Annotated in this window: 99 protein-coding genes, 1 tRNA gene, 1 other RNA gene and 1 pseudogene (1 of these 102 running past the window's edge); 37 read left to right on the top strand and 65 right to left on the bottom strand. The window is 69.1% G+C overall.

Annotated features, from left to right (window positions below):
* The 9 genes from AAGI91_02015 to AAGI91_01975 all read right to left on the bottom strand — a co-directional run.
* On the bottom strand, positions 1–1,006 hold the 5' portion of the coding sequence (locus AAGI91_02015; GenBank protein ID MEM1041379.1) for an NAD(P)/FAD-dependent oxidoreductase. 278 nt of this gene lie to the left of the window's left edge; 1,006 of the gene's 1,284 nt are visible here — the first part of the coding sequence; the start codon lies at positions 1,004–1,006; its stop codon lies off the left edge, out of view.
* Between the two features lie 7 nt (positions 1,007–1,013).
* Positions 1,014–1,664, bottom strand: a complete 651-nt coding sequence (locus AAGI91_02010; protein ID MEM1041378.1) for an energy transducer TonB — start codon at positions 1,662–1,664, stop codon at positions 1,014–1,016.
* A 53-nt stretch (positions 1,665–1,717) separates the two neighbouring features.
* On the bottom strand, positions 1,718–2,224 hold the full coding sequence (locus AAGI91_02005) for an NfeD family protein (protein MEM1041377.1): 507 nt from the start codon (positions 2,222–2,224) through the stop codon (positions 1,718–1,720).
* Between the two features lie 43 nt (positions 2,225–2,267).
* Positions 2,268–3,650, bottom strand: coding sequence for an NfeD family protein (locus tag AAGI91_02000; GenBank protein MEM1041376.1), 1,383 nt, complete (start codon positions 3,648–3,650; stop codon positions 2,268–2,270).
* A 63-nt stretch (positions 3,651–3,713) separates the two neighbouring features.
* Positions 3,714–4,508, bottom strand: a complete 795-nt coding sequence (locus AAGI91_01995) for a L,D-transpeptidase (GenBank protein ID MEM1041375.1) — start codon at positions 4,506–4,508, stop codon at positions 3,714–3,716.
* A 130-nt stretch (positions 4,509–4,638) separates the two neighbouring features.
* Positions 4,639–5,397: an HAD hydrolase family protein gene (locus tag AAGI91_01990; GenBank protein ID MEM1041374.1), complete on the bottom strand. Its 759-nt coding sequence runs from the start codon at positions 5,395–5,397 to the stop codon at positions 4,639–4,641.
* Between the two features lie 72 nt (positions 5,398–5,469).
* Positions 5,470–6,324 carry an enoyl-ACP reductase gene (locus AAGI91_01985; GenBank protein ID MEM1041373.1) on the bottom strand — a complete coding sequence of 285 codons (855 nt, stop codon included), beginning with the start codon at positions 6,322–6,324 and terminating at the stop codon, positions 5,470–5,472.
* A 125-nt stretch (positions 6,325–6,449) separates the two neighbouring features.
* Positions 6,450–6,920: a response regulator gene (locus AAGI91_01980; GenBank protein ID MEM1041372.1), complete on the bottom strand. Its 471-nt coding sequence runs from the start codon at positions 6,918–6,920 to the stop codon at positions 6,450–6,452.
* A 179-nt stretch (positions 6,921–7,099) separates the two neighbouring features.
* Positions 7,100–7,948, bottom strand: a complete 849-nt coding sequence (locus tag AAGI91_01975) for an inositol monophosphatase family protein (protein MEM1041371.1) — start codon at positions 7,946–7,948, stop codon at positions 7,100–7,102.
* Positions 7,949–8,037: 89 nt separating this feature from the next.
* Between AAGI91_01975 and AAGI91_01970 the strand changes: the two genes are divergently transcribed.
* The 3 genes from AAGI91_01970 to AAGI91_01960 are packed head-to-tail and all read left to right on the top strand — an operon-like array spanning position 8,038 to position 10,405.
* Positions 8,038–8,769, top strand: coding sequence for a hypothetical protein (locus AAGI91_01970; protein ID MEM1041370.1), 732 nt, complete (start codon positions 8,038–8,040; stop codon positions 8,767–8,769).
* A 59-nt stretch (positions 8,770–8,828) separates the two neighbouring features.
* Positions 8,829–9,644, top strand: coding sequence for a biotin--[acetyl-CoA-carboxylase] ligase (locus AAGI91_01965; GenBank protein ID MEM1041369.1), 816 nt, complete (start codon positions 8,829–8,831; stop codon positions 9,642–9,644).
* Positions 9,641–10,405, top strand: a complete 765-nt coding sequence (locus tag AAGI91_01960; protein ID MEM1041368.1) for a type III pantothenate kinase — start codon at positions 9,641–9,643, stop codon at positions 10,403–10,405. The genes AAGI91_01965 and AAGI91_01960 overlap by 4 nt, the downstream gene beginning before the upstream one ends.
* Here AAGI91_01960 and AAGI91_01955 read toward each other — a convergent pair.
* From AAGI91_01955 to AAGI91_01940, 4 genes are all read right to left on the bottom strand, one after another.
* Positions 10,402–11,697 carry an alpha-amylase family glycosyl hydrolase gene (locus AAGI91_01955; GenBank protein ID MEM1041367.1) on the bottom strand — a complete coding sequence of 432 codons (1,296 nt, stop codon included), beginning with the start codon at positions 11,695–11,697 and terminating at the stop codon, positions 10,402–10,404. The two genes, AAGI91_01960 and AAGI91_01955, sit on opposite strands and share 4 nt — an antisense overlap.
* 50 nt (positions 11,698–11,747) lie before the next feature.
* Positions 11,748–12,371, bottom strand: a complete 624-nt coding sequence (gene udk, locus AAGI91_01950; GenBank protein ID MEM1041366.1) for a uridine kinase — start codon at positions 12,369–12,371, stop codon at positions 11,748–11,750.
* Positions 12,372–12,530: 159 nt separating this feature from the next.
* Entirely contained in the window at positions 12,531–13,451 is a 921-nt protein-coding gene (locus AAGI91_01945; GenBank protein ID MEM1041365.1) for a YaaA family protein, read from the bottom strand.
* 92 nt (positions 13,452–13,543) lie between these two features.
* Positions 13,544–13,858 (bottom strand): YtxH domain-containing protein, encoded by a 315-nt coding sequence (locus AAGI91_01940; GenBank protein ID MEM1041364.1) that lies wholly within the window; start codon positions 13,856–13,858, stop codon positions 13,544–13,546.
* Positions 13,859–14,570: 712 nt separating this feature from the next.
* On the opposite strand from AAGI91_01940, the gene AAGI91_01935 reads away from it, so the two are divergent.
* The 6 genes from AAGI91_01935 (at position 14,571) to AAGI91_01910 (ending at position 17,895) form a co-directional block, all read left to right on the top strand.
* The gene (locus AAGI91_01935; GenBank protein MEM1041363.1) at positions 14,571–15,071 is read left to right on the top strand and encodes a hypothetical protein; all 501 of its coding nucleotides are present in this window, start codon (positions 14,571–14,573) and stop codon (positions 15,069–15,071) included.
* Between the two features lie 41 nt (positions 15,072–15,112).
* Positions 15,113–15,485: a transfer-messenger RNA gene (gene ssrA, locus AAGI91_01930) on the top strand.
* A gap of 232 nt (positions 15,486–15,717) precedes the next feature.
* Positions 15,718–15,960, top strand: a complete 243-nt coding sequence (locus AAGI91_01925) for a GlsB/YeaQ/YmgE family stress response membrane protein (GenBank protein ID MEM1041362.1) — start codon at positions 15,718–15,720, stop codon at positions 15,958–15,960.
* Positions 15,961–16,008: 48 nt separating this feature from the next.
* Complete coding sequence (locus AAGI91_01920; protein MEM1041361.1) at positions 16,009–16,677, top strand: hypothetical protein; 669 nt, start codon at positions 16,009–16,011, stop codon at positions 16,675–16,677.
* Between the two features lie 81 nt (positions 16,678–16,758).
* Entirely contained in the window at positions 16,759–17,346 is a 588-nt protein-coding gene (locus tag AAGI91_01915; protein MEM1041360.1) for a CAP domain-containing protein, read from the top strand.
* Between the two features lie 12 nt (positions 17,347–17,358).
* A complete protein-coding gene (locus tag AAGI91_01910; protein ID MEM1041359.1) occupies positions 17,359–17,895 on the top strand; it encodes a YetF domain-containing protein in 537 nt (178 codons plus the stop codon).
* Between the two features lie 136 nt (positions 17,896–18,031).
* Here AAGI91_01910 and AAGI91_01905 read toward each other — a convergent pair whose 3' ends face one another.
* From AAGI91_01905 to AAGI91_01890, 4 genes are all read right to left on the bottom strand, one after another.
* Positions 18,032–19,435 carry a phosphoglucomutase/phosphomannomutase family protein gene (locus tag AAGI91_01905; GenBank protein MEM1041358.1) on the bottom strand — a complete coding sequence of 468 codons (1,404 nt, stop codon included), beginning with the start codon at positions 19,433–19,435 and terminating at the stop codon, positions 18,032–18,034.
* 128 nt (positions 19,436–19,563) lie between these two features.
* Positions 19,564–19,637 (bottom strand) — tRNA-Arg (locus tag AAGI91_01900).
* A 75-nt stretch (positions 19,638–19,712) separates the two neighbouring features.
* Positions 19,713–20,585, bottom strand: coding sequence for a hypothetical protein (locus AAGI91_01895; GenBank protein ID MEM1041357.1), 873 nt, complete (start codon positions 20,583–20,585; stop codon positions 19,713–19,715).
* Positions 20,585–22,846 (bottom strand): TonB-dependent receptor, encoded by a 2,262-nt coding sequence (locus AAGI91_01890; protein MEM1041356.1) that lies wholly within the window; start codon positions 22,844–22,846, stop codon positions 20,585–20,587. The genes AAGI91_01895 and AAGI91_01890 overlap by 1 nt, the downstream gene beginning before the upstream one ends.
* Before the next feature lie 186 nt (positions 22,847–23,032).
* Here AAGI91_01890 and AAGI91_01885 point away from each other — a divergent pair, with 186 nt between their 5' ends.
* Positions 23,033–24,877 (top strand): fasciclin domain-containing protein, encoded by a 1,845-nt coding sequence (locus tag AAGI91_01885; GenBank protein MEM1041355.1) that lies wholly within the window; start codon positions 23,033–23,035, stop codon positions 24,875–24,877.
* Position 24,878: 1 nt separating this feature from the next.
* On the opposite strand, the gene thiD is transcribed toward AAGI91_01885, so the two are convergent.
* From thiD to thiO, 5 genes are all read right to left on the bottom strand, one after another.
* Complete coding sequence (gene thiD, locus AAGI91_01880; GenBank protein ID MEM1041354.1) at positions 24,879–25,709, bottom strand: bifunctional hydroxymethylpyrimidine kinase/phosphomethylpyrimidine kinase; 831 nt, start codon at positions 25,707–25,709, stop codon at positions 24,879–24,881.
* Complete coding sequence (locus AAGI91_01875) at positions 25,706–26,356, bottom strand: thiamine phosphate synthase (protein MEM1041353.1); 651 nt, start codon at positions 26,354–26,356, stop codon at positions 25,706–25,708. Before AAGI91_01875 ends, thiD begins: the two co-directional genes overlap by 4 nt.
* Complete coding sequence (locus AAGI91_01870; GenBank protein ID MEM1041352.1) at positions 26,353–27,123, bottom strand: thiazole synthase; 771 nt, start codon at positions 27,121–27,123, stop codon at positions 26,353–26,355. Before AAGI91_01870 ends, AAGI91_01875 begins: the two co-directional genes overlap by 4 nt.
* A 93-nt stretch (positions 27,124–27,216) precedes the next feature.
* Complete coding sequence (thiS, locus tag AAGI91_01865; GenBank protein MEM1041351.1) at positions 27,217–27,441, bottom strand: sulfur carrier protein ThiS; 225 nt, start codon at positions 27,439–27,441, stop codon at positions 27,217–27,219.
* The gene (thiO, locus tag AAGI91_01860; GenBank protein ID MEM1041350.1) at positions 27,441–28,625 is read right to left on the bottom strand and encodes a glycine oxidase ThiO; all 1,185 of its coding nucleotides are present in this window, start codon (positions 28,623–28,625) and stop codon (positions 27,441–27,443) included. The genes thiS and thiO overlap by 1 nt, the downstream gene beginning before the upstream one ends.
* A 58-nt stretch (positions 28,626–28,683) precedes the next feature.
* Between thiO and AAGI91_01855 the strand changes: the two genes are divergently transcribed.
* On the top strand, positions 28,684–29,748 hold the full coding sequence (locus AAGI91_01855; GenBank protein MEM1041349.1) for an FAD-dependent oxidoreductase: 1,065 nt from the start codon (positions 28,684–28,686) through the stop codon (positions 29,746–29,748).
* Here the strand turns inward: AAGI91_01855 and AAGI91_01850 are convergent.
* Positions 29,745–30,443 carry a DUF3226 domain-containing protein gene (locus AAGI91_01850; GenBank protein MEM1041348.1) on the bottom strand — a complete coding sequence of 233 codons (699 nt, stop codon included), beginning with the start codon at positions 30,441–30,443 and terminating at the stop codon, positions 29,745–29,747. The genes AAGI91_01855 and AAGI91_01850 overlap by 4 nt on opposite strands.
* 4 nt (positions 30,444–30,447) lie before the next feature.
* A complete protein-coding gene (locus AAGI91_01845; protein MEM1041347.1) occupies positions 30,448–31,620 on the bottom strand; it encodes an ATP-binding protein in 1,173 nt (390 codons plus the stop codon).
* A 164-nt stretch (positions 31,621–31,784) separates the two neighbouring features.
* Here AAGI91_01845 and AAGI91_01840 point away from each other — a divergent pair, with 164 nt between their 5' ends.
* From AAGI91_01840 to AAGI91_01830, 3 genes are all read left to right on the top strand, one after another.
* Positions 31,785–32,858 carry a class I fructose-bisphosphate aldolase gene (locus tag AAGI91_01840; GenBank protein MEM1041346.1) on the top strand — a complete coding sequence of 358 codons (1,074 nt, stop codon included), beginning with the start codon at positions 31,785–31,787 and terminating at the stop codon, positions 32,856–32,858.
* 72 nt (positions 32,859–32,930) lie between these two features.
* Positions 32,931–33,131, top strand: a complete 201-nt coding sequence (locus tag AAGI91_01835; GenBank protein ID MEM1041345.1) for a hypothetical protein — start codon at positions 32,931–32,933, stop codon at positions 33,129–33,131.
* A 24-nt stretch (positions 33,132–33,155) separates the two neighbouring features.
* Positions 33,156–33,320 (top strand): hypothetical protein, encoded by a 165-nt coding sequence (locus AAGI91_01830; protein ID MEM1041344.1) that lies wholly within the window; start codon positions 33,156–33,158, stop codon positions 33,318–33,320.
* A 692-nt stretch (positions 33,321–34,012) separates the two neighbouring features.
* Here the strand turns inward: AAGI91_01830 and AAGI91_01825 are convergent.
* Genes AAGI91_01825 through AAGI91_01815 form a run of 3 tightly spaced genes read right to left on the bottom strand, consistent with a single transcriptional unit; the run spans position 34,013 to position 35,461 of the window.
* Entirely contained in the window at positions 34,013–34,249 is a 237-nt protein-coding gene (locus AAGI91_01825; protein ID MEM1041343.1) for a toxin-antitoxin system HicB family antitoxin, read from the bottom strand.
* Complete coding sequence (locus AAGI91_01820) at positions 34,246–34,674, bottom strand: putative toxin-antitoxin system toxin component, PIN family (GenBank protein MEM1041342.1); 429 nt, start codon at positions 34,672–34,674, stop codon at positions 34,246–34,248. Before AAGI91_01820 ends, AAGI91_01825 begins: the two co-directional genes overlap by 4 nt.
* Before the next feature lie 19 nt (positions 34,675–34,693).
* Positions 34,694–35,461 (bottom strand): class I SAM-dependent methyltransferase, encoded by a 768-nt coding sequence (locus AAGI91_01815; protein ID MEM1041341.1) that lies wholly within the window; start codon positions 35,459–35,461, stop codon positions 34,694–34,696.
* 240 nt (positions 35,462–35,701) lie between these two features.
* On the opposite strand from AAGI91_01815, the gene AAGI91_01810 reads away from it, so the two are divergent.
* Entirely contained in the window at positions 35,702–37,516 is a 1,815-nt protein-coding gene (locus AAGI91_01810) for an AAA family ATPase (GenBank protein ID MEM1041340.1), read from the top strand.
* A gap of 40 nt (positions 37,517–37,556) precedes the next feature.
* Here AAGI91_01810 and AAGI91_01805 read toward each other — a convergent pair whose 3' ends face one another.
* Positions 37,557–37,751 (bottom strand): type II toxin-antitoxin system Phd/YefM family antitoxin, encoded by a 195-nt coding sequence (locus AAGI91_01805; GenBank protein ID MEM1041339.1) that lies wholly within the window; start codon positions 37,749–37,751, stop codon positions 37,557–37,559.
* 212 nt (positions 37,752–37,963) lie between these two features.
* Between AAGI91_01805 and AAGI91_01800 the strand changes: the two genes are divergently transcribed.
* Both AAGI91_01800 and lpdA read left to right on the top strand, forming a co-directional pair.
* The gene (locus AAGI91_01800; protein MEM1041338.1) at positions 37,964–38,323 is read left to right on the top strand and encodes a EutN/CcmL family microcompartment protein; all 360 of its coding nucleotides are present in this window, start codon (positions 37,964–37,966) and stop codon (positions 38,321–38,323) included.
* A 108-nt stretch (positions 38,324–38,431) separates the two neighbouring features.
* Complete coding sequence (lpdA, locus tag AAGI91_01795; GenBank protein MEM1041337.1) at positions 38,432–39,889, top strand: dihydrolipoyl dehydrogenase; 1,458 nt, start codon at positions 38,432–38,434, stop codon at positions 39,887–39,889.
* A 25-nt stretch (positions 39,890–39,914) separates the two neighbouring features.
* Here the strand turns inward: lpdA and AAGI91_01790 are convergent, their stop codons facing one another.
* The 10 genes from AAGI91_01790 to lepA all read right to left on the bottom strand — a co-directional run bounded on the left by AAGI91_01790 (position 39,915) and on the right by lepA (position 53,270).
* On the bottom strand, positions 39,915–41,678 hold the full coding sequence (locus AAGI91_01790; protein ID MEM1041336.1) for a tetratricopeptide repeat protein: 1,764 nt from the start codon (positions 41,676–41,678) through the stop codon (positions 39,915–39,917).
* Positions 41,679–41,797: 119 nt separating this feature from the next.
* Positions 41,798–42,520 (bottom strand): DUF3047 domain-containing protein, encoded by a 723-nt coding sequence (locus tag AAGI91_01785; protein ID MEM1041335.1) that lies wholly within the window; start codon positions 42,518–42,520, stop codon positions 41,798–41,800.
* Between the two features lie 104 nt (positions 42,521–42,624).
* A complete protein-coding gene (locus tag AAGI91_01780; GenBank protein ID MEM1041334.1) occupies positions 42,625–43,503 on the bottom strand; it encodes a hypothetical protein in 879 nt (292 codons plus the stop codon).
* A 13-nt stretch (positions 43,504–43,516) separates the two neighbouring features.
* Positions 43,517–45,766 (bottom strand): TonB-dependent receptor, encoded by a 2,250-nt coding sequence (locus tag AAGI91_01775; GenBank protein MEM1041333.1) that lies wholly within the window; start codon positions 45,764–45,766, stop codon positions 43,517–43,519.
* Between the two features lie 70 nt (positions 45,767–45,836).
* The gene (locus tag AAGI91_01770; protein ID MEM1041332.1) at positions 45,837–46,787 is read right to left on the bottom strand and encodes a DnaJ C-terminal domain-containing protein; all 951 of its coding nucleotides are present in this window, start codon (positions 46,785–46,787) and stop codon (positions 45,837–45,839) included.
* 113 nt (positions 46,788–46,900) lie between these two features.
* Positions 46,901–48,313: an aminopeptidase P family protein gene (locus AAGI91_01765; GenBank protein ID MEM1041331.1), complete on the bottom strand. Its 1,413-nt coding sequence runs from the start codon at positions 48,311–48,313 to the stop codon at positions 46,901–46,903.
* Between the two features lie 54 nt (positions 48,314–48,367).
* Positions 48,368–49,417: a signal peptidase I gene (gene lepB, locus AAGI91_01760; GenBank protein MEM1041330.1), complete on the bottom strand. Its 1,050-nt coding sequence runs from the start codon at positions 49,415–49,417 to the stop codon at positions 48,368–48,370.
* Positions 49,414–50,547 (bottom strand): signal peptidase I, encoded by a 1,134-nt coding sequence (gene lepB, locus AAGI91_01755; protein MEM1041329.1) that lies wholly within the window; start codon positions 50,545–50,547, stop codon positions 49,414–49,416. Before lepB (AAGI91_01755) ends, lepB (AAGI91_01760) begins: the two co-directional genes overlap by 4 nt.
* Before the next feature lie 39 nt (positions 50,548–50,586).
* The gene (locus tag AAGI91_01750) at positions 50,587–51,396 is read right to left on the bottom strand and encodes a hypothetical protein (protein ID MEM1041328.1); all 810 of its coding nucleotides are present in this window, start codon (positions 51,394–51,396) and stop codon (positions 50,587–50,589) included.
* Between the two features lie 71 nt (positions 51,397–51,467).
* Positions 51,468–53,270 carry a translation elongation factor 4 gene (gene lepA, locus AAGI91_01745; protein MEM1041327.1) on the bottom strand — a complete coding sequence of 601 codons (1,803 nt, stop codon included), beginning with the start codon at positions 53,268–53,270 and terminating at the stop codon, positions 51,468–51,470.
* A gap of 176 nt (positions 53,271–53,446) precedes the next feature.
* Between lepA and AAGI91_01740 the strand changes: the two genes are divergently transcribed.
* Positions 53,447–54,316 (top strand): hypothetical protein, encoded by an 870-nt coding sequence (locus AAGI91_01740; protein ID MEM1041326.1) that lies wholly within the window; start codon positions 53,447–53,449, stop codon positions 54,314–54,316.
* Between the two features lie 142 nt (positions 54,317–54,458).
* Here the strand turns inward: AAGI91_01740 and AAGI91_01735 are convergent, their stop codons facing one another.
* The 4 genes from AAGI91_01735 to AAGI91_01720 all read right to left on the bottom strand — a co-directional run bounded on the left by AAGI91_01735 (position 54,459) and on the right by AAGI91_01720 (position 59,766).
* A complete protein-coding gene (locus AAGI91_01735; GenBank protein MEM1041325.1) occupies positions 54,459–55,169 on the bottom strand; it encodes a signal peptidase II in 711 nt (236 codons plus the stop codon).
* Positions 55,170–55,251: 82 nt separating this feature from the next.
* Positions 55,252–55,677, bottom strand: coding sequence for a TraR/DksA C4-type zinc finger protein (locus tag AAGI91_01730; GenBank protein MEM1041324.1), 426 nt, complete (start codon positions 55,675–55,677; stop codon positions 55,252–55,254).
* Between the two features lie 55 nt (positions 55,678–55,732).
* Positions 55,733–58,990 carry an isoleucine--tRNA ligase gene (ileS, locus tag AAGI91_01725; GenBank protein ID MEM1041323.1) on the bottom strand — a complete coding sequence of 1,086 codons (3,258 nt, stop codon included), beginning with the start codon at positions 58,988–58,990 and terminating at the stop codon, positions 55,733–55,735.
* A gap of 92 nt (positions 58,991–59,082) precedes the next feature.
* Positions 59,083–59,766 carry a hypothetical protein gene (locus AAGI91_01720; GenBank protein ID MEM1041322.1) on the bottom strand — a complete coding sequence of 228 codons (684 nt, stop codon included), beginning with the start codon at positions 59,764–59,766 and terminating at the stop codon, positions 59,083–59,085.
* Positions 59,767–60,038: 272 nt separating this feature from the next.
* On the opposite strand from AAGI91_01720, the gene AAGI91_01715 reads away from it, so the two are divergent.
* Both AAGI91_01715 and AAGI91_01710 read left to right on the top strand, forming a co-directional pair.
* Complete coding sequence (locus tag AAGI91_01715; protein MEM1041321.1) at positions 60,039–60,299, top strand: T9SS type A sorting domain-containing protein; 261 nt, start codon at positions 60,039–60,041, stop codon at positions 60,297–60,299.
* A 189-nt stretch (positions 60,300–60,488) separates the two neighbouring features.
* A complete protein-coding gene (locus tag AAGI91_01710; protein MEM1041320.1) occupies positions 60,489–62,264 on the top strand; it encodes a T9SS type A sorting domain-containing protein in 1,776 nt (591 codons plus the stop codon).
* Between the two features lie 44 nt (positions 62,265–62,308).
* Here the strand turns inward: AAGI91_01710 and AAGI91_01705 are convergent, their stop codons facing one another.
* From AAGI91_01705 to AAGI91_01695, 3 genes are all read right to left on the bottom strand, one after another.
* A complete protein-coding gene (locus AAGI91_01705) occupies positions 62,309–63,133 on the bottom strand; it encodes a purine-nucleoside phosphorylase (protein MEM1041319.1) in 825 nt (274 codons plus the stop codon).
* A 77-nt stretch (positions 63,134–63,210) separates the two neighbouring features.
* On the bottom strand, positions 63,211–64,116 hold the full coding sequence (locus AAGI91_01700) for a DivIVA domain-containing protein (protein MEM1041318.1): 906 nt from the start codon (positions 64,114–64,116) through the stop codon (positions 63,211–63,213).
* 286 nt (positions 64,117–64,402) lie between these two features.
* Complete coding sequence (locus tag AAGI91_01695; protein MEM1041317.1) at positions 64,403–65,140, bottom strand: YggS family pyridoxal phosphate-dependent enzyme; 738 nt, start codon at positions 65,138–65,140, stop codon at positions 64,403–64,405.
* A gap of 206 nt (positions 65,141–65,346) precedes the next feature.
* On the opposite strand from AAGI91_01695, the gene AAGI91_01690 reads away from it, so the two are divergent.
* The 3 genes from AAGI91_01690 to AAGI91_01680 all read left to right on the top strand — a co-directional run bounded on the left by AAGI91_01690 (position 65,347) and on the right by AAGI91_01680 (position 68,408).
* Positions 65,347–65,559, top strand: a complete 213-nt coding sequence (locus AAGI91_01690) for a hypothetical protein (protein MEM1041316.1) — start codon at positions 65,347–65,349, stop codon at positions 65,557–65,559.
* A 56-nt stretch (positions 65,560–65,615) separates the two neighbouring features.
* Positions 65,616–67,754 (top strand): VIT domain-containing protein, encoded by a 2,139-nt coding sequence (locus tag AAGI91_01685; GenBank protein ID MEM1041315.1) that lies wholly within the window; start codon positions 65,616–65,618, stop codon positions 67,752–67,754.
* Between the two features lie 111 nt (positions 67,755–67,865).
* A complete protein-coding gene (locus AAGI91_01680) occupies positions 67,866–68,408 on the top strand; it encodes a DinB family protein (protein ID MEM1041314.1) in 543 nt (180 codons plus the stop codon).
* Between the two features lie 446 nt (positions 68,409–68,854).
* Here the strand turns inward: AAGI91_01680 and ispG are convergent.
* From ispG to AAGI91_01605, 15 genes and pseudogenes are all read right to left on the bottom strand, one after another.
* Positions 68,855–69,904 (bottom strand): annotated as a pseudogene (ispG, locus tag AAGI91_01675) (flavodoxin-dependent (E)-4-hydroxy-3-methylbut-2-enyl-diphosphate synthase).
* A gap of 83 nt (positions 69,905–69,987) precedes the next feature.
* On the bottom strand, positions 69,988–71,985 hold the full coding sequence (locus AAGI91_01670; GenBank protein MEM1041313.1) for a cation:proton antiporter: 1,998 nt from the start codon (positions 71,983–71,985) through the stop codon (positions 69,988–69,990).
* A 90-nt stretch (positions 71,986–72,075) separates the two neighbouring features.
* A complete protein-coding gene (locus AAGI91_01665; GenBank protein MEM1041312.1) occupies positions 72,076–73,170 on the bottom strand; it encodes a hypothetical protein in 1,095 nt (364 codons plus the stop codon).
* A gap of 79 nt (positions 73,171–73,249) precedes the next feature.
* Positions 73,250–73,729: a phosphoribosyl-AMP cyclohydrolase gene (locus AAGI91_01660; GenBank protein MEM1041311.1), complete on the bottom strand. Its 480-nt coding sequence runs from the start codon at positions 73,727–73,729 to the stop codon at positions 73,250–73,252.
* A 113-nt stretch (positions 73,730–73,842) separates the two neighbouring features.
* On the bottom strand, positions 73,843–74,421 hold the full coding sequence (locus AAGI91_01655; GenBank protein ID MEM1041310.1) for a Na+/H+ antiporter subunit E: 579 nt from the start codon (positions 74,419–74,421) through the stop codon (positions 73,843–73,845).
* Positions 74,418–75,932 carry a Na+/H+ antiporter subunit D gene (locus tag AAGI91_01650; GenBank protein MEM1041309.1) on the bottom strand — a complete coding sequence of 505 codons (1,515 nt, stop codon included), beginning with the start codon at positions 75,930–75,932 and terminating at the stop codon, positions 74,418–74,420. The genes AAGI91_01655 and AAGI91_01650 overlap by 4 nt, the downstream gene beginning before the upstream one ends.
* Positions 75,929–76,366, bottom strand: coding sequence for an NADH-quinone oxidoreductase subunit K (locus AAGI91_01645; GenBank protein MEM1041308.1), 438 nt, complete (start codon positions 76,364–76,366; stop codon positions 75,929–75,931). Before AAGI91_01645 ends, AAGI91_01650 begins: the two co-directional genes overlap by 4 nt.
* A gap of 55 nt (positions 76,367–76,421) precedes the next feature.
* A complete protein-coding gene (locus tag AAGI91_01640) occupies positions 76,422–79,205 on the bottom strand; it encodes a putative monovalent cation/H+ antiporter subunit A (protein MEM1041307.1) in 2,784 nt (927 codons plus the stop codon).
* A 10-nt stretch (positions 79,206–79,215) separates the two neighbouring features.
* Positions 79,216–79,581: a monovalent cation/H(+) antiporter subunit G gene (mnhG, locus tag AAGI91_01635; protein ID MEM1041306.1), complete on the bottom strand. Its 366-nt coding sequence runs from the start codon at positions 79,579–79,581 to the stop codon at positions 79,216–79,218.
* Positions 79,574–79,879, bottom strand: coding sequence for a monovalent cation/H+ antiporter complex subunit F (locus AAGI91_01630; protein MEM1041305.1), 306 nt, complete (start codon positions 79,877–79,879; stop codon positions 79,574–79,576). The genes mnhG and AAGI91_01630 overlap by 8 nt, the downstream gene beginning before the upstream one ends.
* A 526-nt stretch (positions 79,880–80,405) precedes the next feature.
* A complete protein-coding gene (locus AAGI91_01625; protein MEM1041304.1) occupies positions 80,406–80,681 on the bottom strand; it encodes a TrkA C-terminal domain-containing protein in 276 nt (91 codons plus the stop codon).
* A 175-nt stretch (positions 80,682–80,856) separates the two neighbouring features.
* Positions 80,857–81,825, bottom strand: a complete 969-nt coding sequence (locus tag AAGI91_01620) for a L,D-transpeptidase (GenBank protein ID MEM1041303.1) — start codon at positions 81,823–81,825, stop codon at positions 80,857–80,859.
* A 184-nt stretch (positions 81,826–82,009) separates the two neighbouring features.
* A complete protein-coding gene (locus AAGI91_01615; GenBank protein ID MEM1041302.1) occupies positions 82,010–83,104 on the bottom strand; it encodes an endonuclease/exonuclease/phosphatase family protein in 1,095 nt (364 codons plus the stop codon).
* Positions 83,105–83,355: 251 nt separating this feature from the next.
* Positions 83,356–84,318: a rhomboid family intramembrane serine protease gene (locus tag AAGI91_01610; protein MEM1041301.1), complete on the bottom strand. Its 963-nt coding sequence runs from the start codon at positions 84,316–84,318 to the stop codon at positions 83,356–83,358.
* Between the two features lie 85 nt (positions 84,319–84,403).
* Positions 84,404–85,117, bottom strand: a complete 714-nt coding sequence (locus tag AAGI91_01605; protein ID MEM1041300.1) for a rhomboid family intramembrane serine protease — start codon at positions 85,115–85,117, stop codon at positions 84,404–84,406.
* Between the two features lie 227 nt (positions 85,118–85,344).
* On the opposite strand from AAGI91_01605, the gene AAGI91_01600 reads away from it, so the two are divergent.
* The 4 genes from AAGI91_01600 to AAGI91_01585 all read left to right on the top strand — a co-directional run bounded on the left by AAGI91_01600 (position 85,345) and on the right by AAGI91_01585 (position 91,391).
* A complete protein-coding gene (locus tag AAGI91_01600) occupies positions 85,345–86,130 on the top strand; it encodes a UDP-2,3-diacylglucosamine diphosphatase (GenBank protein ID MEM1041299.1) in 786 nt (261 codons plus the stop codon).
* A gap of 56 nt (positions 86,131–86,186) precedes the next feature.
* A complete protein-coding gene (locus tag AAGI91_01595) occupies positions 86,187–88,544 on the top strand; it encodes a PBP1A family penicillin-binding protein (GenBank protein MEM1041298.1) in 2,358 nt (785 codons plus the stop codon).
* 84 nt (positions 88,545–88,628) lie between these two features.
* Positions 88,629–89,876: an exonuclease SbcCD subunit D gene (locus tag AAGI91_01590; protein MEM1041297.1), complete on the top strand. Its 1,248-nt coding sequence runs from the start codon at positions 88,629–88,631 to the stop codon at positions 89,874–89,876.
* A 27-nt stretch (positions 89,877–89,903) separates the two neighbouring features.
* Entirely contained in the window at positions 89,904–91,391 is a 1,488-nt protein-coding gene (locus AAGI91_01585; protein MEM1041296.1) for a hypothetical protein, read from the top strand.
* A 119-nt stretch (positions 91,392–91,510) separates the two neighbouring features.
* Here the strand turns inward: AAGI91_01585 and ispE are convergent, their stop codons facing one another.
* Entirely contained in the window at positions 91,511–92,374 is an 864-nt protein-coding gene (ispE, locus tag AAGI91_01580; GenBank protein ID MEM1041295.1) for a 4-(cytidine 5'-diphospho)-2-C-methyl-D-erythritol kinase, read from the bottom strand.
* A 127-nt stretch (positions 92,375–92,501) separates the two neighbouring features.
* Between ispE and AAGI91_01575 the strand changes: the two genes are divergently transcribed.
* The 9 genes from AAGI91_01575 (at position 92,502) to AAGI91_01535 (ending at position 103,418) form a co-directional block, all read left to right on the top strand.
* Positions 92,502–94,319, top strand: coding sequence for an SLBB domain-containing protein (locus AAGI91_01575; GenBank protein ID MEM1041294.1), 1,818 nt, complete (start codon positions 92,502–92,504; stop codon positions 94,317–94,319).
* Positions 94,320–94,392: 73 nt separating this feature from the next.
* The gene (locus AAGI91_01570; protein MEM1041293.1) at positions 94,393–95,640 is read left to right on the top strand and encodes a lipopolysaccharide biosynthesis protein; all 1,248 of its coding nucleotides are present in this window, start codon (positions 94,393–94,395) and stop codon (positions 95,638–95,640) included.
* A complete protein-coding gene (locus AAGI91_01565) occupies positions 95,640–97,049 on the top strand; it encodes an O-antigen ligase family protein (GenBank protein ID MEM1041292.1) in 1,410 nt (469 codons plus the stop codon). The genes AAGI91_01570 and AAGI91_01565 overlap by 1 nt, the downstream gene beginning before the upstream one ends.
* Positions 97,050–97,066: 17 nt before the next feature.
* Positions 97,067–98,335: a flippase gene (locus AAGI91_01560; GenBank protein ID MEM1041291.1), complete on the top strand. Its 1,269-nt coding sequence runs from the start codon at positions 97,067–97,069 to the stop codon at positions 98,333–98,335.
* Between the two features lie 9 nt (positions 98,336–98,344).
* Positions 98,345–99,667, top strand: a complete 1,323-nt coding sequence (locus AAGI91_01555) for a glycosyltransferase family 4 protein (protein MEM1041290.1) — start codon at positions 98,345–98,347, stop codon at positions 99,665–99,667.
* Positions 99,668–99,691: 24 nt separating this feature from the next.
* Positions 99,692–100,525 carry an FkbM family methyltransferase gene (locus tag AAGI91_01550; GenBank protein ID MEM1041289.1) on the top strand — a complete coding sequence of 278 codons (834 nt, stop codon included), beginning with the start codon at positions 99,692–99,694 and terminating at the stop codon, positions 100,523–100,525.
* 43 nt (positions 100,526–100,568) lie between these two features.
* Positions 100,569–101,039, top strand: coding sequence for a hypothetical protein (locus tag AAGI91_01545; GenBank protein MEM1041288.1), 471 nt, complete (start codon positions 100,569–100,571; stop codon positions 101,037–101,039).
* Positions 101,005–102,150 carry a hypothetical protein gene (locus AAGI91_01540; protein MEM1041287.1) on the top strand — a complete coding sequence of 382 codons (1,146 nt, stop codon included), beginning with the start codon at positions 101,005–101,007 and terminating at the stop codon, positions 102,148–102,150. Before AAGI91_01545 ends, AAGI91_01540 begins: the two co-directional genes overlap by 35 nt.
* A 17-nt stretch (positions 102,151–102,167) precedes the next feature.
* Complete coding sequence (locus tag AAGI91_01535; protein ID MEM1041286.1) at positions 102,168–103,418, top strand: glycosyltransferase; 1,251 nt, start codon at positions 102,168–102,170, stop codon at positions 103,416–103,418.
* 70 nt (positions 103,419–103,488) lie between these two features.
* Here AAGI91_01535 and dut read toward each other — a convergent pair whose 3' ends face one another.
* From dut to meaB, 3 genes are all read right to left on the bottom strand, one after another.
* Positions 103,489–103,944, bottom strand: a complete 456-nt coding sequence (gene dut / locus AAGI91_01530; GenBank protein ID MEM1041285.1) for a dUTP diphosphatase — start codon at positions 103,942–103,944, stop codon at positions 103,489–103,491.
* A gap of 67 nt (positions 103,945–104,011) precedes the next feature.
* A complete protein-coding gene (locus AAGI91_01525) occupies positions 104,012–105,637 on the bottom strand; it encodes a peptide MFS transporter (protein MEM1041284.1) in 1,626 nt (541 codons plus the stop codon).
* A 320-nt stretch (positions 105,638–105,957) separates the two neighbouring features.
* Complete coding sequence (gene meaB, locus AAGI91_01520) at positions 105,958–106,914, bottom strand: methylmalonyl Co-A mutase-associated GTPase MeaB (protein MEM1041283.1); 957 nt, start codon at positions 106,912–106,914, stop codon at positions 105,958–105,960.
* Between the two features lie 161 nt (positions 106,915–107,075).
* Between meaB and aspS the strand changes: the two genes are divergently transcribed.
* A complete protein-coding gene (aspS, locus tag AAGI91_01515; GenBank protein ID MEM1041282.1) occupies positions 107,076–108,896 on the top strand; it encodes an aspartate--tRNA ligase in 1,821 nt (606 codons plus the stop codon).
* Between the two features lie 91 nt (positions 108,897–108,987).
* Here the strand turns inward: aspS and AAGI91_01510 are convergent, their stop codons facing one another.
* The gene (locus AAGI91_01510; GenBank protein MEM1041281.1) at positions 108,988–112,203 is read right to left on the bottom strand and encodes a S8 family serine peptidase; all 3,216 of its coding nucleotides are present in this window, start codon (positions 112,201–112,203) and stop codon (positions 108,988–108,990) included.
* Positions 112,204–112,562: the final 359 nt, after the last annotated feature.

Raw genomic sequence — 112,562 nt, 5'->3', positions numbered from 1 at the left:
GGAGCGCGGTCACGGCCTCGACGAGCGCCCGCCGGTCGGCGCGGGTGAGGGTGTCGCCGGTCGTTTCGGGACCGACGCCGGCTTCGTCGAGGAGCGCGCGGGCAAGGCGCTCGGGGAGGCGCTCGCGGAGAAAGCGGAGGACCGTCGTGCCGAGCGCCTGGAAGTCCGCGTCGAGCGCGGCCGGCGCGGTGCCGGGGAGCCAGTCGACGGTGACGTGCGCGCCCTCGTCGTCCTCGCGGGCGTCGAGCCAGTAGCGGCTCAGGTCGAGGACGGACGGGCCGCTCAGCCCGAAGTGGGTGAGGAGGGTCGAGTCGGTGAACGCCTTGCCTTTCTTGCCGGTCGCGCTGCGGAGCTGGATCGTGGCGGGGACGGTGACGCCGCTGAGCGCGCAGAGCGGGTGGCCGGCGGGTAGGGTGAGCGGGACGAGGGCCGGGAAGACGCGCCGCGTGACGGTGTGCCCGAGCGTCTCGGCGATGCGGTAGCCGTGCCCGTCGGACCCGCTCTTGGGGAGGCTCTTGCCGCCGGTGGCGAGGACGACGCGCGCGGCCTCAATCTCACCCCACTCCCCCATCACCCGGAACCCGTCGCCAGCCGGTTCGACCGTCTCGACGCGGCGCGGGTGCCGGACCTCGACGCCCGCCTCGTGGTTCGCCCGCAGGAGCGCGCCCAGGACGGTCTTCGCGCTGTCGGTCGTCGGGAAGAGCTTGCCGGTCTCCTCGCGCTTGAGGTCCACGCCGAGGTCGGCGAAGAAGTCAACCGTCGCGGGCACGTCGAACCGGCGGAGCACCTTTTTGATCGCACCCCGAGTGGAGCCTGCGTAGGCGCGGGCATTGACGGCGTGGTGGGTCACGTTGCAGCGCCCGCCGCCCGCGACAAGGATCTTCGCCCCGAGCTTCCGCGCCCCGTCGAGGAGCACGACGCGCCCCGCGCCGGAGCGCCCGGCGAAAATGCCCGCCATCAGCCCCGCCGCCCCAGCCCCGACGACGACTACATCAGCTCGCTCCATTGCGGACCTAACCCGTGGTGAAGTTGAGCACGCTGCGGACGTAGGAGCGCATCGTCTCGCCCCGGCTCGCGGCGGGCTGCCAGGTCTTCTGCGCCGTCGCCCGCATTGCCACCGCGTCGAGCGTTGGGTGGACCGGGTCGACGAGCTTGATGGCTAGCGGTGCGCCGTCTTCGCTGAGGTAGACCTGCATCTTCACGGCCCCACCGATGCCGGCCTGCCGGAGGCTGTCGGGGTAGGTGATCGCCACGTCGCTCGGCGCGGGCCGGGGGAAGAAGAAGACCTTGCCCAACTCCCGGTTGATGTCGCGCTCGAGGGCGTCGCGGTTTTCGTCCTGCCCCCGCGCGTCGATCAGCGGCACGGCGATCTCGGTGAAGAGCGAGTCCACGAACTCGGGCGCGTTGCGGTAGAGCGCGATGAACTTCTGCTGCACGTTGCGGTGCGTCGGGCTCTCGGTGCGCTTGCCGTCGGGCCGCTCGCTGAGGGCCATCGCCTCGAAGGTTTCGAGGTCGCGGAAGGCGACGGTCGTGTCCACGCCGTCCTGCCACCAGCGCATCCCGTCGGCGTTCCAGCCGGGCGGCGGCCCGAGGTCTACCGGTTCGCTGCCGCCGCAGCCGGTGAAGAAGGCGAGGGCGAGAACGAGGAGGGCGAGGCGGAACATGGCGGCGCGGTTACGTGGGTGAGGACACGCGCAAAATACGCCTCGCTTCAGACCTACCGGTCCGCCCCAGCCTCAGGCAGGGCGTCGGCGAGGCGGACGAAGAAGCGCCGCCGGTCCATCGCCACGACGCGGACGGTGCTGCCCGAGGCGATGAACTCGCCCTCGGTCTGCACCTCGACGCGCTCGCCGTCGATCTCGACGATCCCGCCCGGCCGCAGCGGCGTCACCGCGACCGCGTCGCGGCCGAGGTAGCGCGAGCGGGTATCGTGCTCGCGCGCGTCGGCGTCTTTGTCGCGCCGCAGGTCGGCGGCGAGGACGAAGCGGTCCCACGCGCCGGTCTGCCAGAAGAAGTAGAACAGCCCGGCCCCGGCCCCGACCGAGCCCAGCGCGGCGAGCACGCCGCCCGCCGGCCCCAGCGTCACGAAGGCGTAGACCACGCCCGCGACGATCGCCAGCCCGCCCCCGATGCCGACCGCGCCAAACCCCGGCACGACGTAGACCTCGACCGCGATCAGGCCGAGGCCGACGAGCACGAGGAGGAGCGGGATCAGAAATTCCACCGGGAAGGCCGCGCGTTAGTCGTTGGAATGGAAGTCGGCCGAGCTACGACGCGCGCGCCGGGCGCACCTCGACCCGGCTCCCGCGCACGCTGACGACCTCGACGTGCTCCCCCTGCGGCACGAACGTGCTCTGCGAGACCACGTCTACGCGCCGCCCGTCGATCTCGGCCATGCCGGCCGGGCGCAGCGTCGTCAGCGCCACGCCGACCTGGCCGAGGAGCGTGTCGTCCGAGTCGGCCGCGATGTAGCCAGCCGCGCTGCCGAGTTCGGGCGCGAGGACGAGGTGCCCGAACCGCTCCGACTTCGGCAGGTAGCGCCCGACGGAGTAGCCGAAGATCATCACGAGAATGAGCGTCCCAGCGAGCGTCAGGATGGCCTGGGTGATCGCTCCGCCGGAGGGGAACTGGAGGCCGACGTTGCCGATGAGCGCTGCGCCAAGTGAGAAGAGAGTTAGCAGGAGACCCATGATACCGGCCACGCCGAAGCCGGGGATGACGAACACTTCGATCAAAAGCAGCAGCACCCCGAGGCCGAAGAGCGCGATCTCCCAGCTCTGCACGAGGCCGAGCATGTAGTGCGGCGCGAAGAACAGCGCTGCCCCGACGGCCGACATCGCCCCGGCGAACCCGACGCCCGGCGTCTGGAGTTCGAAGTACAGCCCGCCTAGCATCATCATCATCAGGATCGAGGCCATGACCGGGGCTCCGAGGAAGCGGAGCACCCGCTCGGCCGTCGAGGCCTGGTGCTCGACGCGGGGCCGGTCGGCTGCGCCCAGGGCCGCCAGGACGTCGTCCTTCGTGCCGAGGACGGCGTCGGCGACGCCGAGGCGCTCGGCCTCGCTCGCCGAGAGCGTGAGGAGCGTGCCCTCCTCGACCACGCCGTCGACTTCCAGCGTCTCGTCCACCATCGCCTCGGCGATCTCGGGGTCGCGCCCGCCCGCCTCGGCCGTGGCGCGCATCAGCCCGCGCATGTAGCTCTGCATCTTCTCCGACGCCTTCGTCCCCGCCCCGTCCACGACCGTCGCCGCGCCCATCGACGCGCCGGGGGCCATCACGATCACGTCGTTGGCGTACGAGATCAGCGCCCCCACGCTGGCCGCGTTCGGGTCGATGAAGGCGACCGTCGGGATCTCGCTGTGGAGGATCGCCGAGCGGATCTGGTCGGCGGCATCGACAAGCCCCCCAAACGTGTCGATGTCGAAGAGCACGAGCGCGGCCTCAGCTTCGGCCGCGTCTTCAAGCGCCCGGTCGATGTAGTTGGCGAGCGCCGCGTCAATCATCCCCTGGACCGGGACGACGAACACGTCGCCCGTCCCGAGCGAGTCGGCGACGGCAGCGATGCGTTCGTCGCCCGCGGGCGCGCCCTGTGCCACTACAGCAGGAGCAGCAGTCAAAGCGAGCGTGAGAAAGCAGATCAGACGGATCATGGCGTTGCAGGACAGGATGGGGCTCCTGTACGCGATCCGCGCGCTGTAAGATTCAGCGCCTTCTCACTGGATCAGGACCGGTGTGCCAACCTCGACGAGGTCCCAGATCGCGTCGAGGTGCACGTCGCGCAGGGCGACGCAGCCGCGCGTCCACGCCCGCTGCCGCCCGGACCCCTGGCCGTGAATCGCAATCGCCCCGCCGAGCTTGGTCCCCATTGGCGGCGTGCGGAAGTCCTCGGCGGCCTCCACGATCCGGTCATGCTCGCGCTCGGAGATCAGCTCGGCCTCCAGCCCGCGCGCGGCGTCCTCGGCGTTGGGGTAGCTCAGCATGAGCGAGCGGTAGTACTGGCTGTTGAGATTCTTCGAGGTGATGAAGAACGAGCCCTCGGGAATGCGGTAGTGGTCGCGCTCGCCGAGGTCGGCCCGGCGGACCTTGTCGTCGTCGGGGTTCTGCGACACGTCGGCCGGGAGGCGGCGCACGACCTCGGCACCGCGGTAGACGTAGAGGTTGCGGCTGGCTTTGTCGACCATCACCCAGACGTTGGAGAGCGCGGCGGACGCCACCCATCCGACCGTCTCCTCGCCGACGATGCGGCTCCACGCGCCGCGCTGCTCGATCACGCGGACGCCCTCGCGGAAGTCGAGCCGGGCGAAGGCGCGGGACGAGTCGGGCGCGCTGAACACGCGCGGGCGCTCGCGGACGACGTAGAATATCGGTGCCTCATCGGCGGGCACCGCGCGGTCCGGCGAGGCACTGCTCGGTGCCGTCGCCACGGGCTCGGGTGCGACCGCGTCCGACGGCTGCGCGTGGGCGCTTTCCGCGAAGCAGCAGAAGAGGAAGACAAGCGAACGCAACATCGGGCGGGCGGCGCGTGGCGGAGGCCGAATATAAAGAGCGGACGAGCGGAGAGGCTGAAGCGGGTGAGAGAAGGTGTGGCAGGTCGCCCGTTCTGGGCATACCTGAACCTCGTCCACCACGTACCGACCGTTAAGCCGCGTCGGCCTGCGCCTCATTGTGACGGAGGCACCAGCGGTAGGCTTCGAGCGTCCCGTCGAGCACCGCGCCCTCCGTTACGACCCGCGCTGCCGCCTTCGTCGCGGGCGTGGCGTTCTGCGGCGCAAACGAGAACCCGACGGCCTGCAGCGCCCCGATGTCGCCCTGGGTGTCGCCGATGAAGGCCACCTCGCCGATGGATAGTCCCTCCTCTTCTGCGACGGTCTCGACCGCAACGCGCTTCGTGAGCGCGCGCGGAAGGACATCGATGGAGACGTGCGTCGGGTGGACGATCAGGCTCGGGTGGTGCGCCGACACGAAGCGGTCCACCTCGGCGAAGCAGCGCTCGATCTCGTCCTGGTCGGTCCCGATGACGCCGACCTGGGCGCGCTTGCCGTAGTCGAACGACAGCCTAGAGCCGGGGAGGAGGTCGCGGTGGAAGTAGCTGCGCACCGCGCCGAGGGCGTCCTCGACCTCGGGCGTCAGCAGCGGGCTCCACCGAATGCTCGCCGTCTGAAGGTCGAAGCGGCCGCCGCCGCTCTCGAACAGGGCCGGGCCGCGCAGGTCGAGCGCCTGCGCGACGGCCTCGACGTAGGCGTAGGACCGCCCGGAGCAGATGCCGACGCGCGGGTAGACCGGGTCGGTCTCGGCGCGGCGGCCCGCCTCGGCGAACTGCCGGAAGCCGGCGAGGTCGTACGCTTCGTAGGGGGCCGCGAGGCAGCCGTCGATGTCGGCGAGGAAGAGGCGAATCATGGAAGCTAGTCGGACGTGGAGGGCAGGGAGGGAATGGAAAGAAGCGCCCAGGTCAGAGTCGGAGATCCCTCCTCACTCTCCCTGCTCTCCACGCCCATCCTTTTCCCCGCCGAGCACGTCGGCGAGCAACTCGACGGTCCGGTCCGAGATGCCCATCGAGGAGAAGCCGCCGTCGTGGAAGAGGTTCTGCATCGTCACCATCCGCGCGTAGTCGCTCAGGAGCGTGACGACGTAGTCGGCGCAGCTCTCGGCGTCGGCGTTGCCGAGCGGGGAGAGTTGGTCGGCGAAGTCGAACATGGCGTCGAAGCCGTTGATGCCGCCGCCGGCCGTGGTGCGCGTCGGGCTCTGGCTGACGGAGTTGATGCGGATGCCACGCTTGCCGAGCCGGTAGCCGAAGGAGCGGACGATGCTCTCCAGCAGCGCTTTCGCGTCACCCATCTCGGAGTACTTCGAGAAGACCCGCTGCGCGCCGATGTAGGAGAGCGCGACGATCGAGCCGCCATCGGCAAGGGCCTCCTGCTTCAGCCCGGCCTGCACGACCCGGTGGAGGGACGCCGCCGAGATGTCGAGCGTCTTGAGGTACCAGTCGTGGTTGAGCGCTTCGTAGGGCTTGTTCTTGCGCACGTTGACGCCCATCCCGATGGAGTGCACGACGAAGTCGACCGGCCCGTGCTCGCTCTTGACCTGGTCGAAGAGCGCCTCGAGGTCCTCGTCTTTCTGGGCGTCGGCGTAGACGACCGGGCTGCCAGTCTGCTCGGCGAGCGCGTCGAGGCTCCCGAAGCGCTTGGTGACCGGTGCGTTGGAGAGGACGAACGTCGCCCCCTCGCGGCGGCAGGCATCGGCGATTTTCCAGGCGAGGCTGCGCTCGTCAAGCGCGCCGAAGATGACGCCGTGCTTGGCGCTGAGGAGGCCGTGAGACGTAGACATGAGAGGCGGGGTTGAACCGGAAGGGGCGGGCCGCCCAAACTAGGCAGCCCGCCCCTTCCGATTTCGAGAAATTGCGGCAAGCCGTTCCGGCATCTTCTTCCGGCCGGGTGCCGTTCGGTCCGGCCCTACGCCTCGCCGTTCTCCTGCTTCTTCGTCACCCACACGCCCTGTCCGTTGCCGCCGAGCATGCTGCGAACCTTCTTGAGCGTCCGCTCCTTGAACAGCGGCTTGGCGATGTAGTCGTCGAAGCCGGTCTCGAGGAAGCGCGTGCGGTCGTCGGGGTAGGCGTAGGCCGAGGTGGCGAGAATCGGCAGGTTCTTGAGGGCCGGGTTGGAGCGGATCTGCTCGGTGGCCGTCATCCCGTTCATCCCGTCCTGGAAGTTGATGTCCATTACCACGAGGTGGGCCGGGTTGCCTTCAGCGAGGTAGGCCACCGCCTTCTCGGCCGAGTCCACCTCTACGACCTCGTACTCGTCGCGGAGGTAGAAGTAGATCAGGCGCCGGGTCTCGGCGTAGTCGTCTACGACGAGGACAACCGGACGCGCAGGGGTCTCTGGAGTGGCGGGCTTCGCGGACGTAGAGGGCTGGAGACTCATGGGCTGAAGCGCGGAGGGGGAGAGGGGACGAAACTCAGCGGGGACTCGGACCACACCCGGGAGCCACGGGGTGCGCCGTCTGTGAACCTGAGCCTGATATCGTCCTCGGCAGGGCCATGTTAAGGAGAAAAAGCCTAACTAGATCGCGCGTGCCGCTTCACTTATCCGGCCGCGTCACGCTAGCGTGTCCGATCGGACGGACTCAGCCCCGCGGCGTAAGCTTTACCGAGCGGTGCGGTGATCGTTTGCATCGGCTGGTGGAGGTGGCCGTTGGTAGCAAGAATCTGGCCACCAAAGAGCATGCCCTGCTCCGCCCCGCCGAGCGTCGTCACGCGCCCCCCGCCTTCGCGGACGAGCACGATCCCAGCCGCCACATCCCACGGCGCGATCCCGGCCTCGAAGTACCCGTCGAAGCGGCCGCAGGCTACGTAGGCCAGGTCGGCCGCCGCCGCGCCGGGACGGCGGAGCCCGCGCGTGGAAAGCATGAGCTGGCGTAGCACGTCGAGGTAGGCGTCGAGGTACCAGAACAGGCGGAACGGGAAGCCGGTGGTGATGAGGCTGTGCTCTAACTCCTCGGTGCCGCTCACGCTGGCGGGCACGCCGTTAAGCGTCAGCCCCCGGCCCCGCACGGCGGCAAAGAGTTCGTCGGCCGTGACCTCGTAGACGACGCCGAGCACGAGGTCGGCGCCGTCGTGGAGAGCGATCGAGATGCAAAACGGAGACACACCGTGCGTAAAATTGGTCGTTCCGTCGATGGGATCGATGATCCAGCGGGGCCGGCCATAGCCGCCCCGAAGCTCTTCCTCCGACGCGCCCTCCTCGGCGAGCGCCTCGATGCCGGGGCACGCGTTGGCCAGCACGTTGAGGATCAGGCGCTGCGAGGCTTCGTCGGTCTCCGTGACGAGGTCGTGGAGGCCTTTTTCCTGAACCGCCCCGGCCTGCCCGATGCGCGCGCGGACGAGAGCCCCGGCCTGCCGAGCCGCCGCGACGGCGGCGTCGAGTTCCTGTTGGTAGTCGGGAGCAGGCATACGGGAGAGGCGTTGGAGAGGCCGCAACCACCGGCGGTCGCCCCTGGCGGTTCCCGGTTCACGATTTGGTTTTCTGCCCCGCTTCGCCCGTGCGCTTCGTCCCGCTTCTGTTCCTCCTCCTCGCGGCCTGTGCCGAGCCGCCTCCCACTCCGCTCTCGGCCACCGAGGCGGCTGAGCGCGATTCCATCCTCGCGCTTCTCGGCGCTCTCGACCCGGACGACCTCACCCGGGCCTTCGCGCGGCTCGGCGCGGCCCCGCACGTTCTGGAGACGCAGGTCGAGCAGCTCGGCGCAGACGGCACGCTCCTGGCTTCGCGGACACGCACGACGCAGCACACGGCAGACGGCGTCACCATGGTTTCGACCGATTCCGCCGGGGCTTTTGCGTTCGGTGCCTTCGGCGGTGAGGCCGTGTGGCGCGCTGCCCTTGACGAGCCCCCGGTCGCGCCGCGCCTTCCCGCAGACGCCCCGTGGCTTGACGCGCGCGGGCGCGAGGCGTTCCGCTTCGGCACGGCACCGGACACGCTCCTCGGCGACCGACCGGTGCGGGTGCTGACCGTCGAGGCCCGTCCCGGCGAGGGCGACGGCCAGCCGCTGCGCAGCGCCCGCCTCTACCTCGACCCCGAGACCGAGGCGCTGGTCGGGTTCCGGCTGCGGCGCGTGATGGACGCCGTGCTCTTCGGGGAGACGACCGCGTCGTCGGTACTGCTCCATCCTGGACCGGACGGCTGGCGACCCTACAGGACGCACGTCGAGACGATGCTCGGCGCACCGCTGGCGACGCCCCGACGCCTTCGCCTCACACGCCGCTACGCGTACTGAGCAGAGCGCGCCGCTGACGGTAGCGCACCCCGCTGCTATTCGGCGTGCTACCTTGCACCATGCCGGCCCCTCTCTCTCTCCTCCGCGACCTCGCCCCGCTGCTCCGCACCGACCGCTTCGGGCGCGTGCAGCGAGGCTTCGAGACGGTCGGCTCGACGAACACCGAGGCGGTGCAGTGGGCGCGGGCTGGCGCGCCGGAAGGTGCCATCGTCGTGGCCGAGCACCAGACGGCGGGGCGCGGCCGGCTCGGGCGCTCATGGACCGACAGGTCCGGGCAGGGCCTCCTCTTTTCGGTCGTGCTGCGGCCGGCACTCCCGCCGGAACGCCTCAGCCTGGTCACGCTCGCCGGCGGCGTCGCCGTGGCCGAGGCCGTGGAGGCATGGACCGACCCCGCCGAGCCGCGCATCAAGTGGCCGAACGACGTGCTGCTCGGCGGCCGGAAGTGCTGCGGGATGCTGCTGGAGTCGAGCCTCGACGCCCCCCGCTTCGTCGTACTCGGCATCGGGCTCAACGTCAACCAGGACGCGTTTCCCGACGCGCTGGCCGACCGGGCCACGTCGCTTCGCCTGGAGACGGGTCGCCTCATTCCGCGCGCGGCCCTGCTCGCCCGGCTGCTGGAGAGGCTGGAATACTGGGCCGGTCAACTCGCTGCGGGCAACGACGCGGCCGTTCGCGAAGCCTTTACCGAGCGCATGACCGGACGGGGAACGGCGGTCTCGGTCCGTCTCACGCAGGACGGCCGCGCCGCGCGCGGCGTCGTCGAAGGCATCGACGCCGCCGGCGCGCTTTGCCTCCGCACCGAGACCGGGACCAGAGTCCTGCACGCGGGCGACGTAACGTTTCAGTCCGGTCACGCACACGCCTCGGCTTCGTGATCCTCGCCCTCGATATCGGCAACACGGCCGTCAAAGGCGGCCTGTTCGACGGGGCGCACCTCGCGCGCACATTCCGCCTTGCTACCGACCCGGCCGCGTCCGTCCCCACCTACAGGCATACGCTGCGACGGCATCTCGACGGTGCTGAGGTCGAGCGCATCGGGATCGCGTCCGTTGTGCCGGGCGTGGCGGAGCGGGTGACCGAAGCCGTGCGCGCCGAGACGCTGCGGGTGCCGGTGCTCGTCCGTCCGTCGCTCGCGCTCCCGTTCGAGATGGGCTACCGGACACCGGAAACGCTGGGGGCCGACCGACTCGCTGCTGCTGCCGGAGCGTGGAACCGGTACCGCACGGACGCGCCCGACCGACCGCTCGTGGTCGTCGATGCCGGGACAGCGGTGACCGTCGAGGTGGTGAGTGCGGACGGTGTATTTCTCGGCGGGGCGATTGGCGCGGGGCCGGACCTCGTGCGCCGCGCCCTGGCCCGGGGCACCGGCCAGCTTCCCGAAGTCGAAGCCGAGATCCCGAAACGGGCCGTCGGCCGCTCGACCGAAGAGGGAGTGCACGCAGGCACCATGCTGCCCTTCCTCGACGGCGTGCGCGGCCTCCTCGCCCGCGTCGCTGGCGAACTCGACGCCGAGCCGCTCGTCATCGCCACCGGCGGGTGGGGCGGTCTGCTCGCCGAGCACATCAGCCGGATCGATCACACCGAGTCACACCTCGTCCTGCGCGGCGTCCGCGTGCTGCTCGGTCTCAACCCTTAGTGTGTAAGGTCTATGCGCCATTCGTAGGGTGCTAGCTCCACAGGATCGGCAGACCATCGCGGTGAGAACGTGACAGTTTGGTTGCGGACGTTTACCGTGATGCGTTGACCTACGCCTGCATCAGCGGACTCGTAGCGTTCGTAAGCGAGCACATCAGCCGCTGCGTCGTGTTCGAGCATTTCCAAGATGCCTGAATCAAACTGGTCGCGCTGTGCCAGCAGGTCGGCGTAGAAGGCGCGCATCGCCGGGTCGGTGCCCCACGCAACGGTGGTTTTCTCGAAGAGCGGGATGCGCTGCGGGTCGCCGACTTCCTGCCCGTTGTAGACGAGGAACGCGCCCGGCAGCGTCGCCGCGACGACGGCGGCCGCCTGCGCGCCTTCGGTCCCGCCGAAGAGGGCGAGCGGGGTGTCGTCCCACGCGGTCTCGTCGTGGTTGGTGGTGAAGCGCATCCGGGCGCTGGCGCCGTAGCGCTCGCGCTCGGCCTCCAGAACGGTGAAGAGCGTGTCGGCGGGGGCACCGCGCCAGATGGCTTTCATCGCGGCGTAGGTGTCCCAGGCGTAGTTGAGGTCGAAACCTGCGTCGTGCAACTCGGGGTCCGACCCCTCGGCGAGCATGAGCACCGGCTTGACGGATTCGAGTTCGGCGATGGCCTCGCGCCAGAAGTCCATCGGCACCAAGTCGGCCACGTCGCAGCGGTAGCCGTCGATGCCGACCTCTTCGACCCAGAACCGCATTGCCTCGCGCATCGCCGTGCGCACGCCGGGGTCGTCGTAGTTGAGATCGGCCACATCGGTCCAGTCGGTGTTCGCCGGATGGATGATCGCACCCGACGCGTCGTGGGTGTACCACTCGGGGTGCTCGGCGACCCACGCGTGGTCCCACGCCGTGTGGTTGGCGACGAGGTCGATGATGATCCGCATATCGCGGGCGTGAACGGCGTCGACGAGCGCCCGGAAGTCGTCCATCGTCCCGAAGCGGGGGTTGACGGCTTTGTAGTCGCGGATAGCATAGGGCGAGCCGAGGGTGCCTTTCTTTCGCTCCTCGCCGACCGGGTGGATCGGCATCAGCCAGAGCACGTCCACGCCGAGCTGTTTCAACCCATCGAGCCGGGGAATCATCGCCCTGAACGTCCCCTCCGGCGTGAAGCTGCGAACGAAGACCTCGTAGATCACTGGGCTGGTGTCGTCCACCTCCGCGACAGCGTCCGGCTCGACGCTGAGCGTCTCGGGCGCGGGCGCGTCGGCGCAGGCGGCGAGGAGCAGGCAGAGGCAGAGGGCGGCGCGGCGAGGCATCGGCAGGCAGATGGGCGAAGCGGCAAACTACGCCGGACCCAATTCTGCTGCTACAGCTCGGCTCGGGTCAGCATCCGCTGGACGTGCGCCAGCACCATGTCGAGCGCGACGCGGTTGTGCCCGCCGTGCGGGATGATGACGTCGGCGTGGCGCTTCGAGGGCTCGACGAACTCCAGGTGCATCGGGCGGACGGTGAGTTGGTACTGCTGGAGGACCGTCTCGATCTCGCGCCCGCGCTCGTGCATGTCGCGCTGGATGCGGCGGATCAGGCGGACGTCGTCCGGGGCATCGACGAAGAGTTTGACGTCCATCCGCCTGCGGAGCGACGGCTCGCCGAGCACGAGAATGCCCTCGACGATCAGGACCGGGTGCGGATGGACCGTCTCGGTCTCGGCCCGGCGGCTGTGGGTCGTGAAGTCGTAGGCCGGCTTCTCGACGGGTTCGCCCGCGAGGAGGCGGTCGAGGTGGGCGACCATGAGGTCGGTTTCGAGCGCCTCGGGGTGGTCGAAGTTGAACCCGGCGCGCTCGGCCTGAGGGAGGTGCGCGAGGTCGACGTAGTACGAGTCGTGGTCGAGGAGGGCGATCCGGTCCGGCCCGAAGACCTCGATGATCTGCCGCTGCACCGTCGTCTTGCCGGAGCCCGACCCGCCCGCGATTCCGATGACGACCGGCATGGGCTCAGAGGACAGTGGACGGAGGACGGTGAGGCGGAGGACAGAAGACGGTTGGCGCGAAGCGCGAGGGTCTCGTTAGCTTTCTCGGCTTTTCTTTCCACTCCTCCCACTCCTCCCACTCCTCCCACTCCTCCCACTCCTCCCACTCCTCCCACTCTCCTACTCCTCGTCGTCTTCGGCTTCGCGGGCGGCTTTGGCGGCGGCCTTCTCTGCGGCCTCCTCGGCGCGGCGGACGCGGCGCTGCTCGCGGCGCTTCTCCCAGCCGGGCCGCGAGACCATCACCACCGTGCCCGTCTTCGTTTCGTCGTCGAACGTGGTCTCGTCCTCGTCCAGCTCGAACCCGCCCGGGGCTTCCCAGTCGAGGAGCGCTTCGATGCTTTCGGCCGGGTCGCGGACGATGTAGTTGACGAGGGCCCCGCGAAGCTGCTTCACGTTGTGCGTGACCGCCTTGCGCTCGCCGCTGTTCTCGTCGTAGAACTTAACCTGGACGAGCGCGCGGTAGGAGCCGTCGTCGTCCCACGCGTCGCGGTGGGCACCGGGGAGCAGGTCCCACACGAACTTGCCCTTGAGCGCGTCGTTGAGCGCCTGGCTCAGCATGGGCTTCCAGAACGCGGAGAGCTTGCCGGCCTCGGGTAGCCGGGCGTCCATCTTGAGGCGGTAGTTCGGGATCAGATCGTCCGGGCGGAGCAGGCCGAAGAGGCCGGAGAAGATGACGCCGTTTTCGAGCAGGCGTCGCTGCGCCCCGGTCGGCAACTCAGGAAACTCCATCGAGGCGTACATCACGCCGGGGTTGTAGCGGTCCACCGCCGCCAGCAGCGGGCTCCCGAAGACGTCAAGGTTGACGCGCACCGCCTCTTCCAGCGTGGCCCCCTTCACACCGAACAGTTTCTCCAGCGCTCTCTCGTCGCTGTCCTGGATGACCGACTGAAGCTCCTTGATGATGCCCCGGCGCTCAGGGTTGAGGTCGGAGAAGTAGTTGAACGTGTTCGAAGTCCGATAGTCGAACATGTCCGGGGCGAGGGGATTGCCGCCGGGGGCCTTGCCCTCGGCGCTCGCCAGCAGAATCGCAAAGTCGGCCATAGAGGTGGGTCGGGTGAAACCCAACGACCGGCGGCCCAACCGGTCGGGGCCGGCGGCCTACGCGGCCTGGAAAGGCAAGAAGGGGGATGTGATTAGTCGGCAGGCCGCTGACGCACTTCGCTGATGAGCGAGTTGGCGTCGCGGAGGATGCGCTCGGCTTGCTCGCGCGCGTCGGCAATGAGGGCAGCCCCGCTCTCCCGCGCGCCGCTCTGCACCTCTTCGGACCCGAGCTGGTCCACGAGCTTCGCCACCTGCCGCGACCAGCGGTCGAGCAGGTAGGCCAGGCGGCGGCGGGCCGTACGCCCCTCGTTGGGCGCGAGGATGAGCCCGAGGCCGAAGCCGGTGAGGCCGCCGACGAGCCCTCCCAGCACGGAGGCGCGGACGACACTGCCAGTAGAAGCGCTCATAACGGATCAAGGGAGAGGGATCGGAGGACTGGAGCGCACCGAAGATACGCCAGCGTCCGGGTACGATGACAACGCAAAGAAGCTGCACCCGGCTCACCGAGTGCAGCTTCTCCACGCAGGAGGCTGCGCGAAAGACTACCGCCCCTTCTTCTTGTGGCGATTCTTGCGAAGCCGCTTCTTCCGCTTGTGAGTGGCGATCTTGTGACGCTTGCGCTTACGGCCGCAGGGCATAGACTCGGGGGGTTCAGGTGTACAACAGAGAGCTTGGTAAGGTACGCAGCAGGACCCGCAGGGGCAAGCAGTGCCGCGTGTTCTTACCACGGAGCGCGCGCCGGGCCGGTTCTGCCGACGGCCCCGATTAACTCCCTCTTCACCCCGACAGGGCACGCCGGAGTGCCTGACACCTATCTGTACAATACGTGTGCAGGATACCACACACCCGCACTGCCCGGAGGCTCGCAACCGCGCTTGGTGTTGTGCCCACCCGTTTGGCATACCCGTTGTTAGATGGATTGGCAGAAGCTCTGGATATGCCTCCTTACGCCGGAGCTTGCTCGAGTGAGGACGCATCCCGTGCACGACGCACCGTGGATGCCAGCCTCCGCGCCGGGCGGACACGTTTGGGTGAGCGTGTTCGCCCGGCTTTCTTTTTGCCCTGCCGCACCGCCGCGGACGCCGTATGTTCGAGGGTCCGTCCGCCTCCGCGTGAGCCATGCACCAGCGCACTCTCCCCGCCCTCCTCCTGCTCAGCCTCCTGGTTTCAGGCTGCGCCCCGTCGTTCTCGCCGCTCTACCGGGACTATGACGTAGAACCCGCTGCCGTCGCCTCTGCCAGCGCAGCGGTGCCGGGTGAAAAGGCCGGGGCCCAAGACGTGCGCGACCGGCTCCGGGCCGCGCTCGCCGACGCCGGGTGGACCGAAGGTACCCCCTCCGCCCCCAACGTCGTCTCGACGGAGTCCCGCACGGTCAACCACTGGGGTCTCTGGCGCATCACGGTCTCCCTCGACGCCGTCCCGATTGGCGACCGGCACGTCCGGGTGCTCTTCCACCCGGTCCGGCGCTACGTCACCGGGGGCCGGTCCAAGCTCCCCTACCTCGGCAGCGGCCTGCGCCGAGCCCTCCTGCCGGACTTGAACGAGGCCCTCGCGGCGCACGGCTTCCTCCCCATCGGGACCCCGCGCGAGCGCGACGAGGAGCAGGTCGAAGGAACCTGATACAGGCCGTCAGGTTAGAGGGACGCTGTTCTTTTACAACTGGGGATGTTTTGGATTCGACGGAGCGATCGTGCGGCAGGCTGCGTGTCGGGTGGTTCTCAGTACGCCCGTGACCCACGCTGAGAAACCTGATAACTGCGAACGATTACTCGTACGCGATGGCGGCTTAAAGCCTCCATCTGTCTCCCGATTGGCTCGCTTACCGGCCTTTCCTGAGGCATCGACTTAGATAAGCTAGCTGCGTAGGCTCCGGCTGAGCCGAAGCAGTGAAACCCAACCAGCCTGCGCTCGTGTGGAAGCCCTGTTCGTGGGCACCGCCACATGGGCAAAGACTCTCAATACGCGGACTACGCATGTAGACGCCTGGACTGTAGCTCGTTTCGGACCCGGGTTCGACCCCCGGCATCTCCACAGATTGGCAACACGAAGACCCTGGCGCTTTTCCTTGCGCTGGGGTCTTCGTCGCGTCTGCCTGCCCGGCTTGCCGCGCAGCACACAGGGCAGACATGCAACAAAACAGTACGCACCGGGTTTGAACGGCGCATCTCTTCTCTTCTGCTCCCCGCGCTCAGCGACGCCCTTCGCCTTGCCCAGGTCGTCGAGCACGCCAGCGGAGCCTGACACCTCGATTCATCGCACTCGTGCTGTGAACATCCTTCTCTTCCTCCTCATCGGTCTGCTGGCAGGGTTCATCGCCGAGAAGGTGACGGACACGTCGATGGGCCTGCTCGCCAACCTGATCGTCGGCGTCCTCGGTGCCTTCATCGGAGGTTTCCTGTTCGGGTTGCTCGGCCTCGCGGCTCGCGGCCTGATCGGGAGCCTCGTCACAGCCACGGTGGGAGCGATTCTCTTGCTTCTCATCGTCGGCTTCGTTCAACGCAAGACCTGACCAGTCCAGCTAGTCTCTCGTCCCCTCCTACCCATCTCCCTACCCATCATGACACGCTTTTCTCTACTCACCCTCTGCTCCCTCGTCCTCCTCGCAGCCTGCCAGGTGGAGACCACCGAAGAGCCCGACGGCACACTCGACGTTGACATTGAGTCCTACCGCGCCGACATCGACGTCCGCACGGCGGAACTCGATGAGGCGATTACCGAACTCGAAACCAAAGCAGCCAGCGCGAGCGCAGAGGCGCAAGAGGAGTACAACGAAATGATCGCTGACCTCCGCGAAGAGCGCATGGAGATCGCCAACAACATCGACGCGATGCAGGCTGAGACGGCCGAGGAGTTCAACGAGATGAAGATGGAGATGGACGAAAACCTCGCCGAACTCGACCGCGACATCGACCAAGCGCAGCTCGCGATGGCCGAGAACGCCGAGGAGCTTCGCATGGCGGCTGGCCGCCAGCTCGAAGAGATCGACCGCGAGATGGAGGCGCTTGGCAACGAGGCCAGCGAGGAAGCGGCCGAGGCACGGGCCGCGCTCGAAGCCCAGCGCGAAGAACTCGCCGCCGACCTCGACCGCCTCGGCGACGCGACGGCCGAGGAGTTCAACGAGATGAAGCGCGGCATCGCCGAAGGCTTCGACAACCTCGGCGAGGCTATCGGCAACATCCGCGTGCCGGTGGACGTCGATGTGGAGACCGAGCCGGTTGACGGCTAGGCGGTCTGTCCTACTGGAACTACCCTACTGGAACTACGCCGGGCCGGAGGGGGTCACCTCTCCGGCCCTCTTCATGCCTCGATGCTTCCCACCGTCCGCTTGCTGTTCAGCCTGTGCGCGCTGCTCGTCCTCGGCTGCGGGGCGGCACCGCAGCCTACGGCGCAGCCGGTCCTACGACTCGACGAGTCGGCCGAGGTGCCTCGCTTCGACGTGCCGGAGCTGGAGCGGCTAGTACTGCGCGCGGTCAACCGGGTACGCCACGAGCACCAGCGCGCCCCGCTCCAGCCGGACACGAGCCTCGCCGCGATTGCGCGCGGGCACAGCCAGGCCATGCTCGACCGCGCCTTCTTCGCCCACCGAGACCCGGACGGCCTCCGCGCCGGAGACCGCGCCCGCCGTGCGCGCTACGCCTTCCAGCGTCTCGGCGAGAACCTCTTCCGGGGCCGGCTCTACGACACCGTCAACACAATCCGGCGCGGAGACCACGTTCAGACCGTCTACCTCTGGCACACGCCCGAGGACCTAGCCGCGCTCGTCGCCGAGAGCTGGATGGAGAGTCCAGGGCACCGGGCAAACATGCTCTCCTCCGCCTACGACTTTGGCGGGATCGGCATCGCCACGGGACCCGACTTCGAGGTGTTCGTCACGCTGAACCTGAGCGCCTTGTAGACTGCGCCACGCATGGACTGGATCACCACGTCTCCTCTCTCGCTCCTCCTCGTCGTGCTCAGCGCGACGGGGATGTACCTCGGCCTCGTCGTGCTGACCCGCATCGCCGGGCTGCGGAGCTTTTCGAAGATGTCGAGCTTCGACTTCGCGGTGACCGTCGCCATCGGCTCGGTGCTGGCGAGCGCGATCCTGACGAAAGACCCGCCCCTGCTCCGAGCACTCGTCGCGCTCGCGACGCTCTACGCGCTCCAGATCGGGGTCGCGGCCTGGCGAGCCCGCTCGGAGGCGGTGGCCGACCTGGTCGACAACCAGCCGCTCCTGCTGATGGCCGGGGGCGACATCCTGCACGACAACCTCCGCAGGGCGAACGTCTCCGAGGCCGACCTTCGCGCCAAGCTGCGCGAGGCCAACGTCCTCACGCTCGACGCCGTCCACGCGGTCGTCTTCGAAGCCACCGGCGACGTGTCGGTGCTCCACGGCGAACCGGGTTCCGACTTCGACCCGGCGCTGCTCAACGGCGTGGCCGACGCAGACCGCCTGAGCCGTTAGTGCTTTGTTGGAAAACTCTGCGCGCATTTACCCGTCATCCCCGCGCAGGCGGGGATCCACAGGCTCAGCATATCCTCTGGATCCCGGATCGGGGTCCGGGATGACTGAAACCTGAGGTTCTCAACAAAGCAAGACGTTAGCCGTCGCCCACCATCTTCACGCCCTGCGCGACGAGCGCGTCGGCGCGCTCCTGCGACGAGGCCTCGGCGTAGATCCGCAGGACCGGCTCGGTGCCCGAGGGGCGGAACATCAGCCAGCCGTCGCCGAGGCGGAACTTGAACCCGTCGAGCGTCTCGACCTCCTGCACGGCCTCGCCCGCGATCGTGTCGGGGCGGCGGTTGGCGAGCATGTCGAGGAACGCCTCCTTGCGCTCCGGCGACGTGTGCATGTCGTTGCGCGAGAAGTAGAACGGCCCGAACTCGTCCTGAATCTCATCGACGAGTTCCGAGAGCGTCATCCCGCGCGCCATCATCATCTCGACGACCGTCAGCCCGATGAAGACGCCGTCGCGCTCCGGGATGTGACCCTTGACCGCGATCCCGCCCGACTCCTCGCCGCCGACGAGCACGTCGCCCTCGATGATCTTCGGGGCGACGTACTTGAAGCCGATCTTCATCACCTCGACCGGGAGGCCGTAGGCTTCGCCGAGGCGGTCGAGCATGTCGGTCGTCGAGAAGGTGCGGATGATCGTGCCCGTCATGCCCTTCTCCTGCGAGAGGTACTTGGCGAGGAGCGAGAGGATCTTGTGCGAGTCCACGAAGCGCCCCTCCTCGTCCATCATCCCGATCCGGTCGGCGTCGCCGTCGAAGGCGAGGCCCACGTCGCAGCGCTCCTCGCGGATGACGCGGGAGAGGTACTGGAGGTTTTTCTCCATCGGCTCCGGCGGCTGGCCGTGCATGCCGGGGTTGAAGTCGTTGTGGACCTCGACCACGTTCTCGCGCCCGAGGAGGTCGGTGACGGTGCCCTGCCCCGCGCCGAACATCGGGTCGCAGCCGACCTTGAGGCCGGAGCCTCGGATGCCCTCGATGTCGAGCTTGTCCTTGAGGACGTGGAGGTACGCCTCGCGGAGGTTGATCCGCTCGACGTGCTCGCCGAGGGCGTCGAGGGGCTGGAGTTCGAAGCCGTCGTCGAGGCGGTCGAGTTCGGCCTCGACCTCGGCGATCATGGCCGAGTCGGCCGGGGCACCGAAGTTCGACTTGATCTTGAAGCCGCTGTAGCTCGGCGGGTTGTGGCTGGCCGTGATGACGATCCCGGCGGTGTGGTCGTACTCCCGCGTCGCCCAGCTCACGGCGGGGGTCGTCACGAACGAGTCGGCGAGCTGGACGCGGATGCCCATCGAGGCGAGCACCTGGGCAGTGCGCTCGGCGAAGGCGGCCCCCTGGAAGCGCGCGTCGTACCCGACGACGGCCGACGGCTCACCGTCCGCGATCGTCTTCATCCACTGCCCCGTCGCCCGCGCCACGCGCTCGAGGTTGTCGAAGGTGTAGTCTTGCGCGATCACGGCGCGCCAGCCGTCGGTGCCAAATTTAATGGGGGTCATGGAGAGCGAAAACTGGGTGAGCGGAGCGGGACAGGAGGGACAGGGAAGATACCGTGCCGCAGGCGAGCAGGCGGCGGCGCCAAACGAGAAGCCCCAACTTGACGGAAGTCAAGTCGGGGCTTGCGCTGCGCGCCGGGGAGGATTCGAACCCCCGACCTTCGCATCCGTAGTGCGACGCTCTATCCAGCTGAGCTACCGGCGCGTGGCAGGCGATCAAGATACCGCCCCTCGCCCCGCCAGCGCGTGAAGAACGCGTAGGTCTCGCCGCACCGTCGCCCTAAGGGCACGAGCCGCCCGGCCGGTACCCTGCCTGGATGATGGTCGTCACGTCGGGCGTGACCTCGGCCTCGGCCACGTAGCCGCCGCCGACGAACCCGAAGCCGCCCTCAACGTTTGTCAGCGCGTTGGGGTCCACGAGCACTTCGGGGTCGAACGCGCCGCCGAGCGGGACCCAGTCCTCGCTGGCTACGACGGCGCGCAGCAGCACCGAGACGAGGGCGACGTTGTTGCGTGGACCCAAAAGGTCCTTCACGAGCGGGGCGTCGGTCAGGAAGTCCGTCGAGACGGTCCAGCCGAACTCGAAGGGCGTCGCCGGCAGGCTGGTCGGCACGGCCTGGACGATCCGGTTGCAGTCGTCGTCGTCCATCACGAACACGGCCTGGGCCTCGTTCACGCGGGGGGCCGCCGGCCAGAGCGCCGACAGGACGACCTGCGATACCGTCCTCTCGGGCGCGAACGGGAGCGGCTCGACGAAGGGCGGGATCGTCACCACAGCGCTCGTCACGGCTCCGTCGTCGCGGCGGGCCTCGACGCGGTAGCTGTCGCCGTAGAGCGGCCGGAAAGCACCTGAGTTGTAGACGTTGCCGGAGCCCCCGCCCTCGAAGGTGACGACCGAGTCGGACCAGACCCTCTGCTCGCCGGTCTGGAGGTTGGTCGAGACCACCTCAGCCCCGAGTGGGCCGGGGGCCTGCGGGTTGAGGTCGGGCGCGAAGGCGATCACCCGCAGGGCCTGCGTCTCCGTTGTCGGGTCGAGCACGCCGTAGACCGTGTAGGGCCGTCCCGCGTCGGTTGTCGGCTCGACGGAGTCGGCGCACCCGGACAGCGCGAGGGCGGCGAGGAGGACTAGGGACGGAGCGAGGGCGCGAGGCATCAGTCGAACGCTGCTTTGATCCCGAACGTGGGCACGATGGGAAGCTGGTCCACGCGCTGGAGCGTGAAGACGTCGTAGGCGAAGAGGTTGCGCCGGTCGTAGCCGTTGATCGCCCCCACCTGCGCCGTCAGGCTCAGCAGCCCGAGCTCGAACGTGCGCTCCACCGACACGTCGAGCCGGTGGTAGGTCGGGAGTTCGGCGTTGAACGGGCGGTCGTAGACCACGCGCGTCGCCCCCCCCTCCCCGTAGGGGTCGAACGCGCCGTCGAGCAGGATGAACGAGTCGAAGCCGAGCGGGCTGCTGAATGGGAGGCCGCTGCCGAACTGCCAGCGGGTGCTCACGTCGAACCCCGCGACAGTCACGCGGAGGAGGGCGTTGACCTGGTGACGCCGGTCGTGGCCGGGGCGGTAGTCGATCGTCTCCTCGCCGAACCAGATCTCGTAGCGCTCGCTGGAGCTGGTGTACTCGACCGAGGAGAGGCTGTAGTTGACGAACCCGTAGACGGGCCCTGCGCGGACCTCGACGCGGGCGTCGGCCCCGAGCACCTCGCCCTCGGCCGGCTGGAGGCGCGTCGTCAGCCGGGGGAACGCCGTGAACTCGCTGACTGAGAGGTCGGTGAGCGACTTGTAGTAGACCTCCGTTGCGAGGTCGAGCCAGGGCGTCGGCGTGACCCGGTAGCCGGTGATCGCGTGGAACGCCTGCGGCGTCTGGCCCTGCGGCGCGATCGTCCACGCGGTGAAGATGCTCGTCGCGTCGCGCCGGTCGGCGAGGCCGACCACGGGCTGGTTGTAGAGCCCGGCCGCGCCGCTGAGCTGGTGCGTGCCGATCTGCCACTCGGCCCGGAGGCGCGGTTCGAGGAAGGTCTGGTTCTGGTTGGGGAGCGTCGTGAAGCGCAGGCCCGGTCGGACCTTGAGGCCGCCGAGGCGCAGCTCCGGCCCGAGGTAGGCCCCGGCCTCGGTCACGAAGTCGCGGTCGGTCGATACGTTCTGGAACGCGCCGCCGAGGCGGCTCTCGACCCGCGTCGTCCGCACAAACGCCCCGACGTGGATGTCAGCCAGGGGGAGGTACTGGGTCATGTTGACCTCGGCCCCGTACTGGCTGATCTCGGAGAGCCGGTCCGGCGCGGAGCCGGGCGCGGGGTCGCGCGGCCCGAGTTCCGTCTGGAAACCGGAGGACGTGACGAGGACTTCGGCGAGGATCGGCAGCTTGGACGGCACGAAGACGTAGCGCCCGCCGAAGGCCGTGTTCTGCCAGCGGACCTCGTCCGGCTGCGGCGCGTCGAGGTTGCCGACGCTGCCCCGGTCCCAGGTATGGAGCCCCGTCACCGAAAGCTGGCCGCTCTGGCCGATGTCGACGTGCAGCTTCCCGAACACGTCGCCGAAGTTGTAAGGCAGCTCCTGGTCCACGATCCGCGAAGCCCCCTGCTCGATGACCGAAAGCCGCGCCGACCCGAGGAACGAGGCGCGCCCCGGAGCGAGCGGCCCCTCGATCGTGGCGGCGCTGACGAACGGGGCGACGGCCGCTGAGGCGTTGAAGGCGCGCTTGTTACCGCTGCGCGTCGCCACGTCGAGCACCGACGAGAGCTGGCCGCCGAACTGGGCGCTGTAGCCGCCGGCGTAGAGGTCGGCGCGGGTGAGGATGTCGGACGGGAAGGCTGAGTAGAAGCCGAGGACGTGGAACGGCTGGTAGAGCGCGATGCCGTCGATGAAGACCTGGTTCTGCGTTGGCTCGCCGCCCCGGATGAAGAGTTGGCCGCCCCGGTCGCCGGTCGTGACGACGCCGGGGACCGTCGTGAGGTAGCTCGCGAGGTCGCCCGAGACGTCGGGCGTCGGGACGAGCTCGATGTCGCGGACCCCGATGCGCTGCAGGCCGGCCGTCACGTTGGCCGCTCCCGAGGTGCGCTCGGACTCGACCGTCACGGCGTCGAGTTCGGTATCTCCGACGCGCATCTCGATGTCGAGTTGGCGCACCTCGCCGGGGTCGAGGGCGAGCGAGTCCTGGTAGAGCGCGTAGCCGAGGTAGGAGGCGCGGAGCTGGTAGGCTCCCGCGCCGAGCGACGGGATGATGTAGAACCCGTTCACGTCGCTCGCCGCTCCGCGCACTTCGCCCGCCGCGTCCACCAGCACCACGTTCACGCCCGGCAGCGCCTGCCCGTCATCGGCGTCGCTCACGAAGCCGCGCAGCGCGGCCGACTGCGCCGCCGCAGGGCTGCTTGCCGCGGCGAGGCAGAGCGCCAGCAGCAGAGCACGGAGGTAAGGCATGGCAAGCCGGGGGTCGGGAGGCACAAGGTGGGACGCCCGCACATCGCGGGGCCGGAATCTACACCGGACACGGCTGCCAGGCGAGGCATTTGGCGGGCCACTAATTCCGCCCTTTCATCTTACACTCAGAAGCGGTAACCTCCCGGCGGTTGACCCGCCCCTGAGAATCCGCTTTCCGACCTCGTCATGTTTGCCGTCTCGCGCCTGCTCCTCGTCTGCCTGTTGGCCACTGCCGCGGCGGGCCTCCTCTTCGTCGCCGGCTGCGACAACGCGGATTCAGAAGCACTCGGCGACAACCTCTTCGCGGTCGTGGCCGTCTCGGAAGACCTGGAGGTGCTCGAAGACCTCATCGACGACCTCGACCTCGCCTCGACGCTCCGCACCGGCAGCGGTGACCTGACGTTCTTCGCGCCGACCAACGAGGCCCTGAACGGCCTGGGCGAGGACATGATCGGACTCCTCGGCCGCACCGTCAACCAGGACGTGCTGACCAAGCTGCTGCGGCGCCACCTCGTCCCCGGGCGGATCCTGCTGGCCGACCTCCAGGACGGCCAGGTGCTCGAACCGCTCGATGGCCCCCCGCTGGAGGTGCGCGTCGAAGACGGAGACGACGACGAGGACCGGACGGTCACCGTCGGCGGCGGCCTCGTCGCCGAGACCAGCGTCGAGGCCGGCAACGGGGTGGTGCACCTGCTGGGCGACCTCGTGCGCGACCACCTGACGCTCGCCGAGCGCCTGCGCGTGACGCCCCTGCTGAGCGACTTCGCGGACTTCCTGGACGTGGCCGACCTGAACGGCCTCGTGGCCTCCGGCGAGCCGCGCACGCTCCTCGTCCCGATCAACAGCGCCTTCGACGCCCTCGGCCCGGCGCGACTCCAGACGCTCGAGCGCTTCGGCAACCGAAGCGTCCTCGGCACGATCCTCCGCCACCACGTCCTGCCGGGCCGACTCCAAGCAGACGACCTCGAAGACGGCGTCGTGCTCGAACCGCTCGACGGGGAGCCGCTCCCGGTCCGGGCCGAGGGCGGACTGACGTTCGTCGGCGAGGCGCGCGTCATCATCGAGGCGGTCGAGGCCATCGACGGGCTGATCTACCTCCTCGACACGGTCGTGCTGAGCCACCTCAGCCTCGCCGAGCGGCTGCAGATCGAGCCCCAGCTGATGGACTTCTACGACGTCTTCGGCAACGCCGGCCTGCTCGGCACGCTCGGCAGCGACGAGACGTTCACCCTCTTCGTCCCCACCGACCCCGCGCTCGAACCGCTCGGCGAGCCGTTCATAGACGAACTCCAACTCCGCGCCGACCTGCAGCTTCGCACGGCGCAGTACCACGTCGTCCCGGGCCGCCTAGAGCCCGACGACCTGATGATGCGCTCGACCCCGCTCACCACGCTGGGCGACTACAGCCTCCAGGTCCAGACCCTCGACGACGTGGGGGGCACGCGCGTCTTCGTCGGCGGGCGCGGCGAGGTCACGATCCCTCCCATCGAGACCCGCAACGGGCTGATCTACTCGATCTCCCCGTTCATTCTTCCCCCTGATCTCGACCTTGAAGAGCGGGCGGTCTTCGGCGCACTCTACAGCTTCCTCAACACGATGCGTAGCGCGGGGCTGACACCCCTACTGCGCGGCGAAGACCCGCGCGGCGAGGGTCCCTATACCGTGTTTGCCCCCACCGACGTAGCCTTCAACGGGGTGATCCTCCCCTCCTCGACGCGGCGTCGCACCATGGAGTACCACATCGTCCCGGGCCTCTACGAGATCCGTGACTTGATCGACTCGACCGTCACGCCTACCATACCCGACTCTCTGTTCTTCCGCCTGCCTACGCTGGGGGGGCCGGACCTCCGCGTTTATCCCGGTGCTGGCATAGTCCGTCTCAACTGCACAGAGGTTCCGATCTTTGACCCGGACACTGGCGAGGAAATAGGCATTAACCTAGTGGACTGCACACTGGGAGTCACTGCCAACCAGTTTGCGACGAACGGCGTGATCCACTCGGTCGGGAGCGTCCTGGACCTCCCGGAGTAGGTCAGGCTTCGGCGAGGGCGAAGAAGTGGTTCGTCGGGCCGTGGCCGCCGCCGATGGGGAGGCCGTGGCGGATCGCCTCGGTGACATAGGCCTTCGCCCGCTCTACGGCCTCGGTCAGCGCCGCGCCGCGCGCCAGGTGTGCGGCAATCGCCGAAGCGTAGGTGCAGCCCGTCCCGTGCGTGTGCGGCGTGTCGATCCGCTCGGCGCGGAGGTGGTGCATCTCCGCGCCGTCGAAGAGCACGTCGACCGCGTCCGCCTCACCGTCGAGGTGGCCGCCTTTGACGAGGACGGCACCGGCCCCGAGCGCGGCGATGGACCGCGCGGCCGCCTCAGCGTCGTCGAGGGTGCGGATTTCCGTGTCGGCCAGGCGCTCGGCCTCGTGCGTGTTCGGGGTGACGAGCGCGGCGAGCGGGATCAGGCGGTGCTTCATCGCCTCGACGGCGTCGGGCTTCAGCAGGGCGAAGCCGCTCTTCGAGATCATCACCGGGTCCACGACGAGCGGGCCGAGGGGACGCGTCCCGGAGCCGTACTCCTGAACCTTCCGCGCCACGAGGTCGATGATCGCCGCCGAGGAGAGCATGCCCGTCTTGACCGCGCCGAAGTCGAAGTCGTCGGCGACGGCGTCGAGCTGGGCTTCGATGATGCCGAGCGGGAGGTCGAAGGCGGCGGTGACGGCCTTCGTGTTTTGCGCGGTGACGGCGGCGATCACGCTCGCGGCGAAGACGCCGTTGGCCTCCATCGCCTTGATGTCGGCCTGGATACCGGCCCCGCCGCCGGAGTCGCTGCCGGCAATGGTGAGGGCGAGCGGTTTGGGGTGAGGTTCGGGAGTCATAGCGCGTCGAGGTAGAGGGCGGTAGCAGCAGCGGGGTCAGGTGCGCGAAGGATGCCGGAGAGCACGGCGACGCCGTAGGCCCCGGCGCTGAGACACGACGCGGCACGCGCCGGGGTGATCCCGCCGAGCGCGAAGACGGGCGTGTCCGGCACCGCCGCGCAGCACGCCGCCAGGGCTTCGAGGCCGATGCCGAGGTGGCCGGGCTTGCTCGTCGTCGGAAAGATCGGGCTGAAGAGCACGGCGTCGGCACCCTGCTCGGCGGCGGCTCGCGCCTCGCTGGGCGTGTGGGCAGCGTAGCTCAGCAGCGCACCGGGGTGCCGACGTCGCGCCTCGGCGACCGACGGCCCGCGCGTGCCGACGTGGAGCCCGACCCCAAGCGGCCGAGCTACTTCGGTGCGGGTGTTGACGGAGACGAGCGTCCCAGGCCGAACAGCTCGCACCTGCGCTGCCAGCGCGTGGGCTGCCTGGGCGAACGCCTCGTCGGACGCTGCGTGGTCGCGCAGGTGCAGCCACAGCCGCCCCGCCTGCACGGCTTCGAGGACCTGCCGCTGCACCGCCTCGCTCGTAAACCCGTCGGCGATCAGCACGAGGCGCGGCAGGGCGCGACGCTCGCCGTCGGCGGTCCTCTGTCCGCTGCCCGCTGTCACACGCCGATCCGCCCGTCGGCGGGCGACGAAGCCTTCGCGTAGAGGCGGTGCGGGATCCGCCCGGCGAGGTGCGCGAGCCGCCCGGCCTCGACCGCGTGGCGAATGGCGGCAGCCATCAGCGCAGGCCGCTCGGCCCCCGAGATCGCCGTGTTGAGGAGGACGCCGTCGTAGCCGAGTTCCATCGCCCGCGCCGCATCGCTCGCCGTCCCGATCCCGGCGTCGACGAGGAGCGGCACGTCGGGCAGCAGCTCGCGGATGATGCGGAGTGCGTACGGGTTGACGAGGCCCATCCCGCTGCCGATGGGCGCGGCGAGCGGCATCACGGCGGCGCAGCCGAGGTCGGCCAGCTTGCGGCAGGTGATGGGGTCGTCGCCCGCGTAGGCGAGGACGTGGAAGCCGTCGTCTACGAGCTGCTTCGCCGCTTTCAGAAGCTGCTCCACGTCCGGGTAGAGGGTCTCGTCGTCGCCGATGACTTCGAGCTTGACGAGGTCCGTCTCCAGCGCCTCGCGGGCGAGCCCGGCGGTGAGGACGGCCTCGCGGGCGGTGTAGCAACCCGCCGTGTTCGGGAGGAGGTGGTAGCCGCGCGCGCGGAGCAGCCCGAGGAGGCTCTCGCCGTCGGTGTCGGCGAGGTTCACGCGGCGGATCGAGACCGTGACGAGCTCCGTGCCGGACGCCTCGAGGGCGCCGAGCATGACCTGCGGGCTCGGGTACCGGCTCGTCCCGACCAGCACGCGGGAGCGCAGCGCAAGGGGTCCGATCTTGAGCAGGTCCTCGGCCGGCTCGGCGACAGCGGGCGCGGCATGCCGCGCCCCTACGGGATGACGCCCATTCGTCGCTTGTCGTTCGTCGCTCGTCACGCCCTAGCCTCCTTGTGTGGCGGTGATGATCTCGACTTCGTCGCCGGCTTCGACCGGCGTCTCCGGCCACACGGCGCGGCGGACGACGGTCTGGCCGACGGCGACGGCGATGCCCGGCTGCTCCGGGTCGAGGTCGAGGTGGCGCAGCAGGTCCGGCAGCGCGAGCCCGGCGGGCACGTCGCGCGCCTCGCCGTTGACGGTGATCGGGATGAGGGTGTCAGTGGACATCAGGAGTCGGGGAAAGCGGGGTCGAAGCGGGCCGGGGCAAACGGGGCGAGCCATTCGGAGGTTTCGGGCACAGAGTACCCGGATGCTCCGCGTTCTGTGGTTTCCGCGAGGGCGCTGTCTATGTCGAGCGCGAGCTCGGCGGCTGTGACGGGCGTGAGGAGGACGCCGTGCCGGTAGTGCCCGGCAGCGAGGACAACGCCCGGCGCGGCCGTCCCGATCAGCGGCGCGTGGTCCCGGCTCGCGGGCCGCAGCCCCGCCCACGTCTCGGTCACCTTCAGTTCTTCGATCCCAGGAACGACCTCGACGGCCGCTTCGAGCAGGCGGTACAGCCCCCCCGCCGTCAGCGCCGTGTCGAACCCCTGCTCCTCGCTCGTCGCGCCGACGACGAGGCGGCCGTCGGACTTCGGGACGAGGTAGGCGTCCGGCCCGCGCACGACGTGGCGCAACTCGAACGGACGCTCCATCTGCAGCGACAGCATCTGCCCTTTCACCGGGCGCACCGGCGGTGCCGGCTCGATGCCGTCGATGCTGCGCACCCACGCCCCGGCGGCGAGCACCACGGCCGACGCCTCGATGCGCTCGCCCTCGCCGGTAACGACAGCGGGACGCGTTGCGTTGGGCTCGACGGCCCGCACCGGTGTCTGCTCCCGGACCGTCACGCCGGCGCGTTCGGCGGCGACGCGCAGGGCCTCCAGCACCCGCCGGTTGTCCACCTGGTGGTCCTCGGGCGAGTGGACGGCGGCTGCGAGACGAGGCGAGAGCATGGGTTCGATTTCGCGCGCCTCGGCCCCAGTCAGCCACTCGACGGGCACGCCGTGGTCCTGCTGGAACCGGTAGAGCCGCCGCAGCGCCTCGGCCGCGTCGCGGTCGTCGGCGACGACGAGGGTGCCCTCACCGCGGTAGTCCACGCCGATCCCGCTCGCGGCTTCGAGGTCGCGGGCGAAGGCGGGCCAGCGGCGCAGGCTCTCCCGACCGAGCCGGTAGAGGTCGGCTTCCTCGAACTGAATCTCGGCGGCGGGCGCAAGCATCCCGGCCGCCGCGTAGGAGGCCCCGCGCCCGACAGCCTCGCGCTCCAGCACCGTCACGCGGCGGCCCCGCTCGGCGAGCCGCCACGCGAGGGCGAGGCCGACCACGCCGCCGCCGACGACGGCGACCTCGGTTGAAGGTGGAGGGGTAGCAGTCATAGGTTCGGTTGTACCCCGCTGCCGCCGACCGTATCCACGAACAACTGACAAAGGCCGTATGCTGCGCACCGTGATCGTCGGAGCAGGACTCGCTGGGGCGTCGGCGGCGCTGTGGCTCGCCGAGCACGGCGGTGCGGTGACCGTCCTCGAAGCCGAGCGACCGGCGGCGGGCGCATCCGGCGCGGCGGCAGGTCTCGTCAACCCGATGATGGGCCAGCGGGCGAACCCGGCGTGGCGCTTCGAGGAGGCGCTGGCTGCCCTCCACGAGACGCTCGCCCTCGCGGGCGCTACCGACCTGTTCCGCGCCACCGGCGTGCTCCGTCCCGCCCGCGACGAAGCGCAGGCGCACCACTTCCGCACCCGCGCCGAGGCGCTGCCGGAGCACGCCGCCTGGCACTCGCCCGACACGCTCGCCGCCAAGTACCCCGACGTCGCTGCTCCGCACGGTGCGCTGTGGGTTCCCGGCGGTGGGTCCGTCGATCTCGCCGAGATGGTGACGGTGCTGCTCCGGGCGGCCGAGGCGCGCGGGGCGGCGGTCCGCACCGGCATGCGCGTGACGGGCTGGACCGAGACCGAGCGCGCCGTCTCAGTGACGATGGTCACCGGCGAGCGGATCGACGCTCACCACCTCATGCTTGCTCTGGGCGACGGGTTCCGGCATTTCTCCCCGCTCAGCGCGCTTCCGCTCCACCGCATCAAAGGCCAGACGATCCGCCTCGCCCGGCCCGACGGCCTCGTCGACCTCCCCGCACTCTCCGGCTTCGGCTACGTCGTGCCGGATGGGAGCGCGCTCATCGTCGGCAGTTCGTACGAGCACACCTTCGACGACGTTGAGCCGCACCGGGCACAGTCCGAAGCGCTGCGGGCGAAGGCAGCGCAGATGCTCCCGGCCCTCGCCGACGCCGCGATTCTCGGCGCACGGGCGGGCGTCCGGGTGACCGTTCCGCGCACCCACTCGCCGCGCCGGCTCCCGCTCCTCGGGCCGCTGGGCCATCGGCGCGTGTGGGTGTTCAGCGGACTCGGGTCGAAGGGCTTGCTCACGGTTCCCCTCCTCGTTCGGCACCTCCCCGACTACCTCGCAGACCCCACGCGGATTCCACCAGAGGTTCGAGTGCCGCGTTAGCGGCCGAACAGGCGCTTCGCCCACTCGACGAAAGCCAGCGCACGGGGCGCTTGAGCATCGAGGTAGCGATGCGTAACGGCTTGCCCGAGCGGTCGCCCCGGCTCGTCTTGCCACGCTAGCCACGTATGCATGAGCGCCTTCGAGGTGTGGTCTGCGTCTCCCTGCGCGAAGAGTCGCTCGTTCTCTGGGATGGCTTCAAGGCAGCGTTCGGCACGAGGCAGCAGAGCGTCACCTTCCGGGACCAGGAAGCGCAGAAAGTCCTCGATCATGCCGTCATCTGTGTTGTCCGGCATCAGCCAGACGCCGACCACCAGCGTTCGGTCCGGCTGCTCCAGCGTGACGACCGTACCGGCTGGATCGGGTGCCCCCGGTAGGTCCACATTGCCTGCACGTCCGATTCGAGTGCATACCGCTTGCCACCGTGCTGCAAGGTTCTCGTCAGCATCGACGACGATCCCGACCCGCTCCTGGTCGCTCTGCTGGAGTTGGAATGCCAGGTCCTTAAGCAGCCTATCAACCCCACCCTTCTTGGCGTCTTCTTCCCCTCCCGCTGCCTCGACCGCGATCTTGTCGCCGATGTCTTCCCGGCTACTCGGCCTGACACGCCATGCCTCGACCCCGTGCTCGTTCAGCAAGTTACTCAGGACGTGCCAGTCGTCTTGGCCTTCCACGAGCAGACGGAACCGATGCGCCATCGTCTCAGCGGACTTCGATGTGGGAGCGCACAATGGATTCCATGCCCTGCTCGTCGAACTCGATGGCTACGATCTCATCCGGCGCGTCCTGCTTCCGCCGCAGGCTGATCAGCCGCCCCTCCTCCGGGTGCTCCTCGGCCACCGCCTGGAACGCCCGGATGCAGTCGAGGCTGTGCGTTGTGGCGAAAACCTGCACGTTGAGCTTTGCCGCCGTCTCAAAGACCAGCCGCCACATGTCCGGCTGCACCGAGTAGTGAAGTCCGTTCTCGATCTCATCTACCAGCAGTATCCCCCCGTTTCTTCCATCTGCTACTACGATAGCAAGACCCAGTCCAAGCAGGCGATCCATACCCTCTCCCATGCTCCTCAGCGGAACTGGCACGACCTCGTTCTCGCGCTGGCATATCGGAATGAGAGACAACTCTATATCTCTATCGCTTTCCCTATCGAATACGTCAGCAGCCGATACAAAGTCTATATCTTTTATACTACCGTCGATCTTGCGAATTGCCCTCCGAGCCACATCCTTTCTGCCTGCTAGCACAACCTCCTTCCAGGCGAGACTCAGTTTAGAGAGACTCAGCCCTGATGACGGCACAAAATAGTGAGGGACCATTGAATGCGGCGGACGCGCTCCTAGTGCTTTCGCTAGGCTTCCCGCGAGAGGGTAACGCTCATTCTGACCAGCCAACCATTCGGGATTTACTGCCCCGAACCACATCTCTTTTTGATAAGCGGGATCGTGAATACTCAATCCTACCCTGGGCATCTCGAGTGTGAAATGCACGGCAGTCGAGGTAGCATAGGCAGAGCCTACGGAGAAAAGTTGCCTCTCATCGATCGAGCTGTAAGCATCGTGGTTCTGCCCGACATCAGGTAGTTCAGCAGGAGAAGGCCTTCCATAACGCAGACTTGAAATGGCCTGCGTCCAATCAAAAGGCTCCTCAGGACGAAGCCGCGCAGATAAAAAAGCTACTTCGTCTCGCCGCCGAACAACCTCAGCCAGAACGTGCTGCGCCCCTCGCGCAGCATACAACCAGAGTGCTTCGAGCAGGGCCGTCTTCCCGACGTTGTTCTTCCCGACGATCAGGTTGACCCGGCCAAGCTCCTTCACCTCCAGCCGCTTGAAGGCACGGAAGTTCTCGATGAGCAGGCTGTCGAGCAGCAAGTCGGACATGGCTAAGGGCAGTGCGGTGCGTCGCTCGGCTAAATATAGCGCCCTCGACTCGGACAGCCCCCACACGGATTCCGCTTGAAGTTCAGCCGCCGCGCTAACCCGCCGAATAGGCCAATGCGTACTTTATGCGCTCTCGCACCGCTGCTTCTCACCCCCGATTTATCATGGCTGACACCGCGCACCTCGAAGACCTCCTCGGCGACGAAGCCGACGACCTCCTCGGCTTTTCGACCCCGGCCATCTCGAAGGACCGGCTCTACCTTCCCGGCCCCGACTTCGTGGACCGTGTCTGGCGCGAGTCTGACCGCTCGATCCCGGTGCTGCGCTCGCTCCAGGCGATGTACGACCACGGCCGCCTCGGCGGGACGGGCTACCTCTCGATCCTCCCCGTCGACCAGGGCATCGAGCACGCCGGCGGCGCGAGCTTCGCCAAGAACCCGGACTACTTCGACCCGGCCAAGATCGTCGAACTCGCCATCGAGGGCGGCTGCAATGCCGTCGCGACGACCTACGGCGCGCTCGGAGCCGTCGCGCGGAAATACGCCCACAAAATCCCGATGCTGCTCAAGCTCAACCACAACGAGCTGTTGACCTACCCCAACACGTACGACCAGATCATGTTTGCCCAAGTGGAGCAGGCGTACGAGATGGGCTGCGTCGCGGTCGGGGCGACGATCTACTTCGGCAGCGACGGCTCGAACCGGCAGATCGTGGAGGTCTCCGAGGCCTTCGCCCGCGCCCACGAACTCGGCATGGCGACTGTCCTGTGGTGCTACCTCCGCAACGAGGGCTTCACCGTCGACGGCACCAACCACGAGAACAGCGCCGACCTCACCGGGCAGGCCAACCACATCGGCGCGACGCTCGAAGCCGACATCCTGAAGCAGAAGCAGCCGACCTCGAACGGCGGCTACAAGGCGCTCAACTCGGGCGACAGCAGCTACGGCAAGCTCGACGAGCGGATCTACACCGAGCTCGCGAGCGACCACCCCATCGACCTCACGCGCTACCAGGTCGCCAACGGCTACATGGGCCGCGCCGGGCTGATCAACTCCGGCGGCGGCTCCGGCAAAGACGACTTCGCCCAGGCCGCCCGCACGGCCGTTATCAACAAGCGCGCCGGCGGGATGGGCCTCATCTCCGGCCGCAAAGCGTTCCAGCGCCCGATGGCCGAAGGCGTCAAGCTCCTCAACACGATCCAGGACGTCTACCTCAACGACGACGTGACGGTGGCGTAAGAGCCTGAAACTGGAACTAGGCCAAAAGGCAGCCGGTTTGATTTGCACCGGCTGCCTTTCTCTTTGACCCCCATGGCTGACACCAGAACATCCCGGACGCGCGCCATCGAACGGGTCGTGCACAAGTCCGACAGCTTTGAGGATGCAGCGGCGTGGGACCGGGCGCAGCACCGTAGCCTGTCGCCTCAGGAGCGGCAGCGCATCGCCCGTGTGCTCAAAGCGCGGGCCTTCCCCTCGGACGCTCCCGACGTCCGCGCATGGCGAGTGCAATAGTAGCCTCAGCCATCGAGCCGGCTGATGGCTGAGCCGACCCGCTTCCTGCTGGACACTCGTGTACTGCTCTGGAGCCTCGACGCGCCGGAGCGCCTTTCGGATGACACCCGCGAGGCTATTCAGGGCGCCCGCCACGCGGTCTTCGTCAGCACAGCATCCCGTTCTGGTTACGGGTACACTCAAATCTGATGGGCCGCTGTTCTGAGTTCAGTCACCTCGAGGCACTGGGTAGTGAGCATACTCAGGCGAAGTGCTATGAGAGTCTGGAGTCCAGGTCATGATCCAGAGCGATGATCTCTCAGGACCTTCAAGACTTTTCCAGCCCGCCACAGCCCCGGCACACAGAAGGCCATCACAGTGGCCAACCAAATGTATAAGCCCAGTTGCACATCACCCTCGCTAGCCAGGACCGTACCTGGTAGCGCCCTGGTATACTTGAGCGCGATAGTGTCTCCCACTTCTGTTCTCACTCCGATATCATAAGCCAATCTTAATTTATTAACGTATCTTTTATCGTCTACAATGTACTCGACTCTAATATTTATTCTTCCTCCTGTATCCTCCTTGCTTATAACCAATCCATCTATGCTATCACCGGTTGTATGAACAAAAATAACCGACACTAACCTGTAGGCCATCCACAGGAGAAGCAGAAGTGACCCTAAGCCTCCCACCAGTAGAGTAATACTATCTCTTATCCTATTGGCCATCACCGTTAACGACAAGGGAAGGGGCTGCTGCTAATCACGCGCGACTCGCTCATGCAGCAGTACGCCGCGTCGTGGATAACGGCCTAGTGGCTCTAAGAGCCTTTCTCAAATACGAGGAAGTGCTGGCAGGGCAGAAAGCCTTTCATCTTGACCCACCGCAGCCTTTGCCGCTTACAGCCGGTCTTCTTCGCCCGGCTCCACGTCTGGGGCTTTCGCCAACACCGCGAGTAGCTTCTCTCGGCTCCCGTGCTTGGCACGCTCGGCGAGGTAGCCCGCCGTCGCCAGCGACGCCACCTTTTCCGCGAGCGCGAGCGCGACAAACTCGCCGACCGACACCCCCTCTCGAGCAGCCAGCGCTTCGACCTGCTCCTGAAGCGAACGCGGAATGTTCAGGCTAAGCGTGTTCATGGCACTGCTCCGATCTTTTGGAGGAAAGCTCTGGGATCGATCACGCCAACACCGAACTGCTCGGCTCCGACGAAGTCTCTCCGGTCGTATGTGACGATGTAGTCGCACCCGGCAGCGACGGCAAGTTCCAACACGTGCTCGTCGCCAGCGTCGCGTAGGTACGGTCGCCACGAAAAGTAGATCCGGTGCGGGACGGCGAGCGCACACAGCGCGTCCACCACATCGCCGACATCCTCCTGCGAAAGACCCAACTCCTCTCGCTGACGCGCCAGCACCGCTTCATACTCCAGCGCGAGCGGCACGGCGAGGTGTATGTCGAACGCACCTGTCCCGACGAGCGACACCAGCTTGGACGACGCACCGCGCCGAGACCGTTGCGCGCTGACGATGACGTTCGTGTCAAGGACGATCTGCGGCGTGCTCATCGGAAGCGACTCAGCCTGTTCACTTCTCGAACACCAGGAAGTGCTGCCGGGGCAGGAAGCCTTTGGTCTCGACGTGCCGCAGCCCAACAGCTTCCAGCTCAAGCCGGACCTGCGCCTCGGTCATCTTGTGGAGCGGCTTGATCGGGACCGTCGGGTCCTCGCCTCGGTACTCGATCAGGACGACGCGTCCGCCGGGGCGGAGCGACCGGACGATGCCCTGCATCATCTCGCGCGGGTGCGAGAACTCGTGGTACGCGTCGACGATCAGCACCGCATCGACCTCGCCGTCGGGCAGGTTGGGATCGTCGATGTAGCCCTGCACCGGCACGACGTTGTCGCGCCCGGCCTGCGCGGCGCGGGCCTCGATGATGCCCAGCATCTCGGGCTGAATGTCGACGGCGTAGACCCCGCCTTCGGGCACGCGGTCCGCGATGCGGAAGGCGAAGTAGCCCGTCCCCGCTCCGATGTCCGCCACCACGTCGTCCGGCGCGAGGCCAAGTGAATCCACGACGCGGTCGGGCTGCTCGGTCTCGGCGCGGTCCGAGCGCTCGAGCCAGGCCGCGCCCCGGTGCCCCATCACCTGGGATATCTCGCGGCCCATGTAGAAGACGCCGATTCCGTCGCGGCTGGCCGAGCCCACGGTGTAGACCGTCGTGTCGCGCGGCACCTCGTCCGCCGCACTAGCCGCCTCCGCAGGCGCTGCGCGGGCGAGGTCCTCGGCCGTGTCCGGCCCGCAACCGGGCGTGAGCAGCAGAACAGCGACGAGCAGGGCAGCGTGATGGATCATGGCACCCGTGGGGACGCAGCGCGTTGCGCCCTCGTTCGAGGTTGTTGGAGCGGTGACGCAACATACGCCGCCGCCCGGCAGTCCGGTGCAACAGGCACTTCGCCGTACCTCACGCACGGGGCCTGATTGTCTGCTCTCGGTGCCGTCCGTCGGCAGCCTGCCGGCAGCCGCTCGCTGCCCGGGTAGCCCGTTATATTCCCTCCTCTGCTCTCTCGACTCCGCTTCTCTCTCCCCGACTCGATGGCGACCACCCAGACCTCCGCAGGCGGCGACGGCAGCACCACGAACGGTGCGGCCGACAGCCTTGAAACCTACATCGCGCATTACCCCACCTGGGCCAAGACGCTCGCCCGGCGCTACTTCACCAAGACGATCAACCAGTTCGTCCTACACGGCAACGTCCGCGACCTCGTCCCGGCCGAGGAGGCCGACGGGGAGCAGGCGTTCGTCCCGCTCCGCGAGTTCCTCGCGCGCGACCTCTTCGCCGGGCGCGACATCGTGCTCTTCTACGACCGCTCCTCCGGCATCCACTTCGGCGACAAGGCCAGCCAGGCCGACTTCAACCGGGCACTCTCGGGCTACGACACCATCTTCGGGACCGAGTACGCGAAGAAGCTCCCGAAGGACCCGGTCCGCGTCTTCTCCGTCCTCGACAACTACTTCCGCCTCCGCATCGCCGACGGCAAGCGCATCGCCTGCCTCGTCGACTACGCCGAGACGATCGTCCCGATGGCCGAGGCGGCGAGCTACTCGTCCGAGGACCGCAACGCGCTCGTCTTCCTCCAGCGCTGGAGCCACGACCCGCACCTCCTCAAGGCCGACTTCACGCTCGTCCTCGTCGCCGAGAACCTGAACGACCTCAACCGGCAGCTCATCCAGAGTCCCTACACCGAGGAGATCCAGATCGACCTCCCGGACGAGGCCGGGCGCAAGGGGTTCGTCCGCTGGATGCTCCGCGACGGGCGCAGCGCGGCGTTCAAAAAGCGGAGCGAGGTCAGTCAGACCGCCCTCGCCTCGAATACCGCCGGGCTCGGGTTCGTCCAGCTTCGGACGATCCTGGCCGACGTGCTCGAAAACGGCCGCCGCCTCACCTTCGAGCGCCTGACCGAGCGTAAGAAAGAGCTGATCGAGGCCGAGGCCTACGGGCTGCTCGAATTTGTCCACACCGACTTTACGCTCGACCTCGTGGCCGGGCACGGCGAGGCGAAGGCCCATCTCCGCGACGCCGCCCGCGCCATCCGCCAGGGCCGCCCGGACGTGATGCCGATGGGCTACCTCATCGCCGGACCGGTCGGGACCGGCAAAACGTTTCTGATCACCTGCTTCTCGGGCGAGATCGGAATTCCGATGGTGAAGCTCAAGAACTTCCGCAGCCAGTGGCAGGGCGTCACCGAGGGCAACCTCGAAAAGATCCTCAACCTGCTCCGGGCGATGAACCCGGTCGCGGTGATGATCGACGAGGCCGACGCCGCGCTCGGCGACCGCAACGCCTCCGGCGACAGCGGGGTCTCGTCGCGCGTCTTCGGGCAGATCGCCCAGGCGATGAGCGACACGCGCTACCGGGGCCGGATCATCTGGTTCCTCGTCACCGCCCGACCGGACCTGATGCCGGTCGACCTCAAGCGGCAGGGCCGCGCCGAGGAGCACATCGCGCTCTTCTACCCATCCACGCGCGAGGCGCGCGAGGAGCTGCTGGAGGTCATGATGAAGCGCACCGGCGTCGCGCTCCCGGTGGACGGCGTGCCCCACACGCTCCTCAACGGCGAGCGCACGCTCAGCGGGGCCGACATGGAGGCGCTCTTCACCCGCGCCAAGTTCCGCGCTGCCGCCGAGACCGACGGACGCAAAAAGGCCGAGGTGACCCCGGAGATCGTGCAGGACGTTGTGGACGACTTCATCCCGCCGACGTACCCGCTGCAGGTCGAACTCCAGGCCCTCGTCGCGGTGCTCGAATGCACGAGCCGGGCGATGCTGCCGGAGCGCTACCGGGAACTGGAGCGCGAGCAGATTGTCCGGCGCGTGGAAGAACTCAAGGCACTCATCGGGGACCGATAAGCGCCGCGCGACTACGCTGCGTGTGTATTTGCGCGGCCCGCTATTTTTTCTTCTTGTCGCGCAGCGCGATCAGGGTTTTGTATAGATCGTAGGAGATCAATACGGCATACGGGTCGTTGTTCTTCTGGATGAGGATACCGCTCTTCATTTTCTTGGCCTGCTCCACGAGTCCAGAGGTGTCCGAGCGGAGCTCTGTGATCGTGGCGACGGCTTCGATGCCTTCGGTGCTGTACATCTCGTTTCAGGATAGGGTGGGGGGATGGTGTGCACCGCGTTTCCGGCTGAGGCTGCGAAATCGCGCTGCGCGTTTACGGTACATCTAAACTACCACAGCTAGTGTTCTAGTACTAGTTTCCATGAGCAGGAAAGATTACTCAGGCAGCCCATGTGGCTGTATGAGAAAGAATTTAGCTTCGCCGCATCACGCGCAGTGCACGGTAGCTCTCGATGGACGACTGCACATATGTTCATCTTGACACTTATACTCCCCACGCCTATCCCCTCCCCATAATGCTCCTTTGCCGCGTAACTGGAACAGTCGTATCTACCCAAAAGAGCATCTCTTTATGCCCGTCTACATTACTCGTCGTTCGGCGTGTAGATACGGAGGGGGTGCTGGTCGGGACCGCGGAGTGGCTCGCACTCGACCCTGGCTTCGACGCCGGTGTGGGCGACGCGGTGATCGTGGCGAGAGAAGGCGCGGTAGTGGCACAACTCATGGGGGACAACTCGTCAGGCAGCGTACCGGCTAATGTCATCGTCATCGGCGTAGTCGACGACTGGTCGGTTATCGGCGGCACCGTGTGAAGTTTGAGCAGGATCGGATCGCGCGGGTGAACTGCGCCGAGAGCGTCGGTTACAAATCGCCGCACGCGGCTATCTTCCGGCGTGCCCCTCACCTAGACGCCCTGCACTATGGCTACCCCCTCCTACGACATCGTCGTCATCGGCTCCGGCCCCGGCGGCTACGAGACCGCGATCCGCGCCACTCAGCTCGGCTTCAAGACGGCCGTCATCGAGAAGAACAAGCTCGGCGGCGTCTGCCTCAACATCGGCTGCATCCCGACGAAGGCGCTCCTCAAGAGTGCCGAGATCATGGCCCAGCTGAACCACCTCGGCGACTACGGCCTGAGCTTCGGCGGCGACGGAGCCGACGCCTCGTTCGGCACGCCGGACTTCGCGGCGGTCGTCCAGCGCTCGCGCGGCGTGGCAGACAAGATGAACAAGGGTGTCCAGTTTCTCATGAAGAAGAACAAGGTCGACGTCATCATGGGCAAGGCCACCCTCAAGGGCGGCGGCAAAATCGCCGTCGAGCCCTCGGAGACGATGGACGGCGAAACCGTCGGCGAGAAGGGCGAGGTCGAGGCGAAGCACATCATCATCGCCACCGGTGCCCGCGCCCGCGAGATCCCGCCGCTCCCAGTCGACGGCAAGAAGGTGGTCGACTACAAGGAGGCGATGCTCCAGACCGAGCGGCCGGAGTCGCTCCTGATCGTCGGGGCCGGCGCGATCGGGGTCGAGTTCGCCTACGTGTACCACCACATGGGGACCGACGTGACGATCGTCGAGGTGCAGGACCGGCTCGTGCCCGTCGAGGACAGGGACGTGTCGAAGGAGTTGGAGCGGACCTACAAGAAGATGGGCATCACGATCATGACCGGCGTCCAGCTCGATGAGGTCAACACGAAGGGCAAGAAGGTCAAGGCGACGCTGACGACCAAGAAAGGCAAGGAGACGCTGGAGTTCGACCAGGTGCTCTCGGCCGTCGGCGTGGTCGGCAACGTCGAGGGGATCGGGCTCGAGGAGGTCGGCGTGAAGGTCGAGCGCGGGGCGATCCAGGTGGACGAGTTCTTCCGCACGGGCGTCGACGGCATCTACGCGATCGGCGACGTGATCGGCGCGCCGTGGCTCGCGCACGTCGCCAGCCACGAGGGCATCACCTGCGTCGAGAAGATCGCGCAGGAGGCGGGCAACACCGAGGTCCATCCGCACCCGGTCGACTACAACAACGTCCCCGGCTGCACCTACTGCCAGCCGCAGATCGGATCCGTCGGCTACACCGAGGAGGCCGCGAAGGAGGCAGGCTACGAGGTGAAGGTCGGCAAATTCCCGTTCAGCGCCTCCGGTAAGGCCGCCGCGATTGGCGACACGACGGGCTTCGTCAAGGTCGTCTTCGACGCCAAGTACGATGAGTGGCTCGGCTGCCACATCATCGGCCACGAGGCGACCGAGATGATCGCCGAGGCGGTGACGGCGCGGACGCTGGAGACGACGGCCCACGAGGTGATGTCGGCCATGCACCCGCACCCGACGCTCTCCGAGGCCGTGATGGAAGCTACCCGCGCCGCCTACGGCATGCCGATCAACATGTAGGCTGTTGGCTTTCGGCTACCGGCTCTCAGCCCCCGGTGCTCGCTGCGCCGGGGGCTTCGTCGTCTGCGTCGAGGTCGGCGAGCCAACCTTGGACCATCTCTACCTTGTCCGGTATACCGATCTGCCGGTAAAGCGCCAACGCCTGTTTCCAGTAATCCCGTGCCCCGTCGAAGTCGCTCCGTGTCTGGAGCACGACGCCGAGACTGCCGTAGTGGTTCGCCATGCCTTCGGGGCGACCGAGACGCTCATCGAGTTCCAGCGCCTTCCGGTACATCGCCTCCGCACCGTCGAGGTCCCCACGCGCCTTGAGCACGTTGCCGAGGTTGCCGTAGTCGCTCGCCATGCCTTCGGGGCGACCGAGACGCTCATCGAGTTCCAGCGCCTTCCGGTACATCGCCTCCGCACCGTCAAGGTCACCCCGAGCACGGAGCACAAGACCCAGATTACCGTAGTTGCTTGCGATACCTTCGAGCCGACCTAACTGCTCATCGAGTTTCAGCGCCTTCCGGTACATCGCCTCCGCACCGTCAAGATCGCCCCGCTCGCTAAGCACGACGCCGAGGTTTCCGTATTGGATAGCCATGCCTTCAAGGCTGCCTAGCTGCTCGTCGATTTCTAGGCTCCTCCGGTACATTGCCTCTGCCCCGTCGAGGTCGCCCCGCGTCTTAAGGATGTTGCCGAGGTTGCCGTAGTGGTTCGCCATGCCTTCGAGGCTGCCTGACTGCTCGTCGATCTTCAGTCTCCTCCGGTGCATCGCCTCCGCACCATCGAGGTCCCCGCGTGTCTGGAGCACGAGGCCGAGGTTGCCGTAGTTGATCGCCATTCCCTCAAGGCTACCTAGCTGCTCGTCGATCTCCAGTGCCTTCCGGTGCATCGCCTCCGCACCGCCGAGGTCCCCGCGCGTCTGGAGCACGACGCCGAGGTTACTGTACCCCATTGCGAGCACACTTTGGTCCCCACTCTCCTCGCCTAGCTCGATCACTCGCTCGAACATCGCTTCGGCCTGCGCCAGCCTCCCAATTCTCCTGAGAAAGAGGCCATAGGTATTGATGGCATCGGGGCCATCCCCACGAACGACCGCGCGGGCGAACAGCGCCTCGGCCTCCACCAACTCTCCAGCATCGGCATGGCGCTGTGCCCGCTCTACGAGTTCTGCGGTGTCGGTCGGTTCAGGCTGTGTCGGTTCCGCTGGCGGCTCGGCATCGGGATCCGGTGGCGTGGAATGCTCCTTCTTTGGCCCGCCGCCCTCGTGACCGCGCAACCAAGCGCCGAGCTTGGTTCGGAGCGCGTCTTTAAACCCGTCTAGCTCGTCGAACTCCCGATACAGCAGGTCTCGCTCTACCTGCTTCTTGAAGTTGAGCACCCGCTGAAGCTGCTGGCCGGGGTCGCTGAGCTGCTTCGGGTCTACGGCCTTGAAGCAGCAGAAGATGTCGCGCATGTCGTCGCCCGCATCCTGCAAGCACTCGGTCGCTACGTTGTATTCCTCTTCGGTGCCGGAGGTGTACCCGCGATACTCGTCTGTGCCGGGGTCGGCAGGCGGCGTCCCCCACCGGTCCCAGAGCAGCAGGACGAAAAAATCGCACGCGCGGACCTGTTCGTTGATGAGGCGCTGCGGACGCCCCACCCCACCTGGATTCACCTCCCATCCGACAGGGATGAAGTGCACACCACGCGCGTTGGCTTCCTGCTCGTTGTACTTCTGAAGCACATCGCGGAACGCACGGCGCTCTGCGTTCAACTCACCAGGCGAGGCGATAAATACGTTGTATGCGGCAAGGTTCTTGGGCATCGAGCTGGCATTTCTGGACACCCTAAGCTACCGGTCCCGGTGTTGAAACGTGGGCCTTCTCTCCACTACCCGCCTTAGACCCGCCCCACCTCGTGGATGCCGCGAATGATCGTGGCGCGCTACTCCTTCTTGAGCAGGATATTGCCGTAGTAGGCCTTCGCCTGGCCGCCGGTGTTGTCGGCGTCGGTCATCACCGCGATGCCGGAGATCGGCGGCGGCTCTTCGCCGAAGGCGCGGCGGTAGTCCTCGGCGATGTTGCGCCGCTCGTTCTGCCAGGTGCCGAGGCCCGCCGGGCCGCTCTGCACCGGTACCATCATCACCCAGTCTGTGTAGGCGTTGGGGACGATCTGCGTCTCGCCGGCCTTGTTGGCCCAGACGTAGGTAAGGGCGCGGATCGGGATATCGCCGGGGACGAGGGCGTTGATCGCCCGGTACTTGAGCCGCTCGCCGAACGACAGGTTGCCCACGTCGTAGTCGAAGGTGATGTAGATGCGCGCCGGGTAGTCGTCGCCGTCCTTGCGGCTGATGTCGCCGTCAGCGAGGACATTCTCGGCCTTCCACCGCCATTCGAGGATGGGAAACTGCTCGGTCGGCAGGTTGAGGCGGCGGATGAGGCCGGAGGCGGAGTCGTCGGCGTTGGCCTCCAGCACGGTCGTGTCGCCGTCGCGGACGAGGGCGTAGGTGCTGCGGTCGGCGTCGCCGAGTTCCATCGGCTCCCACCCGTCGGGCAGGTCTCCGGGCGTGCCCTGGGCGAAGTTGCCAACGGTGATGGTAGCAGCAGCCCAGCCTGCGGCGACGAGCATGATCGTGGCGAAGAGGAGCGCGGCGAGTCGAGTGTGCATCGTAGCGGGACCGGTAGTGAGGCAGGTGTAGATCAGCCTCTCCAACTTCCGCCATGCCTAGCGTGTTCGGTGGAGAGTGCTCACGTTTTGTTCACTCTTTGTTCCTACTCCCGGCATGCTGCCCTCGTCTCATCGAGCAGACACAGGCCGGCGCTGAGTTGGTCCTGCGAGGTCGGGACGAAGGAGCGGCTAAGCCGGTAGCCGGCCCCGAAGAAGCCGAACCCGTTCTCCACGTTCGAGAACGTCCCCGGCTCGACGAGCACCTCGGGGTCGAACACACCGCCTGCGTCGTCGACGTTCCACGTCTCGTCCGAGACGAACACGCTGACCTCGAAGGCGAGCAGCCCGACCTGCCCGGACGCCGAGGTGGCGATGAGCCGCCGCACGTCGGAGACGAACGGGATGGCGACGCGCCACCCGCCGGGGACGCGCTCGGCGAGGCTCGTGTGGCGGACGACCTGGAAGCGCGGAACGTCGCCGATGAACGTGTAGCGCGCCTCAATGCCAGAGAGCCGGGGCGCGGCCTGCACGCCGACGACGTAGGCAGGGCTTGCATCGACGATCGCGCGCGGGAGCGAGTCGAGCGCGGTCAGCGGCGGGACCGTCACGGCGGCCGCGGTGGTCGCTCCGTCGGAGCGCGTCACGTCGAGGCGGTAGGCGGCTTCGTGATCGGCGCGGAAGGGCGCGAAGAAAACGTGGCCCTGGGTACCGTTGTCGTACTGGACGAGGGAGTCTCGCCAAGCGCGCGTCTCGCCGCTCGCGAGGTGCGTCGAGGTCACCGCCGCGTCTATCGTCTCGGGGCCGAGCGCGTCGATCGTCTCGGCGACGGCGATGACACGGACGGCCTGGGTGTCCGCCGTGGGATCGAGGTGGCCGAGGAGCGTGAACGGGCGCTCCGTCCCCACCGTAGGCGCAATCGTCTCGTCGCAGGCCGCGAGCGCGACGGTGGCGAGGAGCAGGAAGAGTCGGTGCAGCACGGGCATAGCCGAGCGTGGGCTAGTCGACGTCGAGGCGGAGGCCGAACGATGGGAGGAGCGGGAGCTGGTCTGCCCGGCGGAGCGTGAACACGTCGTAGTAGAACAGGTTGGCGCGGTCGTAGGCGTTGACGAGTCCGGCGTGGACCGTGAGGTCGGCCGCGCGGAGGTCGAACCGGCGTTCGACGGAGAGGTCGAGCCGGTGGTAGGCCGGCAGGACGGCGTTGAACGGCTGCTCGTAGATCACCCGGTCGGCGGCCGGCGTCTCGAAGACGTCCACGCCGCCGTCGAGGAGGATCCACCGGTCGAACCCGAGGGCGCGGCTGAAGGGCAGCCCGCTCCCGAACTGCCACCGCGCCGCGAGGTCGAACCCGGCAATGCGCGCGCTCACGAGGGCGCTCACCTGGTGGCGGCGGTCGTGGGTCGGGCGGTAGTCGAGCGTCTCGACGCCGTACCAGACGGGAATCTGAGCTTGCTGCGCGGTGTAGCGGACCGAGCCGAGGCTGTAGGCGAGCGAGCCGTAGAGCGTGCCCCGCCGGGCTTCGGCGCGGACCTCCAGACCCTGGGCCCGGCCGTCGGCAGGCTGGAGGTTGGTCGTGAAGCGCGGGTAGGCCGTCCACTCGGCGACCGAGAGGCCCGAGAGCCACTTGAGGTAGCCCTCGACGGAGAGCGTGAGGCCGGGCGCGGGGAGGACGCGGTACCCGGCGAGGGCGTGGACCGCCCCGGCGACCTCGCCCGACGGGGTCGGCGTCCAGGCCGTGAACACGCCGGCCGCGTCGCGCCGGTCGCTGACGCCGACGACCTCCTGGTGGTACCACCCGCCGGCGAGGCTGACCTCGTGGCGGCCGCGCTGCCAGCGCGCACGCAGGCGCGGCTCGGCGAAGGTCTCGCCCAGGCTCGGGAAGGTATGGACGCGCAGCCCCGGCGTCACCGTCAGGCCGCGCCCGACCTGGAACTCGGGCTCGACGTACAGCCCGGCGTCGGTGAGGACGCGCCGCTCGTCGACCCCAGGGCCGAGCCGGCTCTGGAGGCGCGTCGTCCCAGCGAAGATCCCGCTGCGCACCTGGGTCGTCCGGCCGTACTGCGTGACCTCCATCCGGCTCGTCCACTTCTCGACGAACGACTCCCGCTCGGGGAACGTCAGGCCGGGCGGGCCGAGTTCGGTGTCGAGGCGCGAGACGGCGACCGTGATCTCCCCGCGGATCGGGCTGAGGCCGGGAAGGAAGAGGTAGCGCGCGCCCACCCCGAGGTTGCGCCAGGCGATCTCGGGCGGCGGCGGCTGGCCGGGTACCGCGTCGCGGATCGTCCCTCGGTCCCATGTGTGGAGGCCGGTCACCGAAAGCTGCGAGTTCGCCACGAGCCGGGCGTGGACTTTGGCAAACACGTCGCCGAACTGGTACGGGAGCGGCTCGCCGACGAGCCGCGCGGCCCCCTGCTCGATGACGGAGACGCGCCCCGAGGCCAGCACCGACACCCGGTCACGGACGAGTGGAAACTCTGCCTGCCCCCCGCTCACGAACGGGGCCGCGCTCGCCGAGGCCGCTACGCGCCGCGCACTGCCGTTGCGCGATGCCACGTCGAGCACGGACGAGAGCCGCCCGCCGAAGCGCCCGCCGAAGCCGCCGGCGTAGAGGTCGGCTCGGCGGACGAGGTCGGCCGGGAAGGCAGAGTAGAAGCCCAGGATGTGGAACGGCTGGTAGAGCGGGATGCCATCGAGGAGGACAAGGTTCTGGCTCGGCTCGCCACCGCGGACGAAGAACTGGCCTCCGCTCTCCCCCGTCGTGACGACGCCGGGGAGTGTGGTGAGGTAGGCTGCGAGGTCGCCCGAGACGTCGGGCATCGGGACACGCTCGATGTCGGCCGCCTCGATAGGCCGGAGGCCGGCCTGGAAGCCGGCCCGCTCGGTCTCGACGACGAGTTCGTCGAGGAGGGCGTCGGTAGGTTGGAGCGCGATGTCATGGAGCCGGTTCTCCCCGGCGGCGAAGGCGAGCGTGTCGGCGTAGGCTTCGTACCCCACGAACGAGGCGCGGAGGCGGTAGCGGCCCGGCGGGAAGCGCGCGAGGACGTAGAGCCCGTCGCCGTCGGCGGCCGTCCCGAGCGTCGGCCCGTCGCCGAGGGATTCCAGCGTCACGCTCGCCCCTGGTAGCGCCAAGCCATCCTCGGCGTCGACGACGAACCCCCGGACGGCAGCCGGTTGGGCCTGGCTCGCCGCGCCCCCGAGCAGGGCGAGGAGTACCGGCAGGAGGTAGCGGAAGGCGCGCACGCGGGGCACAGGCAGCGGAGGATAGACCTCGCAAAGTACCATGCTCCGGCCTAGCCGTCAGGGCAGTCTACCGTCCCTGCTACGCCGCCGACTCGGCCGGTTCCAGGAGCCCCTCGGCTTCGGCCCAGGCCCGCAGGCCGGCCTCGTCCCGAAGCGCCGCCGGGACCCTCACCTCGACCTCGACGAAGAGCGCGCCTGTGGCGTCTTTCGTCTGGACGCCCTGGCCTTTGAGCCGGAGCCGCTCGCCGGGCTGGGTGCCGGGCGGGATCGTCACCTTGATCGTCTTGCCGTAGGCCGTCGTGATCGCCCGCGTCGTGCCGAGCAGGGCTTCGGCGACGTTGATCGTGGCCGTCGTGACGAGGTTGGGGCCGTCGCGCTGGAAGCGCGGGTCGGGGCGGACGTTGAAGGTGAGGTAGAGGTCGCCGCGCGTGCCGGTCGGGCCGGGCTGGCCTTTGCCGCGCAGCCGGACCCGCGTCCCGTCGGCGACACCCTTCGGGATCGTGATGCGGACTTTCTCGCCGCCGGGCAAACCCACCTCCGTCTTTCCGCCCTTCAGTGCCTCCTCGAATGAGAGGCCGAGCCGGGTTTCCACGTCGCCGCCCTTGACGTCGTGCTGCGCGCCGCCGAACGGGCTCGCCCCACCGCCTCCGAAGAACTGACCGAAGAGATCGCCCAGCCCGCCGAAGCCGCCCAGGCCGTCGTCCGACGTGAAGCCGCCGGGGTCGACGCGGATGCGCGTTCCGTCTGGCGTTTGATAGTACCCCTCGCTCTCGCCCTGCCCAAACCCCTGGAAGCCGCGCCCGCCGAACGGGTTGCGGCGCATCTGGTCGTACTGCTTGCGCTTCGTCGCGTCGCCGAGCGCGTCGTAGGCTTCCTGCACCGCCTTGAACTGTTCCTCGGCCCCGGCGTCGTCCGGGTTGCGGTCCGGGTGGTACTCGCGGGCGAGCTTGCGGTACGCCTTCTTGATCTCGGCAGCCGAGGCGTCTTCGCTGACGCCGAGGGTGTCGTAGTAGTCGGGGAGAGACGGCATGGACGTGCGCTAGTGTGTCGACCTGGCACCGCCTGTTTGAGTTTCTAGTTCCTGGTTCTTCGTTTCTCGTTCGGTAGACCCGAGACCCGACCGCTCCAACTAGAAACTGCGCGTTAGCGCATCGCGGCCTCGACGTCGGCGACCGACTTCGGGATGGCAGGGCCGAGGACGCGCGGGCCGGCGTCGGTGCAGAGCACGTCGTCTTCGATGCGGATGCCGCCGAAGCCGCGGAAGGCGTCGAGGGCATCGTAGTCGATGAACGCCGCGTGGCGGCCTTCGGTCTGCCAGCGGTCGATGAGCGGCGGGATGAAGTAGCACCCCGGCTCAATCGTCATGACGTGGCCTGGTTCGAGGTCGCGTCCGAAGCGAAGGAAGGCGAGGCCGAACTGATCGCTGCGCGGAGCGCCGTCGGGATAGGCGACCGCGTCGCCGAGGTCGTGGAGGTCGTGCACGTCGAGCCCGAGCGGATGGCCGAGGCCGTGGGGGAGAAAGAGCGCGTGCGCCCCGGCTTCTACGGCGTCGTCTACATCCCCTTTCATCAGGCCGAGGTCCTTGAGGCCGGCGGCGAGGGTACGGGCGGCCGCGAGGTGGAGGGCGCGGAAGTTCGCGCCGGGCCGGACGCCTTCGATGGCCTCTTCCTCGGCGCGGAGCACGATCTCGTAGACGGCCCGCTGCCGGTCCGTGAACGTGCCGCTGACGGGGATCGTCCGGGTGATATCGGACGCGTAGCCCTCGGCGGTCTCGACGCCGGAGTCGAGCAGGAGAAGCTGCCCCTCGCGGAGCGTGTTGCCGCGGGCGTGGTTGTGGAGCACCTCGCCGCGCACCGTCGTGATCGGCTCGAACGAGGCCGACATCCCGTGGCGGTGGGCGGCGGCGAGCATCGCTGCGTGCACCTCGGCTTCGCCCCGTCCGGGCCGGGCGACCCGCATCGCCTCGGCCACCATCTCGGCCGACACCCCGAGCGCGGCTTCGATCTCGGCGACCTCGCCCGCGTCCTTCGCCAGCCGCTGCTCCCCGAGCGCCCGCACCAGCACTTCCGACGCCCCCTCGCGCACCGCCTCGACTGGCTCGCCGAGGAGGTCGGCGAGGGCGAGGAGCATGCCGGGCATAAACGGCGGCGGGTAGTGGACGCCTCGCCCCTGCCGCTTCGCCTCGGCCAGCACACCCCGGAGATCGCCGGCGTCGCGGAGCGTGTCGATCCCGGCTTCGTCGGCGTGGTCCTCGGGCGACGGGTGCGGCCCGTGCCAGAGGAGGTCGTCGAACGTGTCCGGCGGCGCGAAGAGCGCGTCGGTGCCCGTGTCGGCGTCGAGCACGAGCGCGACGCCCGGCTGCCGGGTGCCAGAGAGGTAGAGGACGTGCGAGGACTGCCGGAAGGGGTGCGGGTTGTCAGCGTTGCGCCAGACCGTCCCGGTGCCCGGGATCAGGATCAGCCCGCTGCCGACGGCCTCGCGGAGTTGGGCGCGGCGGGCGCGGAAGGTGTCGGCGGCAAACCGGCGGCTGATCGAGGCGGCTTCGGGGTGGACCATGTCGGCGGACAGAGAACGGTGGACGGAGAACAGAAGATAGCCGCCACGCCTCTGTCACCGGATCGCCCGGCCGATGCGCTCGAAGCGCGGGCTGCCCTCCTCGTCGTCCCACGAGAAATAGACCAGGACGGCCTTGCCGACGAGGTGGTCGCGGGGGACGAAGCCCCAGCGGCGGCTGTCGGACGAGTCGTCGCGGTTGTCGCCGAGGACGAAGTAGTAGTCCTGCTCGGGCGTGTACGCCGTCACGATCTCGCCGTCGATCTCGAACCGGCCGTCGGCGAGGCGGCGGGCGGTGTGGCCCTCGTGGCGCTCGATCACGTCGCGTAGCACCGGCCAGGTCGCGCCGTCAAGCTGCACCGTCTGCCCGCGCTTCGGGACGGCGACCGGCCCGTAGGCGTCGAGCGACTGCTGCGTGCCTGCCGGAAAGAGCAGCGGGTCTTTCTCCGCAATCGCAGGGCGGAGGTCGAGCACGGCGTCCCACGCCGCGACGGCCTCGGCCTGGCCCAGCGTCATCCGCACGCGCCACAGGCCCTCGGCCTCGCGCACAGGCCGGTGCCGGACCCCGGCCTCGCCGAAGCGGTCGAGCGAAAACGCCGGCTGCGCATCGACCGTCACGAGCCAGTCGGCCAGCATGCCCGGCCCGAGCGGCGTGTGCTCAGCACCCACGCGCAGTTCTTTGCCGGTGATTGACACCGTGTCGCCCGGCAGGCCCGCGACCCGCTTGATGTAGGGCGTCCGCCGCTCCACCGGCCCGCGCTCCGACGGGTGGTTGAAGACGACCACGTCGCCGCGCTCAACGTGTGCGAAGCCCGGCAGCCGGAGCGAGGGCAGCGTGACGCCGGCGAGGTAGCGCTCGGAGAACGGGAGGCCGAGGGTCGCCGGCGTGCGCGGCCCGTAGTGCAGCTTCGAGACGAGCAGGAAGTCGCCGACGCGGAGGTTCTCCTCCATCGAGGCCGTCGGGATGCGGAAAGCCTCGGCGACGAAGAGGCGGAGGCCGAGCGCCACGCCGAGGGCGAGCGCGGTGACAAGCAGCAGCGGCCGCACGCGACCCCAGAGCCGGCTCCGCCCGGCCGGCGGGGGCGAGGGCTCGGTCGCGGTCGTCATCGGATCGGCTGGAGGCCGCGCAGGCGGGGCAGGAAGAAGCGCTCCGTGTCGAGCGAGAAGAACACGAGCACGGCCTTGCCGACGAGGTGGTCGTGGGGGACGAAGCCCCAGAACCGGCTGTCCTGCGAGTTGTCGCGGTTGTCGCCCATCGCGAAGTAGTAGTCCTGCGCGAAGGTGTACGAGTCCGCGATCTCGCCGTCGATGCGGAACCGCCCGTCGGCGAGCGCTTCGGCCTGGTGGCCTTCGTGGCGAGTGATGACCTCGCGCAGCACGGGCCAGGACGCGGCCGTCAGCGCGACCGTCTCGCCGGCCTTCGGCACGGCGAGGGGGCCGTAGTTGTCGCGGTTGAAGCCGCTGCCGGCCGGGAAGATGCCGTCCGTCCGCTGGCCCTCGGGGAAGGCGTAGCCCTCGACCGAGGCGACGTACGGCAGCGCCCTCAGCGCCTCGGCCGCCTGCGGCGTGGCGGTGACGATCACCCGGTTCGTGTTCGGGACCGGCCCGAGGAGGTCGGCCCCGGCCTCTTCGACGCGGGCGCGGGGCACGCCTGCGTTGCCGGAGGGCGAGACCTCCCACCACTGCTGCTGCGTCTCGCTGAGCAGGTAGCGCTCGCCGCCCACGTAGAGCACCTTGTCGAGCAGCCGCACCGTGTCGCCCGGCATCCCGACGAGGCGCTTGATGTAGGGCGTCCGCCGCTCGATGGGCCCCGTCTCCGGCGGGTAGTTGAAGACCGCCACGTCGCCGCGCTTGACCTCGGAGAAGCCCGGCAGGCGCGTCTGCGGCAGCTCGACGCCCGGCAGGCACGGCTTGCCGATGAACGGGACGCAGATCGTGTTCGGCGTGCGGGCCCCGTAGTGGACCTTCGAGACGAACAGAAAGTCGCCGACAAGGAGCGTGTCCTCCATCGACGGCGTCGGGATGCGGAACGGCTCGACGAGGAAGGCGCGGACGACGAGCACGATGAGGATGGCCCAGCCCCAGAACCGCAGGGTCTCTTTCCAACCCTCCTTCCGCTTGCCGCCTTTCGCGCCGGCTTTGCCGTTGCGGGCGGCCTCGCGCTCGGCCTTGCGCTTGGCGCGGGCGGCCTCGCGCTCGCGTGCGGCTTTCTTCTTCGTTTGGGTCGGAGTGCTCAACGGACGGGGGCCGAAAGGTGAATACGGTCGGACAGGCGGCTAGCGGAACAGGTACCACTGCCCCGTCCCGGAGCGCCGCCGCGCCCAGCGCGGGCGCTCGATCTCGACCACATAATACTCGTCCCCGTCATACCCAGTGCGCACCCACTGGTTGCGCTCGCGGATTTGGTAGTAGTCGACGTAGGGCATGAGCGGGCGTGGGCGCAGCAGCACCGCGGTCAGGTCGCGCTTGAGGGGCCCCAGGTGCGGCTTGTGCTCGAAGTCGCCCGCGAGCACGAGGCCACGGCCGTACGGCCCGTCGATGTCGAGCGCGACGAACGGAATCGAGTCGTTAACGACGAACCAGTACTCAAATTGCACGAAGCTGCTGCCCTCGAAGCCCCGAACGCCGCGGGCGACGGCCGTCCGCGTCGGCGCGCCGAAGTGCGTGTTCAGGCGCGCACGCAGCTCCGGCGTCGGGATCGTGTCGAGCGGGGTGAAGAAGGTCATGCCCTCGACCGTCCAGAGCGCCTCGCGGAAGCGGTCCAGGAACGCTCCCTGCTCGCTCGGCGCGACGCGGTCCCACGCGATCTCGGTGAGCGGCACCGGCTCGGGCTCGGGTGCTGCTTCGACCGCAGGCCGGACCGGCGGAAACGAGTCCACGGCGACGCGGGGCGTGCGGCTTCGGGGGAGCCACCAGAACAGGAGCGAGGCCGACGCGCTGGGCTCGGCATCCGGCGCGATCTCCACCGGCCCCCACGCCTCCGTCGCCAGGCCCATTTCGGCGACGAGCTCGGCGCTCCGCACCGCCGCCCGCTGCGCCTGCAGTTCTTCGGCGAGGGTTTGGGCCCGAGCGGCTGGGACCAGCATGAGGAAGAGAAGTGCGGTAGGGGTTTGATTAATCAAACCCCTACGAAGCATGCCCCGACGCCGCGCCATCCTCACCCCTCGTCCATCGAGAGCACCGCGAGGAAGGCTTCCTGCGGGACCTCGACCGAGCCGACCTGCTTCATGCGCCGCTTGCCCTCCTTCTGCTTTTCGAGGAGCTTGCGCTTGCGCGTGATGTCGCCGCCGTAGCACTTGGCCGTCACGTCCTTGCGCAGCGCCTTGACCGTCTCGCGGGCGATGACCTTGTTGCCGATCGCGGCCTGGATCGCCACGTCGTAGAGCTGCTTCGGGATGAGCTGGCGGAGCTTGGCTGTCAGCTTGCGGCCCATCTCGTACGCCTTCTCGCGGTGGACGATCGTCGAGAGCGCGTCGACGGGGTCGCCGTTGAGGAGGACGTCGAGCTTGACGAGGTTGGAGGTCCGCTCGTTGAGAACCTCGTAGTCGAGACTCGCATAGCCCCGGCTGACGGACTTGAGCTTGTCGTAGAAGTCGAAGACGACCTCGCCGAGCGGGAGTTCGTACTGGAGGTCGACGCGCTCGGTGTCGAGGTAGTTGGTGTTGACGTAGCTCCCGCGGCGGTCCTGGCACAGCGTCATCAGCGAGCCGATGTAGTCCGTCGGGGTGATGATCTGCGCCCGGATGTAGGGCTCGCGGATCTCGGCGATGCTGCCGATAGGCGGGAGCTCGCTCGGGCTGGAGACCTCGGTCGTCGAGCCGTCGGTGAGTTCGACCGTGTAGCGGACGTTGGGGAGCGTCGTGATGATGTCGAGGTCGAACTCGCGGTCGAGGCGCTCCTGGACAATCTCCATGTGGAGCATCCCGAGGAAGCCGACGCGGAAGCCGAAGCCGAGTGCAGCGCTCGTCTCGGGCTCGTAGGTGAGCGCGGCGTCGTTGAGCTGGAGCTTGTCGAGCGAGGCGCGGAGGTCCTCGAAGTCGGCCGAGTCCGTCGGGTAGATGCCGGAGAAGACCATCGGCTTGACCTCGCGGAAGCCGGGGACCGGCGCGGCGGCGGGCCGCTTGGGATTCGTGATCGTGTCGCCGACGCGGGCGTCGCGCACGTCCTTGACGCTGCCGATGACGTAGCCGACCTCGCCGGCGCGGAGCGTCTTGACCTTCTCCATCCCGAGCTTGAGCACGCCGATCTCCTCGGCGAAGTACCGCTTGTCGGTCGCCATGAAGAGGATCGGGTCGCCCTGGTCGAGGGTCCCGTCGACGATGCGGACGTAGGCGACGGCGCCCCGGTACTGGTCGAAGACCGAGTCGAAGATCGCGCCCTGGAGCGGGGCCTCGGGATTGCCGCTCGGCGGCGGGATGCGGTCGACGACGGCTTCGAGCACGCCCTCGATCCCCATGCCGGTCTTCGCGCTGACGTGGAGCACGTCCTCCGGCTCGCCGCCGATGAGGTCGGTGACGGTCTGGGCGACGAGCTCCGGGCGGGCACTCGGCAGGTCGATCTTGTTGAGGACCGGGATGATTTCGAGGTCGACGTTGATCGCCTGGTAGAGGTTGGCGATCGTCTGCGCCTCGATCCCCTGCGCGGCGTCGACGACGAGGATCGCGCCCTCGCACGCGTTGAGCGCGCGGCTGACCTCGTAGGAGAAGTCGACGTGCCCCGGCGTGTCGATCAGGTTGAGGACGTACTCCTCCCCGTCGGCCGCGGTGTAGTTCATCCGGATCGCGTGGCTCTTGATCGTGATGCCGCGCTCGCGCTCGAGGTCCATCGAGTCGAGGACCTGGTCCTGCATCTCGCGCTTGGAGAGCGTGCCCGTAGCCTCCAGCATCCGGTCGGCCAGGGTGCTCTTCCCGTGGTCGATGTGGGCGATGATGCAGAAGTTGCGGATGCGCTGCTGGTCCACCAGGCGTCGGGAGTCTAGGAGTCGGGCGTCGAGGGTCCGGGGTCAACCGCACGGTGCGGCGGCAGTTCGACCGGGGCCGTGAATATACCGACGAACCCGGCCGGCTTCCGGGGCTAGGCCCCCTGCCGCTCCCTCACCCGTCCCTAGCTTCCAGCCTCACTCCCACGCCGAATTCGATGCGACGCTGCGCCTTTCTGACGACAGACGCGCTCGACGCCTTCGTCACCTACGACCGCCTCCTCCACGACCCGCTCGCCCGGCGCGGCTGGCAGGTCGACGAAGTCTCGTGGCGCGCCGAGGCCGACTGGGACGTGTACGAGGCCGTCGTCGTCCGCTCGCCGTGGGACTACCACGCCGAGCCGGAGGCGTTCTTCGCCGTCCTGGAAGCGATTGACCGCTCGGCGGCGCGCCTGGAGAACCCGCTCGCGCTGATGCGCTGGAACGCGCGCAAGACCTACCTCCGCGACCTCGAAGCGCGCGGCTTCCCCATCGTCCCCACCCGGTGGCTGGGCCGGCTCAACGCGGCTGACCTCCCGGTGCTCTACGACGCCTTCGGCACGGACGAACTGGTCGTCAAACCGGTCGTCGGGGCGAACGCGGACGACACGTTTCGGCTGCCGCGCGGCGCACCGTCCGGTAAGGCCCTCAGCCTGTTTGCGGACCGGGCGTGCCTGGTGCAGCCGTTCGTCCCGGCCGTCGTGCGCGAGGGCGAGTTTTCGCTGTTTTACTTCGGCGACGCCTACAGCCACGCCATCCTCAAGACGCCCGCGTCCGGCGACTTCCGCGTGCAGGAGGAGCACGGCAGCACCCTCCGCGCGGCTACGCCGGAGCCGGCGCTGCGCGCGGTCTCCGACGCCATCTTCGCCAGCCTCACCCCGCGCCCACTCTACGCCCGGACTGACTTCGTGCGCCTCGACCGTGTGAGCCGTGATGGGGGCTTCGCGCTGATGGAGGTCGAGCTGATCGAGCCGTCGCTCTACTTCCCCTACGACGCGGCCTCGCCCGAGCGCTTCGCCGACGCCTTCGCTGAGCGGATGGGCGACTAAAACCTGTTGCAAAGGCGCCTGTCGTAGCGAGCGGAGCGGAGCGATCTCCCGACGTAAGCACTCCCGAGGAGGTTGCCACGTCGCTACGGGACAAGTCCCTTCGCTTCTCGCAACGACAAGCTGCGGAGTTCTACCACCACTTTTAGGCTTCCGGCGGCGCGGTCTTCGGCGCGGCCGGCTCCTCCACCGCCGACGGCTCCGCGACCGGCGGCGCGTCGAGCGTCACCGGCTCGGCCGCAGCCGGTACGGCGGGATCGGCCAGCGGGGCCTCTGCTTTCTCTGCCTCCGCTTTCTCCGCTTCGGCCGCCCGCACGAGGCCCTCGTGGAAGCGCCGCTGGAAGACGATGATCGCCGCGACGCCGACCACGATTGCCATGTCGGCGACGTTCCAGATCGGGAACAGGGCGAGGAAGTTGCCGCCGAAGAACGGGATCCACTCGGGGAGGAAACCGCGCCAGAGGTCGACGTGGATGAAGTCCACGACCTCGCCGTGGAAGAGCCGGCCGGTGCCGCCGCCGGTGATGCCGAGGACACCGTAGAAGACGCGGTCGATGATGTTGCCGAACGCCCCGCCGATGATGAGCGCGAGCGAGAGCCGGTAGCCCCACGGTCCCTTGCGTACCACCCACAGGTAGATGACGATCAGGACCGTCGCGGCAATCGAGAAGAGCGTCAGAAAGAGCTTCGAGCCGAGCTCCAGCCCGAAGGCCATGCCGGGGTTCGTCGTGTAGGTCAGCTTGAGCACGTCGCCGACCAGGGGGATCGACTCGCCGGTGAACATCGACGTGTGGATCCACAGCTTCGTGAGCTGGTCGACGACGAGGATGGCGAACGAGACCCAGAGAACGCGCATTCGATTTCGGATTCGGGACTGGAGATTTTCGATTGTACAGGCTTCCCAATCGCAAATCGGCAATCAGAAATCTAAAATCGGACTACTTTTGCTTGCGCTTCGCGTCGATGGAGATCTCGGTGTGGGGTACGGCGCGGAGGCGCTCTTTGGCGATCGGCTTGCCGGTGACCTTGCAGACGCCGTAAGTCTTGTTCTCGATCCGTTCGAGGGCGCGCTCCAGGTAGCCGACGTACTTCTGCTGCCGGGCGATCATCAGGTAGAGCTTCTCGCGCTCCATCGCGTCGGTGCCGGCGTCGGCCATGTGGAAGCTGTAGGCGGAGTCGCTCTCGTGCTCGCGCGCGTCCTCGATCTGCGCCCGCATCGCCTCGATGTCTTCGACGGCGCTGTCGCGCTTCTGGATGATGAGGTCGCCGAACTCGGCGAGCTCCTCGTCCGAGAACGGTGTCCGCCGCTGCGTGCCGTTAGCCTCGGGGGCCGGGGTTCCGCTCACGTCTTCGCTCTTGCTCATAGCATGGGCCGGCGGCGTGCGCCGGCAATCAATTAGATGGGTCAGCTAGATGGGGTCAGCGCCGTTCGGCAGCGGCGGTCTCTTCCGCCCCGACCCGGCGGACGCCGATCTCGACCGGCTCGCCGCCGATCTCGAAGGTTTCCACCGCGTCGCCGCTCGGCACGTCCGAGGCGCTCAGCCGCTCGGCCAGCGTCTCGTTCCGAATGGTGTCGGCGTGGGCGCGAATGGCGTCTGCCAACGCGTCCGGGGCGCGGAAGGTAACGAAAATCCGGTCCGCCACCGCGAACGCGGCGGTCTTGCGCAAGTTCTGAACCCGGTTGACGAACTCGCGCATGACGCCCTCGTCGCGCAGCGCGTCCGTGATGGTCGTGTCGAGAGCGACGGTCACCGGTCCTTCTTGCCCGACGAGGTGGCCCTCGATCCCTTCGCTTGCGATGTCGATGTCGCCTGGCCTGAACGCAACGGCCTCGCGGGTCCCGCTGGGACCCTCCAGGTCGAGCGTGAGCGAACCCTCGGTTTCGTAGCGGCTGATGGCGTCGGCACCGAGGGCGCGGATGGCTGCATTCGCGGCTTTCATCAGCGGCCCGAGCCGGCGCCCGAGCGCCTTGAAGTTGGGCCTGGCCGACTTCGCCACGAGGCCGCTGTCCGAACGGGTGGCGTCGATCCGCTTGACGTTGACCTCGTCGAGGACGATGCCTTCGACCGAGCGCAGGGTCGCTTCGTCGACGCCTGCCGTCCCGGTGACGACCGAGAGCGCGCCGAGCGGCTGCCGGACGTTGATTCCGGCCTCGTTGCGGAGCGCGAGCGTGATGGAGGCGACGGTCCGGGCGAGCGCCATCCGGTCTTCGAGCGCGGCGTCGACGGCGGCCTCATCCACCGCTGGAAAATCGGCGAGGTGAACGGAGGCCGGCGCGTCGTCCGAGCGGAGCGCACCCCACAGCCACTCGGCGTAGAACGGCGCGAGCGGAGCCATCAGCTTGGCGAGCGTCGTCAGGCACTCGTAGGTGGTTTCATAGGCCGCTCGTTTGTCCACATCCATCGAGTGGGGGTCGGATGACCCCTTCCAGAAGCGGCGGCGGCTGCGGCGGAGGTACCAGTTCGAGAGGTCGTCGGCGAAGGTCTCCATCGCCCGCGCGGCCTGCGTCGGGTGGTACGCACCGAAGGCGGCGTCGACGGCCCCGACGGTCGTGCCCAGGCGCGAGAGGATCCAGCGGTCGAGCTCGGTGCGCTCGGCGAGCGGCGTGGGGTCGCCGCCGTAGGCGAAGCCGTCGAGGTTCGCGTAGGTGGCGAAGAAGCTGTAGGTGTTGGTGACGGTCGAGAAGAACTTGCGCTTGGTCTCCTCGACGGCGCGGTCGGAGTAGCGGAGGCTCTCCCACGGCGCGCTCGCGCTCATCAGCGTCCACCGCACCGGGTCGGCCCCGTGGCGGTCAATCGTGGCGAAGGGATCGACCGTGTTGCCCTTTGTCTTGGACATCTTCTCGCCCTTCTCGTCGAGGACGAGGCCGTTGACGACGACGTTTTTGTAGGCGACCGAGTCCTCGACGAGCGCGGCAATCGCGTGAAGCGTGTAGAACCACCCGCGCGTCTGGTCGACCCCCTCGGCGATGAAGTCGGCGGGGAAGTTGCGCGCGAACGTCTCGTGGTTCTCAAACGGGTAGTGCCACTGCGCGAACGGCATCGCCCCGGAGTCGAACCAGACGTCGATCAGGTCGGGGACGCGGCGGTAGGTCCCGCCGCCGGGCGCGGGCCAGGTGATCTCGTCCACGAACGGCCGGTGCAGGTCGACCACGCTGTCGCGCAGCACCGCCTTCTCGCGCAGCTCGCCGAGCGAGCCGATCACGACGTAGTCGTCGGGGTCGCGGTCGCTCACCCAGACCGGGAGCGGGGTACCCCAGTAGCGCATCCGGCTGAGCGCCCAGTCGACGTTCCCCTCCAGCCACTGCCCGAAGCGCCCGGTCCCGATGCCCTCCGGCTGCCAGTTGATGGTCTGGTTGAGTTCGACGAGGCGGTCCTTGATCGCGGTCGTGCGGATGAACCAGCTCTCGACCGGGTACGACATCAGCGGCGTGCCCTTGCGCCAGTCGTGGGGGTAGTTGTGGAGGTAGGTCTCGTGGCGGTAGAGCAGGCCGCGCTCGCGCAGGTCGCGGGCGAGCGCCTTGTCGGCGTCCTTGAACCACTGCCCTTCGACGAGCGGCATGGCGTCGGTGAAGCGTCCGTCCGGGGTGACCGGGTTGAAGAGCGGCAGGTCCTCGCGCTGCCCGACCACGAAGTCGTCCGCGCCGAAAGCGGGGGCCATATGGACGATCCCAGTACCGTCCTCGGTCGAGACGAAGTGCGCGGGGACGACGCGCCACGCCCGGTCGGCCTCGGGGTGATCGGCAAAGGTGTCGAAGACGGGCCGGTAGGTCTTGCCGACGAGGTCGCGGCCGGTGATCCGCTCGACGACCTCGTGCTCGCCGCCGAGGGTGCCGAGCAGCGCTTCGGCGAGGTACAGAAACTCTTCCCCGCTTCCGTTCTTCCCCGCTTCCGCTCTTTCAGCCCGCACCTTCACGTAGTCGATCCCCTCCCCGACCGCGAGCGCCGTGTTCGAGACGAGCGTCCACGGCGTCGTGGTCCACGCGAGGAAGGAGGTGTCCGGCTCGCCCTCGACCGGGAAGCGGACGTAGACCGAGGGGTCCTGCACCTCCTCGTAGCCCAGCGAGACCTCGTGCGACGAGAGCACCGTCCCCGAGCCGGGGCTGTACCACTGGATCTTGTGGCCCCGGTAGAGGAACGACTCGCCGTCAGCAGTCTGCCGCTCGGCGATGGCTTTGAGGAGCGCCCAGACGGACTCGATGTAGTCGTTCTCGAAGGTGATGTACGGGTCCGAGAGGTCGACCCAGTAGCCCATGCGCCGCGTGAGGTCGTCCCAGAGGTCTTTGTACCGGAGGACGCTCTCGCGGCAGGCGGCGTTGTACGCCTCGATGGAGATTTTTCCGTCCGGCCCGATCTCGTGCCGCCCCTCCAGCCCGAGCGCCTTCTCGACCTCGATCTCGACCGGCAGGCCGTGGGTGTCCCAGCCGCCTTTGCGGTCGACGCGGAAGCCCTTCATCGTGCGGTAGCGGCAGAAGAGGTCCTTGATCGTCCGGGCCATCACATGGTGGATGCCCGGCTTGCCGTTCGCCGTCGGCGGGCCCTCGTAGAAGACGAAGTGGGGCGCGCCCTCACGCTGGGCGAGGCTCTGGGCGAACACGTCGTGCTGGTCCCACCACTGGAGCGTCTGCTCCTCGGCGGCGGCGTGGTCGAATCCTTTGGCGTCGGGGTAGCGCGGCATGGGCTGTGGGGCGAAAAAGGGGGCCTGGAAGATACGAAGGCCCTCTCGCCCTCTCCTGTGAAGGGTTCGTTGCCTAACCAGCAGGAGGTCTCCTACTCGACGCCGCGCTCGAAGCGCTCGCGGAGGTGCTGGACGTGCAGGCCGACGGCGTTGCGGACCTCGTAGGTCTGCTCGTAGAGCCGCCGGTAGGTGGCCTCCTCCATGAACGGCTCGCGGCGGAGCTGCTGGAGCGCGGCAAGCGCCCGGTTGGCCGCGTGCAGCCCCCGCTTCGTGACGGCGATGTTGCCGCCGAGCGCTTCGAGGTCGTACCCCATGCCGTGCCCCCCGGCCACCTTCGCGCCGACCTGGAGCGCGTTCGAGCAGAAGTCCACAAAGACAGTGTCCTTGTCTCCCTCCGGCACGGTCTCGGCCCAGTCCATCACCGTCGAGCCGAAGGCGAAGGCGCGCTGGTAGAGCGGGAGGTCGCGCACGTCCTGGGCCTCGGGGTACGCCTCGCCCAGCCCGGCTTTCCAGGCCTCGCCGTCGTCCTCCGGCTCGGCGTCGAAGTCCTCGAGCCAGAGCGGGAGGTCGCCGTCGTGCTGGTCCCAGCCCATCTTGCGGGCGAGGTAGGCGTGGAGGCCGCGCTCCCAGGCTTCCCGCGCAGCCTCGGGGGCGTCCTCGGGCGGCGGCGGGATGCGGCGGACGTACTGGTCCCAGTACCGCATGTAGAGGTCCGTGCGGCGGTCGCTCTCGCGGAGGAAGTCCTCCCACCGGTGTTCGTCCCAGATGTCGTCCATCCTGAAAGTGCCGAGGAGCGAATGTCGAAGGTCGAATGTCGAAGGTCGAATGGCGGCGAAGATACCAGCGATTCGCTCTCGGGCCGGACCTGCGCCAAAAGCGCACGGCAGATTGGGGCTGGAGGCGCGTCTTCGCTACACCTTCGCACGGTATACTCCTGCCCGTCTGCCCCCCTCTTTCCCAGTAGCCCGATCAAGGTCGGGGCCTTCGACGGGGCCCACGTGGTTCGGCTTGCGACGCGCCGCTCGCTGCCGTCGGTGCCGCGCCCGGGGTGACAGGCCTCGCCGCGCCGTACCCGAACCCGACGGCAGGCGCGGCGACGGTGGCCTTCGGACTGGCCGAGCGTGCAGCGGTGCGGCTGGTGGTCTTCGACGTGCTCGGGCGCGCCGTGGCGGTCTTGGCCGAGGGCGTGTGCGAGGCGGGGCCGCACGCGGCGGCCTTCGACGGCAGCGGGCTGGCCGCCGGGACGTACCTGGTGCGGCTGGAGGCCGGCGGCGTAGTCGAGACGCAGGCGCTGACGCTGACGCGCTAGCTCGGCGCTGACGTGTTACTAGGTGGGGTAGGTGCCGAGCGCGCCTACCCCACTTTTTTGCTGTGTGATCCACCCATCCAGCGATGCGCTGAAGGTGGACGGTGGACAGGGTCTAAACCACTAGCTTCTCTCGACTGTTGCTCCTATACTTGATCTCCCCCTTACCTCTCCATCCAACCGGAGCTTCTCATGCGTCTTGCCTCGCTCTCCTCCCTCTCTGCCTTCGCGCTGCTGTTCTTTGCGCTGGCCTCCCTCCCCGCCACGGCTCAGGTGCCGGGCGTGTTCTTCGCCAACCAGGGCGAGCCGAACCAAGTCTGTACCGACGACGGCACCGGTACCCTCGCCTGCGCGCAGGTCTCGACGCGCAACGGGTTCTCGCTGAGCGCTACTGCCGGCGACTTCGACGGCGACGGCGACGACGACGTGGTGGCGGGCAGCTTCTTCCAAGCCAGCGAGCTCTGCATCAACGATGGCCCCGGCACGTTTACCTGCTCGAACCTGCCCGGCGGCAACCCGACGGTCTACGACCTCGATGCCTTCGACGCCGACGGCGACGGCGACCTCGACCTCGCGCTCGCCATCGGGTTCGGTCCCAACCGGCTCTGCACGAACGACGGCAGCGCGGGCTTCACCTGCGCGGCGTACACCACCGACGGCGAGACCTCGCTCGGCATCACGACCTTCGACGCGGACAACGACGGCGACCTCGACCTCGCTGTCGCCGAGCGCGGCAATCCCTTCGGCACGCCCGACACCTACTGCGAGAACGACGGCACCGGCGCGTTTACCTGCAACGACATCGCGCCGGACACCACCACGTACTACGCCGTCTCGGCGCTCGACGCCGACAACGACGGTAATGCCGACCTCGCCTTCGGCGGGGCCGACCTCAACCGCATCTGCCTCGGCGACGGCGCGGGCAGCTTCTCCTGCTCGACGATCCCCGGCACCGAAGACGAAAGCCGCGGCAGCGACGCCGCCGACTTCGACGGCGACGGCAACATCGACGTCGCCTTCTCGAACCTCTTCCCCGGGCCGAGCCTTGTCTGCTTCGGTGACGGCACGGGCAGCTTCTCGTGCACCGACATCGCCAACTCCGAGTTCAACGGCAACGGCCTCGCCGCCGGCGACCTCGACGACGACGGCGACGCGGACCTCGCGATTGCCGCCTTCAACCGGCCGGCACAGCTCTGCTCCAACGACGGCACCGGGCTTCTGAGCTGCTCCGACATTGCGGGCGCACCGAGCCAGCGCGGCAACGAGCCTGCGATCGGCAACTTCAGCGGCGCCCCGCTCGCCGGGGGCTTCGCCCTCACCGTGACAGCCCCCCCCTCCGTCGCACCCGGCGCAGCCCTCCCCATCGTCTACACCGTCGCCAACAACACTGGCAGCGCCGCCAGCGGTGACTTTTTCTTCACCGCTCGGCGAAACGGCAACGTCGTCGCGCAGCAGGTCGTCCAGAGCGGCACGGTCCCGGCCGGGCAGACCCTCCTCCTAGCTGCCCAGATTGCTGTCCCCTCGGCCGCGCCCGAGGGGGCCTACGAGCTCACCTTCGCCATCGGCCAGGCCTTCGGCCAGAGCGTCGACACCGAGGTGCTCACCGTCACGGTCCAGGGCGCCGCGCGGCCAGGCACGCCGGCGTGGTCGGTCATCGAGGCCACGCCGTGGACCGAGGACGGCGCGCCGGTCGCCACGGCCACGGCGGAGGTGACGGGCCTCACCGCGTACCCGAACCCGACGGCGGGCCGGGCCGAGGTGGCCTTCGCGCTGGCCGAGGCGGCGGCGGTGCGCTTGGTGGTCTTCGACGTGCTCGGCCGCGAGGTGGCAGTGCTCGCCGAGGGCGCGCGCGAGGCCGGGCCGCATACCGCAGCCTTCGACGGCAGCGCCCTCGCGGCGGGGACGTACCTCGTGCGCCTGGAGGCCGGCGGCGTGGTCGAGACCCAGACGCTCACGTTGACGCGCTAGGCTGAGGTGCCGCCAACCAGAGGTGGGGTAGGTGCCGAGCGCGCCTACCCCACTTTTTGTACGACGGCGCGCATGACGGCCGTCAGCTTGGGCTCGGCCTCGGCGGCGGCGGCGAGCACGTCGGCAATCGAGACCGGTTCGAGCGCGTCGGGGAAGCACTCGTCAGTGACGACCGAGATGGCGAGGCACCGCAGCCCTTGGTGCCGGGCGACGATGACCTCGGGGACCGTGCTCATCCCGACGGCGTCGGCCCCGACGAGGCGGAGGAAGCGGTACTCGGCACGGGTTTCGAGGTTGGGACCCTCGACGGCGACGTAGACGCCCTGCTGGAGCTTGACCGCCTGCTCCAGCGCGGCCGCTTCGGCGAGGTCCCGCAGGTCCTCGTCGTAGGGCATGCTCATGTCGGGGAAGCGCGGCCCCCAGCCGTCGTCGTTCGGCCCGACGAGCGGATTCGCGCCTTGGAGGTTGATGTGGTCCGTGACCAGCATCAGGTCGCCGCGCCGGAAGTGCGGGTTCATGCCCCCGGCCGCGTTCGAGATGAGGAGCGTCTCGACGCCGAGCGCGGCGAGGACGCGGACGGGGAAGGTGATCTCCTTCGGCCCGTAGCCCTCGTAGAGGTGGAAGCGCCCCTGCATCGCCCACACCGGCACCCCGCCGAGCCGCCCGGCGATCAGCCGCCCGTGGTGGCTCTCGACCGTCGAGAGCGGGAAGTTCGGGATCGCGTCGTACGGAACCGTGGCCTCGGCTTCAATCTCCTCCGCGAGCGCGCCGAGGCCGGTCCCGAGGATCAGCCCGATGCGGGCCTCGACGCCGGTCTGGTTGCGGATGACCGAGACGGCCTCTTCGACGTGGCGGCGGTACGTGTTCATTGGCTGATGGGGTGAAAGATGCGGGGCCGACGGGGAAGCAATCTCTTCCACTCCTCCGTTCTTCCCATCGTCCGCTCTTACTCCAGGTCTTCGAGGATGCGGCGGATGCGCTCCTTCTCGGTGGCCGGGGCCGTGGCCGGCTCGGACTCGCGGGGCTCCTCGTCCAGTTCGCCGCCGACGATGGAGCGCAGCGTCCAGGTCGGCTCAGCCTCCTCTTCCGGCTCCTCCAGCGCCACGATGGGGCGGTCGGCCTCGCGGTTGGACTCGGCCTCGGCGGCGCGCGCGTAGAGTTCGGCGTACGTCGTCTCGTCCGATACCGCCTCGTCCGACGCTCCGCCGGCGGCAGCAGGCGCGGGGACGACCGGGTCGGGTGCCGAGACCGGGTCGGGCACCGAGACCTCGTCGGCCGCCACGGGTGGCGCGGGCTCTGGCGGCGTCGGGACGGGCGTCTCGGTCTGGGGAAGCGCCGGGGGCGACACGCTCGGCAGGGCTTCGGCCGGAGCCGACGGCATGAGCTTCATAAACCCGATCGGCTTGTCGTCCTCGTGGCGGGCGAGGATTTCGAGTTCGGACATCAGGAAGTGCCGCAGGCGGGCCGTAATCTCGTCGTGGCGGTGGGCGAGCTGGGCGACCTCGTGGCGAAGCTGGTGGTGCTTCTGCCCGGCCTCCTGCGTGATCTGCTCGGCCTTGAGTTCGGCCTCCTCGACGATCAGGCGGGCGCGCTCCTCGGCGTTCGCCTGGGTCCGCTTGGCTCCCTCACGAGACGTGGCGAGGGCCTCCTGCAGCGCCTCCTCGATCTTCTCGTAGTGCGTGATCTTGCCCTCGATCTCCCGCACCCGGTCCTCGGCGCGGCGCAGGTCCTCCTGCATCTCCTCCCACTGGCGCGAGACCATCTCGGTGAAGGCCCGGACCTCGTCGGGGTCGTAGCCCCGGACCTTGCGGGCGAACTCGTGCGTGCGGATGTCGAGCGGCGTCAGCTTCATCGGAGGCGGGGTTGGGAGGGGAAGGGCTGGAGGTACGGAGGGAAGGTACGGAGGGATTTTTCGGCGTGGAGGCCTGGGGTGCGCCTGTGGCGCAGAATGGGAGGAATGGGGCGGATGGGCGGATGGGCGGATGGGCGGATGGGCGGATGGGCGGATGGGCGGATGGGCGAAGATCGTTGGCGCAGAGCGCACGGGGCTCAGTAGTTTTCGTGGTTTTGCTTGACTCCCACACTCCCACACTCCCACACTCCCACACTCCCACACTCCCACACTCCCACACTCCCACTCACTCCCTCGCCCCGAAGATCGCCGAGCCGACGCGCACCTCGGTCGCGCCTTCCTCGACGGCCACCTCGAAGTCACCGCTCATACCCATCGAGAGGCGGTCCAGCGCGACGTTGGGACTGCGCCCGCCATAGGTCTCGGCGAGGCGGCGGAGGTGACGGAACTGGGGACGGACGAGGGTCTCTAGCTCTCCGGGCGACTGCGCCGGCGACGCGAGCGTCATCAGCCCGACAACGCGGAGGTGGGCGTACGCCGCGAGACCGTCGAGGAAGCCGTGGAGCGCGTCGGGGTCGAGGCCGGACTTCGAGCTCTCGCCGGAGACGTTGACCTGGACGAAGCAGTCGAGGGCGCGGCCGGCCCGGACGGCGCGCTGGTCGATGTCCGCCGCCAGCTTCTCGCTGTCGAGCGCGTGGAACGCGTCGGCGTGGGGCAGCGCCTTGTTGATCTTGTTCTTCTGGAGCGGCCCGATGAGGTGCCACCGGACCGAACCGCCGCCGGTCTCGCCAGGGACGACTCCGGCTTTCTCCTCTAACTCCTGCACCCGGTTCTCGCCGAAGTCCGTCAGCCCGGCCTCGATCCCGGCGCGGACGACCTCGATGGGGAAGGTCTTGCTGACGGCGATGAGCCGGACGGCACCGGGGTCGCGCCCGGCCCGCTCGCAGGCGGCGTCGATGCGGGCGCGCACGGCCTCGGCGCGGGCGCGGATGTCGGCGGTCAGCGTTGGCACGTCGGCACTCATTCTCTCGTCTCGGTAGGTGGATCGCGGCGGGGCAGGTCTCGATGATACGCGGCACCAGGCCAACCCTTCCGCCGGTCACCTCTGCGATCCATCGCCTTTTCAGGCGCACGCTCGGCCCTGAATCCGCCGACGCCGCACGCCGCGCCGGACGGGCAGGCTTCTTGCCTCCGACGCCCATTCCCACCCTTCCGACCCACCACTCTGCCATGCCGTTTTCCACGCTCGCCTCCACCCTCCACACAGCCCGCACCGCGTGGCTCGAAGGCGACGCCGAGGCCTGGGCGCGCTACACCGAATGCTGCCTCCAACTCGGCGTTGAACACCGCGATGCTCCCCGAGCCAAGCACCCGTCGCAGGACGGTATTCCGCCCGCTGGGCACCGCCCCTCGGCACCCACTCCGCAGCCCGTCCGGCAATAAATCGGCTGCGGGGGCGTTGGATAGGCCGTCTGTTCGGCCGTTCAACCTGGGTCCCGATGAAGTCTTGTTTCCTGCTCGCGCTCTGCCTCTTCGCCCCCCTCGCCGCCTCGGCGCAGATCATCGTCCCGCCGCCGCGCCCGGTTCCCGTCCCTGAGCGACCCGTCGAGATGGCGGCCCTCGAGATCGACGGGCGGATCGCCGACCAGGTGGCTGAGGTCTCGGTCACGCAGACCCTCTTCAACCCGAACGACCGGCCCGTCGAGACGGAGTTTCTGTTCCCGATCCCGCCCGGCGCAGCCGTGCAGGACTTGGTCCTCGTCGCCGACGGACAGGAGCTGATCGGCGAGGTGCTTCCGAAGGACGAGGCCCGCCGCCGCTACGAGGAGATCGTCCGGCGCATGATCGACCCCGCGCTGATGGAGTACGCGGGCTACGGGCTCTACCGGACGAGCGTCTTCCCCGTCCCGGCGCGCGGCGAGAGCACCGTCCACTTCCGCTACACCGAGGTCTCGCCCCGCGAGGGCGACCGCGTGACGTTCAGCTACCCGTTCGGCCTCGCCCGGCAGCAAGCGTCGGTCGGCGAACTCCGCATCAGCCTGGCGCTCAGCGGCGATGTCGGCGCGGTCTACAGCCCCTCGCACGAGGTCGAGATCGACCGCGAGCGGCGGCGGACGCGCGTTACGTTCGAGGCCGACGACGTGCGGCTGCGGCGCGACTTCCGGCTCGTCTACGAACCCGAGGCCGAGGAAGGCCCCGTCAGCGCGACGGTCCTGAGTCACTGGCCCGAGGGGGCCGAGGACGGCTACTTCCTGCTCCTCGCCTCGCCGGACATCCCCGACGCCGAAGCCGAGGCCCTTCCCAAGACCGTCGTCTTCGTGATCGACCGCTCGGGCTCGATGGCCGGGCGCAAGATGGAGCAGGCCCGCGACGCCCTCGCCTTCGTGCTGAACAACCTCGGCGACGACGACCTCTTCAACGTCGTCGCCTACGACGACCGGGTCGAGGTCTTCGAGCCCGAGCTGCAGCGCTACTCGGCCGGCAGCCGCGACGCGGCGCTCGACTTCGTGGACGGCCTCCGACCCGGCGGCTCGACGAACATCGACGGCGCGCTCGGCGAAGCCCTCGGCCTGATCCCGGAGGACGGCAACCCAGCCTACGTCCTCTTCCTCACCGACGGCCTCCCGACGGCCGGCGAGACCGGCGAGGGCGCGATCGCCCTGAACGCCGAGCGCGCCAACGGAGCCGACGCCCGCATCTTCTCGTTCGGGGTCGGCTACGACGTGAACGCTCGCCTCCTGGAGCGTCTCGCCGCGGCGAGCGGCGGGACGACGGAGTACGTCCGCCCCGAGGACGACCTCGAAGCGAGCGTCGCCGGGCTCTACAACCGTCTCACGAGTCCCGTCCTCTCTGACCTCGCCATCGACTTCGACGGGACGCGCATCAACCGCGCCTATCCCCGCGACCTGCCCGACCTGTTCGAGGGCAGCCAGATCGTCTGGGCCGGGCGCTACACGCGGGGCGGCGACGTAACCATCCGCCTCGCGGGCCGCGCCGGGGACGACGAGCGGGCGGTAACCGTCCGCGCCAACCTCGCGGAGGAGGGCGACCGCACGCGCGCTGACTTCATCGAGCCGCTCTGGGCCAGCCGACGCGTCGCCGCTCTCCTGGAGCAGATCGACCTCGACGGGCAGAACGAGGAGCTGGTGGACGAGCTCGTCGCGCTCTCGACGCAGTACGGGATTCTGACGCCCTACACCTCGTTCCTCGCCGAGGAGGACGCGGTCTTCGCCTCGCGCGAGGAGCTGCAGAGGCAAGGCCGCCGCGGCCTGGAGATGATGGACGAGACGAGCGGGGCCTCGGGCGTTGGGCAGCGGGCGATGCGGTCGGCGATGGCGTCGGCCCCGCAGGCCGAGGCCGAGGCCGTCGCCTACGACGCCGAGGGCAACGCGCGGCGCGTCGAGACCGTGCAGAAGGTCGGCACGCGGGCGTTCTACCAGCGCGGCGACCTGTGGGTCGATGCAGGCTTGCTGGACGCCGACCCCACCGAGGCGATGGAGGTCGAGCAGTTCTCGGACCGCTTCTTCGCGCTCGCCCGCCGCCTCGCGCCCGAGCAGATGATCTACCTGACCCTCCGCGAAGACGTGCTCGTCGAGGTCGACGGCCGGGCTGTGCTGATCCGGGCGGTGGAGGGCTGACGCTGGCATAGTGCCGACCCGTAGGGACGAGGTGTGCCTTGCCTCCACACGCGCGGGTGGCGATGGGTACAGTACCTTCGCTGCTCGCTTCGCTCACCGTCTCACTGCCCCATGCCTGACCTCGCTGCCTTTCTCGATCCCCTCGACGCCCGCCGGGCCGAGTTTCTCGCCGGCCTCGACTCGATCCCGCCGGAGCAGCTCGGCCAGGCACCCACCTCGAAGGCGTGGTCGCCACTCGGCATCGGCGAGCACCTGCTGATCGTCGAGCGCGGCCTGGGGCACGTCGCGGGGCGGCAGATCGAGAAGGGCGAGGGCCGGAAGCGGTTCGGCGAGCCGTCGGCGAAGTCGGTGGACGGCCTCGTCCGGGCGATGCGCACCCCGTCGAAGTTCAAGGTCCCCGACGGCGTCGGGATCGAGCCGACCGGCGAGGTGAGCCTGGGTGAACTCCGGCAAGCGTGGGGCGAAGCGGGCGCGCAGTGGCACCGCGTGGCCGAGACGCTGCCGCCTGACCTGGCGGACGAGGGGCTCGTGATGCATGCGGTCGCCGGGCCGATGACGATCGCCCAGACGCTCCGCTTCCTCGAAGCCCACATCGAGCACCACCAGCACCAACTCGTGCGGACCGTCCGCGCCCTCAGCGCGCGAGCCGCGTAGCGGTCGAGTTCGGCTGCACCGAAGCGCTACGTCTCCACTTCGAGACGAGCAGGCCGCGCCGGCTTACTGCCCGCCGGCTTCTTGGCTTTTTTTGCGACCGGCGCAGGCACCTTTTTCGGCTTGAGGCCCGGCGGCCGGGCGGGCACACCGTTTGGCTTTGCCCCGGCTGGGGCGGGCGCTTTCTTTGGTTTGGCACCGGGGGGACGGGCGGGCGCGCTGCGCTTCGGCTTCTCGGCGGCAGGCTTCGCCGCTTTTTTCGGCTTGGCGCCGGGCGGACGGGTCGGAACGCGCGCTTTCTGGGCGGCTGGGCCGGGGGTCTCGTTCTTCGGCGTGGGCGGTTTCTTCGGTTTGGAGCCGGGAAGTTTGGCAGCCATGCCGTGCTTCGGCTCTTCGGCGGCGGGCGCGGGGGCCTCCTCCTCCGGCTCGGGGTCGTCGTCCCACGCGGCGATGGTTTCGAGGACGGCCTCGACGATGGTGTCCTCGGGGACGGTGCGGATGATCTCGCCGTGCTTGAACAGGTGCGCCCGCCCGCGCCCGAGCGACACGCCGAGGTCGGCCCCGGCGGCCTCGCCCGGGCCGTTGACCGCGCAGCCCATCAGCGCCACGTTGAGGTCCTTCTCGAAGTTCGCCTTCTCAACCGCCGCCTCGACCTCCTCCACAATCGAGATCAGGTCGCCCGCGAGGCGGCCGCAGGTCGGGCACGCGATGATGTTGACGCCGGGGCGGCCGAGTCGGAGCGACTTCAGGATGCGGTGCCCGACCTTGACCTCGTGGATCGAGTCGGCCGAGAGCGAGACGCGGATCGTGTCCCCGATGCCGTCGGCGAGCAGGCTGCCGATGCCGATGGAGGACTTGATCGTGCCGGACTCGAGCGAGCCCGACTCGGTGACGCCGAGGTGGAGGGGGTAGTCGGTGCGCTCGGCGAGGAGTCGGTAGCTCTGGATCATGAAGAACACGTCCGAGTGCTTGACCGAGATCACGAGGTCCTCGAACCCGACGCGCTCGCAGACCTCGACGTGCCGCATCGCGGACTCGAAGAGCGCCTCGGGCTGCGGGTAGCCGTACTTGTCGAGGATGTCCTTTTCGAGCGAGCCCGAGTTGACCCCGATGCGGATCGGGACGCCCTTCTCCTTCGCCGCCAGCAGCACCTCGCGCTCCCACTCCGCCTTGCCGATGTTGCCGGGGTTGATCCGCACCTTCGCCACGCCCGACTCGATGGCCTTGAGCGCGTACTTGTAGTTGAAGTGGATGTCAGCCACGACGGGCACTGGGCTGCCGTCGGCGACCTCGGCCAGGGCGTCGGCATCCTCCGGGCGCGGGACGGCGATGCGGACCACGTCGGCCCCGGCCTCGGCGAGGCGGGTGATCTCAGCCACGCACTTCTCCACGTCGTGCGTCTTCCCCGTTGTCATCGACTGGACGGAGATCGGGGCGCCGCCCCCGATCTGGACGGGGCCGACGTGAACGGCGCGGCTGATACGGCGGGGACGCTCCATCTGAGAGGGATGGGTGTGCGGCAAACTACGGCGCTCATACTAAGCGCGCGGGCGCGGGTTCGGGTTCAACCGTTAATATTCCGCTACTCTACCGGCTCCGGGGTACGGAAGAGGTCGGCGCAGGCGGCGAACTGGGCCGCGGCCCCGACGAGCACGAGGCGGTCCCCGGCCTCGACGTGGAAGTCGCCCGCCGGGCTGCCGATGGTCTCGCGGCCACGCCGGACGGCGAGGACCGTCAGGCCGTGCCGGCGCCGGAGGGCGAGGTCGGCGAGCGTCGCGCCGGCGGCGGGTGCCCCGGCGCGCACGGCGACGGCGCGGGTGTGGAGGCCCTCTTCGTCGAGGCCCTGGAGCACCATCAGGTGCGCCTCCTGGATGCTCCCGCGCAGCACCTCGTAGTCGCCCGCCCGGACCAGGCTCACCTGGCGGGCGACCTCGTCCGGCGGCACGAAGTACGACCCGAGCACCTGGCTGAAGAGCCGCACCGTCGTCTCCAGCTCCTCGGGCACGACGACGTCGGCCCCGGCCTCGTGGAGCGGCTCTACGTCCGCGATGAAGCGCGAGCGGACGATGATCTGGAGTGTCGGGTTGTGGTAGCGGGCGAGGCGAATGGCACGCTCGGTCGCCGTCCGGTCGTTGATGGCGACGACGCACACCTTCGCGCGCTCGACGCCGACGGTCTCCAGGAGGTGGTGCCGCCCGATGTCGCCGTAGAAGGCCTCGAACCCGGCCTCTTGCGCGGCCTCGACGTTCTCCGGGTTGAGGTCCACCACCACGAACGGGATGCCGGTGTTGTGGAGGACGCGCCCGAGCCGCTGCCCGGCCGGGCCGTAGCCGACGACGATCGTGTGGTCCTCCATCTCGACCTCGGCCTCGACGGTCTCCGGCGCGGACCCCGGCCAGCGGCGCCCGAGGCGCTCGCCGAGGCGCGGCCCGGCGGCGAGCAGAAACGGCGTCAGCAGCATCAGCACGACCGCCGTCGCCACGAACAGCTGCTCCCCGTCAGCCCCGAGCCCGCCCGGGGTCAGCCCGAACCGGTTGCCTTCGAGCACCAGGACGAACGAGAACTCGCCGATCGGCGCGCGCGCGAGCGCGACCGCTGTCGCCGTCCGCGCGGGCCACTTCAGCACGAGGACGGCGAGCGCGACGAGCAGCGCCTTAATCGCGAACACGCCGACGACTGCCGCGAGCACGAGGCCCAGGTTCGCCGCGACGAACCCGACGTCGAGCAGCATCCCGATCGAGACGAAGAAGACGGCGTTGAAGACGGTCTGGAGCGGGAGCACGTCCGCGACGGCCGCCTCGGCGTAGTGGCTCTCCGAGACCACGAGGCCCGCGAGGAACGCGCCGAGCGCGAGGCTCACCCCGGCGAGGCTCGTCAGCCACGCCGTCCCGAAGCACACCGCGACGACGGCCAGCAGCAGCAGCTCGGTCCGCCGCGTCTTCGCCAGCCGGTCGAGCATCCACGGAATCGCGCGCCGCGCCCCGACGAGCACGAACGCCACGACGAGCGCCGCCTTGCCGAGCGCCCACGCCGTGTCGAGCGCCGAGCCGCCGGCCCCGGCGAGGGTCGGCACGAGGAGGACCATCACGACGACCGCGAGGTCCTGGAAGATGAGGACCGCGAGCGTGAGCCGTCCCGGCGGGGTGTCTGTCTCGGCGCGCTCGGCGAGGAGCTTCAGCACAATTGCCGTCGAGGACAGTGCGACGAGGAAGCCCGTGAAGACCGCCGGCCCGACCTCGACCCCGAGCGCGGCGAGCAGGCCCGCCACGAGCGCCGTCGTCCCGAGCGTTTGCACGCCGCCGCCGAGGAAGATCGCCCGCCCGATCCGCGCCAGCTTCTCCAGCGAGAACTCAACGCCGATCGTGAACAGCAGCAGGATCACGCCGACCTCGGCCGCCTGCCGGACGAAGTCGCCGTCATCCACCAGCCCGAGCGCCCCTGGCCCGACGAGCACCCCGGCCAGCAGAAACCCGACGATCGGGACGAGCCGGAGGCGGTAGCAGAGGTAGGCGATCCCGACGCTCGCTACGAGCAGGATGGCGACTTCGCGGAGAAACGGGAGCGTGACGGCGAGCGGCATCGGACGTAGGGTGCGGCTGCGGGAAAGGTAACCGCCCGTGCCCTGCTGAGACAGTACCTCTGTCTCGTCGGTGTCGCCGGGCGGAGCCGGTCAGAAGATGATCTGTCCCTGGAGGACGACGAGGTGGGCGTTGTCGAGGACGTCGCTCGTGCGGAAGTGGTAGGCCAGCGTCAGGCGGGCGCGGTGGTACGGAGCGCCGCGGGCTGCGCTGGGGCTGTAGCTGAGGCCGGCGGTGAGGAAGTCGTCGCCGGAGCGGTCCGTGTCGTTCCAGTAGCGCTCGGCGCGGGCGAAGGCTTCGCCGTAGCCGAAGACCCGGACGGCCCCGAAGGCCGAGAGACCGGCCTGGTCCTGCGAGCCGTCGCCGTCGTCGTCGTAGCGGAGCGCGATCGCGTCGAGCTTGAGGCGGACGGGCTGGCTGCCGGGCGAACCGCCCCAGTAGACGTGTGCGCCGCCGCTCGTGTAGTCCCGGCCGCCGGCCCCCCGGTCGGTCCGGTCGGGGTTGGCCCCGTTGAAGCCGCCGTAGACGCCGACCTCGACGCCCGACCCCGGCTCGTAGATCGCGACCGAGGAGAGGGCCAGCCCCGGCGTCTCCGCGCCGTTGACCACGTCGTCGCCTGAGATGCCCTCGCGGAAGTTGTTGGTCCCGCGCTGGAACGTGCCGAAGCCGTTGTGGACCGCCAGTGAGAGCGTCGTCCGGTCACCGGCGTAGGTGACGTCGGCCCCGAGGTCACGGCCGTCGCCGCCGAGGGTGCCGGCGAGCCAGCGCTCGTCGATGGCGGCGCGGTCCACGGCGTCGATGAGGAAGTAGGGGGTGAGGATGCCGCCTGCGGGCTGGGCGATGGGGAAGTAGCCGACGCGCGCCTGGACCTGCTTAGTGAGGTTGGCGAACGCGAAGAGGTCCACGCTCTCAATCGACCCCGAGCCGCCCTCGACGTCGTACTCGACCCCGCCGAGGTCGCGGTAGAGGACGCGGGCCTGGATGCGGGCGCGGCGGAGGCCGAAGCCGTAGCGAGTCTCGTCCTCGGCGTTCTCCTCGACGCCGACGCTCGAGCGCGGTTGGACGCCGCCGGCGAGGTCGAGGCGGAGGTCATTGCCGAGCGAGAGTTGGGCGGTCGCGGCGGGCGCGGCGAGGAGCAGGGCAGCGGTGGCAAGAGCGAGGCGGCGTGCGGCGGGTAGAAGAGGCATGGGAGGGGCAAGAATAGAGCGGCGGCCTGAAGCCTAGTGCCCCAGGCCGCCGCGGTGAAACGGGCAACACAGGCCGCCGTTAGTTCGCGCTGAACGGGAGCGAGCTGTGGTGGAGCACGATCTCCAGGTCGCCGTTCCGGTCTTTAGCGTAGCCGAAGGTGTACTCGACCTTCGTCTCGCCGCCGTCGGTGCCGGTGAAGAAGTAGTTCCCCATGGCCATAGCCATGTCACCGTTTTCGGAGATGACGGTGCCTTCGTTCTCCCAGCGGACGTTGGTGTACGGCGCGATGGCGAAGCCGCCGTCCTCGGTCCCATCGGTCCCGACGAAATAACTCAGCGCCCCGGCGAAGTCCCCACGGAACTGGTCCTCGGCGGCGAGGGTCGGCTTGAAGAGGATGGTCTGGTTGGCTCCGTAGGCGTAGTGCGTCAGGATGTGGTCCATGGCACGGGCGCGGAAGTCGCCGCCGTTGGTGTAGACCTGACCGATGGAGACGATGCCTTCACCCCAGGCCTGCTGGGCGGCTTCGACTTCGGCCATCGTGATCGGGTCGTGGTTCATTCCCTGAGCGGCGGCGGGCGCAGCGAAGAGAAACGCAGCGAGCGTGAGAGCTAAGAGGTGTCGCATGTTAGTACCTGTTAGGTTAGGTGTGAGGTGTAGAAAGGCGTGGGCAGCTAGCCCACGTTGTGCTCCGCAGCCGTTTCCCGGTCGGGACCATGCTCCTTATCGGGCCGAAGCGGAGATAGCGAAGTCGTGTCAGGAGAGGACACGTCGGAGGGGCGAAAGAGCGCGAGCACGCGGCGCTCGATCTGCTCCTTGAGGTTAGCCCGGAGCGCGTCGGGGCCGTCGCCGAGGTACATCGCGTGGACGTAGAGCGTCCGGCGGTCGGGCGAGACGTCGAGCGAGAGCGTGCCGGGCGTGAGCGAGATGAGGTTGGCGAGCGTCGTCATCTCGAGGTCAGTCTGGGCGTCGAGCGGGACGGCGACGATCCCCGGCTGCGCGCGGAGGCGCGGCGTGAGTACGTCGAAGGCCACGCGCACGCTCGACAGCAACAGCTCCCACACGTAGAACGCGGCGAAGGCGAGGCCCCGCCACAGCCCGGCGTAGTACCCCGACGCCCCGAAGGCGGGGCGCGCGAGCAGCAGCACGAGGTAGCCGAGCGCGAAGCCCGCCGCGAGCGTCACCGGCTCGAACGAGCCGCTCACCGCCGCCCACAGCAGCGCCAGCAGGATGTTGAGCAGGAAGAGCTTCATGGTGAGAGGTGAGAAGGGAGGCCGGCCGACTCGCCCAGCACAGCATCGATGTAGGCCGCCGGGTCGAGCAGGGCCGCAGCAGCGTCGGTGGCGAAGGCGAAGAAGGGCTCGGCCCAGAGGCCGATCACGAGCGTGAGCACCGCCAGCGCCGCCACCGGACTCGCCATCAGCACGACGCCGCGCGCCGACCGAGGTGCGAGTCCGTCAGCCAGTGGCTTCCAGAACGCCCCATTCCAGATTTTGGTCATCGAAAAGAGCGTTAAAACGCCGACCACGAGCGCGACCGCCACGATCCCCCACGCCTGCGCGTCGAGGCCGGCCTTGATCAGGATCAGCTTCGCCCAGAACCCCGAGAGCGGCGGGAAACCCGCCAGCGAGAACGCCGGGACGATGAACAGTACCGCCAGCCACGGGTGCGCCCGGTAGAGCCCACCGAGATTGTCTAGCTCGAACGACCCGACGAGCCGCTCGGCGAGGCCCGCGACGAGGAATAGGTTCGCCTTGACGATGATGTGGTGGACGATGTAGAACACCGCCCCGACGAGCGCGAGCGGGGTGAAGAGCGCGAGCCCCATCACCATGTACCCGATCTGGCTCACGATGTGGAAGCTCAGAATCTTGCGCACGTCCGACTGCGACGCCGCGCCGAGCACGCCCGTCACCATCGTCAGCCCCGCCACCCAGAGCAGGATCGTGTGGGTCCACCCGATGTCCTGGGTGAAGAGGAGCGTGAACGTGCGAATCAGCGCGTAGACCCCAACTTTGGTCAGCAGCCCGGCGAAGATGGCGGCGACCGCGATCGGCGGGGTGTGGTACGACGCCGGGAGCCAGAAGAAGAGCGGGAAGACGGCCGCCTTGATCCCGAAGGCGATCAGGAAGAGCATCGAGACCGCTGTCACGAGGCCGGGCGCGTCGGTCTCGGCGAGGCGGAGCGCGAGGTCGGCGAAGTTGAGGGTCCCCGCGATGCCGTAGAGCATCCCAATCGCCGCGAGGAAGCACAGCGACCCGACGAGGTTGACAAAGACGTAGACGACCGCGCCCCGCACCTGCGCCCGTTCGTTGCCCAGCACGAGGAGGACGAACGACGAGATCAACAGCACCTCGAACCAGACGTAGAGGTTGAACAGGTCGCCCGTCAGAAACGTCCCGCAGACGCCCATCAGCAGGACGTGGTAGAGCACATGGTAGTGGAAGCGCTCGCGCTCGGGATCGACCGAGGCCAGCGAGTAGACAATCGCGGCGAGGCCGACGATCGCCGTGATGAGCACCATCACCGCGCCGAGGAGATCGGCCACAAGCGTGATCCCGAACGGCGCGGCCCACGCCCCGACCTGGAGCGCCTGCACGCCGTCCTCGACGATCCCGGCCATCAGCACGCCGGCCGCGACGAGCAGGGCGACGGCACCGGTGACGCTCACCACGCGCTGCGCCGCCAGCGACCGCCGCGCCAGGAGCGCAAGCGTCGCCGTGGCGAGCGGGATCAGGACCGGCAAGACGAGAAGCCAGCTCATCGGGCTACGGGTTCGGGGAGGGCAGTGGTTGGTTCGGCGATCTGCGCCTGAACCCAAGGGGGCGGCTCCGGCGCGGCGGCTTCGCTGCCGAGGTCTTCCGGCCCGAGCGCGTCGGTCTCGACGGTGCCGAGCGTGACGAAGCTGCGGTAGACGAGCACCAGCGCGAACGAGATCAGCCCGAACCCGATCACGACCGCCGTCAGCACGAGCGCTTGCGGCAGCGGGTTCGCCACGGCCACGAGCGGGGCGACCTCGCCCGGCGCCACGAGCGGCGGGGCGAGGCGCTCGACGCGGCCCATGCTGAAGACGAGCAGGTTGACCGCGTTCGAGAGCAGCACGAGGCCGAAGATCATCCGCAGCATGTTGCGCCGCAGGATCAGGTAGACCCCGGCCGCGAACAGGACGCCGGTCAGAAGGGCAAGGAGCGTTTGCATGGAGTTGATGCTGCGTGACCCGTGATGCGTGAGGATGCCGAGGGGACATCACGCATCACGAATCACGCATTGAAGCAGTCGAGGCCGGGCGCGGCTGGGCGCGCTCCAGGGCCAGGATGATGGTGAGCGTGAAGCCGATCACGACGAGGAAGACGCCGATGTCGAACAGGAGCGGCGTCCCGAGCTTGAGCGGCTCCAGGGCCGCACCGAGCTTGAGCGAGACCCACTGCCCGGTCATAAACGCCTCGCCCGAGAAGAGCGCGAACAGCCCGCTCACGAGGGCGATTGCCAGACCGACGCCGAGCAGCCCGCGCGGGTCCACGCGCAGCAGCCGCCGCATCGCGTCCTCGCCGAAAGCCATCAGGTAGAGCGCGAACGCGCCCGCCGCCATCAGCCCGCCGATGAAGCCGCCGCCGGGCTCGTTGTGGCCGCGCCAGAGCATGAAGAGCGACGCCAGGAACAGGAGCGTGATCAGAAACCGCGTCGCCGTGCGCAGGATGAGCGAGCCGCCCACGTCGAGGCGCGGCAGGCCCGGCACCGCGCCGCCGAGGACGAGGACGTGCGCCCCCAGCGCCGCGACGGCCAGGACCGTGACCTCGCCGAACGTGTCGAGCGCCCGGAAGTCGACCAGGATGACGTTGACGAGGTTGCGGCCGAAACCGTCGGGGACGCTGCGCTCGGCGTAGAAGGCCGACACCGAGGCGTCGAACGGCAGTCCGGTGATGGCGAGCGAGAGCGTGGTCACGAGCAAGCCTGCACCGACGGCGAGCAGTCCGCTCGCCCAGCGCCCCACGTCTGTCCCGCCGCGCTCGGCCCGCAAGAGCGGCAGGTGAAGCAGCACAAGCAGAATGATGACCACGATCAGCGTCTCGACGAGGAGCTGCGTCATCGCCAGGTCCGGCGCGCCGAGGCCCAGGAAAAGGAGCGCCACGCTGAACCCGACCACGCCGAGCGCCGCGACGGCCAGCATCCGCGAGCGCGCAAACACCGTTGCCCCCGCACTGAGCACGATGAGGAGAGCGAGCGCCCACTCGTGCGGCAGCAGCTCGTCCCACGCCGCCCCGAACGATGCGAAGACCTCGGGGTAGCGCGCGGCCAGCGTCACGCCGGGCAGGAGCACGACCGCCGTGAGGAGCCAGACGAGGTAGCCGCGCAGGCTGCCGTTCTGGAGCACCCGCGTCTGCCACCCCGCGAGCGCGAGCGTGCCGTCGAGCAGGCGTTCGTAGCCGCGCTCGGGCCCAACGCGCGCGAGCCCGTCGAGGCGGGCGAGCGCGCCGCGCACGCGGTCCCACTGCCAGTAGGCGAGCACGCCGAGGGCGACGGTAAGAATGCTGAGGTAGAGCGCCGTCCCCAGCCCGTACCACAGCGCCAGCGTGATCTCGGTCGAGAACCCCAGCGTCGCCGTCACGGCGCTGTCGACGAGCGCGGCGGGTAAGAGGGACGGGAAGAGGCCAAAGACGAGGCCGACGAGCGCGAGCACGAGCGGGCCGATCCACATCGAGGGCGGGGCTTCATGCGCGTCCTTCGGCGTCGGCTGGAGCGCCCCCCAGAACGGCCGGAGCACGACGATCCCCGCCGCCGCAATCGTCAGCGCGTTCGCCACGACCGCCGCGCCGGGCAGGAGGACGTCAGCCCCATCGAAGCCGAGCTTGGCTTTGTAGGCCAGCTCTTTCCCGATGAACCCGAAGAGCGGCGGCACGCCCGCCATCGACAGGCCCGCGAGCCCCGCCGCGCCGAAGGTGAGCGGCATCGCCCGGCGCAGCCCGCCCAGCGACAGCACCTCGCGCGTCCCGGCCTCGTGGTCGACCGTCCCGGCGACCATAAACAGGGCCCCCTTGTAGAGCGCGTGGACGAGCAGGAACACGACCGCCGCCTTGATACTCGCCTCGAACGACAGCCCGACGAGCAGCGTCAGCGTGCCGAGCGCGGTCACGGTCGAGTAGGCGAGGACTTTCTTGAGGTCGGTCTGCCGCAGCGCCCACACCGCGCCGACGAGCATCGTCGCCGCGCCGGCGACCGAGAGCGTGACCGTCCACAGCGCGGTCCCGCCGAGCGTGCTGTCGAGCCGCATCAGGAGGTAGACGCCGGCCTTGACCATCGTCGCCGAGTGGAGGTAGGCGCTGACCGGCGTCGGGGCCGCCATCGCGTTCGGCAGCCAGAAGTGGAACGGGAACTGCGCGCTCTTGGTGAAGCAGCCGAGCGCGACGAGCGCGAACGCCGCCGGGTACAGCGCGTGCGCCCGGACGGCCTCGGCGTTCGCCAGGATCTCGCGCATGTCGAACGTCCCCCCGCCTATCGACCCGAGCAGGAGGAAGCCCGCCAGAAGCGCGAGGCCGCCGCCGCCGGTCACGAGGAGCGCCTGGAGCGCGGACTTCCGCGACTCCTCAACCTCGTGCTTGAACCCGATCAGGAGGTACGACGAGAACGAGGTCAGCTCCCAGAAGACGAAGAGGGCGATCAGGTTGTTCGACAGCACGAGGCCGAGCATCGCGCTCATGAACAGGAGCAGGGCGAGGTAGAACCGCCCCAGGTCGCGGTGGCCCTTCAGATAGCCACCGGCGTAGACCACGACGAGCGTCCCGAGCCCAGTGATGAGGAAGACGAACAGCAGGCTCAGCCCGTCGAGGTAGAACGCGAGGTCCACGCCGAACGTCGGCACCCAGGGCGTCGTCTCGGCGAGGCCGCCGGTCGCCAGCACAGCCGGCGCGAGGCTCGCGAAGTAGGCCAGCAGCCCGAGCGGCACGAGCGCCAGCACCCACCCCGCCCGGTCGCCGAGGGCGCGGTGCGCGAGCGGGGCCGCGAGGGCGACCGCGAAGCTGAGGAGGAGAATGGTGAGCATGGGCTGTCGACTATGAGCGGTCGTCTACCTGTGGGGCCGGACGCTCGCGGCGGCGGTCGTCGGCTAGTTCGTCGAGGCCCGTGTTGTGCCAGAGGTGCGCGGTGCCGCTTCGGTAGGCCGCCCGGCCGATGACGTGGGCCGAGATGGGAGCCGTCAGGAAGAGGAAGGTGACGGTGGCGAGCGCGCGAACGGTGACGCCGGCGTCCTCGTAGGCCACGGTCACGGCCAGCATGAGCAGCGCCGCGCCGAGCGTGCCCGCCTTCGTGGCCGCGTGCATCCGCATAAGCAGGTCAGGCATCCGCACCAGGCCGAGGGCCGCGACCAGCATGAACGCGGCTCCGGCGAGCACGAGGGCGGTCGTTACGAGGTCAGTCACGGTCCGTCGGTGGGGTGGCGGGCGGGGGCGTTTCTTCCTGCGCGTCGATGAAGCGGGCGAAGGCGACCGTCGCCAGGAACGCGATGAGGGCGAGCACGAGCGCCGCGTCGAGGTAGGCCGTCACACCGGAGGCGAGCGTCCACAGCGCGATCACGCCGACCGCGAGGTAGGCGATCATGTCGAGCGCGACGACGCGGTCGGGCAGGCGCGGCCCGAGCACGAGCCGGACAAAGACGAGCACAAAGGCCAGACCGACGAGCACGGAGCCGACAGCGACAGGCCAGGGAAGCGTAGACATGGCGTAGAAGAGAGGCGGATGCAATCTACGGATAGGCGGCGTAGCAAACCGGTGGACATTGCTCACCCCAGCGCTTCTCGGGGACGAGTCCCACGAGCGTGTCTCCGATGCGGTGCGTGGCACCGCTTGGACCGCCGAAGGAGACGGTCGTTATCGGTTTCGAGGCCAGCCCGCTCACCCGAGGCAGCTTCTCCACCCCAGGCGTACCGGGGATGAGGACGCGGGGCCTTCCCGCGGAGGTATCCCGGATGCGGCGCTCGCAGGTGTGCCGAGCTGGCGCGGCCACCGGGAGCTGGAGGAGGCGGCGCGGGTGAAAGGAAGAGGTGACTACGCAAAGCGCGGGGCGCGTTCGAGCGGAACGCAGCGGGCCGCCATCCATCTAGCCTGCCCGCACACGGAGTGTGCCGGAGGCGAGATCAGTGTGCTGCAGTGCGCGGTCATCGCGGGGGGAGACTTGTCTGAGGGGGCGGCTCGGACGCCCGCCCACGCGGCCCTGTTTCGGGCCGGAGGTGCTGCGAAGGGGATTTCACACGGTGCGGCCGCCCACCAGGCGCAGCCGCGCCCCGTCGAGCGAGTCCGGCTTCGCCACGAGCGTCACCTCGTCGCCCCGGTAGAGCACGGTGTGACCGCTCGGCACGACGCTGCTCCCACCGCGCCCGACCTCCAGCACGAGCACATCGAGCGGGAGGCGGAGGTCGCGCAGCGGCAGGCCTTCGAGTTCGGGGTTCGAGAGGCGCATCTGCTCGACCGACCGGTCCGCGTCGCGGTGCAGCAGCAGGGCCGTGGCCTGGGGCACGCGCACCGCCTGCTCCAGCAGGGTGACGATCGCCGTGGCGGGGTCGATGACGAACGCCCCGACGAAGAGGTAGCCTGTGATGGTCGGGAGGCGCAGCCACTTGGACCCCTCCGATCAGGTACGAGGCGAGGCAGATGAGGGCGAAGGCGACCGCGTACTCCAGGGTCTGCATGGTGGTGGGCTAGGGGACGCTGCGCTGCGCACGCTCGGCGCGGAGACGGTCGAAGAGGACTTGCTGCTCGGTGCCGGGCGGGACGTCCCACGGGCTCGCCGGAAGCGCGACCGTGTTGACGTGCGGGCCGCGCGGCGTGCGGACAAAGCGCTGCGGGCGGCCCTCCGGCTCGAGCCCGTCACCGAGGACGAGGACAGTCGTGCCCTGGCGGGTGACGTTTTGGGCCGCGTCGCGGGTCCAGCCGTCAGCCCAGTCGTAGATCCACTTCGCGTCGGCGGCGATGAGCCGGACGCAGCCGTGCGAGGCGGGCGCGCCGGTCGGCATGGTGTACTGGTGGACGTGGAAGCCGCGCGTGCGGTGGAAGTTGAACACCCAGCGCATCAGCCACTCCTCGCCGGGCGGGCTCTCGGAGGAGATGCGCTCCTCGACCTGCCAGTTGAAGTTGTAGCGCCCGCCGGGGGTCCGCGAGCCGGGCGCGCCGGTGTTGACCACGCCCCACCGCTTCAGGCGGCCGTACTCGTAGGCCGCCCACGCCTGCACCTCCTTGTCGATCACGAACAGCTTGTCCAACTCGGCCCCGCCCTCGTAGCGGCGCGGGAACGGCGCGTAGGCGCGCATGTCGAGGTCCACGCGGCTCGGGACGATGAGCGTGTCGCCGGTGCGGAGTTCCTGGACGCGGACGTAGTTGATGAACTCGATGAGCGGCAGGAGGTCGCGCCCGCGCCGCACGTCGCCGTCGCCGATAGCTTTGTAGAACCGGTGCCGCGCCCAGACCGAGTTGCCCTCGGGGTCGCTGAGCACGTGGTAGCGGTACGTCACCTCGGGGATGTCGCCGAGGTCGCTCTGGCGGCTGTAGAGGAGCGCTTCGAGGTCGTCCTGGTCGTAGGTGCGCCCGTAGCTGCTCTGCGCCAGGGTCGGAACGGCGCAGGTTAGGATGCCCAGGAGGCAGAGGGTGAGGCGAAGCGAGGCGTGTGTCATCGGAGGCGTGAGCTAGCAGGCGGCCTGGTACGCCCTCGCCCCGGCCTTCGGTTCTCCCTGAGGCCCAGTAGGGCTCGGCGTGGAGTGAAGGGAAGGTCGGGAGGGAGAAGCTGTTTTCGAGCGTGCTGCACCGCTGCTCCCTCCTTGCCCTCCCAACTCTCCACGCCGGGAAACCCCCATGCGCTCACTCCGCCTCGCGCCACCGGAGGCGCGCCACGACCGGGCGGTGGTCCGAGAACTCCACGTCCGGGACGTGCGCGGCCACCACGTCCCACGCCGGACCGGCCAGCACGAAGTCGATCCGCACGAGCGGGCGGTCGGCGCGGTAGGTGCCGCCCCACCCCGACCCGGCCAGGCGGAAGGCATCGGTGCGGCCCTCGGCGAGCCGGCGGTAGGTCCAGTTGTCGGGCGTCGCGTTGAGGTCGCCCGAGAGCAGCACCGGCAGCGTCTCGGCCTCGACGCTCGCCAGGACCTGCTCTACCTCGTCGGCGCGGCGCTGATACGCCCTCCGGTAGCGCTCGAGGAACGGCAGCCACATCTCCGCCTCGACCGTGTCCAGGCGCACGTCCCACGGCTTCGCCGCCCCGAACGAGCGGAGGTGGAGGTTGTAGTGGACGCCCTCACGCCCTTGCCACCGGAAGTGGGTGCGGACGTAGCGCGAAGCCCCCTCGTCCTCAGGTCCCCGTGCCAGCACCTCCTGGCTCTGCTCCAGCACGGCGAAGTCGCCCGGCGCGTCGAGGCGGACAAGCAGCGGCAGTTCGGTTTCCCAGTCCGGGGGGATCGCGAGCCGGTAGCCGAGGGAGTCGACAGCAGGCTGCACGTAGGAGGCGATGACGGGTCGGTACGGCGGGCGGCGGGCGTGCTCGGCCCCGGCCTCTTGCAGCGCCACGAGGCCCGGCTGCTCGGCGGCCAGCAGGGCTGCCACGTCGGCCGTGAGCTGCTCGGCGCTGTCGCCGTAGCGCGGGGCGTTGAGCGTCATCACCGTGAGGTCGCCCGGCGCGGGCGCGGCGCGGGCCTCCAGCCGCTCCAGCGGCACGAGCCGGACGGCCAGCACGGCCAGCGCGGCCCCGTGGAGCACCGCCCAGCCCCAGCGCTTCTGCGCCACCAGCAGGACCGTCAGCCCAACCAAGGCGAGTGCGAACAGGGGCAGACCGACCGCTACCGGCGCAGGCCACCAAAAAACCCGTGGGTCCACGTAGGCCGCCGCCCACCCCGCCGCCGCCAGCCCGAGCACCAGGCCGTCGAGCAAGGCGAACAGGAACCAGAGGGTGCGGCGCACGGCAGTCGGGCGTGGACGAGGAATACGACGGAAGATCGGAAGATCGCGGGACTCGTCGCGCCTCGCTTCCGCTCTGCCCCGCCTACGCGTCCTAGTCCTCTGGCACGTTGAGACGGACAGGTCGCTCCACCTTGTCATCCCGGACCCTGATCCGGGATCTAAGGCGTGGCTTGGCGATAGGCTGCGCCGCTGCTGCGCGGTCTGAACCGAGTTCGGGATGACCTACCTGTCAGCGTGAGCTTGTCGCAGCACTAGTTACCCTCGCTCGCCTCGATGAGGATGCGTTTCTCCTCCTCGGTGAGCGCGTCGTAGCCGCGCTCGCTGATCTTGTCCAGGATGCGGTCCACGTCGGCCGGGCCGGCGGGCGGCGGTGCGGCCGGGCGCGGGCGGCGCTTCGCGCGGCGCGGCGGGTCCGAGGCCCGCGAGGCGCTGGAGCGCGCCGGCTTCGGGTCGTCCTTGCTGCGCCGGGCTAGCCACTGCTCCAGGCGGCCGAACATCCCCGACTTCTCCCCGGACGGAGCCGGCGTGCGCTCGGTGCGCGACGGGAAGAACACCTGGGCCCACGCGGCGAGGTCGGTCCCGTTCTGCTGCGCCTTCGCAAAGAGAAAGCCGATGCCGGCCCCGCCGAGGTAGAGCAGGACGTAGGCCGGACTCCGCAGCGACGTGAGCACCAAGAGCGCGAGGAAGCCAATCGCCAGCCACTTCAGCGGGACGACGCCGAGCAGGAACAGCCCAATGCCCCGGTTCGGGTAGAGCGTCGCCACGCAGCAGAGCACGCCGAAGACAGCCGACATCGAGCCGTAGATCAGCGCGCTGCCGCCGAGCGTGGCCCCGCCGAAGACGGCCAGGAGCGCCCCGCCCACCGCTGCCAGCACGTAGAGCCCGAACAGCCGGTGGCTGCCGAAGGTCTCCTCGTAGTCGCGGCCCATCCAGTAGAGCCAGAGCATGTCGAACGCGAACGTGATCAGCCCGAGGAAGCTCGTGTCTAGGTGTAGCACGCTGTAGCTCAGCAGCTGCCAGGGCCGGAAGAGCGGCGTTGGCAGTGCCGTGTTGAGCGCGAGGTAGTCCACCACGAACTCTGCCGCCGGCTGCACGAGCTGGAGGATGAACCACGCCAGAAAGAGGACCGTGTTGACCGTCATCAACAGGCGTAGCGCAGGCGGCAGCATGTTGTACCACCGCCGGAACCGGTCGAGGGGAGATTCTCCGTTCATAGAGTAAAAGTAGGGACGGCCTGGAGAGAAGGTAGCAAGAGAACAGAAGAACTCAAGCTACGGCATGCGCGCTCCACTGCCTCCTTCATCGGTACGCGGAGTGGTGCGGGCGCGGCCCCACGGGCAGCTTGCCACGCCAGTACTGGATGAGGAGGAAGCCGGCGATCGCGCCGCCGAGGTGGGCGAAGTTCGCCACGCCGGCCTGCGTCCCGGTGATGCCCGCGTAGAGCTGGAGCGCCATCAGCCCGATCACGAACCACTTCGCCTTCATCGGGATCGGCGGGAAGAGGAGCATGATCCGCTCCTCGGGGTACATCATCCCGAAGGCCAGGAGCACCCCGAAGACGCCGCCCGAGGCCCCGACCGTCGGCACGATCACTGGGTCGCCGATGCCGAACAGGAACGGGGCCGAGGTGACGACGAGCTGCGTCAGGCTCGCCCCGATGACGCAGAAGAAGTAGAAGAATGCAAAGCGCTGGCTCCCCCATGTGTTCTCGATCCGCATCCCAAACATCCAGAGGCCGAACATGTTGAACAGGATGTGCCCGAAGCCACCGTGCAGGAAGGCGGTCGTGACCAACTGCCACGGGTAGAACTGGGGCACGTCCTGCATCGCCCCGAAGCGCCCCGGCGCGACCTCCGGCGTCCCCATCGGCCACAGGGCGAACCAGTTGAACAGGAGCTGCTGGAGCTGCGGCGCGAGCGTGGCGAAAAACGCGAGGCCGTTGATGATCAGCAGGTTCTTGATCACCGGTGGCATCACGGACCACGTCGGCGGGGCGTAGGCGTTCTGGGACATGCGGTCGGGCGCGGTTCCTCGGGCTGGGGCATGGTCGAACGAGCCGCCTGGGGGAAGGTTGCGCCTCAGGTGTGGAAGAGCGCAGGAACGGAAGAGCGGAAGATTTTGCGCTCCACCGCCTCGCCTATCTTCCGCTCCTCCCCGCTTCCGCTCCTCCCCGCTTCCGCTCCTCCCCGCTTCCGCTCCTCCCCGCTTCCGCTCCTCCCCGCTTCCGCTCCTCCCCGCTCGTGTACCTCTTCCTCTCGGACCTCCACCTCGGGCGCGGCACCGACGCCGAGAGCCGCGCCGCCGAGCGCGACGCCATCGCCGTGCTGGGCGCGCACGAGGACGCGGTGCGCGAGGGCACCGAGCGCGGCGGCGGCGGGCTGTTCCTCGTCGGCGACGTGTTCAACCAGTTCATCGAGTACGGCACCCTCGTCCCGAAAGGCTTCGTCCGGCTGCAGGGCGCGCTCGCGGCGTGGACCGACGGCGGCCTGCCCGCGACCTACCTCGTCGGCAACCGCGACCCGTGGCACTTGGACTACTTCGAGACCGAGCTCGGCGTGCGCGTGCTCGGCGACCTCGCGGTGCGCCTCGGGCCGTACGAGGCCTACCTCACGCACGGCGACGGCCTCGTGGCCTCGGACTGGGGCTACAACCTCGCCAAGCCGGTCCTGCGCAACCGGCTCGCGTACTGGCTCTACCGCAGCCTCCCGCCCGGCGACTGGGGCTTCCGCCTCGCCCGCTGGTACGCCCTGCGCGGCGACGGTGCGCCCGAGGACCCGTTCGTCCGCGACCTCCGCGCCTCCGCCCGGCGGCACCTCGCCACCACCTCCGCCGACCTCGTGGTCCACGGCCACACCCACCAGGCCGAGCTGAGCGCCTGGCCCGAGGGGACCTACCTCAACCCCGGCTACTTCTTCGCCGAGCGGACCTTCGCCCGGTTGGACGCGGGCGGCCTCGCCCTGCTGCGCTGGACCGGAGCCGAGGCCGAAGTTCTGGCCCGGACGGAACATCGGGCAGGGCCTGTGTAATAACCCAGAATCCCCCGCCGTTTTTCCGCCCGAGCGAGCGCCCACCCCACCGCCGTATGCCCGACGAGCCGTACTCCGACGACGAACTCAACCGCTACTTCGAGGACCCCGACGCCCGGCGCAGCGGAGCCGCGAAGGCCGAGGCGGCGGCCGCACTCCACCGGCGCTCCCTCGGCGCGCTCAAGTGGATCGGTCTCGGGATCGGCGGGGCGGCGCTCGCGGTCCTGCTCTACCTCTTCGCGCTCTCGTTCACGCTCCCGCCGACCGAGCTGATCGAGAACCCCGAGCACCTGGAGTCGACCGTGGCCTACACCGCCGACGGGGCCGAACTGGCGCGCTACTACCTCGGCGAGAACCGGACCTGGGTGACGGCGGCCGAGATCTCGCCCGAGATGACGCGGGCGCTCGTCGCGCTCGAGGACCGCCGGTTCTACGGGCACTGGGGCGTGGACATGCGCGGCTGGGGGGCGGTCGCCTACGGCGTGCTCACCGGCAAGGGCGTGCGCGGCGCGTCGACGATCACGATGCAACTCGCCCGCAACCTCTACGAGGCGGTCGGCTTCGACCGGACGGTCACGCGCAAGGTCAAGGAGATCCTGACCGCCGTCCAGCTCGAGCGGCGCTACACGAAGGACGAGATCGCGGAGATGTACCTCAACACCGTCGCGTGGAACTACAACGCCTTCGGGATCGAGGCCGCTGCCCAGACCTACTTCAACAAGCCCGCCTCGGACCTCAACACGGAGGAGGCCGCGACGCTCGTCGGGATGCTCAAAGGCCCGAGCCGCTACAACCCGGTCTCCTACCCCGAGCGCGCCGCCGAGCGCCGCAACCTCGTCATGGCGTCGATGGTCCGCGAGGGGATGCTGGAGCGCGCCCGCTACGACGAACTCCGCGCCGACTCGATCGCGCTCGACTTCAACGTCTACTCCCACACCGACAACCTCGCCCCGCACTTCGCCGAGATCCTGCGCAAGCAGCTCAAGGACTGGGGCGAGGCGAACGGCTACGACATCTACTCCGACGGCCTCGTCGTCCACACGTCCATCGACAGCCGGATCCAGGCGATGGCCCAGGCGGCGGTGACCGAGCAGACCCAGAAGCTCCAGAACGTGGTCGATGTCGAGTGGGCTGGGCGGCGCTTCTTCTCGTCGCGCCAGGAGGACGCGTACGAGACCTACCTCCGGGACAACGACGTCGAGCCGTGGGCCTACTTCTGGGACAGCAAGAGCCGCCTCGTCGATGCCTTCGTGCGTGACACCGACCGCTGGCGCAGCCTCCGCCGCCAGGGCGTCGAGCGCGACGCAGCGACGGCCCAGCTCCGGCAGGACGAGGCGTTCATGGACTCGCTCAGGACCGACAAGACCCGCCTCGAAGCCGGCTTCGTCGCCGTCGATCCGGGCACGGGCTACGTCAAGGCGTGGGTCGGCGGGCGCGACTTCGTGGCCGACAAGTTCGACCACGTCCAGACCGCCAAGCGGCAACCCGGCTCGACGTTCAAGCCGTTCGTCTACATCGCCGCCATCGACAACGGCTACTCGCCCTACTACCGGCTGATGGACTCGACGTTCGTCTGGCGGCAGCCGCCGCTCGCGCCCTGGACGCCGCGCAACTCCGGGGGCTCGACGGGCGACTACGTCACGCTCCGCACCGCGCTCGGCCAGAGCAAAAACATTCCGACGGCGCGGCTGACGCAGGAGATCGGCCCGGCGACGGTCGCCACGTACGCCCGGCGCCTCGGCGTCGAGAGCCCCGTCGAGGCCGTCCGCTCGATTGGCCTCGGGGTGAGCGACGTGACGCTGCTGGAGATGGTCGGGGCCTACACGACGCTCGCCAACGGCGGGGTCTACCACGAGCCCAAGCTCATCACCCGGATCGAAGACCGGCAGGGGAACGTCATCGCCCGCTTCGAGCCGCAGGGCCGCGAGGCGCTCTCGGCGAGCACGGCCTACACCGTCGTCGACATGATGCGCGAGGTCGTCGAAAACGGGACCGGGCAGCGCATCCGCTGGAAGTACGGCCTCCGCAACGCCGACTTCGCCGGCAAGACCGGCACCACGCAGGAGAGCGCCGACGGTTGGTTCATGCTGATGCACCCTGACCTCGTAGCCGGCGCGTGGGTTGGCTGGAACGACCGCCGCGTGGCCTTCCGCACCTCGTGGTGGGGCCAGGGCGCGCACAACGCGCTCCACGTCGTCGGCGACTTCGTGCGCCGCGTCGACGCCTCGGAGACCGAGCTGGCCGCCGCCTTCGACCGCAACCGCTTCGAGCCGCCGAGCGGCTACGTCCGCCCCGACCCGCCGCCGCCGGTCGAGGAGGACGACCGCACCGCCGTGCAGCGCCTCCTGGACCGCTACAACGAGCGCGAGCAGCAGCGCCGCGACGAGGAGCGCCGCGGCCGGATCGGATGGTGAAGCGAGTGACGAGTTGCGAATGTCAAGTGTCGAATGGTCGCACATGGCATCCACTCGGCATTCGTCACTCGTAACTCGACACTCATGAAACTGCTTCACACTGCCGACATCCACCTCGGGTACGAGACGCACGGGCGGCTCAACCCCGAGACCGGGCTGAACTCGCGGCTCCACGACTTCGAGCGGAGCTTCCGGTTCATGGCCGAGCGCGCCGTCGCCGAGGACGTGGACCTCTTCCTCTTCTGCGGCGACGCCTACCGCACCGCCGACCCGACGCCGACGCAGCAGAAGCTCTTCGCCGAGTGCCTCCGGCCGGTCGCCGAGGCGGGCGTTCCCATCGTGATGGTCGTCGGCAACCACGACCACCCGGTCTCCTTCGGCAAGGCGTCGAGCGTGGACATCTTCGGCTACCTCACCGGCAACGTCCGCATCTACCGGAAGCCGACCGTGGACCGCGTAGAGACGAAGGCGGGGCCGCTGCAACTGATCGCGCTACCGTGGCCGATCCGCTCGATCCTGCTCTCGAAGGAGACGCACCGCAAGAAGACGCCCGAGGAGGTCCGCACCTTCATCGAGGAGCTGTACGCGGGCTTCGTGCAGCAGGCCGCGACCGAGCTCGACCCGGCGCTGCCCGCGGTCGTCGCGGGTCACTTCACCGTCCAGGGGGCCGAGGTCGGCGGGAGTGAGCGGACGAGCCTCATCGCCCACGAGCCGAAGTTCACCGTCGGCCAGCTCGCGCAGCCGGGTGTGGACTACGTCGCACTCGGGCACATTCACAAGTACCAGGACCGGAACCGCGAGGCCTACGAGCGCGGCGACGGGCCGCCGGTCGTCTACCCGTCCTCGCTGGAGCGGATCTCGTTCAAGGAGCACGACGCCGACAAGGGCTTTGTCCTCGTAGAGATCGGCGCTGAGGGTCCCAAAAAGAAGACGACCTACACCTTCGTCCCGACGCCTGCCCGGCGTTTCGTACCCATCGAGGCCGACGCCCGCGCCGCCGCCGACCCGACCGGCGCGATTGTCGGCCGGATCAAGCTGGCCGACGTGCGCGAGGCCGTCGTCCGGGTCCGCTACCGGATCGACGAGTCGCAGGTGCCGCAGGTCGACCTCCACGCCGTCCGCGCCGCCCTGGCCGAGGCCGACACCGTCGCCGCTGTCGAGCGCGTCGTAGACCCCGCCGAGCGCAAGCGGACCACGAGCGTGCAGCGCGACGCCGACCTCAAGGACGCGATGGCACAGTACGTCGCCCAGCACGAGAAGCTCGCCCCGCTCCGGGACGACCTCCTCGCCGCGGCGCTCGAAATCGAGCGCGAGGTTGAAGGAAGAACCTGATTGTTTCCCCCCCCCTCCCCTGCCCCGATGCGTCTCCCTCTGCTCGCCCTGCTCGTCCTTGCCTTTGGCTCTTCGCACGCCCAGCCGACGCCGTGCCACAGCACGCCAGTCGGCTACGACGGCCCGTGCTACTACGGTGCGCTCCCCGCGTTCTTCGACGATTTCGCCTACGCCTCGGCGCGGACCACCGGCTCCATCGAGCACGCTCCAACGGGCGACCTCTTCGGCCTCAATGCGTGGACGATGCCCGATGGGACCGTGCAGAGCCGGGGGTGGCACCGCTTCAACCGGAGCAGCCTTCCCATCCCTGGCACCATCACGTTCGAGGAGCCATCGGTCATGAAGATGGGGCTGCCGGCCGGCTTCGAGGCCGAGGACTACGACCGGAGCCAGGTCGTCTTCTCGCCCCGGGCGATGCGAGCGGGGACGTACCTGTGGCGCGTCCGGCTCTCGGAGCACCGGGGCGGGCATGAGCTTCGCCAAGCCGTGTGGACCATGTCGCCCACGTCCTACATCCTCGAGTCGGACCAGAGTGGTCAGCCCGTGCGCAGGCGCTTCTGGTCCGAGCTTGACTTCGAGAACGAGAGCCACCCCCGTGTCCGCGGTCGGGATGGTGCCCCCGACCGTGACTTCGTCTCGCGCATGAGCGTCACCAACCACTTCGGCGTACACTACGAGCCAAGCGGCGCGCAGCGCATGGACGAGGCGGGGCCGGCCCCTAAAGGGACCGGCGACGGGTTCCTCGCACGAAACGGGCCGCCTACCCAGGCCTTCATGGAGACCGCCCCGGTCGTCGGCTCTTGGGCCGAACGCTGGCTCTACCTGGTGATGCACGTAGACGGCGAGGCGCAGACCGTGACGTACCGCATGATGCCGGAATCACGCGACCGGTCGCTTCGCTCCGTCGCCGAGCGCTCGGTCACGACCGGCCCCTCGTTCTACCCCCAGGCCCCGATGCACCTCGCCTTCTCCCTGCACTGGCTCAAGCCCAGGCACCGCGACCGGCACCCCCGCCTCCGCGCCTCACACAGCCTCGAAGTAGACTGGGCGTACTACACGCCTGCCGGCGAGCTGGACGTGGGGGACGTACTCGCGCAGGTGGCTCTCCTCCGCAGAGCCGACCTCACGCGCGTCAACACCACCGGTCGCCCGACCATCGAAGTCTACGACTACCCGGACAGCATCCCACTTCGGATCACCGGGCCGGACCGCGTGCAGTGCGGTGAGGCCGTCGACTGGACAGTGGAGGTGCATCGCATCGGGACGTACTTCACGTCCTACCGGTATCGGTACCTGGACCGTACGGGAGCGGCAGGGCCGTGGCGGGAGAGCGTGGACCGCACGCTCACCGTCACGCCGCACCGGAAGCAGACGGGCCTCGAACTGGAGGCAACAGCGCAGGACTTCTGGGAACCGCACGGCATCGTCCAGGGCGAGCACTGGAGGTATCCGAACCGTGACAACCTCACCACCCGGGCGCACCGTACCGTCGCGTTCGACTGCACCGAACGTTAATCTCAGAGCCTGTATTCGAAGTGAGGACGCAGGCGAGAACGAGCGCGGCGCGGGGCCTCCAGCGTTGTGCCACGCTGTTCGCAGTCCGTCACGTTCGGCTTGAATACAGGCTCTCGGCACTACGCAGCGTCGCTCCACCACGCGCGGAGGCCGGTAGCCTCCGCAGCGTGCGCGGCGTGCCGTGCGGCCTTTGCCTGCTCGAAGACGCCGAACACGGCGGCCCCGGAGCCAGAGAGTGCAGCGTACCCGGCTCCCGACTCCACCAGCGTATCTCGTACCCTGCACGCCTCGGGGTAGCGCTCGAAGATGGGTGCCTGGAAGTCGTTGACGAGGTCGCGGTGCCACCGCTCCAGGTCGTTTGAGAGTACCGTAGCGCGCAGGTCGGGGCCGGGCTCGGCGTTCGGCTGCACGAGCGCATAGGCGTCCCCGGTCGAGACGTGGACCGGTGGCATCACGATGGTGAGCGCAAACGGCAGGCGGTACGGCTCGGCGGCCAGCGGCTCCAGCACCTCGCCGCGCCCGGTGGCGAGCATCGCCTCGTCGTGGAGGAAGAACGGCACGTCGGAGCCGAGGCGGGCGGCGAGGGCGTGGAGCGCGGACCCAGGCACCTCGAGGCTCCACCAGTCGGCGAGCAGGCGCAAGGTGTGGGCCGCGTCGGACGATCCGCCGCCGAGGCCTGCCCCGTGCGGGACGTGTTTTTCGAGGTGGAGCGCTCCGTGGGGCTCGATGCCCGCATGTGCGGCGAGGGCATGGGCCGCGCGCACGCAGAGGTTGCGGTCGTCCACAGGCAGCGTCGGGTCGGTGCATGAGAAGCTAAAGGGCTTGCCATGCCGGACGGTCAGCCGGTCGCGCCAGCCGACAGGCAGGAGGACCGTTTCTACGTCGTGGTAGCCGTCCAGGCGACGGCGCAGGACGTGGAGACCGAGGTTGATTTTGGCCGGAGCTACTCGGCGCAGGGTACCGGCGGAAACAGGAGGACTCATTTTTGGCGAAGACGAAAGGCCGAAAAGCCGGAGACGGGGGCCACGGTTGCGCTAGGTTGGACGCGCCCTTAGTTTGCGGGCCGCCTGTCGTGTTTGCAGTCCAAATTTCGCACTCCGCCCCCCGCCAATGCCTCTCGCAGACTTCTGGGCCGTTCCCCGGCTCACCTGCTGCACCCTCCTGGCTCTCCTCCTCGTGCCGGCCGGCACCCAGGCGCAGGGGCTCAGCGGTCTCACCCCCGAGACGGAAGCCGCGTTCCAGCAGGCCCGGCGCGCCACGCTCCAGCGAGCGCTCACCGGAGACACCGTCCCGCTGGAAGGAGCACTCGACCCAGACGCCTACCTCGTCGGTCCCGGCGACGTGTTCGGTGTCACGATTGGGACGGCGATTCCGCTGCAGCTCAGCCTTCCGGTGACGGCTGAGGGTCTGCTCGTGGTGCCGGACGTGGGGACGTTCGAGGTGTCGGGCGAAACCCTGGGCGAAGCCCGGCGAGCGGTCCGGACCGGCCTGCAGCGCGCCTACCGCAACGTCCAGACGGAGATTGCGCTAGAGCGCCCCCGGCAGTTCTACGTCCACGTCGCCGGGACGGTGACCCGGCCGGGGCGGCACGTCGTCGTGCCGGTGGCCCGCGTCGAGGACGCGCTGAGCGCGGCGATGGACGACACCAACCCGCTGTTCGTGCTGCGCCAGCTCCGCCAGGCGGCCGCGCTCTCCGGCGAGCCGGCGTTCCTGCCAGCCCTGCGCAACGTCGAGCTGCGCCGCCGCGACGGCACGGCCGAGACCGTGGACCTCTGGCGCTACTACGCCTCCGGCGACCTCCGCTTCAACCCGTACCTCCGCGACGGGGACGCGCTCTACGTCCCTGCTTTCCGCGACGACCTCGCTGCGGTGGCCGTCGAGGGCGAGGTCTCGACGCCCGGCTCCTACGACTTCCGGGACGGCGACACGGCGCTCGACCTGCTCCTCATCGCCACTGACCAAGCGGACCTGGATGCCCTCGGGCCGGTCCGGCTTCTGCGGCGCGGCGATGCGGAGGGAGCCCAGACGCTCGATGCTGGTGCTCTCGCTGCGGGCCTCGCCGAAAACCCGAGCCTCCAGCCCGGCGACCGCCTGCTCGTGATGCCGCGCGACCTCGACGCGGGCGTCGCAACCGTGGCGGGCTACGTGCGCTACCCGGGCTCCTACCCCGTCCGCTCGGGCGAGACGACGCTCCAAGACCTCGTGGCGCTGGCCGGGAGTCTGCGGCCGGGCGCGCTCGCACGGGGAGCGTACCTGGAACGCCGGGGGGCTACTCGGTCAGCCTTGTACGAACCGGACCAACTCACCCCCTTCCGTGAGATTCCGCTCGACGCCGAGATCGCGCCCCTAGCCGTCCAGCGGGCCGTCGAAGCCGAGATCAGCGAGCTAACCCGGAACAGCGACCTCGACTTCGCTGGGCGGCAGTTTTACGGCCGGGAGCTGCTGCAACCGCAGCGCGTCTCGGTGGACGTGGCGGCTGCCCTCACCGGCACCGGCCCTGCCATTCCACTGCGGGACGGCGACCGCCTCGTGATCCCGGGCGACCCGCAGGCGGTACTCGTCGCCGGCCAGGTCCAGCGGCCGGGCTACGTCCCTGTCCAGGCAGGACGGGACGCGGACTACTACGTCGAGCAGGCAGGAGGCCGCAGCGACGCCGCCGAAAAGACCTACGTGCGGGACGCCGGAACAGGACGTATACGCCTCGCCACCGACGCCCCGCTCGCCTCCGGCGACTACGTCTTTGTGAACCGCGTCGGCGTTGGCGACACGCCGGCCGTGCAGGGGATCGTGCTCCAGGAGCGCGCCATCGAACTGCAGCAGGAGCAGAACCGCACCGCGCGGCGGTTCCAGTACATCCAGGCTGGCCTCGCCGCGGCCAGCGCCGTCGCCTCGTTCATCACGGTCTACCTCTCGCTGACCCGCGACTAGCCTCGCCGAGACCGAGCCGGCATGCGTCTGAGCGTCGGCGGTGCGTTGGTGGAGTGCTCATACCGCAACTGTTATGGATGTCGAAACCAGAGAAACCCGCCTTGGAGAACCGCGCCTCGGCAACGGGAGCACGCCGCCCAGCACTGTACCTGCATCGACTCGGGAACGGTCTGAGCAGGCGCTGTGGAGCGCAGCGGGCCTTCTGTACCAGCGCCGCCGGCTCATCGCTGGCGTCACGGCTGTTGCGGCCGTAGGGTCGATCCTCCTGGCGCTGCTGCTGCCACGCTACTATGCCGCTGAGGCGCGCGTGCTTCAGCCCGAGGGCGGCGCGCTCTCTGTGCTCAGCGGGCTCGTCGGCGGCCCTGGCGGCCTGGGCGGCCTCCTCGGCGTCGGCGGCGGCGAGTACACGCGCTACCTCGCCATCCTGAACAGCGACGGCATGAAGACCTCCGTCGTCGACGCCTTCGACCTCGTCCAGGTGTACGAGACCGACGACTCCGAGACGCCGGAGTTCGACGCGATGATGCGCCTGAGCAAGAACGTGGAGTTCGACGTGGACCCCGAGTTCCTCTCGCTGGCCGTGCGGGCCTACGACCGGGACCCCGAGCGGGCAGCCCGTATGGCGAACTTCATGGTGGAGAGACTCAACGAGGTGCACACGCGCCTCACCTCCGAGAATGCCGGGCAGACGCGCTCATTCATCGAGATCCGCTTGGCCGAGGCCGAGGCCGACCTGGACTCCGTGCGTGCCGAGTTGCAGACGTTCCAGGAAGAGCACGGCGTGGTGGAGCTAGAGACGCAGGCCCAGGTCTTCATGGAGGGCATGGCGGTGGCCCGGGCGAGCGTTGCGGAGACGGAGGTAGCCTACCAGACCCTCCTGAGCCAGTACGGCTCCGATAATCCTCAGGTGCGCACGGCACGGGAAGCGCTGCGCGCTGCGCGCGGCCAGGTCCAGGGTGCGCTCAGCGGACGGGACGCGCTCCTCCCTGTCGCCATGGGTGAATTGCCCGCGCTCACCCGCCGCTACGCCGAGCTGATCCAGGGCCAGCTCATCCAGGCCGAGATCATAGAGACGGTTTACCCGATCTACGAGCAAGCCCGGATTCAGGAGATGAACGAGACCGACGCCGTGCAGGTGCTCGACGCGGCGGTACCGCCCATCCAGCCGGCGCGGCCTTCCCGCCGCTTCATCGTCATCGTGAGCACGCTCTCCGGCTTCGTGCTCGCTGTGTCGTTCGTCCTCCTGCTCGCCTGGTGGCGGCGGCACTATCCCTACGTCGCCGAGCGGCTCCGCCGGGCCGCCGCAAACGCGGACGCGTGATGGCGGCGGACGCGCTGCCTTCGGTAGAGTCCGTCCGCCGCTGGGGCGAGAGACTCCTGGGAGCCTTTCTGGTGCTCGGCCTAGGGTCCATTTTCGCGCTGGGCTGGGCGGCCCCGACGTTCATCGTGCTGCTCCCGCTGGTGCTCATTGCGGGGGGCGCACTGGCTGTGCTCGTACGGCACCCACTGGCCCACCTCAGCGTGGTGCTCGTGGCGCTCGTGTTCGTGCTGCAAAAGGAAGAGGGCGTGCAGATAACGGAGGCCCTGTGCGGGGTCTACTACCTCAGCTACCTCGGGTCGTGGTTCGTCTACCACGCTGTACTGGGCCGCGAGCGCCTGCTCCGCACGCCGCTGGACTGCGCAGTCGCGCTGCTGCTTGTCTTCGGGACGGCCTCGCTGGTCCTCGTCCCGTTCACGGGCGGCCTCCCCGGCCCGGCCGTCCGCCAGTGGATGGCGCTCGTACTGTTCGCGTTTTACTTCCCGATCAAGGAGGCCCTGGTGCGCGAGCGCTACGGCGTCCACGTCATGCTGGGGACGCTGGCCCTCATCGTCCTGATCCTCGCCTTGCAGACCTTCTACAACTACGCCACGGACCTGCGCGAGGCAGAACACCTCTGGCAGATCGCCAACAACCGCGAGCGCGAGCACGAGCGGTTCCTCATGATCGGCCTCCTCGGGTCGCTCGTTTTCCTGCTCTACTTCGCGCGTACGCTGCGGGGCCAAGTGGTGGCGCTGGTCTTTGCTGCCGCGTCCTTCGCCGGCGTTGCCGTGGGCCTGAGCCGCGCCGTGTGGCTGGCGGTGGCGGCCGGCCTGGGAGTGCTGTTCCTGATTGTGGAGGGCAAGCAGCGCGTACGCCTCGTAGCAGCCGGCGCGCTGGGCGTGGGCGCGCTCCTCGCGGTGGGCACGCTACTTCTCGGGGACGCCTTCTCGCTCGTGATCCAAGGCCTGGCCGAGCGGTTCAGCACGATCGGCTCGGCGGGGTCGAAGGACGTCTCGCTCATCAACCGGTTCTACGAGTGGCGCACGGCGCTTGAACTGATCGCGGAAAGCCCCATCATCGGGCGCGGCCTCGGCGTCCCCTTCGACAACTACACCCTCATCTACTACGTCACCGAGAACAAATTCCACATCCACAACGCCTTTCTCGGCATGCTCTACCGGCACGGCATCGTCGGCCTCGGTCTGTTCGTCTTCATCCTGGTAGCCACGTTCGGGCTGGGGGTCCGCCTCACCCGCCGGCAGTCTTCCCGCTTGGAGTATGCCCTCGCCCTCACCGCGGTCACGGTGCTCCCCGCGCTGTGCGTGGCGGCACTGACGGAAGGCATGATGATGGATACCGGCGGCGTGTTCGCGCTGATGCTGCCCGCCGCGTTCGTCAGCGGGCTGGGCCAGCGTCACCGGCACGGCTGACCCACCCGCTTCGTCCCGTGCGCTTCCTCCTCGCCCCCTACCGCCACGTCCTGAAGAACCTGGCCTGGCTCAGCCTGGCCAGCGCGGCGGTCAAGCCGCTGTGGTTCGCGTTCATCACCTTCGGGTGCGCCCGCGTGCTCGGAGCCGACGGGTACGGCGCGTTCAACACCGCCCTCTCGCTGGGGGCGCTCTGCTTCGCCTTCACCGGCTTCGGCATCAACCAGTATACCGTGCGCGAGGTGGCGGCCGACCCGGCGGTGGCGTCGCGGTTCTTTACCAACTTCGTCGCCTTCCGCGTCGTCGCCTACGCGCTGGCGGCGCTGGCAGCGCTCGTCGCGGCGTGGCTCCTGGACTACGACGGCAGGCTGATCTTGGCCGTCGGGCTGGCCTGCCTGTACCAGGCCGCGACCAGCCTGCGGGAGTATGCCCACAGCTTCTTCCAGGCGTTCGAGCGGCTGCGCTACCAGGCGGTCTCGGTAGTGGTGGAGAAAGTAGTGGTGGTCGCGCTCGGCCTCGCCGCGCTGCTCGTGCTCGGCTCGGTCGAGGGAACGATTCTGGGCATGAGCCTCGGGATGGTGCTGACGACGGGCGGGGCCGTGTGGTGGGTCGCCCGTCACCTCGCGCCGTTGCAGCGCGAGTCGCTGGACCGGGCGTTTCTCGTCCGCTCGCTCCGCCCGCTGATCCCCTTCGGCCTGCTCAGCCTGTTCGGGATGTTTTTCTTCCGGGTGGACACCGTGATGGTGGAGGCGATCGGCGGACTGACGGCGGCCGGGCAGTACGGGCTGGCCTTTCGGATCGTCGAGGCGCTCAATCTGCTCCCGGTCCTGGTGGCCCAGGCAGCGGCCTACCCCCGGATGGCGCGGCTCGCCGGAGCGGGGACGTACGGCGAGCTGGGGTCGGTGGTGTGGGCGACAGTGGGCCTCCTGCTGCTCGTCTCGCTCCCGGCAGCCCTCGCCGTCGCGCTCGTGGCCGACCCACTGATCGGGTGGATTTCGCCGGACCCGCAGCTCGGGCCTGCCGCCGCCGCGCTGCGGGTGCTCGCATGGTCACTCCCGCTGACCAGCCTGCGCTCGACACTCTCCTTCGCCCTGCTGGCCCTCCGCGACCAGCGGCTCCTCGCGTGGATGCTGGGCCTCGGGGTGGCGTTTAACATCGGCCTGAACCTCGCTCTGATTCCCCAGTTTGGTGTGCAGGGCGCGGTCTACGCCACGCTCGCGTCTGAGGCGTGCCTGCTGGCGGCTCACGCCGTGCGCTACCGCATTCGGATACGGACCCTCACGACCTAGTAGACGGCCATGAAGATTCTCACGGTCATCGATACCCTGAAGCGCGGCGGGCGGCAGCGCGCCGCCCAGGACTACGCGCTCGGCTACCTCCGGGCCGGGCACGGCTCGGCGGTGCTCGCGGTGACCGGCGGCGGCCCGCGTGCCCAGGTGCTGCGCCAGCGCGAGGTGCCAGTGTTCATCGGCGGGGACGACGAGGCCGCCCGGGCGGAGGCGATCCGGGCGGCGCAGGCGTGGCAGCCGGACGCGGTGCATCTTCACAGCTTCGGTCCTCCGCTGCCGGTGATGGCCGAGGCCATCGCCCACCTCAAAGCCGCGCTGCCTGCCGCCCCGGTGCTCGAGACGACTTCGTTCGGGAAGGTCGATTACCGGCAGCGCTACACGCTCACGGACGTACATCTGCTAATGACGAGGTGGGCCTTCTGGCGCTGGCAGAAGTGGACGCGCTCGCTCCGCCTGCCCCCCCTTGGGGTGGTCGCCCCGATCACAGCGGACCCGACCTCGTTCTATCCCGTCACGGCTGCCGAGCGCGCTGCGTTCCGGCGCACGCACGGCGTACCGGATGACGCCTTCCTCTTCGGGCGCGTCGGCCAGCCGTCGGTGTGGAAGTGGGACCCGGTCATCTTCCCAGCGTTCGCCCGCGTCGCCCGCCGCTACCCCCAGAGCTACCTCTTTCTCGTCGGCCTCCCCCCGGAGCTTCGCCCCGACCTCGACGCCCTCGACGCGTCCGTGCGCGAACGGATCATCGAGGTGCCACTTCTGGACGGGGATGCGGCGCTGCGAGCGTGCTACGGCGCGCTCGACGTGTTTTTGCACGCCGCCCGGATCGGCGAGAGCTTCGGCCTCGTGCTGACCGAGGCAATGCTCTGCGAGTGCCCGGTCGTCACGCTCAGCACGCCCGCCCGCGACAACAGTCAGCTCGAAGTGGTCGGCCATCTCCGGGGGGGCCTCGTCGTCAACGGGGAGGATGGGATGGTGGCCGCGATGACGCAGCTGCTACGCGACGAGCCGCTGCGCCGCCGCCTCGCCGAGCAGGGTGCCGAGCACGTCCGGTCCACCTTAACGCTCGACCACGTAGTCCCGGCGCTGCTGCGTATCATCGAGATGGCGCGGGCGGCTCCGTCGCGCGACGCCCTCGCCCGCGCCCTCCGCGCCGCGCCCGACCTCGTCACGCACGTCTCCGACGCCGAGATCGTCCGCCGCCTGCACGACACCCTCGACCGCGTACCCCGCAGCCACGAACTGATGATGCAGTTGATCCACGTCCCGCTCGTCGCCCGGCTCGTCTGGGGGGCCAAAGCCCGGCTGAACCGCCTGCGGCGCGGTAACGCCTGACCTCTTCCTTCCCCGCCAGCACCGATGAACACCCGCGTCAAGCATCTCATCCAGCGAACGACCGGCCTGCTCCCCCGCAGCGCTCGGCACCTCCTGTTCCGCGCTGGGGTGGTCGCCGGAGGCACCGCCTCCTTCCCTAGCGTCTCCTCCACGCTCTCCTACCTGAAGCGGCGGGGGTTCCGCCCTCGAACGATAGTCGACGTCGGGGCCTACGTCGGGAACTGGACCCGCATGGTCAAGACGCTCTTCCCTTCGGCGCGGGTGCTGATGGTGGAGCCCCAGGCCGACAAACAGGGGGCGCTCGCGCGCGTCCGCGCCGAGTTCGCACCGAGCGCCCTCCTGCAAGATGCCCTGCTCGGGGCCGAAGACGATCAGCCGGTAGAGTTCGTGGTGATGGAGACGGGTAGCTCGGTGCTCGAGGAGCAGTCCGACCACTACCCCCGGACGACGGTCGCTCGCCGGACGACCACGCTTGACCGCCTCGTGGACGATGCCGGTTGGCAGCACGTCGATTTCCTCAAGCTCGACGTGCAGGGCTACGAGCTCGAGGTGCTCCGCGGAGCCTCGGCCTGCCTGCCGACGTGTGAGTTTGTCCTGATGGAAGTCTCGGTCGTCCCGATGAACCTGGGTGCTCCGACCGTAGACGAGGTGTTCGCCTTCATGACCGAGCGCGGCTTTCGGATGCTCGACCTCTGCGACCAGCACCGACGGCACGACGTGCTGGTTCAGGTAGACCTCCTCTTCATCAACGTGCGCTCTTCCCACGCCCCGCTGTTTTTCCAGGACCACGCGGAGTGGTGCGCCCGCCACGAGCACGCACTCGGCGATGTCCTCAGTCCGGCCACCTGGGCAGGTTGACCTCTTCCCTGAAACGGGACGCCCAGTAACCTCGGAGCCGCTCATGCACCTAGAACGCCGCCTGCGTGCGACCCGGCTGCTCGCCCTCGCCGGGATGCTGCTGACGGTGCTGAGCTACGGGACGTACAAGCTCGGCGGCGTCAGTGAACTCTACCCCTTCTTCCACTGGCGCCTCTTCTCCGAACCGGTCGGCTGGCGCGGCGGGGAGACGTACCGGCTCTACACCCGGCCGTCGCCCGAGGCGGCGTGGGAACGCCAAGCCCTGCGCGCGCTGCCTGCCTACTCGCTCAAGGACTACGTCTACCAGTGGGAGCCCCTCGTGCGCGAGGCGCTGGACGCTGCGCCCGGCTCGCCCGAGCGGCGGGAGACGCTGAGCGAGCTTCTGGTCTTCGCCCGGCTGACGGTTCCCGAAGCCACCGACTACCGCGTCGTCCTCGAGACGTTCGATCCCCTCGGACTGCTCGACGACCCCGCAGCCTATGACACCACGACTGTTCTCCATCTTACGCGGTGACGCGCCTCGGCACGTCGCGCTGAGCGAGACGGGACGGGCCAACCGTGCCTTCGGCGCGGCCCTGGCCGGGTTCTACGCCGACCGGGCGCTCCTGCTCTGGAGCGTCGTCTGGCTCGGCATCCGCTGGGCGCGCTGGCAGGACCTGGCAGCACGGCCGGCCGTGCTGTACGAGCCGGAGACATGGCTCGCCGCCCTCGTCTTCCCTGCACCGCCGAGTGCGGCGGCGTGGTACGCGGCGTTCGCGGTCTGCGCCCTGGCTATCGCCGCGTGCTGGCGGCGGCCTCGCCTGGTCGCGGCCCGGCTCGTCCTCGCTACGAGCGTGCTGCTCCTGATGAGCACCGAGTTCACCTTCGGCAAGATCGAGCACACGAACCACCTGTTCCTGCTGGCCCACACGTTTGCTCTCTTCCTGCCCGTCGGGCGGCCGGAGACCGTGGCCGAGGCCTCGCTCCAGGCCTGGACCGACGCGTGGTACCGGGCGGCGCTCCTCTTTCCGTACATGATAGCCGGGCTGTGGAAGTGGGTAGACATGACCGTCCGGCAAGTGCTCAAACCGGGCCTGACGTGGCTGCACCCAGACGCCCTCCCCATCTCCACGCTCTACACCTACCGCATCTACGACCTTCCGCTCGACGCGCCGGCCGCGCTTGCTCCCTTCGGCCCGGTCTACGTGATCGGGTACGTTGGGATCGCCCTCGTCTTTGCGGCGGCTTCCGTGGCGGCCTTCCGGCGGCCTCTGCTGCCGCTCGTCCTGTTGACCATCATCGCGTTCCACCTGACGAACGTGCTGACGCTCTACGTCCACTTCGTCACGACGTGCGCGGTCGCCCTCGTGCTGTTCTTCCCGTACGAGCGCGTGGTGCCTGCCATCCGCCGCTCGCTCACCACGCCGACGGCGACGGTGTTTGACGGAGCAGGTGCGGCGGCGCGTTACCGGCGGCACTACGCGAACGGAGACGTGGACTGCTTCGAAGGGTTCTACGCCTACCGCGAGCGCCTAGCCGACCGGGCGTGGCTGCGAGCAGTCCCGCTTTACTACCCGGGCCTCGCCGCGCTTGCGACCTGGGTGCTTCAGCGGCGGCAGCCCTCCGCCTCCCAGACCAACGCCTGACCACACGTCCTGCTCTCATGCGTCTCTGCATCCAGTGGCCCCGCTTCGGCCCGCTCCACCTCGCCCGTCTCTGCGCCACCCACACGCTCTTCGCCGAGCACGATGTTGAGGTTGTGGGACTGGAAACCGCCGGGGACGACGCGCTCTACGAGTGGAGGGTCGAGTCTGGAGCGACGCCCTTCCGCCGCGAGCAGGTCTTCCCCGACGGCGTGTTCGAGGCCATCCCACCTGCCGAGATGCACCGCGCGACGCTCGACACGCTCGACCGGCTCCGTCCGGACGGCGTGGCGATCATGAGCTACGGCTACCCCGACGCACGGGCTGCCCTGCTGTGGTGCCGCCGGAACCGGCGCGCCGCCGTGCTGATGCAAGCGACGAAGGAAGACGACGCCGAGCGCGTCGGGTGGCGCGAGCGCGTGAAGTCGCTCATCGTGCGGCAGTTCGACGCCGCGATCGTGGGCGGGACGCCGCAGCGGGCCTACACCGAGAAGCTCGGCCTGCCGGCATCGGTCGTCTTCGAGAAGTACAACGCCGTCGACAACGCCTATTTCCGCCAGGCGGCGGACGCGTCGCGCGCGCTTTCGTCCCCGCCTTCGCTTCCCGGTCTTGCCGGCGATGCGCCGTTCTTCCTTGCCTCCAACCGCTTCATCCCACGCAAAAACCTCGACCGGCTCCTCCTGGCCTACGGCGCGTACCGCAGGCGGGCGAACGCGCTCGGCCACGCCCCCTGGCGGCTGCTCATGCTCGGCGACGGCGTGCTCCGGCCGGACCTCGAAGGGCTCGTCGCCGAGCGCGGCATCGAAGGCGTCGCGTTCTGCGGGTTTCGGCAGATCGACGAGTTGCCGCACTACTACGCCCGTGCCGGCGCGTTCGTCCACCCAGCGCTCGCCGACCAGTGGGCGCTCGTCGTAAACGAGGCGATGGCGGCGGGCCTGCCGGTCATCGTCTCGACGGGTGCGGGCTGCGCGCGCGACCTAGTCCGCGATGGCGAGAACGGCTTCACCTTCGACCCGACCTCGGCCGAGGCACTCACCGAGGCTTTGCTTCGGGTAGCCGACCCGGCGGCAGACCGGACAGCGATGGGGACGCGCTCGCAAGAGATCGTAGAAGGCTGGGCCCCGGAGCGCTTTGCCGAGTCGATGTGGAGCGCGTTCCAGGCCGGGCTGCGCCGCGCCGACCGCCGCGCCCATCCCGTCGCCCAGACCGTGCTGACCGCACTCAACGTCCTACCCCGCGACCAGAAGGCATTCCACACCGTCGAGGCTTAGCCTTGCGCTCTCCTCCCGCATCGACCAGGTTGAGGGGAGGGCTGGAAGCACGGCTCCGGTGCCGGATCGTCTACGCCCGCCCCGTGTGACCGAAGCCCCCCGTCCCGCGTGCCGTCTCTTCCAGTTCCGCCTCCCGCACCAACTCGACCTGCTCGTACCGCGCCACGACGAGTTGGGCGATGCGCTCGCCGCGCTCTACGGTGAACGTCTCCAGGCCGTGGTTGACGAGTAGGACCTTCACCTCGCCCCGGTAGTCGGCGTCGATCGTGCCGGGGCTGTTGAGGACGGTGACGCCGTGGCGCATGGCGAGGCCGCTGCGGGGGCGGACCTGCCCTTCGGTGCCGCGCGGCAGGGCGAGCTTGAGGCCCGTCGGGATGAGCGCGTGCATACCGGGGGCGAGAGCGACGGGCTCGTGCACCGCAGCGCGAAGGTCGAGGCCCGCTGCATTTTCGGTGGCGTGGGCGGGAAGGGCGAGGCCCTCGCCGTGCGAGAGAATTTCGACGGGGACGCGGATGGGATCGGTCATGGGACGAGAAAGAGGTGGGGGCGACGCAGTACGTCGCCCCTACGAAGAGCATGAAACGGTGAGGCTGTCAGGAGCCAGCCACGACGGGGGCCTCCTCGGCCTTTGCCATCATCCGCTTGAACGGGCCGGCGGCGAAGAAGAACACGACGCCCGCGCCGATGGCAATCGCGGCGACGAGGCCCATGAAGCTGGGCAGCGCCATCGTGTCGTAGAACGAGGCGATGTAGCCCGCGACAAAGTTGCCGACCGACGCTCCGAGGAACCACACGCCCATCATCAGCGACGAGACGCGCGCCGGGGCGAGCTTGGTCATCGCGCTCAGGCCGACCGGCGAGAGCGTCAGTTCGCCGAGCGTGTGGAGGAGGTAGGTCAGGACGAGCCACCACCACGGCGAGACCTGCGCGCCGCCGGCCGCCGCGCCGCCCGCGACGACCATCACGAGGAAGCCCGACCCGAGCAGCGTCAGGCCGATGCCGAACTTGGTCGGGGACGACGGGTCCTTGCCGCGCCGCCCGAGCCACACCCAGAGCGCGGCGACGGCGGGGGCAATCGTGAAGATGAAGAAAGCGTTGGCCGACTGGAACCACGCCGTCGGGATGCCGCGCACGCCGTCGGCGAGCGTCTCCAGACCCGGCAGCCAGGCCAGCCAGTCCGGCAGCCCGCGATCCGTCGAGCGCTCGGCGAAGAGGTTGAGGCTGGAGCCGGCCTGCTCGAACGCCGCCCAGAAGACGGCCGCGCCGACGAAGAGGAGCCCGATGAGGTAGAGCCGCTTGCGCTCGACGTTGGTCCAGTAGTCGCGCGTGTAGAGCCAGCCGAAGAGGCCGCCCACGATGACAAGGAGCAGCACCGTGTAGACCGCCGTGACGCCCTCCTCGCTCGCCGGCACGATCCCGGCCGCCATCAGCCCGTAGATCCCGCCGACGAGCACGAGCACGCCGAGGAGCCCCTTGACGAACATCGACGACGAGGCCGACTTCTCGCGTTCCGCCTCGGCCGTCAGCGAGCCGACGTTGCTGATCTGCTTGCCGAAGAGGACGTAGACGATCATCCCGACCGTCATGCCGACGCCGGCCGCGGCGAAGCCGTAGTGCCAGCCGTAGTTGACCGCGAGCGCGCCGCAGACGAGCGGGGCCGCGAAGGCACCCATGTTGATTCCCATGTAGAAGATCGTGAACCCGGCGTCGCGGCGGGCGTCCTGCGGCGAGTAGAGCTGCCCGACCATCACCGAGATGTTCGGCTTCAAGAGGCCCGTCCCGATCACGATCAGCCCCAGCCCGGCGAAGAAGAACAGCGTCGTCGGGATCGCCATCGTGAAGTGCCCGGCGGCGATGATGATGCCGCCGACGAGTACGCTCCGGCGCTGCCCGAGCAGGCGGTCTGCGATCCACCCGCCCGGGAGGTTGACGAGGTAGACGAGCGAGGTGTACATCCCGTAGATGAGCGACGACTTCGCCACGTCGTAGCCCAGGCCGCCATCGACGGTCGCGGCCGTCATGAAGAGGACGAGGAGCGCGCGCATCCCGTAGTAGGAGAAGCGCTCGAAGAGCTCGGTAAAGAAGAGGTTCGACAGCCCGAGCGGGTGACCGAAGAAGCGCGTGTCGTTCGCCCCGACGGCACCGGCAGCGGCGCTCGCGCCGGCTATCTCGTGCGCGGCGAGGTCGGTGGAGGCTTCGGCGTTGGGGTCTTTGGCCATAGGGCGTGCCCGGTCTAGTGAGAGGAGCGCCCCGGTCAGGGGCGGCGCAAGCGTAGAGAAGATAGCATGAACGGGGCGGCGGTGCCGCATCCGCTCCCTTCGGCAACGGGCGGAGCCGCGCCGTTCGCACCGAGCCGCACCGAAGTGCCCTGTTTCGGAGGACAGAGGACGGCAGACAGAGGACGGTAGACAGAAGACGGTGGACCGAGGGATAATCAGCAGAGCGAGACGGTATGTGGTCCTGGCAGGCGTAGGGGCGCGGCGGTGCCGCGCCCGAGGGTTCGCTCCAACCCCGACCAGGGCGCAGCGGTGCTGCGCCCCTACGGTCTCGGGGACCCGGCGAGGATGTGGGCGGCGAGGGCGTGCGGGGCGCGGTCCTCGCTGCCGAGCGTGGCGATGGCGTCGCGGAGGGTGGCACGGCGCTCCGGGGTCCAGAAGCGTCGCTGCCAGCCGGCCTCGACGAGGCGGCGGACGCGGCGGCGGAGGCGGTCGTCGCGGGCGGCCTGCCAGCGGTCCTCGCCCAGCCAGTCGCGGTGCTCCTGCATCGCCTCGGCGAGAGCGTCCAGCCCCTCCGCCTGCGTGGCGACGGTCTTCACCACCGGCGGCATCCAGGTCGCCTCGTCGTGGGCGCGCAGCCGGAGCATCGAGCGAAGCGCGCCGACAAGCGCGTCGGCCTCGGGGTGGTCGGCCTTGTTGACGCAGAACACGTCGGCGATCTCCATGAGCCCGGCCTTCATCGCCTGCACCACGTCGCCGCTCTCAGGCACGAGGACGACCACGACCGTGTCGGCCGCCTCGGCCACGTCGAGCTCGCCCTGTCCGACCCCGACCGTCTCGACGACCACCCGGCTGAACCCGGCGGCGTCGAGCATGTCGCACGCGGCCTCGGTCGACTCCGAGAGACCACCGCCCGCGCCCCGTGCGGCGAGGCTGCGGTAGAACACCCCGTCGTCGCCCAGCCGCTCGCCGAAGCGGACGCGGTCGCCGAGAAGCGCGCCGCCCGTGAACGGGCTCGACGGATCGACGGCGACCACGCCGACTGTCTCCCCCGCCTCGCGCATCGACCCGATCAGCCGGTCGGTGAGGGTCGACTTGCCCGCACCCGGAGGCCCCGTGATCCCGAGCCGCCATGCCTCGCCGGTGTGTGGATAGAGCGCATCCACGAGGCCAGCAGATCCGGACAGCCCGTTCTCAACCCGTGTGATGGCGCGGGCGACGGCGCGGCGCTGCCCATCGCGGACGGCAGCGGCAAGGGTGGCGGAATCGGGGCGGGACATGGCGCAGAAGATAGAGCGTGGCAGTGTCGAAGATGGAGGGTTGAAGATGGAGGATGGCACGCCATTTTCCATCCCCTATTCTCTATCCTCCCCACGCCCCCTCGCGCCGTCCCCATAACTTTCGCCGCTCGCACACCCGACCACGCTACACCCGAAGCGCCATGCCTGACCACGGTCCCCGCACCCACACCAACGGCGCCCTCCGCCCCGATCACATCGGCCAGACCGTCACGCTCAAAGGCTGGGTCGACACCCATCGCAACCTCGGCGGCCTCCTCTTCATCGACCTCCGCGACCGCTACGGGCTGACCCAGGTCGTCTTCTCGCCCGACGCAGACCAGGCCGCGTTCGACGACGCCGCTGCCCTCCGCGCCGAGGCGGTGATTTCGGTGACGGGCGAGGTCCGCGAGCGCGAGAGCAAAAACCCCGACCTCCCGACGGGCGACATCGAGGTGTGGGCGGGCTCCATCGAGGTGCTCAACACGGCTGAGCCGCTGCCGTTCGCGGTGACGGTCAAGGAGGAGAAGCAGCAGAACACGAGCGCCGACCTCCGCCTCCGCTACCGCTACCTCGACCTCCGCCGGCCCACGCTCCAGGAGAACCTCCTGCTGCGGAGCAAGCTCTACCAGAGTGTCCGGCGCTACTTCGACCGGCACGACTTCGTCGAGGTCGAGACGCCGGTGCTGATGAAGTCGACCCCGGAGGGCGCGCGCGACTACCTCGTCCCGAGCCGCGTCCACCCGGGCCAGTTCTACGCGCTCCCGCAGAGCCCCCAGACCTACAAGCAGATCCTCATGATCGCGGGGCTGGACCGGTATTTCCAGATCGTCAAGTGCTTCCGCGACGAGGACCTCCGCGCCGACCGCCAGCCGGAGTTCACCCAGATCGACGTCGAGATGACCTTCCCGACGGAGGAGACGATCTACGCGATGATGGAAGGCATGGTCGCGGCCGTGTGGCGCGACCTCAAGGGCACCGAGCTTGAGACGCCGTTCCCGCGCATGCCCTACGCCGAGGCGATCCGCCGCTACGGCTCCGACAAGCCCGACCTCCGCTTCGGCCTCGACCTTCACGACCTTTCGGAGACCTTCGCTGGTTCCGGCTTCCGGCTGTTCGAGAACGCCGGGGCCGTCGTCGGCATCCGCGTGCCAGGCGAGGGCGACCGGGGGCGCGGCGCGATGGACCGGCTCGACAAGGACATCGTCCGCAAGAAGATCGGCGCGGGCGGGCTGATCTACTTCCGCCTTCCGTCGGGCGGCGGTGAGACGAGTTCGTCGGTCAAGGCCGAGGTACTGCCGAGCGAGTTTGTCGACCGGGCGGTCGAAGCCGTCGGGGCAGAGGCGGGCGATCTCGTCCTCGTCCTCGCAGGCGACGCGCCGAAGGTCTTCGAGCAAGCCGGATCGCTCAGGCTACACATGGCGAGCGACCTCGGACTCATCCCCGAAGGATCCGACGGCCCCTGGAAGTTTCTCTGGGTGACCGACTTCCCGCTCCTCGACTACAACGAGGACGACGGGCGCTTCCACGCGATGCACCACCCGTTCACGTCGCCGAGGTCCGAAGACATGGACAAGCTGGACGAAGGGAGCCCTTCGTTCGACCCCGGCGCGGTCCGGGCGCGGGCCTACGACCTCGTCCTCAACGGCTCCGAACTCGGCGGCGGCTCGATCCGCATCCACAACCGCGAGACCCAAAGCCAGATGTTTCGCGCGCTCGGGATCGACGAGGACGAGGCGCAGGAGCGCTTCGGGTTTCTGCTCGACGCCTTCCGCTACGGGGCCCCGCCCCACGGCGGCATCGCCTTCGGCCTCGACCGGATCGTGATGCACCTCACCGGGGCGGCCTCGCTCCGCGACGTGATCGCCTTCCCGAAGACGCAGAACGCGACCGAGCTGATGAGCCGCACGCCGGACGCGGTGGACGACCACCAGCTCGCCGACCTCCATATCCAGTCTGTGCTACCGGAGGACGAGGAGGCATAGAACCGAAGAACCCGCCGAACCGCGAGGGTCCGGCGGGTCCGGGCGCGGGCAGGCTCCGCACCGAGCTTGTCCCGCCCGCAGCCAGCTACGGCTAGCGCACGAGCGTCACACGCTGCGTCTCGACCGTCCCGCCCGCGCTCAGGCGGAGGACGTAGACGCCGCTCGCCAGCCCGTCGGCGCTCCAGGTCGCCTCGTGGTCGCCGGCTGCCTGCACGCCCTCGGCGAGCGTGGCGACGCGGCGGCCGAGCGCGTCGAAGACGTCGAGCCGCGCCTCGGCCGGGCGGGGCAGCGCGTAGCGGACCGACGTGGAGGAGGCGAACGGGTTCGGGTAGCTCGGCGCGAGCGCGACGGCCTCGGCGACGCCACCCTCGGCCTCGGTGTCGACGAAGTTGCCCATGTGCGCGGAGATCCACATGTGCCAGCCGTCGCTGCCCTGGAACCACGCGTCGGACATGTTATTCCAGGAGCCGTCGCTCCAGCGCTCCCACTCGAACCCGGAGGCCGCGCCGAGCGCTGCGGTGCTGGCGATGTTGAAGTCCTCTGCGCCGTAGGGCGTCTGGTACTCGACCGCGACGAAGAACGAGCCGTCGACCGCGACGGGAGCCGAGAAGACGTGCTCGGTCGGCGGCGAGGGCGTGTTCGGGTCGCCGTCCACGTTCATGTCGGCGAGGCTGTAGGTCTGCGAGAAGAGCGGCGCCCCCTGCGGCCCCGAGGCGGGCGTGCCGCCGTAGACCCGGAGCGTGTAGGACGCGATCACGGGTGTCGCCGCGCGGGCGCTGAAGCGGACGCTGACGCCCGCAAGCTGCCCCGACCCGCCGCCCGGCACGGCGAAGGCGACGGCCTTGCCGGTGTCGTCGTAGCCGTTCGTGCCGTGGACGTAGCCGCCGGTCTGCGCGGTGATCGTGTTCTGGGTGTCGCCCTCGCGGATGTGCGTCAGGACCGTGCCGCCCCCTCCGCCGCCGCCGCCGACGGTCAGCGTGACGGGCACGCTCACGCTCGCCTCGTCAGGGTCGTTCGAGGTGATGAGGATCGTGCCGTTGTGGGTACCCGCGCCGAGGCTCGACGCGTCGAGGCGGACGGTGACGGTGCTGGTCGCGCCGGGGGCCGTCGTGCCGGACGGGGGGCTGGCCGAGAGCCACGACCCGCCGCCACCGCCCTGGCCGAGCGCGGCATCGAGTTGGAGGCGAGGGTGCGTGAGGCCGTTGCCCGGGTCGGTGATCGGGACGCCGGTGGAGGCGATGGCGTTGAAGATCTCGGTGACGCTCGCCTGCGGGCGCTGGCCCTTGAGGACGGCCCACGCGCCGGCGATGTGCGGCGCGGCCATCGAGGTCCCCCCCTTCGGCCCGAACCCGCCGCCGGTGACCGAGGACGTGATCGAGTTGCCGGGCGCGAGGAGGTCCAGCGACGGCGAGGAGTTCGAGAAGTCCGAGACCGCGTCCGCCATCGAGCCGCCGGAACCGTCGCCCGTCGAGCCGACCGCGATGGCCGACGAGATGCACGCCGGCTCGCCGATGGCATCGGTGTAGCCGTCGTTGCCTGAGGCGATGACCGTGGCGATCCCCGCCGAGCGGAGGTTGTCGATGATCGGCTTGAGCGGGCTTGCGTCGCAGTCGCTCGAGAAGCGCCCGCCGCCGAGGCTCATGTTGGCCGAGGCGATGGCAACATTGCCGCGCTGGCTGTAGACGTACTCGAGGCCCCGAATCTGGTCCGACTGCGCTGTCCTGACGCACGCGGATTGCCCACCGCACGCCTGCGGGTCGGTCAGGATGGAGAAGACCTGCACCGCGATGAGGCTCGCGTCGCGGGCGACGCCGGAGAACGAGCTGCCGCGCCCCATCGCGATGCCGGCGACATGCGTCCCGTGGTCGCACCCGTCGATGCCGGGCGAGCACGCCGCTGCCGCGCCCGGCCCGGTCTGCTGGCCCTGCCCGTTCGGGCAGGTGGACTGGACGCCGGGGCCGTTCGTCGAGAAGCAGGCCTCGGCCACGGTGCGCCCGCCGAAGAACGGGTGCCCCGTGTCAACGCCCGTGTCGAGGACGGCGACGGCCTGCCCGGCCCCGGCGAACCCCTGCTGCCACGCGGCCGGTGCCCCGACGATGCCCGTGCTCTCGGCGAGCGAGGGGGCGAGCCACGCGTCCTCGTACACGGCGTAGACGCCGGGGTCGGCTTCGAGCGCGGCGAGCGCGGCGGCATCGACCGTCATCGCCACGTAGGGCACCGTCTCGAAGCGCTTGACGTTCTGCACGCCGAATGCCGCAAGCCGCCCGAGGAGGGCTTCGCCTTCGCCCGCGATCCGCTGGCGCTGGCGCTCGGCGCCGTCGGCCCGGTCGAACTCACCCTCGGGCCGGAACGCCGTGCTGAGGCCGACGATTACGGCGACCTCGCCGCGGTCTTGGACGACTTCGCGGAGCGCGGCAAAGTCCGAGGTCGCGGGCCGCGAGGCGTAGAGCACCGCCACGGCCGGCTCGCGCTGCGCACCGCCGGGGCGGCTGGCCGTAGCTGCCGCGCTCCAGGTCAGCGACCCGGCCCCGGTGTTGCCGATCGTGAGGTCGAGCGTCGTGCTCGCGCCGGGGCTGAGCGACGCCGAGAGGCTGGACGGGGTGACGTTGATGTCGGGCGCTTGCCCGCCGCCGCCGCCGTTCTCGCCGAGGGCGCGGAGCACCCACATGTCGTCCTGCCCGTTCTGGAGCACATCGCCGAGCGCCGTCCAGTCGCCCGCGCTGCCGGTGCCGCTGAAGAAGCCGCGCCCAGTGTAGTTGCCAGTCCCCCGCGTGTCGGCCCCCATTGGGTAGGTCACGCCCGAGAAGCCAACGACGATGAAGAACGACTCGCCCGCCGCGAACGGCCCGACCGGCGCGCCGAAGTTGAACCCGGTGAGGTGGCCGTCCTGCGACGGCGCGTTTGCGGTGCCGGAGAACAGCAGGGTGCCGCCCGTCGGGTTGTTCGGCCCGGCTGCGTCGTCGTAGACCTCGATCAGCAGCGGCGCGCTGCTGAACTCGGTGCGGTAGGCGACGCGCGCACCGAGGAGCGTGAACGAGGAGCCCGCCGTGAACCGGGTGGCGGCGTAGAACGGGACGACGTCGCCGAAGCCGATCACGTCGTCCGGGACCGCGTTGCCGTCGTCGTAGAGGATGGAGTCCGGGGCCATGCCGCGCTGTGCGGCGGAGGCGGGGTCGGGACGGGCGAGCGGCATCGTCACGCCCGCCGCCTTCGGCTGAAGGCCGGCCTCGGACTGCTGCGCCTCGGCAGCGCGGGGCGTGAGAAACAGAACGGCGGCGAGGAGGCTGAGGAAGAGTGCGCGGTACATGGGGAGGCTCCCGGTTTTCGATGAGTAGGCCGGGGCCGCAGCCCCGCTTCCCCATCAAAGACGAGAAGCCCCTTCCAATCGGCTCACGCGAGCGCCTGGGCTGTGTTTGACGAATCCTCAACGGCCTACGCACGGCCCCGAACGTTGCCTGCCGCGTTGTGCTGCATCGCCGCAGCTCGGGCTACGTCTCTTCAGAAACTGTTTGGGGAAGGAGCGGGAAGCCGAGACCGAGCGAGGCCGACCGCCGCAAGGAGCGCGAAGCAGCCGATGCCGAGGCATCGGCGATGGAGCGCGACGCCGCAGCGGGTGGCCGTAGCCGGTCGCAGGCCGCGACTTTCGTTCACCAAACAGTTTCTTAG

It is taken from the genome of Bacteroidota bacterium (genome assembly GCA_038746285.1).
Taxonomy (GTDB): Bacteria; Bacteroidota; Rhodothermia; order Rhodothermales; family JANQRZ01; genus JANQRZ01.
Note: the sequence above shows the minus strand (reverse complement) of the source record. Positions and strands in the feature narration are given on the sequence as shown.

Excerpts from the sequence above, each read along its gene's own strand:
- AAGI91_01815 (MEM1041341.1), bottom strand. The coding sequence starts at position 35,461 with ATGATCCATCACGCTGCCCTGCTCGTCGCTGTTCTGCTGCTCACGCCC.
- AAGI91_01545 (MEM1041288.1), top strand. The coding sequence starts at position 100,569 with ATGCACCTAGAACGCCGCCTGCGTGCGACCCGGCTGCTCGCCCTCGCC.
- AAGI91_01555 (MEM1041290.1), top strand. The coding sequence starts at position 98,345 with ATGAAGATTCTCACGGTCATCGATACCCTGAAGCGCGGCGGGCGGCAG.
- AAGI91_01850 (MEM1041348.1), bottom strand. The coding sequence starts at position 30,443 with ATGGCGCATCGGTTCCGTCTGCTCGTGGAAGGCCAAGACGACTGGCAC.
- thiS (MEM1041351.1), bottom strand. The coding sequence starts at position 27,441 with ATGTCCACTGACACCCTCATCCCGATCACCGTCAACGGCGAGGCGCGC.
- AAGI91_01575 (MEM1041294.1), top strand. The coding sequence starts at position 92,502 with ATGCCTCTCGCAGACTTCTGGGCCGTTCCCCGGCTCACCTGCTGCACC.
- AAGI91_01685 (MEM1041315.1), top strand. The coding sequence starts at position 65,616 with ATGAAGTCTTGTTTCCTGCTCGCGCTCTGCCTCTTCGCCCCCCTCGCC.
- AAGI91_01525 (MEM1041284.1), bottom strand. The coding sequence starts at position 105,637 with ATGGCCAAAGACCCCAACGCCGAAGCCTCCACCGACCTCGCCGCGCAC.
- AAGI91_01780 (MEM1041334.1), bottom strand. The coding sequence starts at position 43,503 with ATGCCCGTGCTGCACCGACTCTTCCTGCTCCTCGCCACCGTCGCGCTC.
- AAGI91_01935 (MEM1041363.1), top strand. The coding sequence starts at position 14,571 with ATGCACCAGCGCACTCTCCCCGCCCTCCTCCTGCTCAGCCTCCTGGTT.
- AAGI91_01660 (MEM1041311.1), bottom strand. The coding sequence starts at position 73,729 with ATGAACCACGACCCGATCACGATGGCCGAAGTCGAAGCCGCCCAGCAG.
- udk (MEM1041366.1), bottom strand. The coding sequence starts at position 12,371 with ATGCCGGTCGTCATCGGAATCGCGGGCGGGTCGGGCTCCGGCAAGACG.
- AAGI91_01690 (MEM1041316.1), top strand. The coding sequence starts at position 65,347 with ATGCCGTTTTCCACGCTCGCCTCCACCCTCCACACAGCCCGCACCGCG.
- AAGI91_01570 (MEM1041293.1), top strand. The coding sequence starts at position 94,393 with ATGGATGTCGAAACCAGAGAAACCCGCCTTGGAGAACCGCGCCTCGGC.
- AAGI91_02010 (MEM1041378.1), bottom strand. The coding sequence starts at position 1,664 with ATGTTCCGCCTCGCCCTCCTCGTTCTCGCCCTCGCCTTCTTCACCGGC.
- AAGI91_01705 (MEM1041319.1), bottom strand. The coding sequence starts at position 63,133 with ATGAACACGTACCGCCGCCACGTCGAAGAGGCCGTCTCGGTCATCCGC.
- AAGI91_01945 (MEM1041365.1), bottom strand. The coding sequence starts at position 13,451 with ATGGCCGACTTTGCGATTCTGCTGGCGAGCGCCGAGGGCAAGGCCCCC.
- AAGI91_01765 (MEM1041331.1), bottom strand. The coding sequence starts at position 48,313 with ATGGTCCACCCCGAAGCCGCCTCGATCAGCCGCCGGTTTGCCGCCGAC.
- AAGI91_01940 (MEM1041364.1), bottom strand. The coding sequence starts at position 13,858 with ATGAGCGCTTCTACTGGCAGTGTCGTCCGCGCCTCCGTGCTGGGAGGG.
- AAGI91_01790 (MEM1041336.1), bottom strand. The coding sequence starts at position 41,678 with ATGCCCAAGAACCTTGCCGCATACAACGTATTTATCGCCTCGCCTGGT.
- AAGI91_01585 (MEM1041296.1), top strand. The coding sequence starts at position 89,904 with ATGCGTCTCCCTCTGCTCGCCCTGCTCGTCCTTGCCTTTGGCTCTTCG.
- AAGI91_01590 (MEM1041297.1), top strand. The coding sequence starts at position 88,629 with ATGAAACTGCTTCACACTGCCGACATCCACCTCGGGTACGAGACGCAC.
- AAGI91_01730 (MEM1041324.1), bottom strand. The coding sequence starts at position 55,677 with ATGAGCAAGAGCGAAGACGTGAGCGGAACCCCGGCCCCCGAGGCTAAC.
- AAGI91_01785 (MEM1041335.1), bottom strand. The coding sequence starts at position 42,520 with ATGCACACTCGACTCGCCGCGCTCCTCTTCGCCACGATCATGCTCGTC.
- AAGI91_01645 (MEM1041308.1), bottom strand. The coding sequence starts at position 76,366 with ATGCAAACGCTCCTTGCCCTTCTGACCGGCGTCCTGTTCGCGGCCGGG.
- dut (MEM1041285.1), bottom strand. The coding sequence starts at position 103,944 with ATGACCGATCCCATCCGCGTCCCCGTCGAAATTCTCTCGCACGGCGAG.
- AAGI91_01825 (MEM1041343.1), bottom strand. The coding sequence starts at position 34,249 with ATGAACACGCTTAGCCTGAACATTCCGCGTTCGCTTCAGGAGCAGGTC.
- lpdA (MEM1041337.1), top strand. The coding sequence starts at position 38,432 with ATGGCTACCCCCTCCTACGACATCGTCGTCATCGGCTCCGGCCCCGGC.
- AAGI91_01540 (MEM1041287.1), top strand. The coding sequence starts at position 101,005 with ATGACACCACGACTGTTCTCCATCTTACGCGGTGACGCGCCTCGGCAC.
- AAGI91_01680 (MEM1041314.1), top strand. The coding sequence starts at position 67,866 with ATGCCTGACCTCGCTGCCTTTCTCGATCCCCTCGACGCCCGCCGGGCC.
- AAGI91_01955 (MEM1041367.1), bottom strand. The coding sequence starts at position 11,697 with ATGCCTCGCCGCGCCGCCCTCTGCCTCTGCCTGCTCCTCGCCGCCTGC.
- AAGI91_01670 (MEM1041313.1), bottom strand. The coding sequence starts at position 71,985 with ATGCCGCTCGCCGTCACGCTCCCGTTTCTCCGCGAAGTCGCCATCCTG.
- AAGI91_02000 (MEM1041376.1), bottom strand. The coding sequence starts at position 3,650 with ATGATCCGTCTGATCTGCTTTCTCACGCTCGCTTTGACTGCTGCTCCT.
- AAGI91_01910 (MEM1041359.1), top strand. The coding sequence starts at position 17,359 with ATGGACTGGATCACCACGTCTCCTCTCTCGCTCCTCCTCGTCGTGCTC.
- AAGI91_01975 (MEM1041371.1), bottom strand. The coding sequence starts at position 7,948 with ATGCCTGCTCCCGACTACCAACAGGAACTCGACGCCGCCGTCGCGGCG.
- AAGI91_01840 (MEM1041346.1), top strand. The coding sequence starts at position 31,785 with ATGGCTGACACCGCGCACCTCGAAGACCTCCTCGGCGACGAAGCCGAC.
- AAGI91_01890 (MEM1041356.1), bottom strand. The coding sequence starts at position 22,846 with ATGCCTTACCTCCGTGCTCTGCTGCTGGCGCTCTGCCTCGCCGCGGCA.
- AAGI91_01965 (MEM1041369.1), top strand. The coding sequence starts at position 8,829 with ATGCCGGCCCCTCTCTCTCTCCTCCGCGACCTCGCCCCGCTGCTCCGC.
- AAGI91_01830 (MEM1041344.1), top strand. The coding sequence starts at position 33,156 with ATGGCTGAGCCGACCCGCTTCCTGCTGGACACTCGTGTACTGCTCTGG.
- AAGI91_01535 (MEM1041286.1), top strand. The coding sequence starts at position 102,168 with ATGCGTCTCTGCATCCAGTGGCCCCGCTTCGGCCCGCTCCACCTCGCC.
- AAGI91_01510 (MEM1041281.1), bottom strand. The coding sequence starts at position 112,203 with ATGTACCGCGCACTCTTCCTCAGCCTCCTCGCCGCCGTTCTGTTTCTC.
- AAGI91_01895 (MEM1041357.1), bottom strand. The coding sequence starts at position 20,585 with ATGCCTCGCGCCCTCGCTCCGTCCCTAGTCCTCCTCGCCGCCCTCGCG.
- AAGI91_01700 (MEM1041318.1), bottom strand. The coding sequence starts at position 64,116 with ATGAAGCTGACGCCGCTCGACATCCGCACGCACGAGTTCGCCCGCAAG.
- AAGI91_01810 (MEM1041340.1), top strand. The coding sequence starts at position 35,702 with ATGGCGACCACCCAGACCTCCGCAGGCGGCGACGGCAGCACCACGAAC.
- meaB (MEM1041283.1), bottom strand. The coding sequence starts at position 106,914 with ATGTCCCGCCCCGATTCCGCCACCCTTGCCGCTGCCGTCCGCGATGGG.
- ileS (MEM1041323.1), bottom strand. The coding sequence starts at position 58,990 with ATGCCGCGCTACCCCGACGCCAAAGGATTCGACCACGCCGCCGCCGAG.
- AAGI91_01770 (MEM1041332.1), bottom strand. The coding sequence starts at position 46,787 with ATGCCGTCTCTCCCCGACTACTACGACACCCTCGGCGTCAGCGAAGAC.
- AAGI91_01980 (MEM1041372.1), bottom strand. The coding sequence starts at position 6,920 with ATGAGTCTCCAGCCCTCTACGTCCGCGAAGCCCGCCACTCCAGAGACC.
- thiO (MEM1041350.1), bottom strand. The coding sequence starts at position 28,625 with ATGACTGCTACCCCTCCACCTTCAACCGAGGTCGCCGTCGTCGGCGGC.
- AAGI91_01640 (MEM1041307.1), bottom strand. The coding sequence starts at position 79,205 with ATGCTCACCATTCTCCTCCTCAGCTTCGCGGTCGCCCTCGCGGCCCCG.
- AAGI91_01740 (MEM1041326.1), top strand. The coding sequence starts at position 53,447 with ATGCGACGCTGCGCCTTTCTGACGACAGACGCGCTCGACGCCTTCGTC.
- AAGI91_01550 (MEM1041289.1), top strand. The coding sequence starts at position 99,692 with ATGAACACCCGCGTCAAGCATCTCATCCAGCGAACGACCGGCCTGCTC.
- thiD (MEM1041354.1), bottom strand. The coding sequence starts at position 25,709 with ATGACTCCCGAACCTCACCCCAAACCGCTCGCCCTCACCATTGCCGGC.
- AAGI91_01920 (MEM1041361.1), top strand. The coding sequence starts at position 16,009 with ATGACACGCTTTTCTCTACTCACCCTCTGCTCCCTCGTCCTCCTCGCA.
- AAGI91_01720 (MEM1041322.1), bottom strand. The coding sequence starts at position 59,766 with ATGGACGACATCTGGGACGAACACCGGTGGGAGGACTTCCTCCGCGAG.
- AAGI91_01800 (MEM1041338.1), top strand. The coding sequence starts at position 37,964 with ATGGACGACTGCACATATGTTCATCTTGACACTTATACTCCCCACGCC.
- AAGI91_01655 (MEM1041310.1), bottom strand. The coding sequence starts at position 74,421 with ATGAAGCTCTTCCTGCTCAACATCCTGCTGGCGCTGCTGTGGGCGGCG.
- AAGI91_01990 (MEM1041374.1), bottom strand. The coding sequence starts at position 5,397 with ATGATTCGCCTCTTCCTCGCCGACATCGACGGCTGCCTCGCGGCCCCC.
- AAGI91_01885 (MEM1041355.1), top strand. The coding sequence starts at position 23,033 with ATGTTTGCCGTCTCGCGCCTGCTCCTCGTCTGCCTGTTGGCCACTGCC.
- AAGI91_01805 (MEM1041339.1), bottom strand. The coding sequence starts at position 37,751 with ATGTACAGCACCGAAGGCATCGAAGCCGTCGCCACGATCACAGAGCTC.
- AAGI91_01610 (MEM1041301.1), bottom strand. The coding sequence starts at position 84,318 with ATGAACGGAGAATCTCCCCTCGACCGGTTCCGGCGGTGGTACAACATG.
- AAGI91_01665 (MEM1041312.1), bottom strand. The coding sequence starts at position 73,170 with ATGCCTCTTCTACCCGCCGCACGCCGCCTCGCTCTTGCCACCGCTGCC.
- AAGI91_01985 (MEM1041373.1), bottom strand. The coding sequence starts at position 6,324 with ATGTCTACGTCTCACGGCCTCCTCAGCGCCAAGCACGGCGTCATCTTC.
- lepB (MEM1041330.1), bottom strand. The coding sequence starts at position 49,417 with ATGACGACCGCGACCGAGCCCTCGCCCCCGCCGGCCGGGCGGAGCCGG.
- AAGI91_01735 (MEM1041325.1), bottom strand. The coding sequence starts at position 55,169 with ATGCGCGTTCTCTGGGTCTCGTTCGCCATCCTCGTCGTCGACCAGCTC.
- AAGI91_01845 (MEM1041347.1), bottom strand. The coding sequence starts at position 31,620 with ATGTCCGACTTGCTGCTCGACAGCCTGCTCATCGAGAACTTCCGTGCC.
- AAGI91_01595 (MEM1041298.1), top strand. The coding sequence starts at position 86,187 with ATGCCCGACGAGCCGTACTCCGACGACGAACTCAACCGCTACTTCGAG.
- AAGI91_01565 (MEM1041292.1), top strand. The coding sequence starts at position 95,640 with ATGGCGGCGGACGCGCTGCCTTCGGTAGAGTCCGTCCGCCGCTGGGGC.
- AAGI91_01915 (MEM1041360.1), top strand. The coding sequence starts at position 16,759 with ATGCTTCCCACCGTCCGCTTGCTGTTCAGCCTGTGCGCGCTGCTCGTC.
- AAGI91_01605 (MEM1041300.1), bottom strand. The coding sequence starts at position 85,117 with ATGTCCCAGAACGCCTACGCCCCGCCGACGTGGTCCGTGATGCCACCG.
- AAGI91_01620 (MEM1041303.1), bottom strand. The coding sequence starts at position 81,825 with ATGACACACGCCTCGCTTCGCCTCACCCTCTGCCTCCTGGGCATCCTA.
- AAGI91_01695 (MEM1041317.1), bottom strand. The coding sequence starts at position 65,140 with ATGAGTGCCGACGTGCCAACGCTGACCGCCGACATCCGCGCCCGCGCC.
- AAGI91_01750 (MEM1041328.1), bottom strand. The coding sequence starts at position 51,396 with ATGCTGGTCCCAGCCGCTCGGGCCCAAACCCTCGCCGAAGAACTGCAG.
- AAGI91_01820 (MEM1041342.1), bottom strand. The coding sequence starts at position 34,674 with ATGAGCACGCCGCAGATCGTCCTTGACACGAACGTCATCGTCAGCGCG.
- AAGI91_01710 (MEM1041320.1), top strand. The coding sequence starts at position 60,489 with ATGCGTCTTGCCTCGCTCTCCTCCCTCTCTGCCTTCGCGCTGCTGTTC.
- AAGI91_01650 (MEM1041309.1), bottom strand. The coding sequence starts at position 75,932 with ATGAGCTGGCTTCTCGTCTTGCCGGTCCTGATCCCGCTCGCCACGGCG.
- AAGI91_01905 (MEM1041358.1), bottom strand. The coding sequence starts at position 19,435 with ATGACCCCCATTAAATTTGGCACCGACGGCTGGCGCGCCGTGATCGCG.
- ispE (MEM1041295.1), bottom strand. The coding sequence starts at position 92,374 with ATGAGTCCTCCTGTTTCCGCCGGTACCCTGCGCCGAGTAGCTCCGGCC.
- aspS (MEM1041282.1), top strand. The coding sequence starts at position 107,076 with ATGCCTGACCACGGTCCCCGCACCCACACCAACGGCGCCCTCCGCCCC.
- AAGI91_01855 (MEM1041349.1), top strand. The coding sequence starts at position 28,684 with ATGCTGCGCACCGTGATCGTCGGAGCAGGACTCGCTGGGGCGTCGGCG.
- AAGI91_01995 (MEM1041375.1), bottom strand. The coding sequence starts at position 4,508 with ATGTTGCGTTCGCTTGTCTTCCTCTTCTGCTGCTTCGCGGAAAGCGCC.
- AAGI91_01630 (MEM1041305.1), bottom strand. The coding sequence starts at position 79,879 with ATGTCTACGCTTCCCTGGCCTGTCGCTGTCGGCTCCGTGCTCGTCGGT.
- AAGI91_01835 (MEM1041345.1), top strand. The coding sequence starts at position 32,931 with ATGGCTGACACCAGAACATCCCGGACGCGCGCCATCGAACGGGTCGTG.